This is a genomic window from Arthrobacter caoxuetaonis, from assembly GCF_023921125.1.
GTDB lineage: Bacteria > Actinomycetota > Actinomycetes > Actinomycetales > Micrococcaceae > Arthrobacter_B > Arthrobacter_B caoxuetaonis.
Map to the genome: position 1 here is coordinate 2,117,580 of NZ_CP099466.1, position 112,327 is coordinate 2,229,906.

108 protein-coding genes, 7 tRNA genes and 1 other RNA gene (2 of these 116 only partly in view) are annotated in these 112,327 nt (G+C 65.2%); 45 read left to right on the forward strand and 71 right to left on the reverse strand.

Translation table 11 applies throughout. From position 1 onward, the window contains the following. Window positions 1-118, reverse strand: partial view of an aldo/keto reductase gene (locus NF551_RS09680; RefSeq protein WP_341482264.1) — the start only. 752 nt of this gene lie to the left of the window's left edge; the window shows 118 of its 870 coding nt (coding positions 1-118); the start codon lies at window positions 116-118; the stop codon falls past the left edge of the window. Window positions 119-393: 275 nt separating this feature from the next. On the opposite strand from NF551_RS09680, the gene NF551_RS09685 reads away from it, so the two are divergent. Continuing rightward, window positions 394-1,227: an SDR family oxidoreductase gene (locus NF551_RS09685; protein ID WP_227895632.1), complete on the forward strand. Its 834-nt coding sequence runs from the start codon at window positions 394-396 to the stop codon at window positions 1,225-1,227. Here the strand turns inward: NF551_RS09685 and NF551_RS09690 are convergent. The 3 genes from NF551_RS09690 to NF551_RS09700 form a co-directional block, all read right to left on the reverse strand. Next, window positions 1,203-1,913 carry a M15 family metallopeptidase gene (locus tag NF551_RS09690; RefSeq protein WP_227895631.1) on the reverse strand — a complete coding sequence of 237 codons (711 nt, stop codon included), beginning with the start codon at window positions 1,911-1,913 and terminating at the stop codon, window positions 1,203-1,205. The genes NF551_RS09685 and NF551_RS09690 overlap by 25 nt on opposite strands. A 104-nt stretch (window positions 1,914-2,017) precedes the next feature. Continuing rightward, window positions 2,018-2,512 (reverse strand): hypothetical protein, encoded by a 495-nt coding sequence (locus tag NF551_RS09695; RefSeq protein WP_227895630.1) that lies wholly within the window; start codon window positions 2,510-2,512, stop codon window positions 2,018-2,020. 17 nt (window positions 2,513-2,529) lie between these two features. Beyond that, a complete protein-coding gene (locus tag NF551_RS09700; protein ID WP_341482263.1) occupies window positions 2,530-3,954 on the reverse strand; it encodes a flavin monoamine oxidase family protein in 1,425 nt (474 codons plus the stop codon). 202 nt (window positions 3,955-4,156) lie between these two features. Between NF551_RS09700 and arfB the strand changes: the two genes are divergently transcribed. Then, window positions 4,157-4,579 (forward strand): alternative ribosome rescue aminoacyl-tRNA hydrolase ArfB, encoded by a 423-nt coding sequence (arfB, locus tag NF551_RS09705; RefSeq protein WP_227895629.1) that lies wholly within the window; start codon window positions 4,157-4,159, stop codon window positions 4,577-4,579. 167 nt (window positions 4,580-4,746) lie between these two features. Next, complete coding sequence (locus tag NF551_RS09710; RefSeq protein WP_227895628.1) at window positions 4,747-5,298, forward strand: DUF1697 domain-containing protein; 552 nt, start codon at window positions 4,747-4,749, stop codon at window positions 5,296-5,298. Between the two features lie 70 nt (window positions 5,299-5,368). On the opposite strand, the gene nrdF is transcribed toward NF551_RS09710, so the two are convergent. The 4 genes from nrdF to nrdH form a co-directional block, all read right to left on the reverse strand. Continuing rightward, window positions 5,369-6,343, reverse strand: coding sequence for a class 1b ribonucleoside-diphosphate reductase subunit beta (nrdF, locus tag NF551_RS09715; protein ID WP_227895627.1), 975 nt, complete (start codon window positions 6,341-6,343; stop codon window positions 5,369-5,371). 40 nt (window positions 6,344-6,383) lie between these two features. Next, window positions 6,384-8,522 (reverse strand): class 1b ribonucleoside-diphosphate reductase subunit alpha, encoded by a 2,139-nt coding sequence (gene nrdE / locus NF551_RS09720; protein WP_227895751.1) that lies wholly within the window; start codon window positions 8,520-8,522, stop codon window positions 6,384-6,386. Further along, window positions 8,519-9,040 (reverse strand): class Ib ribonucleoside-diphosphate reductase assembly flavoprotein NrdI, encoded by a 522-nt coding sequence (gene nrdI / locus NF551_RS09725; RefSeq protein ID WP_423721624.1) that lies wholly within the window; start codon window positions 9,038-9,040, stop codon window positions 8,519-8,521. The genes nrdE and nrdI overlap by 4 nt, the downstream gene beginning before the upstream one ends. 147 nt (window positions 9,041-9,187) lie before the next feature. Further along, complete coding sequence (gene nrdH, locus NF551_RS09730; protein WP_227895626.1) at window positions 9,188-9,433, reverse strand: glutaredoxin-like protein NrdH; 246 nt, start codon at window positions 9,431-9,433, stop codon at window positions 9,188-9,190. A 349-nt stretch (window positions 9,434-9,782) separates the two neighbouring features. Here nrdH and NF551_RS09735 point away from each other — a divergent pair, with 349 nt between their 5' ends. After that, complete coding sequence (locus NF551_RS09735) at window positions 9,783-10,712, forward strand: LysR family transcriptional regulator (RefSeq protein ID WP_227895625.1); 930 nt, start codon at window positions 9,783-9,785, stop codon at window positions 10,710-10,712. Window positions 10,713-10,798: 86 nt separating this feature from the next. Next, window positions 10,799-11,893 (forward strand): FUSC family protein, encoded by a 1,095-nt coding sequence (locus NF551_RS09740; protein WP_227895624.1) that lies wholly within the window; start codon window positions 10,799-10,801, stop codon window positions 11,891-11,893. On the opposite strand, the gene NF551_RS09745 is transcribed toward NF551_RS09740, so the two are convergent. The 3 genes from NF551_RS09745 to NF551_RS09755 all read right to left on the reverse strand — a co-directional run bounded on the left by NF551_RS09745 (window position 11,890) and on the right by NF551_RS09755 (window position 14,684). Beyond that, window positions 11,890-12,372 carry a DUF2975 domain-containing protein gene (locus tag NF551_RS09745; RefSeq protein ID WP_227895623.1) on the reverse strand — a complete coding sequence of 161 codons (483 nt, stop codon included), beginning with the start codon at window positions 12,370-12,372 and terminating at the stop codon, window positions 11,890-11,892. The two genes, NF551_RS09740 and NF551_RS09745, sit on opposite strands and share 4 nt — an antisense overlap. Window positions 12,373-12,420: 48 nt before the next feature. Continuing rightward, window positions 12,421-13,515: an App1 family protein phosphatidate phosphatase gene (locus NF551_RS09750; protein ID WP_227895622.1), complete on the reverse strand. Its 1,095-nt coding sequence runs from the start codon at window positions 13,513-13,515 to the stop codon at window positions 12,421-12,423. 98 nt (window positions 13,516-13,613) lie between these two features. After that, on the reverse strand, window positions 13,614-14,684 hold the full coding sequence (locus tag NF551_RS09755; protein ID WP_227895621.1) for a fatty acid desaturase family protein: 1,071 nt from the start codon (window positions 14,682-14,684) through the stop codon (window positions 13,614-13,616). A 217-nt stretch (window positions 14,685-14,901) separates the two neighbouring features. Between NF551_RS09755 and NF551_RS09760 the strand changes: the two genes are divergently transcribed. From NF551_RS09760 to NF551_RS09780, 5 genes are all read left to right on the forward strand, one after another. After that, a complete protein-coding gene (locus NF551_RS09760) occupies window positions 14,902-15,906 on the forward strand; it encodes a patatin-like phospholipase family protein (RefSeq protein ID WP_227895620.1) in 1,005 nt (334 codons plus the stop codon). A gap of 34 nt (window positions 15,907-15,940) precedes the next feature. Beyond that, window positions 15,941-16,729 (forward strand): MerR family transcriptional regulator, encoded by a 789-nt coding sequence (locus tag NF551_RS09765; protein ID WP_227895619.1) that lies wholly within the window; start codon window positions 15,941-15,943, stop codon window positions 16,727-16,729. A gap of 98 nt (window positions 16,730-16,827) precedes the next feature. Further along, complete coding sequence (locus NF551_RS09770; RefSeq protein ID WP_227895618.1) at window positions 16,828-18,114, forward strand: amino acid deaminase/aldolase; 1,287 nt, start codon at window positions 16,828-16,830, stop codon at window positions 18,112-18,114. Beyond that, window positions 18,111-19,445, forward strand: a complete 1,335-nt coding sequence (locus tag NF551_RS09775; RefSeq protein WP_227895617.1) for a D-arabinono-1,4-lactone oxidase — start codon at window positions 18,111-18,113, stop codon at window positions 19,443-19,445. The genes NF551_RS09770 and NF551_RS09775 overlap by 4 nt, the downstream gene beginning before the upstream one ends. A gap of 89 nt (window positions 19,446-19,534) precedes the next feature. Further along, entirely contained in the window at window positions 19,535-20,227 is a 693-nt protein-coding gene (locus NF551_RS09780; RefSeq protein ID WP_227895616.1) for a lysoplasmalogenase, read from the forward strand. Here the strand turns inward: NF551_RS09780 and NF551_RS09785 are convergent. Continuing rightward, window positions 20,221-21,132: an NUDIX domain-containing protein gene (locus NF551_RS09785; RefSeq protein ID WP_227895615.1), complete on the reverse strand. Its 912-nt coding sequence runs from the start codon at window positions 21,130-21,132 to the stop codon at window positions 20,221-20,223. The genes NF551_RS09780 and NF551_RS09785 overlap by 7 nt on opposite strands. A 112-nt stretch (window positions 21,133-21,244) precedes the next feature. Between NF551_RS09785 and NF551_RS09790 the strand changes: the two genes are divergently transcribed. Next, window positions 21,245-22,345 (forward strand): saccharopine dehydrogenase family protein, encoded by a 1,101-nt coding sequence (locus NF551_RS09790; RefSeq protein WP_227895614.1) that lies wholly within the window; start codon window positions 21,245-21,247, stop codon window positions 22,343-22,345. Between the two features lie 8 nt (window positions 22,346-22,353). Here the strand turns inward: NF551_RS09790 and NF551_RS09795 are convergent, their stop codons facing one another. The 13 genes from NF551_RS09795 to NF551_RS09855 all read right to left on the reverse strand — a co-directional run bounded on the left by NF551_RS09795 (window position 22,354) and on the right by NF551_RS09855 (window position 35,347). Then, on the reverse strand, window positions 22,354-23,304 hold the full coding sequence (locus NF551_RS09795; protein ID WP_227895749.1) for an aldo/keto reductase: 951 nt from the start codon (window positions 23,302-23,304) through the stop codon (window positions 22,354-22,356). A gap of 174 nt (window positions 23,305-23,478) precedes the next feature. After that, window positions 23,479-23,551, reverse strand: a tRNA-Ala gene (locus NF551_RS09800). A 67-nt stretch (window positions 23,552-23,618) separates the two neighbouring features. Beyond that, a tRNA-Ala gene (locus tag NF551_RS09805) sits at window positions 23,619-23,691 on the reverse strand. 176 nt (window positions 23,692-23,867) lie between these two features. After that, window positions 23,868-24,254: a ribosome silencing factor gene (rsfS, locus tag NF551_RS09810; RefSeq protein ID WP_227895613.1), complete on the reverse strand. Its 387-nt coding sequence runs from the start codon at window positions 24,252-24,254 to the stop codon at window positions 23,868-23,870. 19 nt (window positions 24,255-24,273) lie between these two features. Then, window positions 24,274-25,641 (reverse strand): hypothetical protein, encoded by a 1,368-nt coding sequence (locus tag NF551_RS09815; protein WP_227895612.1) that lies wholly within the window; start codon window positions 25,639-25,641, stop codon window positions 24,274-24,276. A 25-nt stretch (window positions 25,642-25,666) separates the two neighbouring features. Continuing rightward, on the reverse strand, window positions 25,667-26,323 hold the full coding sequence (nadD, locus tag NF551_RS09820) for a nicotinate-nucleotide adenylyltransferase (RefSeq protein WP_227895611.1): 657 nt from the start codon (window positions 26,321-26,323) through the stop codon (window positions 25,667-25,669). A 35-nt stretch (window positions 26,324-26,358) separates the two neighbouring features. Then, window positions 26,359-26,595, reverse strand: coding sequence for a hypothetical protein (locus tag NF551_RS09825; RefSeq protein ID WP_227895610.1), 237 nt, complete (start codon window positions 26,593-26,595; stop codon window positions 26,359-26,361). 112 nt (window positions 26,596-26,707) lie between these two features. Then, on the reverse strand, window positions 26,708-28,030 hold the full coding sequence (locus tag NF551_RS09830) for a glutamate-5-semialdehyde dehydrogenase (RefSeq protein ID WP_227895609.1): 1,323 nt from the start codon (window positions 28,028-28,030) through the stop codon (window positions 26,708-26,710). Continuing rightward, the gene (gene proB, locus NF551_RS09835) at window positions 28,027-29,268 is read right to left on the reverse strand and encodes a glutamate 5-kinase (protein ID WP_227895608.1); all 1,242 of its coding nucleotides are present in this window, start codon (window positions 29,266-29,268) and stop codon (window positions 28,027-28,029) included. Before proB ends, NF551_RS09830 begins: the two co-directional genes overlap by 4 nt. Before the next feature lie 51 nt (window positions 29,269-29,319). Continuing rightward, entirely contained in the window at window positions 29,320-30,891 is a 1,572-nt protein-coding gene (obgE, locus tag NF551_RS09840; RefSeq protein ID WP_227895607.1) for a GTPase ObgE, read from the reverse strand. 108 nt (window positions 30,892-30,999) lie between these two features. After that, entirely contained in the window at window positions 31,000-31,257 is a 258-nt protein-coding gene (rpmA, locus tag NF551_RS09845; protein ID WP_066297244.1) for a 50S ribosomal protein L27, read from the reverse strand. A 91-nt stretch (window positions 31,258-31,348) separates the two neighbouring features. After that, window positions 31,349-31,660: a 50S ribosomal protein L21 gene (gene rplU / locus NF551_RS09850; protein WP_066297243.1), complete on the reverse strand. Its 312-nt coding sequence runs from the start codon at window positions 31,658-31,660 to the stop codon at window positions 31,349-31,351. A 366-nt stretch (window positions 31,661-32,026) separates the two neighbouring features. Continuing rightward, window positions 32,027-35,347, reverse strand: a complete 3,321-nt coding sequence (locus NF551_RS09855; protein WP_227895600.1) for a ribonuclease E/G — start codon at window positions 35,345-35,347, stop codon at window positions 32,027-32,029. Between the two features lie 425 nt (window positions 35,348-35,772). Here NF551_RS09855 and NF551_RS09860 point away from each other — a divergent pair, with 425 nt between their 5' ends. Next, the gene (locus tag NF551_RS09860; RefSeq protein ID WP_341482262.1) at window positions 35,773-36,423 is read left to right on the forward strand and encodes a vitamin K epoxide reductase family protein; all 651 of its coding nucleotides are present in this window, start codon (window positions 35,773-35,775) and stop codon (window positions 36,421-36,423) included. Window positions 36,424-36,431: 8 nt separating this feature from the next. Here NF551_RS09860 and NF551_RS09865 read toward each other — a convergent pair whose 3' ends face one another. The 6 genes from NF551_RS09865 to NF551_RS09890 all read right to left on the reverse strand — a co-directional run bounded on the left by NF551_RS09865 (window position 36,432) and on the right by NF551_RS09890 (window position 43,905). Next, on the reverse strand, window positions 36,432-37,079 hold the full coding sequence (locus tag NF551_RS09865) for a CG0192-related protein (protein WP_227895599.1): 648 nt from the start codon (window positions 37,077-37,079) through the stop codon (window positions 36,432-36,434). 101 nt (window positions 37,080-37,180) lie between these two features. Next, entirely contained in the window at window positions 37,181-37,600 is a 420-nt protein-coding gene (gene ndk, locus NF551_RS09870) for a nucleoside-diphosphate kinase (RefSeq protein WP_227895598.1), read from the reverse strand. Window positions 37,601-37,643: 43 nt separating this feature from the next. After that, window positions 37,644-38,099, reverse strand: a complete 456-nt coding sequence (locus NF551_RS09875) for a DUF4233 domain-containing protein (RefSeq protein ID WP_227895597.1) — start codon at window positions 38,097-38,099, stop codon at window positions 37,644-37,646. A gap of 4 nt (window positions 38,100-38,103) precedes the next feature. Continuing rightward, entirely contained in the window at window positions 38,104-39,483 is a 1,380-nt protein-coding gene (locus NF551_RS09880) for a bifunctional folylpolyglutamate synthase/dihydrofolate synthase (RefSeq protein WP_227895596.1), read from the reverse strand. Next, window positions 39,483-42,752: an isoleucine--tRNA ligase gene (gene ileS, locus NF551_RS09885; RefSeq protein ID WP_423721612.1), complete on the reverse strand. Its 3,270-nt coding sequence runs from the start codon at window positions 42,750-42,752 to the stop codon at window positions 39,483-39,485. The genes NF551_RS09880 and ileS overlap by 1 nt, the downstream gene beginning before the upstream one ends. A 409-nt stretch (window positions 42,753-43,161) precedes the next feature. Next, window positions 43,162-43,905, reverse strand: coding sequence for an SDR family oxidoreductase (locus tag NF551_RS09890; protein ID WP_227895594.1), 744 nt, complete (start codon window positions 43,903-43,905; stop codon window positions 43,162-43,164). Between the two features lie 587 nt (window positions 43,906-44,492). Between NF551_RS09890 and NF551_RS09895 the strand changes: the two genes are divergently transcribed. Then, window positions 44,493-44,936 (forward strand): PGPGW domain-containing protein, encoded by a 444-nt coding sequence (locus tag NF551_RS09895; protein ID WP_227895593.1) that lies wholly within the window; start codon window positions 44,493-44,495, stop codon window positions 44,934-44,936. Here the strand turns inward: NF551_RS09895 and NF551_RS09900 are convergent. Further along, the gene (locus NF551_RS09900; protein WP_227895592.1) at window positions 44,909-45,286 is read right to left on the reverse strand and encodes a DUF488 domain-containing protein; all 378 of its coding nucleotides are present in this window, start codon (window positions 45,284-45,286) and stop codon (window positions 44,909-44,911) included. The two genes, NF551_RS09895 and NF551_RS09900, sit on opposite strands and share 28 nt — an antisense overlap. A gap of 101 nt (window positions 45,287-45,387) precedes the next feature. Between NF551_RS09900 and valS the strand changes: the two genes are divergently transcribed. Beyond that, window positions 45,388-48,003 (forward strand): valine--tRNA ligase, encoded by a 2,616-nt coding sequence (valS, locus tag NF551_RS09905; RefSeq protein ID WP_227895591.1) that lies wholly within the window; start codon window positions 45,388-45,390, stop codon window positions 48,001-48,003. A gap of 92 nt (window positions 48,004-48,095) precedes the next feature. On the opposite strand, the gene NF551_RS09910 is transcribed toward valS, so the two are convergent. From NF551_RS09910 to NF551_RS09935, 6 genes are all read right to left on the reverse strand, one after another. After that, on the reverse strand, window positions 48,096-48,707 hold the full coding sequence (locus tag NF551_RS09910; protein ID WP_227895590.1) for a DsbA family protein: 612 nt from the start codon (window positions 48,705-48,707) through the stop codon (window positions 48,096-48,098). A 41-nt stretch (window positions 48,708-48,748) separates the two neighbouring features. Continuing rightward, on the reverse strand, window positions 48,749-50,041 hold the full coding sequence (gene clpX, locus NF551_RS09915; protein ID WP_227895589.1) for an ATP-dependent Clp protease ATP-binding subunit ClpX: 1,293 nt from the start codon (window positions 50,039-50,041) through the stop codon (window positions 48,749-48,751). A gap of 235 nt (window positions 50,042-50,276) precedes the next feature. Beyond that, a complete protein-coding gene (locus NF551_RS09920; RefSeq protein ID WP_227895588.1) occupies window positions 50,277-50,948 on the reverse strand; it encodes an ATP-dependent Clp protease proteolytic subunit in 672 nt (223 codons plus the stop codon). Window positions 50,949-50,990: 42 nt separating this feature from the next. Beyond that, window positions 50,991-51,605, reverse strand: coding sequence for an ATP-dependent Clp protease proteolytic subunit (locus NF551_RS09925; protein ID WP_227895587.1), 615 nt, complete (start codon window positions 51,603-51,605; stop codon window positions 50,991-50,993). 299 nt (window positions 51,606-51,904) lie between these two features. After that, window positions 51,905-53,257 (reverse strand): trigger factor, encoded by a 1,353-nt coding sequence (tig, locus tag NF551_RS09930; RefSeq protein ID WP_227895586.1) that lies wholly within the window; start codon window positions 53,255-53,257, stop codon window positions 51,905-51,907. Between the two features lie 55 nt (window positions 53,258-53,312). Further along, window positions 53,313-53,386: transfer RNA gene (locus NF551_RS09935), tRNA-Pro, on the reverse strand. Between the two features lie 139 nt (window positions 53,387-53,525). Here NF551_RS09935 and NF551_RS09940 point away from each other — a divergent pair. Further along, window positions 53,526-53,596, forward strand: a tRNA-Gly gene (locus tag NF551_RS09940). Between the two features lie 71 nt (window positions 53,597-53,667). Here the strand turns inward: NF551_RS09940 and NF551_RS09945 are convergent. Beyond that, window positions 53,668-54,555: an Fpg/Nei family DNA glycosylase gene (locus tag NF551_RS09945; RefSeq protein WP_227895585.1), complete on the reverse strand. Its 888-nt coding sequence runs from the start codon at window positions 54,553-54,555 to the stop codon at window positions 53,668-53,670. Then, a complete protein-coding gene (locus tag NF551_RS09950) occupies window positions 54,555-55,031 on the reverse strand; it encodes a ribose-5-phosphate isomerase (RefSeq protein ID WP_227895584.1) in 477 nt (158 codons plus the stop codon). The genes NF551_RS09945 and NF551_RS09950 overlap by 1 nt, the downstream gene beginning before the upstream one ends. A 221-nt stretch (window positions 55,032-55,252) precedes the next feature. On the opposite strand from NF551_RS09950, the gene NF551_RS09955 reads away from it, so the two are divergent. The 5 genes from NF551_RS09955 to NF551_RS09975 all read left to right on the forward strand — a co-directional run bounded on the left by NF551_RS09955 (window position 55,253) and on the right by NF551_RS09975 (window position 62,910). Beyond that, window positions 55,253-58,519, forward strand: coding sequence for a M43 family zinc metalloprotease (locus tag NF551_RS09955; RefSeq protein WP_227895583.1), 3,267 nt, complete (start codon window positions 55,253-55,255; stop codon window positions 58,517-58,519). A gap of 139 nt (window positions 58,520-58,658) precedes the next feature. Continuing rightward, window positions 58,659-61,211 (forward strand): aminopeptidase N, encoded by a 2,553-nt coding sequence (gene pepN, locus NF551_RS09960; protein ID WP_227895582.1) that lies wholly within the window; start codon window positions 58,659-58,661, stop codon window positions 61,209-61,211. A gap of 61 nt (window positions 61,212-61,272) precedes the next feature. Further along, the gene (locus NF551_RS09965) at window positions 61,273-61,740 is read left to right on the forward strand and encodes an OsmC family protein (protein ID WP_227895581.1); all 468 of its coding nucleotides are present in this window, start codon (window positions 61,273-61,275) and stop codon (window positions 61,738-61,740) included. Window positions 61,741-61,796: 56 nt separating this feature from the next. Beyond that, window positions 61,797-62,468 carry a mechanosensitive ion channel family protein gene (locus tag NF551_RS09970; protein ID WP_227895580.1) on the forward strand — a complete coding sequence of 224 codons (672 nt, stop codon included), beginning with the start codon at window positions 61,797-61,799 and terminating at the stop codon, window positions 62,466-62,468. Further along, window positions 62,461-62,910 (forward strand): globin, encoded by a 450-nt coding sequence (locus tag NF551_RS09975; protein WP_227895579.1) that lies wholly within the window; start codon window positions 62,461-62,463, stop codon window positions 62,908-62,910. Before NF551_RS09970 ends, NF551_RS09975 begins: the two co-directional genes overlap by 8 nt. 27 nt (window positions 62,911-62,937) lie before the next feature. Here NF551_RS09975 and NF551_RS09980 read toward each other — a convergent pair whose 3' ends face one another. Both NF551_RS09980 and NF551_RS09985 read right to left on the reverse strand, forming a co-directional pair. Continuing rightward, window positions 62,938-63,606: a DUF8185 domain-containing protein gene (locus NF551_RS09980; protein ID WP_227895578.1), complete on the reverse strand. Its 669-nt coding sequence runs from the start codon at window positions 63,604-63,606 to the stop codon at window positions 62,938-62,940. Further along, on the reverse strand, window positions 63,606-64,103 hold the full coding sequence (locus NF551_RS09985) for an acyl-CoA thioesterase (protein ID WP_227895577.1): 498 nt from the start codon (window positions 64,101-64,103) through the stop codon (window positions 63,606-63,608). Before NF551_RS09985 ends, NF551_RS09980 begins: the two co-directional genes overlap by 1 nt. Before the next feature lie 203 nt (window positions 64,104-64,306). Between NF551_RS09985 and NF551_RS09990 the strand changes: the two genes are divergently transcribed. Further along, window positions 64,307-65,206 (forward strand): acyl-CoA thioesterase, encoded by a 900-nt coding sequence (locus tag NF551_RS09990; protein ID WP_227895576.1) that lies wholly within the window; start codon window positions 64,307-64,309, stop codon window positions 65,204-65,206. 77 nt (window positions 65,207-65,283) lie between these two features. Here NF551_RS09990 and ettA read toward each other — a convergent pair whose 3' ends face one another. From ettA to NF551_RS10010, 4 genes are all read right to left on the reverse strand, one after another. Further along, window positions 65,284-66,966 carry an energy-dependent translational throttle protein EttA gene (gene ettA / locus NF551_RS09995; RefSeq protein WP_227895575.1) on the reverse strand — a complete coding sequence of 561 codons (1,683 nt, stop codon included), beginning with the start codon at window positions 66,964-66,966 and terminating at the stop codon, window positions 65,284-65,286. A 109-nt stretch (window positions 66,967-67,075) separates the two neighbouring features. Beyond that, on the reverse strand, window positions 67,076-67,582 hold the full coding sequence (locus NF551_RS10000; RefSeq protein ID WP_227895574.1) for a DUF6993 domain-containing protein: 507 nt from the start codon (window positions 67,580-67,582) through the stop codon (window positions 67,076-67,078). Between the two features lie 56 nt (window positions 67,583-67,638). After that, window positions 67,639-68,199, reverse strand: coding sequence for a single-stranded DNA-binding protein (locus NF551_RS10005; RefSeq protein ID WP_227895573.1), 561 nt, complete (start codon window positions 68,197-68,199; stop codon window positions 67,639-67,641). A 261-nt stretch (window positions 68,200-68,460) separates the two neighbouring features. After that, window positions 68,461-68,536: transfer RNA gene (locus NF551_RS10010), tRNA-Arg, on the reverse strand. Window positions 68,537-68,731: 195 nt separating this feature from the next. Between NF551_RS10010 and NF551_RS10015 the strand changes: the two genes are divergently transcribed. From NF551_RS10015 to NF551_RS10035, 5 genes are all read left to right on the forward strand, one after another. Next, window positions 68,732-69,559: a DUF4397 domain-containing protein gene (locus tag NF551_RS10015; protein WP_227895572.1), complete on the forward strand. Its 828-nt coding sequence runs from the start codon at window positions 68,732-68,734 to the stop codon at window positions 69,557-69,559. 109 nt (window positions 69,560-69,668) lie between these two features. Next, window positions 69,669-70,340 carry a class F sortase gene (locus tag NF551_RS10020; RefSeq protein ID WP_227895571.1) on the forward strand — a complete coding sequence of 224 codons (672 nt, stop codon included), beginning with the start codon at window positions 69,669-69,671 and terminating at the stop codon, window positions 70,338-70,340. Between the two features lie 68 nt (window positions 70,341-70,408). Then, window positions 70,409-70,978 (forward strand): RNA polymerase sigma factor, encoded by a 570-nt coding sequence (locus NF551_RS10025; protein WP_227895570.1) that lies wholly within the window; start codon window positions 70,409-70,411, stop codon window positions 70,976-70,978. Further along, window positions 70,959-71,738, forward strand: coding sequence for an anti-sigma factor (locus tag NF551_RS10030; RefSeq protein WP_227895569.1), 780 nt, complete (start codon window positions 70,959-70,961; stop codon window positions 71,736-71,738). The genes NF551_RS10025 and NF551_RS10030 overlap by 20 nt, the downstream gene beginning before the upstream one ends. Beyond that, complete coding sequence (locus tag NF551_RS10035) at window positions 71,662-72,486, forward strand: M50 family metallopeptidase (RefSeq protein ID WP_227895568.1); 825 nt, start codon at window positions 71,662-71,664, stop codon at window positions 72,484-72,486. Before NF551_RS10030 ends, NF551_RS10035 begins: the two co-directional genes overlap by 77 nt. Here the strand turns inward: NF551_RS10035 and NF551_RS10040 are convergent. Next, window positions 72,483-72,959: a DUF3224 domain-containing protein gene (locus NF551_RS10040; RefSeq protein ID WP_227895567.1), complete on the reverse strand. Its 477-nt coding sequence runs from the start codon at window positions 72,957-72,959 to the stop codon at window positions 72,483-72,485. The genes NF551_RS10035 and NF551_RS10040 overlap by 4 nt on opposite strands. 119 nt (window positions 72,960-73,078) lie before the next feature. On the opposite strand from NF551_RS10040, the gene NF551_RS10045 reads away from it, so the two are divergent. Beyond that, entirely contained in the window at window positions 73,079-74,341 is a 1,263-nt protein-coding gene (locus tag NF551_RS10045; RefSeq protein ID WP_227895566.1) for a glycosyltransferase 87 family protein, read from the forward strand. On the opposite strand, the gene mptB is transcribed toward NF551_RS10045, so the two are convergent. After that, window positions 74,304-75,842 carry a polyprenol phosphomannose-dependent alpha 1,6 mannosyltransferase MptB gene (mptB, locus tag NF551_RS10050; RefSeq protein ID WP_227895565.1) on the reverse strand — a complete coding sequence of 513 codons (1,539 nt, stop codon included), beginning with the start codon at window positions 75,840-75,842 and terminating at the stop codon, window positions 74,304-74,306. The two genes, NF551_RS10045 and mptB, sit on opposite strands and share 38 nt — an antisense overlap. A 253-nt stretch (window positions 75,843-76,095) precedes the next feature. Between mptB and NF551_RS10055 the strand changes: the two genes are divergently transcribed. From NF551_RS10055 to NF551_RS10075, 5 genes are all read left to right on the forward strand, one after another. Beyond that, entirely contained in the window at window positions 76,096-76,734 is a 639-nt protein-coding gene (locus NF551_RS10055) for a hypothetical protein (RefSeq protein WP_227895564.1), read from the forward strand. 45 nt (window positions 76,735-76,779) lie between these two features. Beyond that, window positions 76,780-77,397, forward strand: a complete 618-nt coding sequence (orn, locus tag NF551_RS10060; protein WP_227895563.1) for an oligoribonuclease — start codon at window positions 76,780-76,782, stop codon at window positions 77,395-77,397. A gap of 142 nt (window positions 77,398-77,539) precedes the next feature. After that, window positions 77,540-77,615: transfer RNA gene (locus NF551_RS10065), tRNA-His, on the forward strand. A gap of 93 nt (window positions 77,616-77,708) precedes the next feature. Next, window positions 77,709-78,866 (forward strand): acyl-CoA dehydrogenase family protein, encoded by a 1,158-nt coding sequence (locus tag NF551_RS10070; RefSeq protein WP_227895562.1) that lies wholly within the window; start codon window positions 77,709-77,711, stop codon window positions 78,864-78,866. A gap of 45 nt (window positions 78,867-78,911) precedes the next feature. After that, window positions 78,912-79,484 carry a peptide deformylase gene (locus NF551_RS10075; protein ID WP_227895561.1) on the forward strand — a complete coding sequence of 191 codons (573 nt, stop codon included), beginning with the start codon at window positions 78,912-78,914 and terminating at the stop codon, window positions 79,482-79,484. Between the two features lie 113 nt (window positions 79,485-79,597). On the opposite strand, the gene NF551_RS10080 is transcribed toward NF551_RS10075, so the two are convergent. The 3 genes from NF551_RS10080 to rnpB all read right to left on the reverse strand — a co-directional run bounded on the left by NF551_RS10080 (window position 79,598) and on the right by rnpB (window position 83,285). Next, window positions 79,598-81,064, reverse strand: a complete 1,467-nt coding sequence (locus NF551_RS10080) for a glyceraldehyde-3-phosphate dehydrogenase (protein WP_227895560.1) — start codon at window positions 81,062-81,064, stop codon at window positions 79,598-79,600. 252 nt (window positions 81,065-81,316) lie between these two features. Next, window positions 81,317-82,705: an MFS transporter gene (locus tag NF551_RS10085; RefSeq protein ID WP_227895559.1), complete on the reverse strand. Its 1,389-nt coding sequence runs from the start codon at window positions 82,703-82,705 to the stop codon at window positions 81,317-81,319. Window positions 82,706-82,903: 198 nt separating this feature from the next. Further along, window positions 82,904-83,285, reverse strand: an RNA gene (gene rnpB / locus NF551_RS10090) — RNase P RNA component class A. A 43-nt stretch (window positions 83,286-83,328) separates the two neighbouring features. Here rnpB and NF551_RS10095 point away from each other — a divergent pair. Continuing rightward, on the forward strand, window positions 83,329-84,099 hold the full coding sequence (locus tag NF551_RS10095) for a YaaA family protein (protein WP_227895558.1): 771 nt from the start codon (window positions 83,329-83,331) through the stop codon (window positions 84,097-84,099). An 18-nt stretch (window positions 84,100-84,117) separates the two neighbouring features. Here the strand turns inward: NF551_RS10095 and NF551_RS10100 are convergent, their stop codons facing one another. The 3 genes from NF551_RS10100 to NF551_RS10110 form a co-directional block, all read right to left on the reverse strand. Then, on the reverse strand, window positions 84,118-85,092 hold the full coding sequence (locus NF551_RS10100) for a reverse transcriptase-like protein (RefSeq protein ID WP_227895557.1): 975 nt from the start codon (window positions 85,090-85,092) through the stop codon (window positions 84,118-84,120). 4 nt (window positions 85,093-85,096) lie between these two features. Further along, window positions 85,097-85,837, reverse strand: coding sequence for a zinc ribbon domain-containing protein (locus NF551_RS10105; protein ID WP_227895556.1), 741 nt, complete (start codon window positions 85,835-85,837; stop codon window positions 85,097-85,099). A 73-nt stretch (window positions 85,838-85,910) separates the two neighbouring features. Beyond that, window positions 85,911-86,852: a Nif3-like dinuclear metal center hexameric protein gene (locus tag NF551_RS10110; RefSeq protein WP_227895555.1), complete on the reverse strand. Its 942-nt coding sequence runs from the start codon at window positions 86,850-86,852 to the stop codon at window positions 85,911-85,913. Window positions 86,853-86,939: 87 nt separating this feature from the next. On the opposite strand from NF551_RS10110, the gene msrA reads away from it, so the two are divergent. The 3 genes from msrA (at window position 86,940) to epsC (ending at window position 89,111) form a co-directional block, all read left to right on the forward strand. Beyond that, window positions 86,940-87,464 carry a peptide-methionine (S)-S-oxide reductase MsrA gene (msrA, locus tag NF551_RS10115; protein WP_227895554.1) on the forward strand — a complete coding sequence of 175 codons (525 nt, stop codon included), beginning with the start codon at window positions 86,940-86,942 and terminating at the stop codon, window positions 87,462-87,464. Window positions 87,465-87,543: 79 nt separating this feature from the next. Then, a complete protein-coding gene (gene cysK / locus NF551_RS10120) occupies window positions 87,544-88,479 on the forward strand; it encodes a cysteine synthase A (protein WP_227895553.1) in 936 nt (311 codons plus the stop codon). 47 nt (window positions 88,480-88,526) lie between these two features. Next, window positions 88,527-89,111, forward strand: a complete 585-nt coding sequence (gene epsC, locus NF551_RS10125; protein ID WP_227895552.1) for a serine O-acetyltransferase EpsC — start codon at window positions 88,527-88,529, stop codon at window positions 89,109-89,111. Between the two features lie 64 nt (window positions 89,112-89,175). Here epsC and gndA read toward each other — a convergent pair whose 3' ends face one another. The 7 genes from gndA to NF551_RS10160 form a co-directional block, all read right to left on the reverse strand. Beyond that, entirely contained in the window at window positions 89,176-90,612 is a 1,437-nt protein-coding gene (gene gndA / locus NF551_RS10130) for an NADP-dependent phosphogluconate dehydrogenase (protein WP_227895551.1), read from the reverse strand. Window positions 90,613-90,749: 137 nt separating this feature from the next. Further along, entirely contained in the window at window positions 90,750-92,183 is a 1,434-nt protein-coding gene (locus tag NF551_RS10135; protein WP_227895550.1) for a DUF2252 domain-containing protein, read from the reverse strand. A 263-nt stretch (window positions 92,184-92,446) separates the two neighbouring features. Further along, complete coding sequence (locus NF551_RS10140) at window positions 92,447-93,313, reverse strand: serine hydrolase (RefSeq protein ID WP_227895549.1); 867 nt, start codon at window positions 93,311-93,313, stop codon at window positions 92,447-92,449. Between the two features lie 199 nt (window positions 93,314-93,512). Next, a tRNA-Val gene (locus NF551_RS10145) sits at window positions 93,513-93,585 on the reverse strand. 84 nt (window positions 93,586-93,669) lie between these two features. Then, window positions 93,670-94,629, reverse strand: coding sequence for an NAD-dependent protein deacetylase (locus NF551_RS10150; protein ID WP_227895548.1), 960 nt, complete (start codon window positions 94,627-94,629; stop codon window positions 93,670-93,672). 1 nt (window position 94,630) lies between these two features. Beyond that, complete coding sequence (locus tag NF551_RS10155; protein WP_227895547.1) at window positions 94,631-95,116, reverse strand: peroxiredoxin; 486 nt, start codon at window positions 95,114-95,116, stop codon at window positions 94,631-94,633. A 6-nt stretch (window positions 95,117-95,122) separates the two neighbouring features. Further along, window positions 95,123-95,542: a DUF3052 domain-containing protein gene (locus tag NF551_RS10160; protein ID WP_227895546.1), complete on the reverse strand. Its 420-nt coding sequence runs from the start codon at window positions 95,540-95,542 to the stop codon at window positions 95,123-95,125. A 347-nt stretch (window positions 95,543-95,889) separates the two neighbouring features. Between NF551_RS10160 and aceE the strand changes: the two genes are divergently transcribed. Further along, window positions 95,890-98,628 carry a pyruvate dehydrogenase (acetyl-transferring), homodimeric type gene (aceE, locus tag NF551_RS10165; RefSeq protein WP_227895545.1) on the forward strand — a complete coding sequence of 913 codons (2,739 nt, stop codon included), beginning with the start codon at window positions 95,890-95,892 and terminating at the stop codon, window positions 98,626-98,628. A 72-nt stretch (window positions 98,629-98,700) separates the two neighbouring features. Here aceE and NF551_RS10170 read toward each other — a convergent pair whose 3' ends face one another. Further along, window positions 98,701-98,886: an FCD domain-containing protein gene (locus NF551_RS10170; protein ID WP_229971555.1), complete on the reverse strand. Its 186-nt coding sequence runs from the start codon at window positions 98,884-98,886 to the stop codon at window positions 98,701-98,703. A gap of 33 nt (window positions 98,887-98,919) precedes the next feature. Between NF551_RS10170 and NF551_RS19040 the strand changes: the two genes are divergently transcribed. The 7 genes from NF551_RS19040 (at window position 98,920) to fabF (ending at window position 104,579) form a co-directional block, all read left to right on the forward strand. After that, window positions 98,920-99,126 carry a carboxyl transferase domain-containing protein gene (locus NF551_RS19040; RefSeq protein WP_423721594.1) on the forward strand — a complete coding sequence of 69 codons (207 nt, stop codon included), beginning with the start codon at window positions 98,920-98,922 and terminating at the stop codon, window positions 99,124-99,126. Further along, window positions 99,104-99,412 carry a hypothetical protein gene (locus NF551_RS19045; protein ID WP_423721592.1) on the forward strand — a complete coding sequence of 103 codons (309 nt, stop codon included), beginning with the start codon at window positions 99,104-99,106 and terminating at the stop codon, window positions 99,410-99,412. Before NF551_RS19040 ends, NF551_RS19045 begins: the two co-directional genes overlap by 23 nt. Before the next feature lie 147 nt (window positions 99,413-99,559). Next, window positions 99,560-100,792, forward strand: a complete 1,233-nt coding sequence (locus tag NF551_RS10180; protein WP_227895544.1) for a PucR family transcriptional regulator — start codon at window positions 99,560-99,562, stop codon at window positions 100,790-100,792. Window positions 100,793-100,901: 109 nt separating this feature from the next. After that, a complete protein-coding gene (locus NF551_RS10185) occupies window positions 100,902-101,858 on the forward strand; it encodes an ACP S-malonyltransferase (RefSeq protein WP_227895543.1) in 957 nt (318 codons plus the stop codon). Beyond that, on the forward strand, window positions 101,855-102,916 hold the full coding sequence (locus tag NF551_RS10190; RefSeq protein ID WP_227895542.1) for a beta-ketoacyl-ACP synthase III: 1,062 nt from the start codon (window positions 101,855-101,857) through the stop codon (window positions 102,914-102,916). The genes NF551_RS10185 and NF551_RS10190 overlap by 4 nt, the downstream gene beginning before the upstream one ends. 79 nt (window positions 102,917-102,995) lie before the next feature. Beyond that, a complete protein-coding gene (locus tag NF551_RS10195) occupies window positions 102,996-103,241 on the forward strand; it encodes an acyl carrier protein (protein WP_055240832.1) in 246 nt (81 codons plus the stop codon). 96 nt (window positions 103,242-103,337) lie between these two features. After that, window positions 103,338-104,579, forward strand: a complete 1,242-nt coding sequence (gene fabF / locus NF551_RS10200) for a beta-ketoacyl-ACP synthase II (RefSeq protein WP_227895541.1) — start codon at window positions 103,338-103,340, stop codon at window positions 104,577-104,579. 102 nt (window positions 104,580-104,681) lie between these two features. Here the strand turns inward: fabF and NF551_RS10205 are convergent, their stop codons facing one another. From NF551_RS10205 to NF551_RS10235, 7 genes are all read right to left on the reverse strand, one after another. Beyond that, complete coding sequence (locus NF551_RS10205; RefSeq protein ID WP_227895540.1) at window positions 104,682-105,185, reverse strand: DUF3145 domain-containing protein; 504 nt, start codon at window positions 105,183-105,185, stop codon at window positions 104,682-104,684. Window positions 105,186-105,397: 212 nt separating this feature from the next. After that, a complete protein-coding gene (locus NF551_RS10210; RefSeq protein WP_227895539.1) occupies window positions 105,398-106,411 on the reverse strand; it encodes a tyrosine recombinase XerC in 1,014 nt (337 codons plus the stop codon). Between the two features lie 31 nt (window positions 106,412-106,442). Then, window positions 106,443-106,967 (reverse strand): methylated-DNA--[protein]-cysteine S-methyltransferase, encoded by a 525-nt coding sequence (locus tag NF551_RS10215; RefSeq protein WP_227895538.1) that lies wholly within the window; start codon window positions 106,965-106,967, stop codon window positions 106,443-106,445. A gap of 50 nt (window positions 106,968-107,017) precedes the next feature. Further along, complete coding sequence (locus tag NF551_RS10220; protein WP_227895537.1) at window positions 107,018-108,253, reverse strand: DNA-processing protein DprA; 1,236 nt, start codon at window positions 108,251-108,253, stop codon at window positions 107,018-107,020. Further along, window positions 108,250-109,794, reverse strand: a complete 1,545-nt coding sequence (locus NF551_RS10225) for a YifB family Mg chelatase-like AAA ATPase (RefSeq protein ID WP_227895536.1) — start codon at window positions 109,792-109,794, stop codon at window positions 108,250-108,252. Before NF551_RS10225 ends, NF551_RS10220 begins: the two co-directional genes overlap by 4 nt. Beyond that, window positions 109,794-110,168: a YraN family protein gene (locus NF551_RS10230; RefSeq protein WP_227895535.1), complete on the reverse strand. Its 375-nt coding sequence runs from the start codon at window positions 110,166-110,168 to the stop codon at window positions 109,794-109,796. The genes NF551_RS10225 and NF551_RS10230 overlap by 1 nt, the downstream gene beginning before the upstream one ends. Before the next feature lie 112 nt (window positions 110,169-110,280). After that, the gene (locus NF551_RS10235) at window positions 110,281-110,901 is read right to left on the reverse strand and encodes a 2'-5' RNA ligase family protein (RefSeq protein ID WP_227895534.1); all 621 of its coding nucleotides are present in this window, start codon (window positions 110,899-110,901) and stop codon (window positions 110,281-110,283) included. A 49-nt stretch (window positions 110,902-110,950) separates the two neighbouring features. Here NF551_RS10235 and NF551_RS10240 point away from each other — a divergent pair, with 49 nt between their 5' ends. Beyond that, entirely contained in the window at window positions 110,951-111,559 is a 609-nt protein-coding gene (locus NF551_RS10240) for a GNAT family N-acetyltransferase (protein ID WP_227895533.1), read from the forward strand. On the opposite strand, the gene NF551_RS10245 is transcribed toward NF551_RS10240, so the two are convergent. Beyond that, on the reverse strand, window positions 111,556-111,879 hold the full coding sequence (locus tag NF551_RS10245; RefSeq protein ID WP_154579903.1) for a DUF2469 domain-containing protein: 324 nt from the start codon (window positions 111,877-111,879) through the stop codon (window positions 111,556-111,558). The two genes, NF551_RS10240 and NF551_RS10245, sit on opposite strands and share 4 nt — an antisense overlap. 7 nt (window positions 111,880-111,886) lie before the next feature. Continuing rightward, window positions 111,887-112,327, reverse strand: partial view of a ribonuclease HII gene (gene rnhB, locus NF551_RS10250; RefSeq protein WP_227895604.1) — the 3' portion only. Its footprint extends 300 nt past the window's final position; only the last 441 of its 741 coding nucleotides appear in the window; the start codon falls outside the window, past its right edge — the gene reads right to left on this strand; its stop codon occupies window positions 111,887-111,889.

Genomic DNA, 112,327 nt, shown 5'->3' on the forward strand with positions numbered 1-112,327 from the left:
CCAGCGCAGTCTCAACGGCCACCGTAGTCTGCGCGGGCGGGTTGCGGTACACGCCAAACCCCAGGGCGGGAATCGTCACTCCGTTGTTGAGGGTCAGCATCGGCATGATGGCGTCCATGGGCATCTCCGGATCGCATGAGTGTCTTCTCCCTTCAGGGTCCCGCAGTCCGGGCCCGCTGCACAGTACTGCCGCCTGTCCGGCCGGCACGCGGGTGCTGATTACCTTCGCGGGGGGACGGTGCACGGCCCGGGAAGCTGACAGCACGCACTTCCGGGCATTGTGCAGTGCTCCCGCATCAGTCCAGACTGGGCTGACGGCCGTGTCCGGTATGCAGGTTTCGGCCGTTTCATGTGAACACGTCCGGCACCACCCCAGCAGAAGCGGAGCGAACCATGGCAGCAGAAGTACTCGTCATCATTGGCACGGGCGGCATGGGCCAGGCTGTGCTGCGCCGCAGCGGAGCCGGACGGAAAGTCCTCCTCGCGGATTTCAACGAAGCCCTCCTCGAGGACGCGGTAAACATCGGCATGGCGGAAGGGTACGACGTCGTGTCCCAGGCAGTGGACGTCTCCTCCCGGAATTCGGTGGCAGCGCTGGCTGCAGCCGCCCGCGAACTGGGCGCGGTCACCGCCGTCGTACATACCGCCGGCCTCTCCCCCGCCCAGGCTCCCGTCCAGGCGATCTGGGCCGTAGACCTGTTCGGCGTTGCGGTGGTGCTGGAGGAATTCGAGAAGGTCATCGCGCCCGGTGGCGCCGGCGTCATCATTTCCAGCATGTCTGCCTACATGGCCGGCGGAAACATCCCGGACGACGCGCTCGCCGAACTGGCAGCCAAACCGGCCGATGACCTGCTGGGACTGCCGTTCGTCACATCGATCGACAACCCGGGCTTCGCCTACAGCGCCGCGAAGCGTGCCAACCAGGTCCGGGTGCAGGCAGCCAGCCTCCGCTGGGGAGCGCGCGGGGCACGGGTTAACAGCATTAGTCCCGGCGTGATTTCGACGGCGATGGGCCAGCAGGAACTCGCGGGCGAATCGGGTGCCCAGATGCGGGCGATGATCGAAGGATCGGGAACGGGCCGGGTCGGCACGCCCGGTGACATCGCCAATGCCACAGCCTTCCTGCTCAGCAGCGACGCTTCCTTCGTCACCGGAGTAGATTTGCTGGTCGACGGCGGCGTCGTAGCTGCACTCGACTCCGGTCAGCGGGCACGGTCGGCGGGGTAGCCGGGAGCGGCCGGAAGGCCGGCGTACTGTTCCAGGGTCTGGGCGGACCCGGTCAGGGTGGCTGCGAGTTCAGGGCCGACGTAGCGCAGGTGCCAGGGCTCATAGCCAAAGCCTGTGGTTGCTTCAGCTCCTGCGGGGTACCGGATGATGAAGCCGTACCGGTGCGCGTTGGCAGCAGCCCAGGCGCCGGCAGGTGTCGCCTCGAAACAGGGCTCCAATGAGCAGGCGCCGTCCGGATTGCCGATGTCCACCGCCAGCCCGGTCTGGTGCTCGCTGTAGCCCGGCCGGGCCGAAATCGACTCGGCGGCCTGCTGGCCGTAGGTGTTGGAATAGGAGCTGTGCAGCTGGGTCTGGGCGTCCGCTGTCCGGAAGCCGCTGACGGCAACCAGGCCCACGCCGGCTGCAGCGGCGTCGGCGTTCATCTGCAGGTACGCGGCGGCCGCCTCTGCCCGCAGCTGCACTCCCCCAATGTCGGCCAGGTCCTGCGGAACATAGGCGGGGTCGGCCAGCGGACGGTGCTTGTTCACGATGACGCTCGTGCTGTCCGGCGAATCGAAATCAGGCCCGGCGGCGACTTGGGCGGCAGCTTCCTGAGCGCGGGACTCAAACCAGGACAGGTACCCGAGCAGGCACAGGCAAACACAGCCAATCAAGGCGATGTGTATGTTGACGTGCTGGCGCGGCATGCTCATTCCTCCACCGCAACTTTCCCATAACCGCTGCCCGCGGAACAGCAGCGACGCGAATAAGCGTCCACGTCCCCGGCACACGGCCGCGGTTCAGCCCGGGGCTAGCGCGGGCCGGTGACACTCACATACCGGCCGCCGAGCTGGTAGGCCAGGTCTTTCATGTCCTTTTCGCTGGGCGCTTCGGCACCGTTCTGCAGGACGAAAACGTGCCAGTTGCTGCCCTCGCCGAAGCCTGGCGGCACGTTTTCACCGCCGGCCGTCAGCATGCCCGACACTTTCTCCCGGTCTTCGGCATTGGAGAAGCGGACAAGCTGAAGCGCTTCGGTGCACATGGCGTACTCGGGGAGGTATCCGTCGAAGGAGATGGTGACCGGCTCCTGTTCCGTGTCCGGGTCACATCCGTAAAGGCCGTTCACAGCGGCGGACAGTTCGTCCACGGATTCAAAACTGGAAAGCTCCGTGGCCGGCGGCGGTTCTTCGGCAGCTGTGGCGGCACAGCCGGAGAGCAGACCTCCGGTGATCAGCGCTGCTCCTGTGATCAGCGCTGTTCGCGCAATGCCCGCCGATGCGCCCCGTGTCCGCTTCAACCTGCCCATGTGTCCATTCCCCCCGGTTACCGACGTACGTCCGACGAAAAGCTTACGGCCTCCGGTGGAGTTCCGGCGGAGCCGCCGATCAGCTGTCCGTTCACGGGGTCTTGCCGGTTCGTGCCGAGAATCCGCTCCGCAGCACGGTGCCCCGAGCACAGGGCAGCGTTCACGGTTGCGGGGTCAGCTTCCCAGGTCGCTTCGCCGGCCAGATGAAGCACTCCGTCGATGGGCGTTGCGATGCGGCTGTGATCCTCTCCGGTGCACCCCCGCGTCATGTAGGCGTACGCCCCGCCGGCGAACTCGTCGCCCTGCCAGTCCGTGATCCTGGCGTGCACCGGATCGGGGATCCGCGCGCCGTAGATTTCCCGCAGGGATGCCATGACGGACTCCACCACGCGTTCATCGGACCACCCGCGGATCGCCTGCGCGCACTCCCCGGCAGCGAACGTCAGCAGCGTCGGCTCGCCCTGCAGGCCGGTGAGGTCGTACCAGGAATGCCACCACTTCGCGGCTTCGCCCTGGCGGCGGATCGCATAGACGTCTTCGTCCCAGAAACGCTCGGGAAAGTGCAGGAAGATTTTCTCGAAGGCGTTCATCCGGAACCGGGTGATCGCACCGGCAACCGTCTGCGGCAGCGGCGGATCGAACGTCAGGCGCCCGGACTGGAGGACACCGACCGGGACCGTCACCACCGCTTGCGCCGCGGTGAAGAGGCCACGGTCCGTCTCCACGACGACGCCGCTCTCTACCCCTGCGGCTCCGGCCCGCGCAACCGTGGTCACCACGTGCTCAAGCCGCACATCAATTCCCGCGGCAAGATTCGACGCCAGCTGGTCATAACCCTCCGGAAAGACCACCTCGTCGCCGATGATGACTTCATCCTCCAGGCCACGTGCGTCCAGCAGGCGGGAGTCGGCACCGTATTGCTCTTCGCTGCGGTGGTCGAGGTACTCCACGACGCGTGCCGCCCGTTCCGTATCCCAGCCTTCAGCTGCCGCTGCATCGCTGACGGCGATCCGCGCCGCCTCAGCGTAGCTGGCACCCGGTTCCATCGCCCCGATGACAGCGGACAACCGTCCTTCAACGCTCGCTGCGTCGGCGATGAACCGCTCGGCAGCACGCTCCGGCAGGCGCGCACCATCGGGGCTGTAGTAGGCGATGGGCCGGCCGCCGGCCTGGTAACTGCCCACCGTGAATTCAACGTCCGGCATACCAAAAGAGCGCGTCAGCGAGTGCAGCGGACCGCCGTCGATCCCGTGAATCCAGGAGGCCCCGAGGTCAGTGACACGGCCGTTCAGGCGCTCGGTGTGCACGCGGCCTCCGATGCGTTCCCGTGCCTCCAGCACCACGACCTTCTTGCCTGCGGCCGCAAGCACCCGGGCAGCGCTGAGGCCCGACACTCCGGCGCCCACCACGATGGTGTCGAACTCTTCCGTACGGATGTCCACGCTCAACTCGCTTTTCAGATCATGGGAAACCTTCTGGATCTTCACACTAGCGGGACGCCGTGAAGCCTGTTTGCTCCCTGTCATCTCCGTTGCCGTCCGGCTTCACAAAGCCGCAGAAAGAACCCGTTTCCCACGGTTCACCGGACTTGGCGCGCGGGACCTGTCGTCCTCGGCATACCGTCATTCGTGCGAGGCTGGATCCATGGACCTTTTGGTATCGCCGGAGCTGACGATTCCCGCCGCGGAACTCCAGTGGCGGTTCTCCCGTTCGTCCGGCCCGGGCGGCCAGCACGTTAACACCACGGACAGCCGCGTGGCCCTGTCCTGGGACGTTGCCGGCTCAGCGGCGCTGTCCGAAGACGAGCGTGGGAGGCTGCTCCGGCGCCTGAAAGGCCGCCTGGTCGCCGGAGCGCTGGTTGTTACAGCTTCCGAACAGCGTTCCCAGCTCCGTAACCGGGAGATCGCCCTTGCAAAGCTGGCGGCTATGGTCGCGGACGCGCTCGCCCCCGGCCCTGCCGCGCGCCGCCGGACCAAACCGACCCGCGGCTCCAATTTTCGGCGCCTGGATGCAAAGAAGCTGCGGTCAGCAACGAAGCAGCAGCGGCAAAAGCCTTCGAGGGACTAGCGCCTTCCCCGCTCCGAAGCAGACGTCCGTGCCAGCGTCCTCATCCGGGTGCCCCAAGCGGAAGCATCCGGGCCATTGCCCGCAGCGGGCATCCTGTGCTCCAATCGGGTCACGGATAACGACGCCCATCCCTCCCGCCAGCTCCCGCTGATGAAAGGAAGGCAGCCGTGGAAACGAGCCATTACCTCGCCCTCCTGCGCGGCATCAACGTGGGCGGGCGGAACAAGGTACCCATGAAGACGCTCAAGGAGCATCTGGAGGACCTGGGCTACGAGCAGGTGGTGACCTACATTGCCAGCGGCAATGTGCTGCTCGAATCAGCCGATCCTGCTGAGCAGGTCGGCAGGGACATCGAAGCCGCCCTCACGGGCAGCTTCGACCTCGACGATGAACTCATCAAGGTTTTGGTGCTCAGCCGCAGCCAGCTGCAGCACGTCATCGACAACAAGCCCGCGAACTTCGGCGAGCATCCGGGCAGGTACCACAGCGACGCAATCTTCCTGATGGGCATTGATGCAGAGGAAGCCATGAGCGCGTTCAATCCGCGTGAGGGTGTCGATCGGATCTGGCCGGGCGACGGCGTCGTCTACTCCCAGCGCCTCAGCGCCGAACGCACCAAGAGCCGCCTGAGCGCCATCGCGTCCTCGCCGCTGTACAAGTCGATGACCATCCGCAGCTGGAACACGACGCAGAAGCTGTGGAACCTGTTCCAGGACTGACCTCGTTAAAGACCGCAGCACCGGACCTGCTGGTCCGGTGCTGCGGAAATATTGCGGTTGTAGCCAGGGACTAGAAGTCCCAGTCGTCGTCCTCGGTGTTCACGGCCTTGCCGATCACATAGGAGGAGCCGGACCCCGAGAAGAAGTCGTGGTTCTCGTCAGCGTTCGGCGACAGGGCCGAAAGGATCGCTGGATTCACGTCCGTCAGGGTGGACGGGAACATGGCTTCGTAGCCCAGGTTCATCAGCGCCTTGTTGGCGTTGTAGTGCAGGAACTTCTTGACGTCCTCAGCCAGCCCGACGCCGTCGTACAGGTCATGCGTGTACTGGACTTCGTTTTCGTAGAGCTCGTACATCAGCTCGTACGTGTAGTCCTTCAGCTCCTGGCGGCGTTCCTCGGAAACCGTCTCCAGGCCACGCTGGAACTTGTAGCCGATGTAGTAGCCGTGCACGGCTTCGTCACGGATGATCAGGCGGATCAGGTCAGCCGTGTTTGTCAGCTTGGCCCGGGAAGACCAGTACATCGGCAGGTAGAAGCCGGAGTAGAAGAGGAAGGACTCCAGCAGGGTGGAGGCCACCTTGCGCTTCAGGGGATCATCGCCGCGGTAGTAGTCCGTGACGATGTGAGCTTTCTTCTGCAGGTTCTCGTTCTCCGTGGACCAGCGGAAGGCCTCGTCGATTTCCTTCGTGGAAGCCAGCGTGGAGAAGATCGAGGAGTAGCTCTTGGCGTGGACGGACTCCATGAACGCAATGTTCGTGTAAACCGCTTCCTCGTGCGGGGTGAGCGCATCCGGAATCAGCGAGACGGCACCAACGGTGGCCTGCACGGTATCCAGCAGGGTCAGGCCGGTGAAGACGCGCATGGTCAGCTGCTGCTCTTCCGGGGTGAGCGTGTTCCACGACTGGACGTCGTTGGACAGCGGCACCTTCTCAGGCAGCCAGAAGTTGTTTACCAGGCGGTTCCAGACTTCTACGTCCTTGTCGTCCTGGATGCGGTTCCAGTTGATCGCCTGCACGTGGTCGATCAGCTTGAGCTTCTCGGTCATTGATAATTCCTTGTCTGAAGTGGATGAAGGGGGAAGCGGCCTACAGCATGCAGGAAACGCAGCCCTCAACTTCGGTGCCTTCCAGGGCGAGCTGGCGCAGGCGGATGTAGTAGATGGTCTTGATGCCCTTGCGCCAGGCGTAGATCTGCGCCTTGTTGATGTCACGCGTGGTGGCGGTGTCCTTGAAGAACAGCGTCAGGGACAGGCCCTGGTCCACGTGCTGCGTGGCAGCGGCATAGGTGTCAATGATCTTCTCGTAGCCGATTTCGTACGCATCCTGGTAGAACTCCAGGTTGTCGTTGGTCAGGTACGGAGCCGGGTAGTACACGCGGCCCAGCTTGCCTTCCTTGCGGATCTCGATCTTCGACGCCACCGGGTGGATGGAGGAGGTGGAGTTGTTGATGTAGGAGATCGAACCGGTCGGCGGGACAGCCTGCAGGTTCTGGTTGTAGATGCCGTGGGCCATGACCGAGTCGCGCAGCGCAGCCCAGTCTTCCCGGGTCGGGATGTGTACGTTCTCGAAGAGCTCGCGTACCCGTTCGGTCTGAGGCACCCAGTCCTGGTTTACGTACTTCTCGAAGTACTCGCCCGAGGCGTACTTGGACTTCTCGAACCCGGCGAACGTGCGGCCGGTTTCGATGGCCAGCAGGTTCGACGCCCGCACGGCGTGGTAGACCACCGTGTAGAAGTAGATGTTCGTGAAGTCGATGCCCTCTTCGGAGCCGTAGTGGACCCGCTCGCGGGCCAGGTAGCCGTGCAGGTTCATCTGGCCCAGGCCAATGGCGTGGGACTGGTCGTTGCCCTTGGCGATGGACGGAACCGAACCGATGTGGCTCATGTCCGACACGGCGGTCAGGGCACGGATCGCCGTCTCGATGGTCCGGCCGAAGTCCGGGGAATCCATGGTCTTCGCGATGTTCAGCGAACCCAGGTTGCAGGAGATGTCCTTACCGGTCTGGTCGTAGGACAGGTCATCGTTGTACGTGGTGGGCTGGGAAACCTGGAGGATTTCCGAGCACAGGTTGGACATGATGATCTTGCCGTCAATCGGGTTTTCCCGGTTCACGGTGTCTTCGAACATGATGTACGGGTAACCGGATTCGAACTGGATCTCTGCGAGGGTCTGGAAGAACTCGCGGGCCTTGATCTTGGTCTTCTTGATCCGGGAGTCATCGACCATCTCGTAGTACTTCTCGGTAACCGAGACGTCGGAGAACGGCATGCCGTAAACCTTTTCGACGTCGTACGGGGAGAAGAGGTACATGTCTTCGTCGCGCTTGGCGAGTTCGAAGGTGATGTCCGGAATCACGACGCCGAGGGAGAGGGTCTTGATGCGGATCTTCTCGTCCGCGTTTTCCCGCTTGGTGTCCAGGAACCGGTTGATGTCCGGGTGGTGGGCGTGCAGGTACACGGCACCGGCGCCCTGGCGGGCTCCGAGCTGGTTGGCGTAGGAGAAGGAATCTTCGAGCAGCTTCATCACGGGGATGACGCCGGAGGACTGGTTCTCGATCTGCTTGATCGGCGCGCCGACCTCGCGGATGTTGGTCAGCGCGAAGGCAACGCCGCCGCCGCGCTTGGAGAGCTGCAGGGCCGAGTTGATGGAACGGCCGATCGACTCCATGTTGTCTTCGATGCGCAGCAGGAAGCAGGAGACGAGCTCGCCGCGCTGCTTCTTGCCGGCGTTCAGGAACGTGGGGGTCGCCGGCTGGAAGCGGCCCTCGATGATCTCGTCAACCATCTGCTCGGCCAGCTTCTCGTCGCCGCGGGCCAGGTGCAGGGCAACCATGCAGACACGGTCTTCGTAGCGCTCGAGATAGCGCTTGCCGTCGAACGTCTTGAGCGTGTACGAGGTGTAGAACTTGAAAGCACCAAGGAAGGTTTCGAAGCGGAACTTCTTCTTGTACGCGCGCTGGTAGAGCTCACGGATGAAGTTCATCGTGTACTGGTCCAGCGTCTCGCGCTCGTAGTAGTCGTTCTTGACCAGGTAGTCCAGCTTCTCTTCCAGGTCGTGGAAGAACACGGTGTTGTTGTTCACGTGCTGGAGGAAGTACTGGCGCGCAGCCGCACGATCGGCGTCGAACTGGATTTCGCCGTTCTTGCCGTAGAGATTCAGCATGGCGTTCAGCTCGTGATAGCCAAGCCCCTTATAGGCCTCCGGCAGCTCCTTGGAGTCCGTCATGCCGGCTTCTGCGACTGATGTGTCCAAAACTCTTCCAATCCTTGGTTTACCGTGGCGACGTCCTCCGACGTGCCCATGAGTTCAAATCTATAGAGAACGGGGACCTTGCATTTGGCGGCGATGATGTCCGCCGCCAGGCAGTAGTTCTCCCCGAAGTTTGTATTTCCTGCGCCGATGACTCCGCGGATCAAAGACCGGTTGGACTCAACGTTCAGGAACTTGATGACCTGCTTTGGCACGGCGCCTTTGGCTGCGGCGCCGGGCTGGCCGGCGGTTCCGCCGTAGGTCGGCAGGACCAGTACGTAGGGCCGCTGTGCCAGCAGTGTGGGGGCACTGGTGAGCAGCGGGATCTGTCCTGCCTCGCGGCCGAGCTTGTCCACGAACCGTCCGGTGTAGCCCGAGGCGGAGGTGAAGTACACCAGGTCTGCGGCTGTGACGGGGTTTTGGCTATCGTCAGATGGCCGGCGGTGTTCGTCTTCCAACGAACCTGCCTGCGGCATCGCGATTCCCAAAGTCATGGCGTCCTGCTTCTGTGACTGCGGTGCTTGCTGATGGTGTGGATGCACTTCGTCGGTCCCGACGGCGGTGCGGCGGATGTCCGCCTGGGTTTGGTCCGGTCCGGGGGTAATCCCCGGATGGGACGCTTCTTCCGAAGTCCCTGCCGGCTAGGCGACGGAAGTAACGCTGGCCTGTGCCAGCTCTTCGATCTTGTCCGGGCGGAAGCCGGACCAGGAGTCCTGGTCCGTCACGACTACCGGAGCCTGCATGAAGCCCAGGGAACGCACGCGCTCAAGGGCCTCGGGGTCCTGGGACATGTCCACGCTCTGGTACGCGATGCCCTTCTTATCGAGGGCGCGGTACGTGGCGTTGCACTGTACGCAAGAAGGCTTGGTGTAAACCGTGACGGTCATGGTGGTCTCCCCTAGGTGAAGCTTGAAGTCTGTCCATTGATACTACATCCGGCCACTACATCTAGTGCGCCGCCACGGACCCTACCCCAAGATGATGTATTACAAGTATGTCATTCGACACGTCCGTCGTCCACAGTTTCTGCACAGGGCCAGCCGGGAGTTTGCGTGCATTTCCGCTCTGGAACAGGTGGTTCTCCACAGCCTGTGGAGACCGGATGCACAGCCTGTGAGGCGGCGTGAATAACTGCGTGTCGCTCCTGTTGGGCGTGTCGCACGTAGTGCCTGCTACCACTAGATATTGTGGTCGACGGCGATTCAGGGCACCAAGGAGAGGAAAGGACAGCCACATATGGTCAATCCCGTCCATCTCAAGACTCTGCTGGAAGTCATCCGCTCAGGATCCTTCGCGGCGGCGGCCCTGCACCTGGGCTACACCGCTTCCGCGGTCTCCCAGCAGATGTCCGCCCTGGAACGCGAAACCGGCACCACCCTCTTCGAGCGGTCCGCGCGGGCAGCCGTCCCCACGGAAGCCGCCGTCGTGATGTCCCGCCATGCCGCCAAGGTCCTCACGGACATGGACGCACTGCTGGCAGCTGCCGCCCGGGCCGAGGCCGGAACCGAACACGAGCTGCGCCTGGGCATCTTCCCCAGCCTGGCCACGTTCGCGCTTCCCCGCCTGGTGGGCTCACCGGGCTGGCGGGATGTGGGAATCAACCTGAAGGTCTTCGTTGCCGAGCCGGGGCAGACCACCCAGGGGCTGCGCGCAGGCGGGGAACTCGACGTCGCCCTGGTGTTCCAGGTGGGCCAGGGCGGGCTGGCGTGGCCCGCGACCGTCACCCGGCAGTGGCTCGGGGATGACAACTTCCGGGTGGTCCTGCCTGAACAGTGGGGCATCCGCCCGGGGTCCAGGGTCAGCGCCGAACAGCTTTCGGACATGCCCTGGATCATGCATCATCCCGGGACTCCTGATGCCTTGGTCATCGAGCGCCTGTTTGCCAGCTGCAGCCTCCATCCCCGGGTCGCCGCCTATTGCGATGACTTCAACGCCTCCCTGGAAATGGCAGCTGCCGGAATGGGTGCCGCCCTGGTGCCCGAGCTGGCGATGCGCGGCAGCAGCCGCGGCGTCGTCGTCCTTGACGTGCCCGAAATCCGCCTGGCCCGCAGCATCTTCGCCCTGCTGATCAACGACAGGCAGCTTCCCCGGACCCGGGTGTTCCTGGACCGGCTGGCCGAGGTCCTGCAGGAAATCAGCATTTCCCCCGGCGCCGCGGACGCCTAGCACCTGCCCGCTGGCCGGTTCGGCCGCCAAGGTGCCGCACATCGCAAAAATCGACGCCCCGCCAGGCCACGCGGCATACTTGCCGAATGGCACTGCGAGGGAAAAAACTGCCCACACCGTCCGCCGCAGCAGTTTCCAACCGGCTCACCGGCATGCTGCGCTACACCCGCGTCCAGCTTGCGTTCAAAGCCGCACTGGCGGTGGCAATTGCCTGGAGTGTGGCACCCCTGGTTCCCGGAGTGGCCTCACAGTATCCCTACTACGCTCCACTGGGAGCGCTGGTCTGCATGTATCCCACAGTCGCGGGCAGCGTACGGGCGGGCCTGCAAACCCTAGCCGGACTCCTGATTGGCATCGGACTGGCCCTGATCGCCCTCCTCTTCGGCGGTCCGACAGTCTGGACCATCGCGCTGATCGTTGGACTCGGTGTCCTTCTGGCCGGAATCCCCCGCCTTGGTGCCGGGCGCGATTACCTGCCGGTGGCCGCCTTGTTTGTCCTGGTGCTGGGCGGCGACGATGCTGACGGATACTCCTACGGTTATGCCGTTCAAATGGGTGTGGGAGTCCTGATCGGGCTGGCGGTAAACGCCGTTGTGTTCCCTCCCCTCCACCTCAACGGCGCCGTGGACGGACTGGCGGCGCTGCGGCTGAACCTCGCCAGGCAGCTGCGTGAGATGGGAACAGCGGTCGGAGAAAGCTGGCCGCCGGAGCATGAGGACTGGTCCAGCCGGCGCACGGAGCTCATTTCCTTTAGCCGTGAGGTACGCGAAGCGGTCCAGCTGGCGGATTCCGGCAGGCAGGGCAACCTGCGCCGCAGGCGCCACCAGCGGGACCTCAGTGCTGACTTCCGCGCCCTGCGCGCCATGGAGCGGGTGACCCTCTATGTGGAGGACATGACCGAGGTCCTCGCCACTGCCATCTGGAGTACTCCAGAGGAAACACCTGTCAGCCACGAGGTAGCCGGCTCGCTGGAGCGTGCCATGCTTGCCACTGCCGAAGCCGTTGAAACCTGGGACGACCAGACGGACGAATATTCAGAGGCCGTAGCGGCGGTGCAGGACCTCGTACGGCAAGTTAACAGCTCAGCGTCCCCGGACAGTCCGGTGGATGCCCCCGCTTCGCTGGCGATGAGCCTTCGCAGGGTCCTGCGAACGGTCCGCACCGAGGACGACCAGCCCTAAACTTCCTCCGGCCCTGCGGAGGTTTCCAAGTGCCTGCCCTCCAGCAGCCGTCCCCGGAGGCTGATGCTCAGCACGGTGCAGGCCAGTCCGGCCAGGATGGCAGAGCCGAAGGCAAACAGGGACGCCGGATTACCCTCTCCGACCACATAGTGCAGATGGCCTGCCAGGAGCAGTGCCAGCACCGTGGCTGTTCCGCTTGCCGCAGCCATGACGGCAGTCCGCGTTACCGCGGCAGCTGTGTACAGCCTGCCGCGGGACGCCAGCCCAGCCAGGCTCCACGCGGCGGCCACTGCAACCTGCATGCAGACAAAACCGGCGCTGACGACTGTCAGATATGGAGGCAACAGGTAGGCGTACTCGGGAAACTCATCAGCCAGCTCTCCGCCGATGAACGGCACTCCCATCGTTTGCAGCAGCAGAACAAAGAGGAAGACGGCGGGCAGCAGGACCCTGCGGAAGACGGGCAGCCAAGGATTCATGCGTTGATTATCGATCAAAGACGATCGTTAATCAATAGATAAACCGTCCTAGAGTGCTTCCGGCAACAGGCCAAGATCGGAGAGCTGCCGCGACATGCCGGCGCCGTCGGGGGCATAGATCCACGGAATGTCCCGGGGCTGCTCACTGCCCCTGCCGGCTGACCGGCCGCCCGCCAGCACGGCTTCGCTGGGGGAAAGCTCCCGGATAGCCACCGCCCGGACGTTCTGCGGATGGCTCCGGCTGAACTCTGCATACAGCGACTCATCGTGCTGCCCGTTGTCCCCAATGAGCAGCCAGCTGATGTTCGGGAACTCCTTGGCCAGGCGCTCCAGCTGCGTGCGCTTGTGCTCGGGCCCGCTGCGGAACCAGCGGTCCCGCGTGGGACCCCAGTCCGTGAGCAGCAGGGGCCCTGCCGGATACAGGTTCCGGGTGATGAACCGCGTCAGCGTCGCGGCGACGTTCCACGCGCCGGTGGAAAGGTAGAACACCGGACTTCCCTCGTTCTCACGGACCAGCCGGTCCATCATGACGGCCATCCCCGGCGTGGGAGTGCGTGCATGTTCGTCCAGGACAAACGTATTCCAGGCGGCCAGCAGCGGCCGCGGCAGTGCCGTCACCATGATGGTGTCGTCGATGTCGGAGATCACCCCGGTCCTCGCCTCGGGGTCCACGATGTACACGGGGGACACCGCCGGCGCGGCTTCGGGCTCAGCCTCGGGACGGAGGGTCACGGTGGTCCAGCCCGGCGTCAGGGACGCAGGCAGCACGACGTCGATGACCCCGCCGCGATCGGCAGTGACCAGGTGTTTCTCGTCTCCGACCTCGACGCAGACCACTGCTTCATTCACCGGCGGACTGATGAAGTTCCGCCAGCCCCGTACGCCGTCGCGCAGTGGCTGGACGCTTTCTCCGCTGCGTGCGGACAGCTTGCCGGGTTTCGCCAGCACCACTCTTCCGAGGACCCGCACCCACGTCGTCGATCCGTAGCCGGTGAAGGAAAGGATCGTCTGCACTCCCCCGCGTTTACGTGCGGCATTCATCCGGTAGGCGTGAAGGCGGTCCTCAATCCGCGCTCCAATATGAAGCGCCTGGTCCTTGGTCCGTTGTATGGCGGGCAATCCTGGTACGGGAGTAGAAGGCATGCCCCCAGTCTTGCAGACGCCTGGGACTGATGCGGTCCGGGAAAGACCGAAGGACGGTTCCCGCCGTGCGGTAACCGTCCTTCGGTTTGCGATAAGGGCTAGCGGTACTGCGAGCGGACGGGGCAGTCGAACGGGTCGCGGGCGGAGAGGCCCACGCGGTTCAGGTAGCGGACCACGATTGCATAGGACTCAGTGAGCGTTGCCTCGGTGTACGGGATCTTGTGCTTGGCGCAGTGTTCCTTGACGATTTCCGAAGCGCGGGCCAGGTGCGGGCGCGGCATGCTCGGGAACAGGTGGTGCTCCACCTGGTAGTTCAGTCCGCCCATGAACGTGTTCATGCCGCGGCCGGTGATGTTGCGTGAGGTCAGGACCTGGCGGCTGAGGAAATCGACCTTGGAGTCACGCGGGATCAGCGGCATGCCCTTGTGGTTCGGTGCGAAGGACGCGCCCATGTACACACCGAAGACGCCGAGTTGGACGCCGAGGAAGGCAAACGCCATGCCAACCGGAAGGAAGTAGAAGACCGCAGCCACGTAGAGGCCCAGGCGCAGGAAGACCATGGTGATCTCCGTGTAGCGTCCCTTGACCTTCTGCTTGGAGAAGAGGTGCTTGATCGACGTTGCGTGCAGGTTGATGCCTTCAAGCAGCAACAGCGGGAAGAACAGCCAGCCCTGGCGGCGGGTCATCCAAGCCATGATTCCCTTGCGGGTTTCGGCCTGCTCCACCTGGAAGGAGATGGTGTCCATCTCGATGTCCGGATCCTTGCCCACGGTGTTCGGGTTGGCATGGTGCCGGCTGTGCTTATTCATCCACCACTGGTAGCTGATACCAACAACGGCGTTGGCAAGGAAGCGGCCGGCCCGGTCATTCGCGGGTCCGGATTCGAAAACCTGGCGGTGGGAAGCTTCGTGCGAAATGAAGGCGAGCTGTGTGAACAGGATGCCCAGTGCGGCGGCGATCAGGAGCTGGAACCAGCTCTCACCGATCAGGAAGAAGCCGGTGCCGGCGGCGATGAGACCGGCACAGAGGAACGCGAAGGTGGTGATGTAGAAAGCACGGCGCCGTTTGAGCAGCCCTTCGTCGCGAATGATCTTCAGCAGCGCTGAATAGCTGCTGGTGACGGCGTTCTCGCGGTTCCTGGTGGTACGGGGTTGTGCATCAATACTCATAAGCGCCTCTGGCTGTCATCGACTTCCCAGCCGCGAAGGTAGAGCAAATGCTCAGTAGATGTTTGACAGCCTAACCCGAATTGCTGGAAATATGCTGTGACCAAGTCGTAACAATTACTTCTGCCCTGGCGCTTCGAATCCCGGCCCAGCCGTTGACCCCCCTCCCGGCAAGGCACAGCATGGCTGCACCAGCAGTCCGATTGTCCGGGGAGAATCCGTGATCAGAGTCCTGTCCATTGACGGCGGGGGCATCCGCGGCATCATTCCTGCGACCTGGCTGATGAGGCTGGAGGAACTGGCCGGAAAGCCCGCTTCCGAGCTCTTCGACATTGTGGTGGGGACATCCACCGGAGGCATCATCGCACTGGGCCTGACGTGCCCTTCCAAAACCGGGGAGCCGCACAGCGCCGCTGCCCTCCGCGGCCTGTACGTGGACCACGGGGCGGAAATCTTCTCCGATTTCCCAGGTGGCGGAGCCGCGAAGGCCGAGCAGGCCGGCCCAGACGCACCGGGCGGGTCCGGCGGGCAGGCACGGTATTCATCCGAGCCGCTGCGCCGGTACCTGGACGGGTATTTTGGGGACCGGCCTCTCTCAGCGGCTGTAAAGCCGGTCGCTGTGGTCACCGTTGACCTGGCACACTTCGCCGGCCTCCTGTTCAGCGGAGGCGGACTTGACCAGGGCGTCCTGGGCGATGCACCCATGGCCACCGCGGCGCTGGCTACCTCGGCGGCACCCACCTATTTCGAGCCCGTGCCCTACACCGGTACGGACGGCGTTCGCCGGCTCCTGGTGGACGGAGGACTGGCTGCCAATGATCCTGCTTTTGTGGGCCTGACCATGGCGATGGTCCAGCAGCGCCGCAGCACTGATAACCCCGGGATCGTGTTGGTTTCCCTCGGCACCGGTGTACAGGCCGGCGGCAGCTCGCTGGAGCCCAGCGCCGTGGCCCAACTCGCCCACCCCGGGCAGAAGGCTGCGCTGGAACCGATCGTCGAGACCCTGTACGGGGCGCCCGGGGTGCTGACGCGCCGCCTGATCGCCCTGCTTCTGGGAGAGCAGTACATTCGCGCACAGACCGAGCTGTTTCCCGGCGTCGACCATGCCCTGGACGATGCGAGCCCGGAAAACATCAGCGGGCTGCTGCGGACGGCGGACGCCCTGGTTTCCGCAGACGCCGCAGTCCTGCAGGATCTTGCCGGCAGGCTGGCACAGGACGGTTGACGTTGACGTTGCGTCAACCCGTAGCGTGGAAAGCATGAATCACGGAACCCGGAACGCGGCCGGACGTGACTTTCCTGTTCAGGAGGTTGCCCGGCTCGCCGGTATCACCAGCCGGACGCTGCGGCACTATGACGCGGTAGGGCTGCTGCCACCCTCGCGGATTGGCGGCAACGGCTACCGCTACTACGACCAGCACGCCTTGATCCGGCTGCAGCGGATCCTGCTGCTGCGGGAACTGGGACTGGGCCTGGCCGAGATAGCCGGCGTGCTTGAGCGGCAGGGCAACACGACGGACGCCCTGCGGACCCACCTGGCATGGCTGGAACAGGAAAAAGACCGCCTGGCCCGGCAAATCGCCTCCGTGACGCGAACCATCACAGCTTTGGAGAAAGGACAGGACATCATGGCCGAGAACACCTTCGACGGATTCGACCACACGCAGTACAAGGACGAGGTGGAGCAGAAATGGGGCAGGGAGGCCTACGCGCGCTCCGATGAATGGTGGAAGAACATGGACGACGGCGAACGCAGCCGGTGGAAGGCCGAGACCGAAGAACTGGGCCGGGCCTGGACCGAGGCCGCCGCCCAGGGGACCGATCCGACCTCCGCCGCGGCGCAGGGCCTGGCCGCCCGCCACGTGGACTGGCTGAAGTCCGTCGCCGGCGCGCCAACCGGCCCTGATCAGCTTTCCGGGTATGTACGGAGCCTGGCGGGCATGTACGTGGCTGATCCCCGTTTCGCTGCCAACTACGGCGGGGCCGAAGGTGCAGAGTTCGTGCGCGATGCCCTCCTGGTTTACGTCGAGGGCGGCATGGCGGACTAAGACCCCGCCACCACCGAGAGGCCAGTTACGGCTCCTTTGAGCACTGGTAAGAGCCGTAACTGGCCTCTCGGCGAAGGGGGCATGGTTAGTATCCATGCATGACACACGCCGATCTGTCCCCCGAACCGGCCGCTCCTTCCGGAACCCCGGCGGTCCTGGACCTTGGCAGCGCTCCCTCTGGCCAGCCCTGGCAGCAGCCGGAAAGGTATTGGGCCGGCTTGGAACGGGCAGTTGCCCACCTTCCCGCTCCCGCGGCAGTCCTGGAACTGGACGCGCTCCGCTGGAACGCCAGGGACCTGCTGCGGCGGGCCGGCGGCAAGCCGCTCCGGGTGGCCAGCAAATCGATCCGTGTCCGGTCCGTCCTGGATGCGCTCCTCCGGTTGCCCGGCTTTGCCGGTGTCATGGCCTTCACGCTCCCCGAAGCCCTCTGGCTTGCCCGGGACATCGACGACGTCCTGCTGGGCTACCCGACGGTGGAGCAGGCAGCCATCACCCGCCTGCTCTCCGATGAAGTCCTGGCCAGCCGTATCACCCTGATGGTCGACGACGAGGCGCAGCTGAACCTTATCGATTCCCTCGCCGCGCCGGGCCGTCGCCCAGAGATCCGGATCTGCCTCGACGCCGATGCCTCCTGGCAGGCGCCTTTACTGGGGTTTATCGGCACGCGCCGTTCGCCCCTGCATAACCCGGACGATGCCGTCGCGCTGGCCCGCCGCATCGCGGCCCGTCCCGGCTTTACCCTGGTTGGGCTCATGATGTATGAAGGCCAGGTGGCCGGGGTGGGCGACAACGTCCCGGGAGCCGGACCCATGAACCACGTGATGAGGTGGGTCCAGCGCCGCTCCATGGCCGAGCTGGCCCAACGGCGCACCGCCATAGCGGGCGCCCTGCGGGAGCTCTCCCCTCTCGAATTCGTCAACGGGGGCGGAACCGGGTCGGTTGAGACGACAGCATCGGATCCCGCGGTCACGGAAATCACCGCCGGATCAGGGCTCTTCGCCGGCCACCTGTTCGATACGTACCGGGCGTTCTCCCCCGCCCCGGCAGCTGCGGTCGCTCTGGACGTGGTGCGCCGCCCGCAGGACCGGACGGCGACGCTGCTCGGCGGCGGCTGGATCGCCTCCGGCCCGCCCGGGCCCAGCCGCGCACCCCAGGTCGCCTGGCCGCACGGGCTGCGGCTGCTGCCGAGGGAAGGAGCCGGCGAGGTCCAGACTCCCTTGGCCGGCCCTGCCGCGGAGCACCTCGCGCCTGGTGACCGGGTATGGCTGCGCCACGCCAAGAGCGGTGAGCTCTCCGAGAGAGTCAACGAATTCCATGTGGTCCAGCACGGAACGGTGACCGGCACAGTGCCCACATACCGCGGCGAGGGCAAGGCCTTCCTGTGACAGCGCGCCGCCCCGCTTCCAGCGCCCCAAAGCCGAGCGAATGGCGGAACTGGGCGGGCACGGTCCGGGTCCGCCCGGAACGCCTCGCCGCACCCGCCGGCATTCCGGAACTCCAGCGCGCAGTTGCGTCGGCGGTCTCTGACGGGCTGCGGGTCAAGGCTGTTGGGGCCGGACACAGCTTCACGGGCATCGCCGAAGCCCCGGGACTCCTGCTGGACCTGGGCCGCCTGCAGGGCCTCGTCCACGCCGACCGCGATTCCGGACAGGTGACCCTGCTCGGTGGAACGCGGCTGTACCGTATCCCCGGACTGCTGGCTCCGTACGGACTGGGTATGCCGAATCTTGGGGACATCGACCGGCAGACGATTTCCGGCGCGGTTTCCACCGGTACCCACGGCACGGGAGCCGGGTTCGGCGGGCTCGCCACCCAGGTGGTTGGCCTCACCCTCGTGCAGCCCGACGGCGGACTGCTCACCATAGGTGCTGACGATCCGCTGCTGCCGGCCGCTGCGCTGGGGCTGGGGGCGCTGGGCATCATTGCCTCAGTAACCCTGCAGTGCGTGCCGGCGTTCCTGCTCCGCGCCGAAGAGAGTTCTGAGCCGCTGGACGCTGTCCTGGCCGGACTCGCCGACAGGGTCAAGGCGAGCGACCATTTCGAGTTCTACTGGTTTCCGCATACAGAACGTGCGGCGACGAAGACCAACACCCGGCTGCCGGGTACTGCCCGGCGCGATCCCCTGCCGCCGCTGTGGGCGTGGGCAGATGAAACGCTTCTGTCCAACTCCCTGTTCAGGGCAACCTGTACTGCCGGAGCTGCGGTTCCCGCGGTCATACCAGTGGTCAACCGTGCGGCTGCCCGGCTGATGGGCGGCAGCGCCTACACCGATTCCTCCGCCCGGGTTTTCACCCAGCGCAGGACGGTTCGTTTCCGTGAACTGGAGTACGCCGTTCCCGCAGATCTCTTGCCTTCGGCTTTTGAAGGGCTCCGCAGGGTCTTTGCGCAAAACCCGCGGTGGCGGATCTCTTTTCCCATAGAGGTGCGGTGGGCCGCGGCAGATGACCGGTGGCTTTCCACCGCCTACGGCCGCGACACCGCATACATCGCCGTCCACCGCTACTACCGGGAGGACCCGGCAGAGTATTTCTCGGCTGTGGAGGAGGTCCTCCTCCCGCACGCCGGTCGTCCGCACTGGGGCAAGCTCCACACCCTCGACGCCGCTGCCCTGGCGCCCCGCTATCCCCGGTTTGCAAGCTTCCAGGAGGTGCGCAACCGGCTCGATCCGGGGCGGGTCTTCTCCAACGCCTATCTCGACCGGGTCCTGGGACCCTAAAGGAGCCGCGGCGACACAACGTCCCACGTCCCGTGGGACATGCCCGCCCCGCCGTACGATGAGTCCGTCATCCGACCCGAAGGAGTGCCGTGACTACAGCGTCCGCCCGCAGGAACACCACCGCCCCCGCCCGTACCTGGTGGTGGGGTTTCGTTCCGTTCGCGGCGTTGTCCGTGGTCCACGTCGCTGCACGGCTGGTCGAAGCGGAGGAAGTGGCCGCCCCAACCAAGCTCGTGCTGATGCCCCTGCTGGCGGCAGCCGCCGTCTGGGTGTTTCGGCGCAAAACGTGGACCGCACCGGGAATCCTGCTGCTCGCGGCACTGTTCTTCTCCTGGATCGGGGACGGTGCCGGAGCCTTCTTTCCGCAGGCACCTGAGCTCCCAATCATGCTCGGCGCCTTCGGCATAGCGCACCTTTGCTATATCTGGCTGCTCTGGAAGTATGCAGCCCCCGGGCCATTCCCCCGCTGGGCGCTGGTCTTTCCCGTGTGGTGGGTTCTGATGCTGGTGACCTTGTGGCCGTCCCTCGGCGGCCTGGCGATCGCCGTCGCACTGTATGGCATTGTCCTGGGCGGTACAGCCGCGACCGCTGCACGGTGCAACCCGGTGATCGCAGCCGGCGGAGTGCTGTTCCTAGCCTCGGACACGGTGCTGGCGTTCCGCATCTTTATGCCGGAGGTCATGCCCGGCTGGACCAGCGCGCTGGTCATGCTCACGTACTGCGCCGGGCAGGGGCTGATTGCGGCCGGTTTCCTGCGCGGACGTTCGCCCAGGGATCAGTAGCGGAGCAGGTCCCGGAATTCCCCGGACCCCAGAACGGCGGCGCCGACGGCGAGGCTGCGGGCGGCAAGCTCCTTGTCACTCGTCACCACGGTAACGCTGCGCCCCGAATCCGCCAGGCGTGCAGCGGCGCCCGCGACGGCGTCGTCTCCGTCCCCTTCGGCACGCACGACGCCGATGCCTGCCGGTACCTGCGCCTCCCCGACGCCGCGGGCCCGGCCTTCAAGGACCACGAGGAATTCGGGATACCAGCGGTCCGCAGGCAGTGACAGCACCGACGCGGACAATCCCTCCGAGGCGAGGCTGCCCATGGCTTCCAGCAGGCGGGCCGCTGCACCGGCGCGGTCCTTCCACCAGCCGTCCGGCACGGAACCCACCACGTTCGCCGCATCGACGACGACGGCGGGACGCACCGCCAGCAGCGGGCGCAGCTTCTGCCAGGAGGCTGCGAACCCCGGGTGCAGGGGCAGCGCCTCAACGTCTTCGACCGGTATCCAGGCCAGCTCACGGCTTTCCGGATCGCTGATCACCGGTTCAAACGGCTCCCGGACGTCCGCCATCAAGGTCGAGTAGGTCCACACCTGGAGGTCCAGTACGCTCATGAACCTCGGGTGGAGAGCCCCTGCGGGAACACCGGCTTCCTCCGCTGATTCCCGCAGTGCCGCCGCCTCAGCGCCTTCGTGCTGGTGCCGGGCTCCCCCGGGCAGCCCCCAGGTATCCCCGTGGTGGCTCCACGCGGCCCGGTGCTGCAGCAGCACGCCGCGGTCCGGATCGACGGCCAGCAGGCCGGCCGCACCAAAGCGGCCCCAGTATTTTTCCCCCGAAGGAGAAATCACCCAGGCGTCGCCCGGGTCACGCGGTCCGTGGGGACGCGGCGGCTCCCCGGTGGCAGGAGGTTCGATTCTCACGTCCCCTACCCTGCCACACCTGTGCTGTCCGGGGTGCTCAAAGGCTAGACTCCCCTCCGAAGGGCAGCGGCATCGTCCTCGGCCGGCCGCACCAATGGCAAGGGAGAAACCTGTGACAAACAGCATCATCGTCTTCGGCGCCACCGGCTACACGGGCCGGCTCGTGGTCGAGTCGCTGCTCAAACGCGGCGTGCGTCCCGTCCTCGCAGGCCGCAACGCGGGGAACCTGCAGGAGCTCGCCGCACCTGACCGGCTGGACTACCGGAGCGCCGATGTCCGCGACAGTGCCGCCATGCGTGCGCTCGTCTCGCCCGGCGACGTCTTGGTCTCCACCGTTGGCCCCTTTGAACGCTACGGCCATGCCGCTGCCCAGGCAGCCGTGGAAGCCGGGGCGCACTACCTGGACTCGACCGGCGAAGTCGGCTTCGTCCAGGAGCTTCGGCGCCGGCTGTCCCGCCAGGCACAGGAGCAGGGCATCACGATGGTTCCGGCCTTCGGCTACGACTATGTCCCCGGCTTTCTGGCCGGGACCCTGGCGATGCAGAGGGCCGGCTCGGCAGCATCAGCATTGCGCGTTGGCTACTTTACTGCCGGCACCCTGCGGCGCGGCCTCAGCCAGGGCACCCGGTCCACCCTCGCCGACAACCTCACGAAGCCGGCGGCCGTCTACCGGGACCGGAGCCTTGGCGAGGACCGCATCGCCGGCACGTCGGAGGTGTTCCGTGTCCTCGGACGGGAAAAGCGCGCGTTCCTGGCTCCGGGAACGGAAGTCCTGTTCATGCCGGAGGCGTTCCCGCAGCTGGCGTCAGTGGAGGTCTTCAACGGCTGGTTCCCCGCACTCAGCGCAGTGGCGCAGCCGCTCACCTGGCTGGCAGCCCAGATGGAGAGGACACCCTGGGGACAGCGGGCCCTTCAGTGGGCGGGAGGCAGGGTCACCGGCCCGCCCGGAGGCCCGGATGAATCCGAACGCAGCCGGACACTGAGCCTGGCGGCGGCCAGGGTCCTTGATGAGAACGGCAGCCCCCTGGCAGCGGTCCAGGTGCTCGGTCCCAGCGTCTACACCCTCACCGGAGAGCTCTTGGCCGAAGGTGCAACGGCACTGCAGGAGGGCAAAGCACTGCGGCACGGTGTCCTGGGACCCGTTGAGGCGTTCGGCCCCGCCGGACTCGTTGCGCTGTGCGCCGGGGCCGGGCTGGCGCCAATTCCGGGATAGGGAGACCCTCAGGGCACGTTGTGGCCGGCCGCCCGGATGAGCCCGTACCACTCACCCCTGGTCAGCGGGATGTCCGATCCCTGTGCAGCATCGGTGACACGCTGCGGCGTCGTGGTCCCGAGGACCGCCTGCATCCCCGCCGGATGCCGGGTGATCCAGGCGACCGCAATCGCGGTAGGCGTCACTGCGTACTTCCCCGCGAGCTTTTCAAGTTCGGCGTTCAGCTCCGGGTAGTCGGGCGAGTCGAAGAAGACCCCGCCCTGGAAGCCCCGCTGGAACGGCGACCAGGCCTGGAGCGTGATCTTGTTGATCCGGGCGTAGTCGACCAGGCCGCCGCCGTCCCGGGTGATCGAGTCACCATGGTCTGCCATGTTCGATGACAGGCCCTGGGCGATGATCGTCGAGTGCGTGATCGAGAGCTGTACCTGATTGGCCACGATCGGCTGCTGCACCGCGGTCTTGAGCAGATCGATCTGGCGCGGGGTGTGGTTGGAAACGCCGAAGGAACGGACCTTCCCGGAGGACTCCAGATGGTCGAAGGCACGGCCGACCTCCTCCGGTTCGACCAAGGCGTCAGGCCGGTGCAGCAGCAGTACATCGAGGTAGTCCGTGCGCAGCGCCTTCAGCGATTCCTCGGCCGAGGAGACTATGTGTTCATACGACTGGTCATAGCTCCACGGTTCCTCGACGATGCCGGTCTTGGTCTGCAGGATGATCTGCCCGCGCTCCGAGGAGCTGAGCTGCAGGGACTCGGCGAAGCGCCGCTCGCACAGGTGGTACCCGCCGCCCGGTCGGTTGAACCCGTACAGGTCCGCGTGGTCGAAGAAATTGATGCCCGCCTCGCGAGAGGCCGTGTACAGGGCGCGGATCTGCTCGTCGGAGTCCCCGGCAATTCGCATCATGCCGGCAATCACGCTGGGCACCTGCTGGTCGGTGGTTCCAAAGCGGACAGTCTTCATGGATTCCTCCCGGGTGGGTTCCGTGTTGGCCGGGGCGAACCTCAGCCAAAGGCCCAGCATAGCGGCAGGCGATCGGGAAGCTTCCTGCCCTCCTGAGAGAGACCCCGCAACCCCAGGCTTAAACACTTGAACCCCCGGCACGCTTTCGCGTGTCGAGGGTTCAAATAGTCTGGGTGGAGCTGAGGGGACTCGAACCCCTGACCCCCTGCATGCCATGCAGGTGCGCTACCAGCTGCGCCACAGCCCCAATTCAGTTCTTTAGATCCACTGGATATCCATCCAACCATATATCCCGGCTGCCCGGGAGATACCGGTGGAGCTGAGGGGACTCGAACCCCTGACCCCCTGCATGCCATGCAGGTGCGCTACCAGCTGCGCCACAGCCCCGAAATACTGTCCCAAAAGCCAGTAAATCAAGAAAATTGCCGGTCCGAATTCTTCCACCCGGGCCGAAGCAACTCCTCTACTTTAGTACAGAAGCCGCAGAGTGCAAAATCAAAGTACAACGCTGTGATTCCCGCTGCGGGCGGCGGAACCATGCCGCCAGCCCGCGCGGGAACACGCTATTCGGATTCCTGCGCAGCAGGGGTTTCGGGCAGCTGGAGATCAACTGCCGGGCAGTCCTTCCACAGCCTGTCCAGGGCGTAGAAGACGCGGTCTTCCTCGTGCTGCACATGCACCACTACAGTTGCGTAGTCCAGCAGGACCCAGCGTCCTTCACTGCGCCCTTCGCGGCGGACGGGCTTCAGCCCTTCCTTTGCCAGCTCCTCTTCGATGCCGTCAACAATGGCGTTGACCTGGCGTTCGTTCGATGCCGATGCGATCAGGAAGATATCGGTGATGGCAAGGCGTTCGCTGACGTCGATGGCGACGATGTCATCCGCCAGCTTGGCCGACGCCGCCTTCGCTGCGGTACGGGCAATATCCATGGATGATTCGGTGGCGCTCAACGTGTCTCCTTGTTTGGTATCAGCTGCCAAGGCCGCCGACGATCATTAATATGCCGACGGCGAGGGCAGCAAGGCCCGCACCTACGGCTCCCAGGGATACCAGGCGCATCCTCCGGGTGCGGCCGAGGCCTGCAGTCATGACATCCAGGGGGTCCAGGCCGAACGCGCTTCTTGCACCGATCGGCTTCGCCCCCTGGTCTGCTTCCAGCGGCGCATTAACCAGGGCATCGGCCCTGGCAAGAATTTGGGAGTGCCGGACTTCGGCGCTTTCGGCGGGCTGTTTGGCCCGGTCCGGGCGACTGTTGGATGCCGGCTTCCGGACCTGCCCCATTCGCCCGGTGCCCGGAGCATTCGGTGCCGCGGGGTTCGACGACGTCACGATCGGCACGTGTGAAGTGCGCGGCGGCTTCATGACCGGCCGGCCGACGCCGGGAACCTCCACAAACTCCAGCGGTGTCACCATCGCCAGGTTGTGGGCAGTCGTGGGGTCGGACTGGGGCGAGCGGCGCTGCTCGTTCTCCTGGGCCAGCCGCTGGATGTTCTGCGTTCGCCGGTTCAGCACCGCTGCGCGTTCGGCCAGGGCACGCTGCTGGGCCAGCAGTTCCAGGTCGACGGCGTGGGGATCAGACTGCTGCAGCGCTTCCATGGCAGCCACTTGGTTGCGGGCCTGGTGCTTGAGCGCTTCGCGCGCCGCGAGTGCCTGTTCCACGGACATGTTGGCGACGTCGGCATTGGGTGCCTCCGGCGCCGGAGCGGATGTGGTGGGTGCCTCCGGAGCGGACGTCTCTGCAGCTGCCCGCGCCTCTGCAGCTGCCCGCGCCTCTGCGGCTGGCGGCGCCTCCGCGGGAGCAGCGGAGGACAGTTGCGTGGCATTCGGGGAAACCATGGCATCCGGGGCACCGGACACGGCCGGGGCACGCGTCGGTGCCGGGGTGGCGGGCTGGATGGCCACGGCAGGTTCGGGCTGCTGGGCAGCGCGCAGCCGCCGTTCCCTGCGGCTGGCTGCCTGGACGGACGCGGCCGCTGCTGCGGGGGACGCCACTGGAGCGGGAGACGAAGAGGAGTCAGGAACTACAGCACCGGAACGGCGCCCCGACGAAGGTACGGGACTCTCAACAGCGGGTTTTTCCCGGTCTGACTGCTTGGGCTGTTGCTGGGCCTGCTGCGCCTGCTGCTGGGCGATGCGCAGCTGGCGCCGGGTTGGCGGGTTGGCGCTGGGGGGCTCCCTGCGGTCCTGGCTTTCGGTGAGTGCCTTGTAGGCGCGCAGTGCTTCGCGGTTGCGCGCCCGCTGCTGGGACTCCCGCTCCTGGGGCCCCGCATCCGCCGCCGAGCCAGCCGCACGGCGGCTGCGTCGAGGTGCGTCTGCGGACTCTGGACCGTTAGTCATTTCCTACCCATCCGGTGTTGGTTGCTCAGGCTACTGGTTCAGTGGTGGCAGCCGGAGCCTGCTGCTGCGCAGGTGTATAGAGCTTGTGCTTGGCGATGTACTGCACCACACCGTCCGGAACGAGATACCAGACGGGTTCCGATGCCGCGACCCGCTGCCGGCAGTCCGTCGAGGAGATTGCCATGGCTGGAATTTCCAGGAGCTTGACGTCGTCGCGCCCCATGTTCTGCAATTCATGGCCAGGCCTGGTCACCCCCACGAAATGGGCCAGCGACCAAAGCTCCTGGACATCCTTCCACGAAAGGATCTGCGCCATGGCGTCCGCGCCGGTGATGAAAAACAGCTCGGCATCCGGACGTGCCTGGCGCAGATCCCTCAGCGTATCAATCGTGTAGGTAGGCCCGGGCCGGTCAATGTCCACCCGGCTGACCTTGAACCGCGGATTCGATGCCGTCGCGATGACGGTCATCAGGTATCGGTGTTCGGCTGGAGTGACTTCCTGGGAAGACTTGTGCCACGGCTCGCCGGTCGGCACGAAGACCACTTCGTCGAGGTCGAAGACCGACGCGACTTCGCTGGCTGCAACCAGGTGGCCGTGGTGGATGGGATCGAAAGTGCCGCCCATAACGCCGAGGCGGTAGGGGCGGTGTCCGTTGTCCACCGATTCTTCTGCTGTAGGCATGCCAGTTCCAGCCGGTTCCACCTGGGGGCGGGGACCTATTCGGGGATTCCCTGGCCGTGGTCGTGCTTGTTCGGGAACTGGCGCTGCGGGTCAACGTGTTCCGGCGTCGCTTCGTGGCGGTGGCCGAGGCTGGTGAAGGCCATGGTCGCGAACATCAGCACCATGAAGATGCCAAAGATGACGGCGCCGTAGACGAGCGGGGGTGTTCCCTCTGCGTGTTCTTCGGCAACTTCGGCCGCCATCAGCGCAGCACTGGAAAGCTGGATCAGCATGAATCTCCCTAAATCAACCGCCGGTAACCCCGGCGGAGCATCGTTTCTAGATCAATGGTACGCGTAGGCGCCCGGAACAACGCAGTCCGGGTCCGGCGCAGGGCAGGTGTTTTTAGACGCGCACCTGGCCGTCGCCCTGGATGATCCACTTGGTGGTGGTCAGTTCCTTGAGGCCCATCGGGCCGCGGGCGTGCATCTTCTGGGTGGAGATGCCGACCTCTGCGCCCAGCCCCAGCTCGCCGCCGTCGGTAAACCGGGTGGACGCGTTGACGATCACCGCGGCCGAATCGATCTCGGCGATGAAGCGCTCAGCGTTGGCCAGGTTGTTGGTAATGATCGCCTCGGTATGGCCGGTGGTCCAGCGGCGGATGTGCTCGAGTGCTTCCTCCATGGAGTCGACCATGGCCACGGCAAGGTCCAGGTCCATGTATTCCCGGCCCCAGTCATCGTCGGTGGCCTCCACTGCCTGGGTGCCTTCGGGCAGGATCGCCCGGATGCGCTCGTCGGCGTGCAGCCGGACGCCGGAAGACGCCAGGACGGCCAGGACCTCGCGGGCCGCCGCTGCGTCCTTGTGGACCAGCAGGGTCTCCACGGTGTTGCAGACGCTGGGACGCTGGGTCTTGGCATTGACCAGGATGTCGACGGCCATCTCTTCAGGAGCGGATTCGTCGAGATAGATGTGGACGTTGCCCTCACCCGTTTCGATGACGGGGACGGACGCATTGGTGACGACGTTCTGGATCAGGTCGCGGCCACCGCGGGGAATGAGGACGTCGACCTTGCCGCGCGCCTTCATCAGCACGTTGGCGCCCGGCCGCCCGTAGGTATCGATGCTCTGCACCGCGTCAGAGGGAAGTCCCACAGTATCCAGGGAGTCCCGGATCAGGTTCACGAGCACGGTGTTGGTAGCTGCCGCCGCGCTGCCGCCGCGCAGGATCACGGCGTTACCGCTCTTGAGGGCAAGGCCGGCAATGTCCACGGTGACGTTGGGGCGGGCCTCGTAGATGGCGCCGACGACGCCGAGCGGAACGTGTACCTGCCGAAGCCGCAGGCCGTTGGGCAGCGTCTGTCCGCGGGCAACGGAGCCTACGGGGTCCGGCAGGCCGGCCAGGCTCCGCAGGGCTTCGGCCAGTCCGTCTATGCGTTCCGTAGTCAGCGTCAGGCGGTCCAGCAGTGCCTCGGATGTTCCCTTGTCCCGTCCGCGCCGCAGGTCTTCGGCGTTGGCAGCCAGAACCAGGTCGCGCCGGGACACGATGTCCTGGGCAATCTGTTCCAGGGCCAGGTCCTTCCACGCCCGGTTGGCACGGGCCATCCGGCGGGCAGCGACCCGGGCCCGGTCGGCGATGCTGTTGACGCCGGTCTCGACGTCCTCCGGCGAGGGCGCGGAAGAGGCGGTGCGGTCGTCGGTCACGGCAGCAGTATCGGCAGCGGTCATGCTCCCAGTGTAGCTGCGGTGCCGTCTGACTGTCCGGTCCGTGACGGCGCCTGTTCGCCTGCGCCGGCGCCGTGCGGGTGCAGGATCACCAGGTCATTCACGTGCACCACGGAACGTTCGTAGCCGCGGCCCAGCTCCTTCGCCAGCTCCTTGGTGGACCTGCCGAGCATCTTGGGCAGCTCATCGGAGGCATAGTTCGTCAGGCCGTGGGCAAGGACCCGGCCGGAGGTGTCGCGCAGCGCGACGGGGTCACCGGGTTCGAAGTGGCCTTCCACCGCCACGATCCCCGCCGGAAGCAGCGAACGGCGGCGCTCCCCCACGGCACGCGCGGCGCCGTCGTCGAGCACCAGCGAACCCTGGATCCGGGCTAGGTGGGCAAGCCACAGCAACCGGATGGGCTGGCGGACGCCGCGGGTGGTGAACCAGGTGCCGACGTCTTCGCCGGCCAGGGCGGCAGCAGCGTTTTCGGTGGACGTGACCAGCGCCGGGATGCCGGACTCCGCCGCGATCGTGGCGGCCTCAACCTTCGTGACCATGCCTCCTGTGCCCACTCCGGCCTTGCCGACTTTTCCGATGCGCACGTCTTCAAGGTCCTGCATACCGGTGACTTCCGGAATGCGACGGGCGCCAGCTGAGGGCGGGCCGTCATAGAGGGAGTCGACGTCGGAGAGCAGGATCAGCGCGTCCGCCTTGACCAGGTGCGCCACGAGTGCCGCCAGCCGGTCGTTGTCGCCGAAGCGGATTTCGTGGCTGGCAACGGTGTCGTTCTCGTTGACGATCGGTACGACGCCGAAGTTCAGCAGCCGTTCCATCGCCCGGTGGGCGTTGGCGTGGTGGGTTCGGCGCATCAGGTCTTCAACCGTCAGCAGGACCTGGCTCACAGTGACGCCATGCCGGCCGAATGCTTCGGTGTAGCGCGCCATCAGCAGCCCCTGCCCCACGCTGGCCGCTGCCTGCTGGGTGGAGAGCTGGGAGGGGCGCCGGCTTAGGCCCAGCGGCGCAAGGCCCGCGGAGATCGCACCCGAGGAGACCAGGATGATCTCGGTCCCCTGCTGCCTCCTGGCAGCCAGGACGTCCGCAAGGGACGTCAGTGCCTCGTCCGAAATGCCGCCGGCAACCGAGGTCAGGGAGGAGGACCCTACCTTGACGACGATGCGGCGGGCACGGGCGAGGCCCGCGCGGGACTGGAGCGGGCGCTTGGGAACGGACACGGTCTGTGCTTCAGATTCTTCTGTCATGACCGATCCAGCCTATGCCCAAGCCCCGCCCAATCCGACTTCGTGAAGGGATTAGTCCTCTTCGGCAGGCTTCGGGCTGGAATGCTTGTAGTTGACCGATTCGGTCCAGATTCCCGCCTTGCGCTCGGCTTCCAGCTCGGCACGTGCCGCTGCGCGGGCGTCCTTGCGCTGCTGGTGGTCCTCGCGCTTTTCGTTACGGGTCGGACGCGAGAAGTCTTCGATGCGGATGTCCGAACCGCGCGGCGAGGCAGCCAGCAGTTCGGCGCCGCCAATCATCGTCGGCTCCCAGTCGAAGACGACACCGTCGCCTTCACCAATAACCACGGCATCTCCCGGCTTGGCGCCGGCTTTGAAGAGCTGGTCTTCCACGCCGAGCTTGGCCAGGCGGTCTGCGAGGTAGCCGACGGCTTCGTCATTGGTGAAGTCCGTCTGCTGGACCCAGCGCACCGGCTTGTCGCCCAGGACGCGGAACAGCGGTTCAAGGTTGCGCTCCTCGCGGCGGATGGTGAATCCGCCCTTGGCGTTGACGGACCGCGGACGCACCACAGGTGCCACGACCCGGGGCGGAGCAGTTTCGATTGCCTTGCGGGCTTCAGCGACAATGGCTGCCATGGCGAAGCCGAGTTCACGAAGACCTTCGTGGCTCGCAGCGGAGACCTCGAACACCCGGTAACCGCGCTTCTCGAGCTCCGGACGGACGAACTCTGCCATGTCGCGCCCGTCGGGCACGTCCACCTTGTTCAGTGCCACGAGGCGCGGACGCTGGTTCAGCGGAACGACGTCGCCGTCGGCACCCGCGTAGCTCATGTCCACTTCGTACTTCTCAAGTTCGGCCTCGATCACGTCGAGGTCGCCGAGCGGATCCCGGTCCGTTTCCAGTGCTGCGCAGTCCAGGACATGGACGAGTGCAGCGCAGCGTTCCACATGGCGCAGGAAGTGGTGCCCCAGGCCCTTGCCTTCGGATGCACCCTCGATGAGCCCCGGAACGTCGGCCACTGTGAAGCGGACATCACCGGCCTGGACAACGCCAAGGTTCGGGATCAGCGTAGTGAAGGGGTAGTCGGCAATCTTGGGCCGCGCTGCGGACATGGCCGCGATCAGCGACGACTTGCCGGCGGAGGGGAAACCGACCAGCGCGATGTCGGCAATCGACTTGAGTTCCAGGACGATGTCCCGCTCATCACCCGGGGTGCCCAGCAGGGCAAAGCCGGGGGCCTTGCGCTTCTGGGAGGAGAGCGAGGAGTTGCCCAGGCCGCCCTGGCCGCCGGCTGCGGCGACATATTCGGCGCCCATGCCAACAAGGTCGGCCAGGACCTTTCCGTCCTTGGACTTGACGACCGTACCTTCAGGAACGGACAGCACCAGGGTCTCCCCCGTCTTGCCTGCACGCCAGTCGCCCATGCCCGGTCCGCCGTTGCCGGCGTGGCGGTGAGGAGCGTGGTGGTAGTCAAGCAGCGTGGTGGTCTGGCCGTCCACGCGCAGGATGACGTCGCCGCCGTCGCCGCCGTTACCGCCGTCTGGACCGCCGAGCGGCTTGAACTTTTCGCGCTTTACGGACACGCAACCATGGCCGCCGGCACCGCCTGAAACATGCAGTACAACACGGTCTACAAAGCTGGCCATGGTTCTCCTTGTTGAAAAAATTTGGATCAAGCCAAGTCTACCCGGCTTAAAAAACAAGTGGGGCGGGCCATCATGGCCCGCCCCACCGGAAAAGCTTTTTGCCGAGAATTACTCGGCTGCTGCGACGATGTTCACGACGCGGCGTCCACGACGGCTGCCGAATTCAACGGCACCTGCCTCGAGGGCGAACAGCGTGTCATCTCCGCCACGGCCAACGCCTGCACCGGGGTGGAAGTGGGTGCCACGCTGGCGAACGATGATTTCGCCGGCCTTGACGACCTGGCCGCCGAAACGCTTCACGCCCAGGTACTGTGCGTTGGAGTCACGGCCGTTGCGAGTAGAGCTCGCACCTTTCTTATGTGCCATTTTCTAATCCTGCCTTTGCTCTGACTGATGTTGATGCCTAAGGTGCGGGCCATCCCGCGGATCCGGCCTTTGGCGGGCCGGAACGTAGGAATCAGGAGTTGATGGAGGTGACCTTGACCTTGGTCAGCGAGGAGCGGTAGCCCTGACGCTTCTTGTAACCGGTCTTGTTCTTGAACTTCTGGATGACAATCTTCGGACCCCGGAAGTTTTCGATAACTTCTGCCGTAACCGTAACCTTTGCCAGGTCCGCAGCGGCAGAGGTGACCTTGTCGCCATCAACCAAAAGCAGGGCAGGCAGCTCAAAGGTGCTGCCGGCTCCACCGGGGACGCGGTCCAGGGTTACGAGGTCTCCGACGGAAACCTTTTCTTGGCGGCCGCCAGCGCGGACAATCGCGTACACCACTTGGGAACTCACTTCTCTCGACGTTTAATACTTGGATGCGCACTTCCCCGGACCAGATTTGTGTCCAGGTTGCGCCATGCAGTTACGCCCTGTACCGAATAACGGCTTCGAAGGCGTTCGCACCGAAGTTCAAGGTTACGCTAAGGGACCCATAAGCCGCAAATGCACGGCGGATCCAGCGTTCCATCCACAACGGACGTCACTGCGCTAGGTACTACTCTATAACACTTCGCTGATGCCTGTGTCCGGTGCTGTCCGGGCTCCGTGGACGGGGGCGCGGGCTGAACGGTCAGCGGTTAACGGCAGCAGGCCGCCGCCCTGGAATGCCGGGCGGCGGCCTGCTGTTCGAAACGGACTGCAGCGGCCCTATAGATCAGACGCGGGCACCCCGACGCCGAGGATCACCGGAGCGCTGGCCTCGGCTTTGGGCCGCTCCGCCGGGGGTGCGGCTACAGCTGTGGTGCTGCTCCCCTGCGCGGCGGACTCAGGGCCGTCGGTTCCGGCCTTGATGATCTGCGCGTCAGCGGCGCCCTGCGGGCTGCGTGCGGCCCGGCGGCGCCGCGGACGGCGGGCAGGCTCTTCCACCGGAGAAACCGGCTGGACGTCCGCTGCGGACCCGCCGCCGGCAGACCCGTTCCCGGAAGACGCGGGCTTTTCCTCTGCCGCGGGAGGGACCGGAGAGACGTCGTTGAACGCCTCAGTCAGGCTTTCCAGCGTGAGCTGGGCATCCTGGCGGACCGGGCGGCGGCGTTCACGCCGCGGGACAACCACGGTTTCGCCCTGGATCCGCAGGATTGCTCCGGCTTCCGCCGGGAGGTCGTCGTGCGGCTCCTTGATCAGCGGCTTCTCAGCAGGCTCGGCAGGAGCCTCGGCCGGCGACGCAGGTGCAGCCTCATCAGTGCCGTGGGCTGCTGCGGCGGCAGCGGCAATCGTAGCCAGAGCCGCGCGTGCGGCCTCTGCCTTGGCTGCACGTTCATCCGGCTGGGTTTCCTCGGCCGGTGCCTGCTCCGCGGCTGCGGGGGCAGGCTGCTGCTGGTTCTGGTTCCGGTTGCGGCGCTTGCGCTCTCCGCGGGACTGCTTCTCCTGCTTCAGGTGCTGGGAGTGGTTGTCTTCCGAGACGGCGTGGCCGGCGTGGCTGGTGCTGCGCCGGTGCTCCACCGGGATGTCATGGGTAATGACGCCGCGGCCGGCACAGTGCGTGCACTCCTCGCCGAAGACTTCCAGCAGGCCGGTACCCATGCGCTTGCGCGTCATCTGGACCAGGCCCAGCGAGGTCACCTCGGCGACCTGGTGCTTGGTGCGGTCCCGGCCCAGGCACTCAACCAGGCGGCGGAGCACGAGGTCGCGGTTGGCTTCGAGCACCATGTCGATGAAGTCGATGACAATGATGCCGCCGATATCCCGCAGGCGAAGCTGGCGGACGACTTCCTCCGCAGCTTCCAGGTTGTTCTTGGTGACAGTCTCTTCGAGGTTTCCGCCGCTGCCGGTGAACTTGCCGGTGTTGACGTCCACTACGGTCATGGCTTCGGTGCGGTCGATGACCAGCGAGCCGCCCGAGGGCAGGAAGACCTTGCGGTCCAGTGCCTTGGCGATCTGCTCGTCGATGCGGCTGGCCGCAAAGATGTCTTCGTCCTTGGTCCACTTCTCGAGGCGGCCCACCAGGTCCGGTGCCACGTAGGTGACATAGGCCTCGATGGTGTCCCAGGCTTCCTCGCCGGAAACGATCAGCTTGGAGAAATCCTCGTTGAAGACATCCCGGACCACCTTGATGGTGAGGTCGGGTTCGCCGTAGAGGAGTTCAGGCGGCAGGGTCTTGGTGGACTTCGCCTTGGCCTCGATGTTCTCCCACTGTGCACGGAGCCGGTTGATGTCATTCATCAGCTCCTCTTCGGAGGCACCTTCGGCCGCGGTGCGGACAATGACGCCGGCGTTCTGCGGCAGGTGGTCCTTGAGGATCTTCTTCAGGCGGTTGCGCTCGACGTCGGGCAGCTTGCGGGAGATCCCGGTCATCGAGCCGCCCGGGACGTACACCAGGTAGCGTCCGGGCAGCGAGATCTGGCTGGTCAGGCGGGCTCCCTTGTGCCCGACCGGGTCCTTGGTGACCTGGACCAGCACGGAGTCGCCGGACTTCAGCGCCAGCTCAATGCGGCGCGGCTGTCCGTCCAGGCCTGCGGCGTCCCAGTTCACTTCACCGGCGTAGAGCACGGCGTTGCGGCCGCGTCCAATGTCCACGAACGCGGCTTCCATGCTGGGGAGCACGTTCTGGACCTTGCCAACGTAGACGTTGCCAATCAGGGAGTCCTGCTGGGTGTTGGACACGAAGTGCTCAGCCAGGACGCCGTCTTCGAGCACGCCGATCTGGATCCTGTCATCGCGCTGGCGCACGATCATCTGCCGGTCGACCGATTCGCGGCGTGCCAGGAACTCCGCTTCGGTGATGACGTGGCGGCGGCGGCCGGACTCACGTGATTCGCGGCGGCGCTGCTTCTTCGCCTCCAGGCGGGTGGAGCCCTTTACCGAGGTGACACGGTCGCTGACCGGCGCTTCGGCGTGGGCACGCGGAGCGCGTACCCGGGTGACGGTGTTGGGCGGATCGTCATCGGTTCCACCGGTCAGTTCCAGGTCTGCGTCTCCGCGGCGGCGCCGGCGACGGCGGCGGGAGGTAACGCCGTCGGCGTTCTCCTCCCCTTCACCGGTCGCCTGGCTGTTGTCTTCACCTTCAGCGGCGTCGTCGCCTTCAGTGCGGGTGCGTCCACGGCTGCGGCGGCGGCTGCGGCGCGAACGGCCGCCTTCCTTGGCATCCTCGTCGGTGTCATCCTCGGGGCCGGACTCGGGGGCAGCTGAAGCCACCGCCTTGACGGCTGTGAGGTCAGGGGCGTGGAAGAGCACCGAGGTAGGTGATTCCGGAATAGCGAAAGGGTCCAGGACGGCAGACACGGCAGCCGGTTCGGATTCTTTCGAAGCTGAAGCGTCCGCAGCAGCGTCATCGCCGGTAGTTTTCGGCGCAGCAGCAGCGTCGGCATCGGGAGCTGTCTCGGCAGCTTCCGACGCAGGAGATCCTGTCTTGGCGGCAGCTCGGCGGCGCGTCCGGGTACGCGGGGCTGCTTTGGGCTCCTCGGCCTCAGCGACGGGAGCTGCAGGCTGCCCGTCAGCCCCGGCAGCCGGAGCTTCCGATGCAGGTGCATCCGGTGCGGCGTCGACCTCGGTTGCCGATTCCGCGGCAGCTTCAGGCTTCTTCGCGGGACTGCGGCGCCGGCGAACCGCCTTCACGGGTTCTTCGGCTGCGCGTTCTTGAACCGCATCATTGGGAACGTCTGCCGCCTCGGGGTCCGCGGCGGGTGACGAGGCAGGTGCGCTCTGCTCGGCGGAGGCCCTGCGGCGCGGCGCGCGGCTCCGCTTGGGCTTGGCGTCAGCATCGGCGGAGGTGTTTGTGCCATCAGCTACGGCTGCGGCGGAGGCCTGCTCTGCCGCAGTTTCCGTAACTGCAGGCTCAGTCCCTGCTCCGGTGTCCGCCCCGGCGGCCTCGGCTGCGGTATCAACCGGCGGCTTGCGCCGTGCCCGTGAAGGGCGCTTGGCGGGTGCCTTGGCAGCCGCTTGTGCCGGTGCTTCCGACTGCCCTGCTGCCGAGCCGGCCTGCGCAGCTTCCGCCGGTTCGACCGCTTCTTCTGTTGTGCGTTCAATATTCATATAAAGCTATGCTCCGGCCCCCGCGGCACTGGCCACATTCCAATGCCCGGAGGGCAATGTATCGGCTGTGCGGGGGCATCGCAGCCTGCGCCAGCCGGAAGTCGTCTAAATGTCCCGCCAGGTCGCGCCATCGTGAGGGCACGGCATCACTCGCAAGACCAGCGGCGCTTTTCCTGCTACCTGCTCTTAACGGCGAGGCGTTTGGGCTGGGGTAGGACTGTACGGCGGATTCCCCTGTCCCATCCGGATTGATGGGCATTCGTGTCTCGGGAAGCATCGCCAACAGCACCGGAAGCCTGTCGCTGGACCATTGACGGAATGTGGTTCCGCCATCAGCCACAGTCATTATCTCACACAGCGGTCGTTCCGCCAGCTTGCTGGGCATAGAATCGGACGACCGACACCTGTCCGATAAGGAGCCCCGCGTGACTTCCAGCGCCACCCGCCCGACGATCCGTACGGACCGTGCCCGCGAAAACGGCGAAGAGAGCATCCCGCGGTCCGTCCGGCAGCGGCCTTTTGCCTGGCTGGTGCTCGTAACCTCGATCGTCGGCTGGCTTGGCTCCGGAATTCTGGTCATTGAACGCCTGCGGGTTTACGCGGACGCCGACTACATCACCAGCTGCGACATCAGCCCCTGGGTCTCCTGCGGCACCGTTTTCCAGACCTGGCAGGCGTCCTTGTTTGGTTTCCCCAATCCCCTGATCGGGATCATCGCCTTCGCAGTGACCGCCACCGTGGCCATGTCGATGTTCGCCGGCGCCCGGTTCGCCCGCTGGTACTGGGCGTCGTTCCAGGCCGGCATCACGCTGGGCATGGTCTTCGTGGTGTGGCTCTGGAGCCAGGCGCTCTTCGATATCTACGTTCTGTGCATCTACTGCATTGTGGTCTGGGCGGCGATGATCCCGCTGTTCGTCTTCACCACGGTCAGGAACCTCGCCCACGGGGTTATTCCCGCACCGCGCGGACTGGTCCGCTTCGTTTCAGAATGGGCGTGGGCGATCACGGCGCTGCTGTGGGTCGCCACAGCAGCATCCATTTTCTTCCGCTTCATGAATTCGTTCCTGGGAAGCTAGGTCCCGGGCTAGCCGAGCGGAAACGCCCAGCCGAGCACCGCGGGGTCCTGCTGGCCGTCCCACAGTGCCACAAGCGACGGCGGCGGCGCGGCGCGGCCGCCCAGGTCCAGGATCCGGACCAGGGAGAGTTCCCAGTTCTCGTGCTGCATCCTGGTTACCGTCCAGCCAGCCGGTTCGCGTTCGGGGGCCTCCACCAGTTCCTCGCCGTCGGGCATTCCGCTGGCCTCCAGGGTGATGCTCTGGGCCAGCTCCCGGCGTACCCCGTCTTCTTCGATGTACTGCCGTGCCTGCCCGACGCCGTCGATCACCGCTGCAGCGAAGGCTGCCACGTAAACCGGATCGCCGCAGGCATCGTAGACCCAGCGGCGGCCAAGCACCGAGTGCTCCATCGTGCCGATAAGGTACGTATCTGCCCCCTTGAGCGGTTCACCGCGGTACGTCAGCGGCACCTGCACCGTCAGCGGCCCCGCCTGCATGATGTGGGTCTCGATCCCCACTTCGCCCTGCGGGTCATCAAACCGGAAAGCGCCGACAGGGCGGGGGTCAACCGGTGCGCCGTCCGCACCATCTGCCGGGAACCAGGAAGCTTTGGACAGCCACTCCGAGATCAGTTCGGCCTTTGAAGGACTGAGGTCTGCGTTGTAGATATGTGCCATGGCCCACAGCCTAGGCCACCGGCGCCCGGAACGCGCAGGAGGCCGGCACCCTTGGCGGGTGCCGGCCTCCTGCGTTCCGGAGATGTGTCTGCGCTGTCCGGTTACTTACCGAACCAGATTGCGATCTCGCGCTCGGCAGATTCGACAGAATCCGAACCGTGCACCAGGTTCTGCTGGACCTTGGTTCCCCAGTCGCGGCCAAAGTCTCCGCGGATGGTTCCCGGCGCAGCAGTAGTCGGTTCGGTGGAGCCGGCCAGTGAACGGAAGCCCTCGATGACGCGCTGGCCTTCGAAGACGGCTGCCACGATCGGGCCGCTGAGCATGAACTCGACCAGCGGCTCGTAGAACGGCTTGCCCACGTGCTCGGCGTAGTGCGCCTCCAGCAGTTCCCGGGTGGCATCCATTTTCTTCAGCTCAGCCAGGGTGTACCCCTTGGCTTCGATGCGGGCCAGGATGGCGCCGGTCAGGTTGCGGCGGACGCCGTCGGGCTTGATCAGGACAAGTGTGCGCTCGGTGCTCACGCTGGATATCTCCTTGGAGGTTGTTGGGTGACTGGTACTAAGCCTAGCTGGTGCCGGCTTCGCCGGATTCGGACCCGTGGGCAGCTTCCCACTCAGCCTGTTCCTTGTCCCGCTGCCGGTTCTCCCGGTCCAGCCGCGCCCCCGTCCGGAGGGCATACCACCAGGTACCGGCGAACAGGGCCCCGACGAAGAACATCATGGGTTCCAGGAAGCCGGTGGCAATGATGGCCAGCTGAAGCGCCCAGCCAATCCAGGGACCTGCCGGCTTGGACAGGAAGGCACAGGCGCCAATCAGGGCTGCGGCGAGGAGGATCCCGCCAATCAGGATCACCAGGGGTTCCAGCTTCTCCCGCTGCAGCCCAAAGACAACAAGGGTTCCGAAGAGGACCACGAAGGCTTCGAGGCTGAGCACTGTGGAGGCGAACATGACGCGGATGGAACGGCGTTTTTTCGGCATGCCCGGGCGCCATTCGCGCTGGGCTTTGGTCATTCGTGCCATGGACTTACTTTCCGAGAAGGGTACGCGCTTCGGCGACCACGGTGATGGAACCGATGACGAGCACGCCGCCGGCGAGGTCGTTGTTTTCCTCTGCCTTGGCCACGGCCCATTCAATGGCGTTGTCCAGGCCCGGTTCGACCTGGATCGACTCGTCCGGGAAACCGGCGTCGACAGCGTCCTGCACGAGTTCCTCGGCCGGGATGGCCCGCGGTGAGCTGGACTGGGTGAGGCAGATGCCGGTGACGATGTCCCCGAGGACCTCGCGCAGTTCCGCGAGGATTCCTGCCGCGTCCTTCTCCGCCAGGATGCCGGCGACGATCACCAGCGAGGACAGGTTGAAGGACTCGAGGACGGCCTGGGCGCTGACCCTGGCACCGGCAGGGTTGTGGGCAGCATCGACAATGATCGTCGGTGCGGTGCGGACAACCTCCAGGCGCCCCGGGGAGGTGACCTCACGGAAACCGGTGCGGAGCAGTTCGGCGTCGAGTTCCTTGGTCCCCCCGCCAATGAAGGCTTCCAGCGCTGCGACGGCCACGGCGGCGTTTTGGGCTTGGTGCTCCCCATGCAGGGGAACGAGGAGGTCCTCGTAGCGGCCGGCCAGTCCGCTGACGGTCACCAGCTGTCCGCCGACGGCCATGGTCCGGGATTCAACCCCGAACTCGATCCCCTCGAAGCGGAACGGGACACCGGCCTCGTTGGCCTTCTCCAGCAGCACCTGCGCGGCTTCCACCGGCTGGGCCGCACTGACCAGGAACCCGTTCTCCTTGATGATTCCGGCCTTTTCCAGGGCGATATCCGCGACGTCGTCGCCCAGGAGTTCGGTGTGGTCCAGGGAAATGGGGGTCACCACCGACACGGCGCCGTCGCCAACGTTGGTGGCGTCGGTGATGCCGCCGAGACCGACTTCGATCACGGCCACGTCCACCGGTTCGTCCGCGAAGACTGCGAACGCCAGGATCGTCACGCACTCGAAGTAGGTCAGGCGCGGTTCGCCGGCGGCATCGAGTTCTGCGTCGACCATTTCGAGGTAGGGACGAATCTCGTCCCAGATCCGGACGAACGTTTCGTCGGCGACGGGTTCACCGTCAATGCTGATGCGCTCGGTAACCTTGCTCAGGTGCGGGCTGGTGTACCGGCCGGTGCGCAGCCCGTACGCCCGCAGGCCGCCCTCGATCAGCCGCGCCGTCGACGTCTTGCCGTTGGTTCCGGTGATGTGGATGATCGGGAACGCCTTGTTCGGCTCGCCCAGGATTTCCATGGCCCGGAACAGCGGAGCCATCCGCGGCTCCATCTTGTTCTCCGGGGCACGGCTGAGCAGTTCAGCGTAGACGCTCTCGACTGAGAAGCCATCGATGGAGCCTGAGGGGCTGTCTTCAGTGGTCATCAGATTTTCTCCACGGTCACGGTAAATGAGTCGTCCTGGTCTCCGGAGCCCTCGACCACCAGTTCTCCGGTCAGGGTTTCGGCCTTGACCAGGTCGGCATTGGCCTCCAGTGCTGCCGCGCTTTGTGCCCCGGTGACTACCGTGGTGCGGATCCGGTCACTGATGTGCAGGTTTGCGTCGCGGCGGGCCTGCTGGATGGCACGGATGGCATCCCGGGCGGCGCCCTCGGCGGCCAGTTCCGGTGTTACCTCAGTGTCCAGGACCAGGAAGCCGCCGCCGGGCAGGACTGCCACGGCCTTGGAAGATTCGCCGTCTCCGGACTCCACCACCGTTTCCAGGGTGTACTCGTGCGGTTCCAGCGCCAGTCCCCCGGCGGTAACCGTCCCGTCCTCGGCCACGGACCAGTCACCGGACTTGGAGCCCTTGATGGCGGCCTGGACGTTCTTGCCCAGGCGCGGGCCGGCGGCGCGTGCGTTTACCACCAGCTTCTGCGTGATGCCGAACTCGGCAGGATCAGCCTCTGCGGCATCAACCAGACGGACGGACTTGAGGTTCAGTTCATCCGCGATGATCGCAGCGAACTGGCCCTGGAGAGCTTCGGCTTCCGGAGCCACCACGGTCATCCCGGCAAGCGGCAGCCGGACCCGGAGGTTGGCGGCCTTGCGCAGCGAGGAGCCGACGGAGGCGATTTTCCGGGTGAGGTCCATGCGTGCCACCAAATCCGGATCCCGGGGGAAGGCACCGGCTTCGGGCCAATCCGTCAGGTGGACCGAGCGTCCGCCTGTCAAACCACGCCAGATCTCCTCGGTCACCAGCGGCAGCAGCGGCGCCGCCACACGGCAGACAGCTTCAAGGCAGGTGTACAGAACGTCGAAGGCCTGGGTGTCTTCGTCGAAGAACCGGGTGCGGCTGCGGCGGACGTACCAGTTGGTGAGCGTATCCATATAGGCGCGCAGCATTTCGCAGGCCACGGAAACGTCATAGGTGTCCAGCGCCGTCGTCATGTCCCGGATGAGGTCGCCCGTGGCGGCCAGCATGTAGGTATCCAGCGGTTCCGTGGATTCGTGGCGCAGGGATGCCTCATACCCGGCACCGTTGTTCGCGGCGTTGGTGTAGAGGGTAAAGAAGTGCCACACGTTCCACAGCGGCAGGATGACCTGGCGGACGCCGTCGCGGATCCCCTGTTCGGTGACGATCAGGTTGCCGCCGCGCAGGATCGGCGAGGCCATGAGGAACCAGCGCATGGCGTCGGAGCCGTCGCGGTCCAGGACCTCGGAAACGTCCGGGTAGTTCTGCAGCGACTTGGACATCTTCTGCCCATCGGAACCGAGGACGATTCCGTGGCTGATGACATTGCGGAACGCCGGCCGGTCAAAGAGTGCCGTGGCCAGGATGTGGAGCGTGTAGAACCAGCCGCGGGTCTGGCCGATGTACTCCACGATAAAGTCGCCCGGGTTGTGGTGCTCGAACCAGTCCGCGTTCTCATGCGGGTAGTGCACCTGGGCGTACGGCATCGAGCCTGAGTCGAACCAGACGTCCAGCACGTCCTCGACACGGCGCATGGTGGACTTGCCGGTGGGATCGTCCGGGTTGGGGCGGGTCAGCTCATCGATGAACGGGCGGTGCAGGTCCGGCTGGCCTTCCTTGTTCAGCGGCAACCGGCCGAAGTCCGCTTCCATCTCGGCGAGGGAGCCGTAAACGTCGGTGCGCGGGTAGTTGGGGTCATCCGAAACCCACACCGGGATGGGGCTGCCCCAGTAGCGGTTGCGGCTGATCGACCAGTCGCGGGCGTTTTCCAGCCACTTGCCGAACTGGCCGTCTTTCACGTTCTCCGGGATCCAGTTGATCTGCTGGTTCAGCTCGATCATGCGGTCCTTGATCTTGGTGACCTCCACGAACCAGGAGGAGACCGCCTTGTAGATCAGCGGGTTCCGGCAGCGCCAGCAGTGCGGGTAGCTGTGCTCGTAGCTGGCCTGGCGCAGCAGGCGCCCCTGGGCCTTGAGCTCGCGGGTGATCGGCTTGTTGGCATCGAATACCTGCAGGCCGGCGATCTCGCTCAGCGGGCCTTCGCCGAACATGGGCAGGAACTTGCCGCCCTCGTCCACGGAAAGGATCACCGGGATGCCGTTGGCTTCGCAGATTTTCTGGTCGTCCTCACCGTAGGCCGGGGCCTGGTGGACGATTCCGGTGCCGTCGGTGGTGGTGACATAGTCAGCCACGACGATCCGCCAGGCGTTGGCAGTGCCCCACTTTTCGGCGTCGGCGTAGTAGTTCCAGAGCGGCGCGTAGCCCAGGCCTTCGAGCTCCTTGCCCGTGTGCACGGAGGTGACGGCGGCACGGGCTGCCTCGGCGTCGTCGTATCCCAGGTCCTTGGCATAGGACGCCAGCAGGTCCTCGGCGAGGAGGAAACGGCCCTCCCCGGCTGCCGTGCCGTTGGGGCCCGCGGGCACGACGGCGTAGCGGACGTCGGGCCCGACGGCGAGGGCCATGTTTGTAGGCAGCGTCCAGGGCGTGGTGGTCCAGGCGATGGCGTTGACGCCCTCGAGCTCGGCAGAGAGCACGTTGTCTCCGGCGGTGATCGGGAAGGTCACCGTGACCGTCTGGTCCTGGCGCATCTTGTAGACGTCGTCGTCCATGCGCAGCTCGTGGTTGGAGAGCGGAGTCTCGTCCTTCCAGCAGTACGGCAGCACCCGGAAACCGCTGTAGGTCAGACCCTTCTCATGCAGGGTCTTGAAGGCCCAGATGACCGACTCCATGTACTCGACGTTGAGCGTCTTGTAGTCGTTCTCGAAGTCCACCCAGCGTGCCTGGCGCGTGACGTAGTCCTGCCACTCACCGGCGTACTTCATGACCGAGGCACGGCAGGCATCATTGAACTTGTCGATGCCCATCTTCTCGATCTGGACCTTGTCGCTCATGCCGAGCTGCTTCATGGCTTCCAGTTCGGCCGGCAGCCCGTGGGTGTCCCAGCCGAACCGGCGCTCCACGCGGTGTCCGCGCTGCGTCTGGTAGCGGGCCACCAGGTCCTTGACGTAGCCGGTGAGCAGGTGGCCGTAGTGCGGCAGGCCGTTGGCGAAGGGAGGGCCGTCGTAGAAGACGAACTCGTTGGAGCCGTCCTCCCCGGCGGGCCGGGCATCAATGGAGGCCTGGAAGGTACCGTCCTTGTCCCAGTACTTCAGGACCCGCTCTTCGAGTTCGGGGAACCTGGGCGAAGACGCTGCAGCTTCGGCGGAATCGCCGGCGGAGGCCTTGGGGTAGATCTGTGGCATGTTCGTCATCCTGATAGCGGCAAATGAATCTGGCTGTAAAAACAGGATGCAAGGGCGATTCACCCTTCCGGCTGACGCCGTGCGGGAAACCGCGGTACCACCTCGCTTGCCGCCGTCGCCCGCCCTGGTAGTCCAGATGCGTGCGCCGGCTGCCGCTCATTGACTGCTGTGACGGGCTTACCCGTCCGGTTCTACTGGGTGCCTGCCCAACGAGGAGAGGCACTGTTCTTCCGGAAGCTCGCCGGTGATGGCCGGGTCAAAGCTGCTTGGCCCAGTTTAGGCCACCTCCGGGCGTCTGTCGAAGCTGCGTGCCGGAGCCGGCCGTGCCGGGTGGCCGGCGCCCCCGCAGCCGTGCGGGCGGCGCGCCGCGTGGCCGTGCCGGGCCGCGCGCCGCTTGCCGGCACCGCGCCTAGCGGCGGATGACTTTGTGCTGCGCTGCCTGTGCCACTGGACGGATGACGACCTGGTCCAGGTTCACGTGGTGCGGAGCGTTGAGCGCGTAGGCCATGACGTCCGCGACGTCGGCCGCGGTGAGCGGCTTCTCGACGCCGGCGTAGATCTTGTCTGCGGCAGCTGCGTCTCCGAGCCGGTTCAGCGAGAACTCCTCGGTCTTGACCATGCCCGGAAGGATCTCGATAACCCTGATGTTGTGCTCCGCTTCTTCGAGGCGCAGTGCCTGGGTCAGTGCTTCCTCGCCGGCTTTCGCCGCGCAGTAACCTGCTCCCCCTTCGTACGCTGCGAGCGCCGCCGTGGACGTGAGCATGAGGATGGACCCGTGTCCGTTCTCGCGCAGCGCGGGCAGGAACGCCTGCGTCACGTAGAGCGCCCCCAGAACGTTCACGTTGTACATCCGGATCCAGTCGTCCGGCTTTCCCTCCGCCACGGAGTCCATGCCGAAGGCACCGCCGGCGTTGTTCACGATGGCATCCACTCCCCCGCCGTCGAGCACCTGCCGGGCCATGGCTTCCACCGAAGCCTGGTCGGTGACGTCGCAGGTGAGGACCTGGGCGCCGGTCTCTGCCGCCAATTCCTGCAGCCGGTCCTCCCGCCGGGCAACGGCGATGACATCCCAGCCGGTGTCCTTGAGGGCGCGCACTGCCGCCGCTCCAATGCCCGAGCTTGCTCCGGTTACCACTACGCGCTTGTTCGTCATGCGGGCCAGCCTAGCGAACGGCATCCCGGTTCGCCCGGAACCCGGCCGCGCTGCGCCTTGCATCCTTTGCTGCGCTAGCGCCGTTCAGCGGTGGTTTATCCCGTCGGCGTACCCGCCTAACCGCACGGTTTCCCAGCCCTGGTTACTGTTGTGACTCCTGCCACCCCCGTGCACGTTCCCGGTCCTGGTTACTGTTGTGACTCCTGAGGTCGCACCAGAAGCCATATGCAACTGCCTCTATCGCGTGCACGGTCCCAGTCTGAGCAGCATTCAATCCGTGTACGGTCAAGGTGCCCTACCTGTGGAGCCTCACGCCGTCCACTGTCGAGGCACCGAACTTGTGCAGGGATGGTCGACGCCGGCGCTCGGCTCCCAGCGCGCAGATTCCCGCCCACTGTTACCGGTGATCCTGGTGGGACCCCACCCGTCGCATCCGTAACGACGGCTGGGAAGCTGTGCACGGCAGGAAAGGCAGGGGCCGCATTCCGGGTCCCCTCCACCTCCCGGGGCTGCCCACACCCCGACGCCCTTCGCCCCGGCCAGACCTGACTCGTGCCGATCCCGCGCAGCTGTGCGAAGCTGGCTCCATGCCCCGTTCCGACAGAATCCCCGCCTGGCTCCGCCGCACCGGGATTGAGGTAGCCGGCTGGACCTTGATCGTGCTGGGCGCTGCCGCGCTGGTGCTCCCCGGGCCGGGCCTGCTGATGCTGGTCGCCGGGCTGGCAATACTGTCCCTGCGCTACCACTGGGCCAGCCGGTGGCTGCATCCGGTCAAGGTCCGGGCATACCGTGCTGCCGAGCAGGGGGTTCAGTCCTGGACCCGGATCGTCCTTGCGCTGACCAGCGCCGTGACCTTGATTGCCGCGGGGATCACCTGGGGACTGTGGCGCCGGGTTCCCCAGTGGTGGCCCCTGCATCACGACTGGTGGCTCCCCGGCGGCTGGAGCACCGGAGCCCTGCTCATCCTGTCCGGCTGTCTGGCCATCTTCCTGGTTGGCTACAGCTACGTGAGGTTCCGGCCGAGCAGGTAGTCCCGCAGCACAACGGCTTCATTCTCCTGCTCGTTGCGGGCTCCGAAGAGCAGGACGGTCTCCGGCCGCCCAGCGCACTGGGCCGCAAAATCCACGACGGCGTCGTTGTTCTCCAGTTCCTGGAGATACCGCCGGGTGAAGCCCTCCCACCGTTCCGGACGGTGCCCGAACCACTCCCGCAGTTCGGTGCTGGGTGCTGCGTCCTTGAACCATTCATCCAGCTCCGCCCTTGCCTTGGACATCCCGCGGGGCCAGAGCCTGTCGACCAGGACCCGAAAGCCGCCGTCGGGCTCCGCGTAGATTCGCTGCAGCCTCAGTTGGGAAGGAGTAACGCCGCCGATTCCAGCCATGTATCGGAGGCTAGGCGCTTCGCTCCGGTGCTGGGAAGGGTTTCGGTCCACGGGGAGGACACAGACGCACAAGCCGCACGGCACATGGGAGAATGGACACCATGGCTGAAAATATCCCGGGCACAGACACGCCCGCCGCGACCGTTTCCGTTCCTGACAAGCCCGCCCTGGAAGGGCTGGAAGAGACCCTCAGCCGCCGCTGGCGCGAAGAGGGAACTTATGCTTTTGATCCCGACACGGTCCGGGACGAGGTCTACTCGATTGACACTCCCCCGCCGACCGCCTCGGGTTCCCTGCACGTTGGACACATGTTCTCCTACACGCAGACCGACGTCCTCGCCCGCTACCAGCGGATGAAGGGCAAGAACGTCTTCTATCCGATGGGATGGGATGACAACGGCCTTCCCACGGAGCGCCGGGTGCAGAACTACTACGGCGTCCGCTGCGATCCGACCAAGCCGTACGATCCGGATTACCGTCCGCCGGCAACCGCGCCCAAGAACCAGCGCGATTTCGACGTGATCTCCCGCCGGAACTTCATCGAGCTCTGTGAAGAGCTGGCGGTCGAGGATGAAAAGGTCTTCGAGAACCTCTTCAGCACCCTCGGCCTGTCCGTCGATTGGACCCGCACCTACCGGACCATCGACGACCACTCCCGCGCCGTCAGCCAGCGCGCCTTCCTGGAAAATCTCAAGGCCGGCGATGCCTACATGGCAGAAGCACCGACCCTCTGGGACGTCACCTTCCGCACCGCCGTGGCCCAGGCCGAGCTCGAGGACCGCGAGCAGCCCGGCGCCTACCACCGGATCAGCTTCCACGCCCCGGACGGCGAGAAGATCTTCATCGAAACCACCCGCCCGGAACTGCTGCCCGCCTGCGTGGCACTGGTGGCACACCCCGACGACGAGCGTTACCAGCGCCTGTTCGGCACCACCGTGAAGTCCCCGCTCTTCGACGTCGAGGTCGAGGTCAAGGCACACCCGCTGGCCAAGCCGGACAAGGGCTCGGGCATCGCCATGATCTGCACCTTCGGCGACCTCACCGACGTCACCTGGTGGCGCGAGCTGAACCTGCCCACCCGTGCCGTGATTGGCCGCGACGGCCGCATCCTGGCCGACACCCCGGACTGGATCACGACGCCGGCCGCGCAGGAAAACTACGCAGCAGTCGCCGGCAAGACCGTCTTCAGCGCCAAGGAAGCCGTCGTCGAGATGCTGCGTGAAAGCGGCGACCTGGACGGCGAGCCAAAGAAGATCACCCACCCGGTGAACTTCTTCGAAAAGGGCGACAAGCCGCTTGAGGTTGTCACCAGCCGCCAGTGGTACATCCGCAACGGCGGCCGCGACGCCGACCGCCGCGAGGCCCTGATCGCCCGCGGCAAGGAAATCGACTTCCACCCCGCGTTCATGCGCTCCCGCTACGAGAACTGGATCGAAGGCCTCAACGGCGACTGGCTGGTTTCCCGCCAGCGTTTCTTCGGCGTTCCCGTTCCGGTCTGGTACCCGCTGGATAACTCCGGCAACCCGGACTACGACAACCCGATCCTGCCGTCCTTCGAATCCCTCCCGGCAGACCCGGCAGCGGACCCGGCACCTGGCTACGAAGAGTCCCAGCGCAACGCTCCGGGCGGCTTCATTGGCGACGCAGACGTGCTGGACACCTGGGCGACGTCTTCCCTGACCCCGCAGATCGTGGGCGGCTGGGGCGTGGATGAGGACCTGTTCTCCAAGGTCTTCCCGTTCGACCTGCGCCCGCAGGGCCACGACATCATCCGGACCTGGCTGTTCTCCTCCGTGGTCCGCGCTGATGCCCTGCAGCACGCGGCTCCGTGGAAGCACGCAGCGATCTCCGGCTGGATCCTGGATCCGGACCGCAAGAAGATGTCCAAGTCCAAGGGCAACGTAGTGGTCCCCACTGATGTGCTCAACGAGTACGGGTCCGACGCCGTCCGATACTGGGCCGCCTCCGCCAAGCTGGGCGCGGACACCGCCTACGAAATCGCACAGATGAAGATCGGCCGGCGGCTGGCCATCAAGCTGCTCAACGCCTCCAAGTTCGTGCTGAACCTCGGCGCGACGGAAGCCAATGTGGTTTCAGCCGACGCTTCGGTAATCACGAACCCGCTGGACAAGTCGCTCCTGGTGCAGCTGGTCGACGTCGTCAACAATGCGACGAAGGCGTTCGAGAGCTACGACTACGCCCGGGCACTGCAGATCACGGAGTCCTTCTTCTGGTCCTTCACGGACGACTACGTGGAGCTGATCAAGGACCGGGCCTACGGCGCCGCAGGTGACGCAGAGCAGGCCTCCGTCCTGGCAACCCTGGCCACAACGCTGGATTCGCTCCTGCGCCTGTTCGCCCCGTTCCTGCCCTTCGCCACCGAAGAGGTCTGGAGCTGGTGGCGTGCGGGTTCCGTCCACCGCGCCACCTGGCCTGCCGTGGAGGGTCTCGCCGCAGAAGTATCCGGTGCCGACGCTGCGATCCTGGGAACGGTTGCCCAGGCCCTCGGCGGCATCCGCAAGGCGAAGTCCGAGGCAAAGGTCAAGCAGCGCACCGAGGTCCTGGCGGCCACGGTGACGGCCCCGGCAGCGCAGGTGGCACGCCTGCGCGCGGGCCTGCCTGACCTGCTGGCTGCCGGTAATGTCCGGAAGCTGGACTTGGCTGAGGGCGACGGCGAGATGGCCGTGACCGGCGTCGAGCTGGCCCCCGCGGAATAGAACGAAAAGCACGTGCCCCCGGCCGGATGATCCGGCCGGGGGCACGTGCGTTTAAGGCTGCGAGGAGTTCCTGAGCGGGGAACTCACCTTAGCTAGCCGAACTGCGGGTTCTCGGTGCGGCTGCGCTTGAGTTCAAAGAAAGCCGGGTTGGAGGCCAGGAGCACGGCGCCGTCGAACATCTTTCCGGCTTCCTCACCGCGCGGAATCCGGGTGAGCACCGGGCCAAAGAAAGCGGTGCCGTTGAAAGCCACGACCGGTGTGCCGACGTCGTCGCCTACCATGTCGATGGCCCGCTGGTGGGACGCGCGGAGCTGGTCGTCGAACTTGTCAGTTGCGGCGATCTCGGCAAGTTCGGCCGGCAGGCCGGCTTCCTGCAGCGATTCGGCAATGACCGCGTCGTAGTCCTTCATTTCCTTTTCGTGGATGCGCGTGCCCATGGCGTCATAGAGCTTCTTGATGTTCTCGGGTCCGTGCAGCTCCGCGGCGGCAATGATGACCCGAACCGGGCCCCAGGCCTTGTCGATCCGTTCCCGGTAGGCTTCCGGCAGGTCGCGTCCCTCGTTCAGCACCGCAAGGCTCATGACGTGCCAGTCAGTACGGACATCGCGCACCTTTTCGACTTCGCCCATCCAGCGCGAAGTGACCCAGGCGAACGGGCAGGTGGGATCGAACCAGAAATCGGCTGTGGCAGTGCTGTTGGACACGGGTTTGCTCCTTGGCGCAGTGTGTTGCTGGGGTGGTGACGCTAGGCCGACTTGTTCCGCCGCTTCGCGATCACGTCGTGTGAGATCAGGGTGGGTTCCACCTTGTCGGTCACTGCCTCCCGGGTGATCACGACACGCGCGACGTCGTCCCGGCTGGGCAGGTCGAACATGACCGGCAGCAGTACCTCTTCGAGGATCGCACGCAAGCCGCGGGCACCGGTGCCGCGCTCCAGTGCCTGGTCAGCGATGGCGTCGAGGGCGTCGGCGTCGAACACCAGCTCCACGCCGTCGAGCTGGAACATCTTCTGGAACTGCTTCACCAGAGCGTTCTTCGGTTCGGTCAGGATCTGGATGAGCGCGGTACGGTCCAGGTTGGAGACCGTGGTGATGACCGGCAGCCGGCCAATGAATTCAGGGATGAGGCCAAACTTCAGCAGGTCCTCCGGCATGACCTCCGCGTAGGAGTCCGTTCCCTTGGTGGTCTCATTCAGCGGGGCGCCAAAACCGATGCCCTTGCGGCCGGACCGCGAGCCGATGATTTCCTCCAGTCCGGCGAAGGCGCCGGCAACGATGAAGAGGACGTTCGTGGTGTCGATCTGGATGAATTCCTGGTGCGGGTGCTTGCGCCCGCCCTGCGGCGGCACCGAGGCAACCGTGCCCTCCAGGATCTTCAGCAGTGCCTGCTGCACCCCTTCGCCGGAGACATCCCGGGTGATGGAAGGGTTCTCGCTTTTGCGCGAAATCTTGTCGATCTCGTCAATGTAGATGATGCCCTGCTCGGCCTTCTTGACGTCATAGTCAGCGGCCTGGATGAGCTTCAGGAGGATGTTCTCAACGTCCTCGCCCACGTAGCCGGCTTCCGTCAGCGCGGTGGCATCAGCGACGGCGAACGGCACGTTCAGCCGTCGGGCCAGCGTCTGTGCCAGATAGGTCTTGCCGCAGCCGGTGGGGCCGATCAGGAGGATGTTGGACTTGCCGATCTCCACGTCCTCGGTACCGACCGCGTCGGTCAGGTTCCCGGGACCGCGCGTCGCATGTCCGGACTGGATGCGCTTGTAATGGTTGTAGACGGCGACGGCGAGGGACCGCTTGGCCGGTTCCTGTCCGATGACGTATTCCTGCAGGGAGTCGAAGATTTCCCGCGGCTTGGGCAGGACAAAGGTATCGCCCTCGGTTGTTTCCGAGAGTTCCTCTTCGATGATCTCGTTGCACAGCTCGATGCACTCATCGCAGATGTAGACCCCGGGGCCGGCAATGAGCTTCCGCACCTGCTTCTGGCTCTTTCCGCAGAAAGAGCACTTAAGCAGATCTGTGCTCTCACCAATGCGAGCCATAGTTCAGTCCCCTTTAGATGGTCCCCGGAAAGGCGGTTGCCGTGCCGGAGGAATAACGTGCCGGAAGGAAATGCGTGCCTGTCAGCATGGTCCACTCTAGGACACTTGGAGGAGCTAATCAGTAACCAAGAAGCCCGTGGTGCGGTTTTTCCGCTCCACGGGCTTCCGTCGCTGCCCCTGCCATGCGTGGTGGATGCCCGCAGCTGGGCCAAGGCGCTTAGGCCCGAAGGGCAGCTCAGCTCTTGTTGATGGCCGGTGTCTTGATCTTGCGCGAATCGAGCACCTGGTCGATCAGCCCGTATTCGAGGGCCAGCTGTGCCGTCAGGATCTTGTCGCGTTCGATGTCCCGGTTGACTTCCTCCGACGTCTTGTTGGAGTGCAGTGCCAGGGTGTCCTCAAGCCAGGTCCGCATGCGCATGACCTCTGCTGCCTGGATCTCCAGGTCGGAGGCCTGTCCCCGCTCACCGCCGCCGAGGGCCGGCTGGTGGATGAGCACGCGTGCGTTCGGCAGTGCCAGGCGCTTGCCCGGGGTACCGGCTGCCAGCAGGACGGCAGCAGCGCTGGCGGCCTGGCCAAGGCAAACCGTCTGGATTTCCGGGCGGATGTACTGCATGGTGTCGTAAATTGCCGTCATGGCCGTGAACGAGCCGCCGGGAGAATTGATGTAGAGGGTGATGTCGCGGTCCGGGTCCGTGGATTCCAGCACCAGGAGCTGCGCCATGACGTCGTCGGCTGACGCGTCGTCAACCTGCACGCCGAGGAAGATGATGCGGTCCTCGAACAGCTTGGTGTAGGGGTCCTGGCGCTTGAAGCCGTACGGCGTGCGCTCTTCGAACTGCGGCAGTACGTAACGGCTGGACGGCATCTGCGGAGCCATGGCGCCCGGGGTTCCGAAATTGTGGTTCATTGCTTTACTCCTGAAGTCTTTGTGTGCGCTGCCCGGTGCAGGTTATTCCTGCTCGCCGTCCTGGTCCTGGTTGGTTCCGCCGCCGCCGGTAACTCCGCCGGCGTGGGCGGAGATCTTGTCGAAGAAGCCGTAGGCGAGGCCTTCCTCAGCGGTGAACCACTTGTCGCGGTCGTTGTCCTTCAGGATGGTCTCAACGCTCTGGCCGGTCTGCTCGGCGGTGAGCTCGGCCATGACCTGCTTCATGTGCAGGATCAGTTCAGCCTGGATGCGGATATCGGAGGCGGTGCCGCCGATGCCGCCGGACGGCTGGTGCATGAGGATACGTGCGTGCGGCGTAGCGTAGCGCTTGCCTTTCGTGCCGGAGGACAGCAGGAACTGTCCCATCGACGCCGCCAGGCCGGTAGCAACGGTGACGACGTCGTTCGGAATGAACTGCATGGTGTCATAGATGGCCATGCCGGCCGTTACCGAGCCGCCCGGGGAGTTGATGTAGAGGTAGATGTCCTTTTCGGGGTCCTCGGCGGAGAGCAGGAGGAGCTGGGAGCAGATCGCGTTGGCATTGTCGTCCCGAACCTCGGAGCCGAGCCAGATGATCCGTTCCTTCAGCAGCCGGTTGTAGATGTAGTCATCCCGGCTGGCCGGGTCCACAGTAGCCATAGTGGGTGTGCTGGGTGCATTTGCCATACTGAGTGACCTCTCGCTCTGGCGGGTTACCGGTCCGCTGTGTACACCGGATTGGCCTCCGCCGTTTATCTCTTCTTGGACACTAACCGGTCGTGTGTTGCTTTTGCTCCCGTTACGCGCACTGTTCGCTGACGGCGCACGGTGCGCCCGCCCGCCGCATGCGTCCGTGGCGCACGGCTTTGCGGAAGGCTGGAACTACCGGATTAAAGCACGCAGCACCGCAGCCTGGGCTGCGGTGCTGCGATGCTGGTTTATCTCGCTTGGAATAAAGCCTAGGCCTTGTCGTCGGCTGCCTCTTCGGCGGCGTCGGCCTCAGGTGCCGTCTCTTCGCCTTCCGGGCGGACGAACGCGGTCAGGTCGACCTCGGCGCCGGTGGTGTCGGAAACCTTCGCCAGTTCCAGGACCTTGGCGAGGGCCTTGCGGCGGCGGACTTCGCCAACCATCATCGGAACCTGGCCGCCCTGGTCAATGAGCTGTGCGAACTGGTTCGGATCCATGCCGTACTGCCCGGCCATCGACACGATGTAGTCGATGAGCTCGTTCTGGTTGACCCCGACCTCTTCCTTGTCCGCGACAGCGTCCAGGATGATTTCGTTCTTGAACGCCTGCTCGGTGTTCTCGCGGATCTCGGCGCGGTGCTCTTCGTTGTCATGGTCTTCGCCGGCAGCGTGGGCCGAATCAGAGTTGAAGTGCTGCTCAAGCTGCTCTTCGATGACAGACTCCGGAACCGGAACCTCAACCATTTCCAGCAGCTTCTCGAGGACCTTGTCGCGGGCTTCGACGCCCTGCTCCATGACCTTGGCTTCGGCTGCGCGCTTTGCCAGGTCTTCGCGGAGTTCGGCGATGGTGTCGAACTCGCTCGCCAGCTGGGCGAAGTCGTCGTTGGCCTCGGGGAGTTCGCGCTCCTTGACAGCCTTCACGGTGACGGTGACCTCGGCGTCGGAACCTGCGTGCTCACCGCCGGCCAGCTTGGTGACGAACGTTGCCGACTCGTCTGCGGAGAGACCGGTAACTGCTTCATCCATGCCTTCAAGCATGGTGCCGGCGCCGACCTGGTAGGACAGGTCCGCAGCGGAATCTACCTCTTCGCCGTCGACCTTCGCGACCAGGTCCATGGTCAGGAAGTCGTCGTTGGCAGCGGGCCGGTCAACGGACTTCAGCGTGCCGAAGCGGCCGCGAAGCTCGTCCAGCGCCTTGTCGACGTCGCCGTCTGCGGCTTCGGCCGGCTCAACGGTGACCTCGATGCCGGCGTAGTCCGGCAGTTCGATTTCGGGGCGGATGTCCAGCTCGACGTTGAAGACCAGCTGGCCTTCGTCCGAAGTGGGATCGGGAACTTCGCTGATCTCAACCTCAGGCCGGCTCAGGGGGCGGATGCCCGTTTCCTGGACTGCTGCCTGGTAGAACCCGTTCAGGCCTTCGTTGATGGCGGTTTCGAGGACGTAGCCGCGGCCAACGCGCTGGTCAATGAGCTTGTTGGGGACCTTGCCCTTGCGGAAGCCCGGGACCTGCACCTGGGTGGCGATGGTCTTGTAGGCCTCGTCGATGCTCGGCTTCAATTCCTCAAGCGGAACTTCTACGTTGAGCTTTACCCGCGTGGGTGTGAGGTTTTCTACAGCGCTCTTCACAGCGTTAGTTCTCCTGAGGGTTCTGGGGTTGGTCTGCACCGTTGTTCATACAGAGTCGGGGTGACAGGATTTGAACCTGCGACTTCCTGCTCCCAAAGCAGGCGCTCTTCCAAGCTGAGCTACACCCCGTCAGTGCACCTGACAGCCTACCGGCATTGTTGCAATCATGCACAATTCCGGACCTGCCCGGCACACCGCTCGAAGCGGAAGCCGCCGATTGTCCATCCGCCGAAAACCCGTGCTAAGGTAAATCCTGCCTTACGGCGCCGGGGATGTAGCTCAATGGTAGAGCCTCAGTCTTCCAAACTGATTACGCGGGTTCGATTCCCGTCATCCCCTCGGCGGAATATTTTCCCAAAAGAGTCCCGATCCACGGTACAGACACCGTGAACCGGGACTTTTTTGTGCCCTTATCCTGCTTGGCAGGACGGGCACCAGTACAGCTTCCGCGCGGCCATGTCCGTCATGACCACCGCGGTACCGCAGATCCGGCAGGGCAGCCCCTGGCGCTTATAGACGTAATGCGCTTCACTGGCCGGCGCCGGCTGCGACTGATCGCCGCGGTGCTCCGGACGCGTCGTAACAATCCTTCCGGCGGCGACGCCGTCGGCCATCAGCACGACGGCGTCCTTCCACAGGTCAAGCGCCGTGGCCTGAAGAACCTGTTTACCCGGCTGCCGGGGCGGTATCTGCGCCCGGAACAGCAGCTCGGCCCGGTAGACGTTGCCTACGCCGGCGAGGACTTCCTGGTTCATCAGCAGCTGTCCCACCGGCGAAGTCCGCTGAGTCAGCCGGCGAACGAACTCCTCCGGGTCTGCGTCCGGCTGCAGCGGGTCCGGGCCCAGCCTTGCCAGGACTGCCGAGCGTTCGTGCTCAGTGACAACCTCGCATGCCGTGGGGCCGCGCAGATCCGCCCATCCGTGATCGGATACCAAGCGGACGCGCACCGCGCCCCGGGGCTCAGGCGGGCCCGCATACGCGGCCATGCCGCCGTCGTCAGCTACTTCCTGCTCCCCCACCCGGCGCGGCGCACCGATGCTGGACGAACCGCGGAACGTCTCATCGCCGCCGAAATCGAAGGCACCGTAAAGTCCCAGATGGATTCGCAGGAAAAGTTCATTGTCGAACCCCAGGAACAACTGCTTTCCGTGTGCTGCGGCGTCGACGAGGACATGCCCGTCCAGCTGTGCGGCCCCCGCAGTAAACCGGCCCTGGGGGCTGGAAACCGCCAGCCTCTGCCCGGCAAAAACCGACCGGAATTGCCGGGCGAGCCGGTGGATGGAGTGGCCTTCAGGCATCAGCGGGTGGCAATGGCGCCGCTGGCCTCGTACTCCGCAATCTGTCCGATGCGCCGGACGTGGCGTTCGGCATCGCTGAAGGGCTCTGCGAGGAACGCGTCAATGATGTTCGTCGCTTCGGCGAGGCTGTGCTGCCGTCCGCCGACTGCGACGACGTTGGCGTCGTTGTGCTGGCGGGCAAGACGCGCCGTGTCCAGGTTCCACGCGAGGGCCGCCCGGATGCCGCGGACCTTGTTGGCAGCGATCTGCTCTCCGTTGCCTGAACCGCCCAGCACGATGCCCAGGGCATCGATTCCGGCTGCCTGGTCCGCGGCAACAGCTTTTGCGGCGTCAATGCAGAAACCCGGGTAGTCGTCTTCCGCGTCATACTCCTTGGGACCGTGGTCCACGACCTCATACCCCTTCGAAGCCAGGTGTTCCTGCAGGTGGGCGCTAAGTTCGAGTCCTGCATGGTCTGTAGCGATATGGACGCGCATGGGTTTCCGTTCATGGGTGTATGTGGTGGAACTTCCAGTACCAGCTTAACTTTTTTGCCCTCCTGTGACGCAAACGGGTAACGCCGCCTAAACTCCGGCCGATAGCTGAGAGTGCAAGTGGTTTCGCTGGGAACGGGCTCGCCCGTCGGCAAGTCCGGCATTGGAGGGTTCCCAGCGAAACCACGTCCACCTCCGAAGTAACGCTATGCAAGGATTTGCCATTGAAAACCGGGAAACTCGTCCTTCTTGCAACGTTGACGGCAGGCCTCGTTTTTGGAGGTCTTCCTCCTGCGGCGGCCGTGAATGCGGAGCCGGCGTTTCCTGATGCTGTCCTGGAGTCTCCCGGTGGCCCTGAGCCCCTCGTCCTTCCGGGCGAAGTCCCGGCAGATGCCCTGAATGGCGGTGCTGAGCCCCTTCCGGCGCAGATGTCCCAGGTTCCGGAGGTGTCCCCGGCTCCGGAGGTTTCTCCGGAGAGCACGGCGCCCGCAGAGCAGGCAGTCCCACTGGATGTCGCCGATGCCTCGAACGCCCCCGAAGAGACAGCCGTGCCCGAAGACGACGGCTACGAGTATGTGCCTGTCGGTGAAGGCCATGTCGTTCCCGGTCCTGACACCCCGCTGGTCACCGAGGCTGACGGCAGCGTCCGCTCTGCTGTTGAGACCGAACATCAGCACGTAGAGCCGATGCTGGCGCGCGGCGGCGCGGCCAGCATGCTCTCCGCAGCGGCACGGGCAGGAAACATCAAGGTCACCCTCGTCCGTGCAACGGTGCAAGGCAACGGGAACCTGGTGAATCTCAACTCCGCGCGCAACTCGATCTCCAGCGCCAGCAACTACTGGAAAACGATGTCGAACGGCCGTCTGTCGATGTCCGTAGCCAGTGAGAAGATTCACCGCAGCGCCACCGCCCATGCATACGATGACTACGCGACGATGATGAATAAGATCGCCAAAGAGCTGAAATGGGTGGACAACCCCTACACGGCGCTCGTGGTCTTCGTGCCCACGGCCGATCTGCGGTCCGGTGGCTACGGCGGCATCCTCGGCGGCGGGTGGACTGTGGGCGGCACGGCAGGACGAATCCTCATGCCCGCTCCGTCAAATTTCACCAACAACGTCGTCACGCATGAGTTCGGCCATGTCCTGGGGCTGCTTCATGCCAATAGCCTGCAGTGCACGAACGGGCGCTCGGACGTCGGCCCGGGCTCGAACGGGCGCTGGGCGGACGGTGCCTGCACCAGTCGTGAGTACGGCGACACCACCGACCTCATGGGTTCGGCCCAGAACCACCAGCCGGTGATCAGTTCATATTTCTGGCACAAGGGCAGCTTCGGTCAGGGCAACGAGGTCCTCGATATAGGCGAGGCAGGATCGCCGCGGACATTCACTCTGCGGCCCTGGGGCGGTTCGGGTGCCAACCGTGCGCTGAGGTTCGTCGATCCCCAGTCCCGTGAAGAGTACTACGTAGAACTCCGCCAGCCCGCCGGCTATGACCAATACTTGTCAGGCAGCAGCGCCGGAAACCGGGGCGTCAAGATCATCAAAGCTGATGCCGCGAACTCCTGGGCCCTAAACTCCCTCATCATTCCGCCTACCACCAAGCCTTTCTCCGGTTACTACAACACCAAGCATGCCTGGCAGCAGGGACAGACGTTCACCACCCACAGCGGCTCTACTGTCGCAATCCATTCGGTGAGTTCCACCTCTGCGTCCGTTACGGTAACCGGAAGCGGCAGCGCTCAGGCTAAAAGGGCAATTGATGCCGTCTTCGCCGCAAACCCTGGAACAGGGCCTGCCCAAGGCGGGATCGTTGGAGGGCAAAAGCAGAACGGTGCCTACCGCCAGCACCAGAACGGAACCATTTACTTCTCGCCTTCCCACGGCGCTTTTATTGTCGGAGGCGCGGTACGGAGCGGCTACTTGGCCCAAGGAGGGCACAACGGATCGCTGGGCTATCCAACGTCGTCCGAACTGCCGGGCGGCAAGGGCGGCGTCTACCAGAATTTCCAGGGTGGAGTCATGTATTGGAGCCCTGCCACCGGCGCCCGGAGTTCTCCGAACGGGGAAATACGTCAGGCATATGCCCGTCATTCCTACGAGCACGGACCGCTCGGCTACCCTACCAGCGAGCACGTCAGCCTGCCGGGCGGAGGGGTTTTCCAGAATTTCCAGGGAGGCTCCATAATGCGGCTCCCGGGTAAAACTGCGTACGCGTCGCTGCAGGGTCCCGTTCGTGATGCCTATGCCCGCCAGGGATATCAAAACGGAAAACTTGGGTATCCGATCTCCGACGAATACTCCTCGGCCGGCGGACGCATCCAGGATTACCAGGGGGGACGGCTGGTCTACTCGCGCGCATCCGGGATACACACAGTGAGCGGATCAATCGGGTCTGCCTACATGGCTGCCAAAGGCCCGGCAGGAAAAATGGGGTTTCCCACAGCAGGAGAGGTAAAGCTAAAGGGAGGGGCCTCGCAGCAATTCCAAAAGGGCGTCATTTATTCGAGCCCTTCAACGGGAGCTGTCCTGGTGCCCAAGGGAGCCTTGCTGGATCGTTACCTGGCCATGGGAGCGGAAAAAAGCAAACTCGGATTTCCCGCTGCGGGACAGTCTGCCGTCGGCAAGGGACTCGTCCAGCGATTCCAGGGCGGCACGCTCACCTGGTCACCAGCTACCGGTTCCAGGATTGTCGTAGGGGCTATCAATACGGCCTACACCTCGCTAAAGGGCCCCTCGGGCTCGTTGGGCTTCCCCACCGGCGGCGAGTCCGTCTCAGCCGGGGGAGCCTCTCAGACCTTCGAGAAGGGAACCATCTACTGGAGTCCTTCAACCGGTGCATTGGCCGTCAAGAAGGGAGCATTGCACGACGTATATCGCAAGAATGGCGCAGCGGCTGGACGCGTGGGCTATCCCGTGACACCGGAAATCCCCATAGGACGCAACGGCGTCTACCAGTCCTTCCAGGGCGGAACAATCTATTGGTCACCTACGACGGGCGCCCACCTCAACAACGGCGGCATTCGCTCTGCCTACGCGTCGTTGGGATATGAACAGGGATTTTTGGGCTACCCGGTGTCAGGGGAAGTTAAAATAAGGAACGGCGGCGTCTACCAGTCCTTCCAGGGCGGAACAATTTATTGGTCGCCCGCGACAGGCGCGCATGCAAACGCCGGCGGCGTTCGTGCCGCTTACGCCCGCCTCGGGTGGGAGAACGGATTCCTGGGCTACCCGGTCTCGGGGGAAGTGAAAATACGGAACGGCGGCGTCTACCAGTCCTTCCAGGGCGGAACAATCTATTGGTCACCCGGCGCGGGAGGTCACGCCAACGCCGGCAAGATTCGGGCCGCATATGCAGCGCAGGGCTGGGAAAATGGAAGACTCGGGTACCCGACGTCAGGCGAGTACCCAGTTCCAAATGGTTCCGAGCAAACCTTCGCAGGCGGGAAAATCACCCTGCGCAACGGGTCAGCCGTCGTGAAGTACCGCTAGGCTCGGCGTCCCCGGGACTCCCCCCGCTTGGCAGAACAGCCCCAAGTGAGAGAATGTTGCAATTGTTCATTGCCGCCGGCGTGGCCAGGTGCCACGCCGGCAACATTTCTCCACTTCGAAAGGCTCAACCTTGCCAGGTATGAATCTCACCCGCACTGAGGCGCGTGAACGGGCAGAACTGATCAACGTCGAGTCTTACGACATCAACCTTGACCTGACCCGTGGTGACGACGTTTTCGGCAGCACGACCGTTGTGCGTTTCACCGCCGAGCCGGGTTCCAGCACCTTCATTGACGCAGTCACCGCCAAGGTGCACAGGATTACCCTCAACGGTGTCTCACTGGACCCTGAGTCCGTCTCAGACGGTGTGCGCATCCAGCTGCCCAACCTGGCAGAGTCAAACGAGCTCGTGGTGGATGCTGATGCGTTCTACATGAACACCGGTGAGGGACTGCACCGTTTCGTGGATCCCGTGGACAACGAGGTCTACCTCTATTCCCAGTTCGAGGTTCCGGACTCCCGCCGGATGTTCGCCGTCTTCGAGCAGCCGGACCTCAAGGCAACCTTCCGCTTCACGGTGACGGCACCTGAGCACTGGGACGTTATTTCCAACTCCCCCACACCGGAACCGGTCAAGGCCAGCGCAGAGGATTCCACGTCCCCCAGCGCCACCTGGTCCTTCGAACCGACGCCCCGGATTTCTTCCTACATCACGGCGCTGATTGCGGGCCCGTACCAGTCAGTCCGTTCCGAGCTCACCAGCTCCGACGGCCGCACCATCCCGCTGGGCGTCTTTGCCCGCAGGTCCCTGATGGAGTATTTGGATGCGGAGAACATCTTCGAACTGACCCGGCAGGGCTTTGAATTCTACGAAGCCCAGTTCGGCACCCCGTACCCCTTCGAGAAGTACGACCAGCTCTTCGTGCCCGAGTTCAACGCCGGTGCCATGGAGAATGCCGGGGCTGTGACCTTCCTGGAAAGCTACGTCTTCCGCGGCCGCGTCCCCGATGCCACGGTAGAGCGCCGCGCCATCACCGTGCTCCACGAACTCGCGCACATGTGGTTCGGCGACCTGGTGACCATGCGCTGGTGGAATGACCTGTGGCTGAATGAGTCGTTCGCAGAATTCATGTCAGCCCTCGCGGCGGCTGAAGCCACCGAGTTCAAGCAGGCCTGGACTACCTTCGCGTCCATGGAAAAGGCCTGGGCCTACCGCCAGGACCAGCTCCCCACCACGCACCCGATCGTGGCAGAGATCCGCGACCTGGAAGACGTCCAGGTCAATTTCGACGGCATCACCTACGCCAAGGGCGCTTCCGTCCTGAAGCAGCTGGTGGCCTGGGTCGGCCAGGACAAGTTCATGCAGGGTGTCCGTGAGTACTTCGGCAAGCACTCCTGGGGCAACACGGAACTCTCTGACCTGCTCTCCGAACTCGAAGCAGCCAGCGGCCGCGACCTCAGCCAGTGGTCCGCCCAGTGGCTGGAAACCGCAGGCGTCAACACGCTGCGTCCGGAGCTGGAAACGGACGACGACGGCGTCATCACCTCCTTCGCTGTCCGCCAGAGCGCTGTACCGGAGTACCCGACGCTGCGCCCGCACCGTCTGGCCATCGGCTTCTATACAGCGGGCGAAGACGGCAAGCTGCGCCGCAGCGACCGGGTGGAACTCGACGTCGACGGGGAGCTGACCGGCGTGCCGGAACTCATCGGGCGCGTGCGTCCGGACCTGATCCTGCTCAACGACGACGACCTCGCTTACGCCAAAATCCGCCTGGACGACGCGTCCTCCCGTCTGGCGACCCGCCGCCTGCGCGACATCGATGAGTCGCTGCCGCGCACCCTCGTCTGGGCCTCCGCGTGGGACGCGACCCGCGACGGCGAAATCCCGGCCCGCAACTACGTCGAGCTCGTGCTGCAGAACATTGCCTCCGAATCGGATTCTTCCGTGGTCCAGGTCCTGCTGCGCCAGCTGGCAACGACCTTGGCCTTCTATGTGAATCCGCAGGACCAGCAGGCCATGACGGCTGCGGCTGCCGACAGCCTCTGGGAGCTCAGCCGCGGGGCCGCTGAAGGATCGGATTCCCAGCTGCAGTTCGTCAAGGCCTTTGCCTCCCACGCACAGACCCCCGAACAGCTCGATACCGTCGCCGGGTTGCTCTCGGGCGACCTCGTGCTCGGAGGCCTCGAAGTCGGCTCCGACCTGCGTTGGGAGCTGCTCGCTTCCCTGGTGGCCGGCGGCCGGTCAGGCGAGGCGGAGATTGCTGCCGAGCTGGAACGCGACGCGACGGCGACCGGAGCGCTGGCCGCTGCCGGAGCCCGCGCAGCCCTGCCCTCCGCAGAGGCCAAGGCTGCGGCGTGGGAAGCAATCGTCGAACGCTCCGACATGCCCAACGCTGCCCAGCGGGCCGCTATCGGCGGATTCAGCCGCGTACATGACACGGCCCTGCTGGAGCCGTACGCCGAAAAGTACTTCGGCGCCATTCGCGCTGTGTGGGACAGCCGCACGCATGAGATCGCCCAGCAGATCGTCGTCGGCCTCTACCCGTCGCGCCTCACCACACAGGCAACCGTGGACCGCACGGATGCCTTCCTGGCATCCCTGGGCGATGAAGCGCCGGCGCTGCGGCGGCTGCTGCTGGAAAGCCGCGACGGCGTCGTCCGGGCGCTGAAGGCACAGGCAGCCGACCGCTAACGGCACTGTTCCGCTGCGGTTCCCGCTCCCTTCCGCGGTGCTGCCAAGGTAACTTTGAGGCGTGAACCTCTCAGAGCACCGTTATGGCATCTCACTGGAATGGACCGGGAACCGCGGCAGCGGGACAACGAACTACCGCGGATATGGGCGGGACCACATTGTCCGCGCCGAGGGGCTGCCGGACCTGGCCGGGACCGCGGATCCCACGTTCCACGGTGACAAGGACCGGTGGAACCCAGAGCAGCTTCTGCTCACCGCACTCTCGCAGTGCCACATGCTCTCCTACCTGCACGTCGCCGTTAAAAACGGCGTCAACGTCGTTTCCTATCACGACGACGCCGAAGGCACCCTCCGGCTGAACCGCGACGGCAGCGGCGAATTTACTTCCGTACTGCTGCGTCCGCAGGTCGTCATCGACGATGGCGACCCGGACGCAGCCCTGGCCCTCCACGATGAGGCGCACCGCCTGTGCTTTATCGCCCGGAGTGTGAACTTCCCGGTGCGGCATGAGGCGGCAACCCGCGGATAGCCGTACCGGTAGCCTTGGATAAGCCGATTCGCCGAAGCTAAGGACGCCGCTGCACCGTGCAACTTCCAGCAACTATTTTTCCAGCCGTCATCAACTTCGATGTCACCGGCCTGCTCGAGGCCGGAATCATCGTCATCGCCGGACTCATCGTCTGGCTTGTTGCCCGCTACCTGATCTCCAAGGTTGTGGCCAGGGCCCAGAAGGGATCATCGCTGGTCCGCATCAGCGGGATGCGCTGGGCGCAGCCGGTGATGCGCAACCTCGACCACAAACGTCGAGCGCAGCGCGCTGACACCTTCGGCGCCCTGCTTCGCAGCTTCATCACGGTGGCGATCTGGACAATCGTGATCATCATGGTCCTTGACGCCATCGGCATCAACATCGCTCCCCTGCTGGCCAGCGTGGGAATCGTCGGCATTGCCCTCGGCTTCGGCGCACGCGAACTGATCCGGGACGCCCTTGCCGGATTCTTCATCACGATGGAAGACCAGTACGGCATCGGGGACGTGATCGAAGTCGGCACCACCACCGGCACCGTTCAGTCAGTGGGTATCAGGATCACCCGGCTGGTCGATGACCGCGGAGTGATCTGGTACATCCGCAACGGCGAGTTCGCCATGGTCGGCAACCGCTCCCAGGGAAAGTACAAGCCCGCTGCCGGTGACGACGCCGGCGAAGGTGCCGCAGCAGGCGCCACAGAAAACAAGGAAGTTAAAGGAAATGACTGAGACTCCGCACGGCCAGGGGCCGGCACTGCCGCTGACCGCTTCGACCCCCGGCACCGGCTTCACCCAGCCCGGCTATAACTTCTACGAAGTCGTCGGAGGCCATGACACCTTCGTGAAGCTGGTCGACGTCTTCTATGACGGTGTCGCTGACGACCCGCTGATGCGGCCCATGTATCCCGAAGAAGACCTGGGCCCGGCCAAGGAACGGCTGCTGCTCTTCCTGGAACAGTACTGGGGCGGACCCAGAACTTACGGGGAGCAGCGCGGCCATCCGCGGCTGCGGATGCGGCACATGCCCTTCCAGGTCTCCCCCGCTGCCCGGGATGCGTGGCTGAGGCACATGCGCACGGCAGTCGATGCCCTGGAGCTCCCGCCGCTGCAGGAGCAAACACTCTGGGACTACCTGGACCGGGCCGCACACTCCATGGTCAACTCCGCCTAACCGGCGGGACAGCTCCCCGGACCGGTGCTAGAAGAGCACCGACGGGGGGCGTACCAGTACGTGCCCAAGGTCAGTGGAGAGCCGCAGCCAGCGGCCGTTGCTGAAGAGTGCCGCGGTGCCTCCGGCAGAGCTCTCCGGAAGGAATCCGAGCGTCAGGGCTGCGAAGGCGGCCCCGGCAGGCAGCGCCACGCCCAGCCCGGCGATCTCTTCACTCCAAATCGGAACCCGGACGTTGTTGACCACCGCCGCTCCGGGCTGCCCGGGGATCCTCGCGGCCACTTCACGGATACCGCGGTGCGCCGTCTGTTCCAGCAGTGCCGTCTCGACGTCCGCCTCACGCTGCCATCCGGAGCGGGGAGCAGCTATCCCCGCCCAGCTCTCCGAGACGGACATGGGCGGGATGGGCAGGTTCGTTGCGTCCGCATCCATCCGTGCCAGCCGGTCCGCGACAGCTGAGAGCTGGACAGTGCTGTCCAGCGACGCCGGCCGTGCCAGCGGCATCGCCCGCATCCCGATGACGGTTGGCATCGGCTCGCCGAGAACCCGCGGCCGCAGGACACATACATACGCGGCGAGGACGTTCCCCACGGCCTGGAGACGGATCGCTCCGTCGTCGGCGCTTCGGGCGCGGGACACGAAGTTTCGGAGGTCCGCGGTGACCTGCCTGTCTGCCAAATCCAAGGACTCTGCCTGCATCACTTAACTCCCTCGGCTGGACTCTCAACGGAACGACGGCGGCGGAACGGCGCGGGTTCTCCCCGCCAGCCCCCAAGGATCCTGCGCTGGGCATCCGAGAGCGGCACCGGACGTCCGGTGGTGCGGCTGACCATGACCATCGAGGCTTCAGCCACCGCGTAAACGGTCTCTGCGGACTCATCGGTGAGCCTGAAACCGTAAGAGAAGCTGGACCCGCCCACCTCGGTGACCCAAATCTCGATCCATGCCGGATCCTGGCTGTAGGTCAGCGGCGTCATGTACTCAATTTCCTGGCGGGCCACCAGGGTTGTTCCGAACTCGGCGGTCACGGAGCGGAACGTGGATACGCCCGCCTTCGCATCGGCTTCAGGCAAGGGCAGCAAGGAGAGCCGGACCCGGGCCTCTTCGAGGAACTGCACGTACCGGACGTTGTTGACGTGGCCGTTGACGTCCTCGTCGCCGAAGCGCAACTGGATGGGAAATCGGTGCAAAGGCATGCGAACCATCTTCGCAGGTAGAACGCAGCTGGCGCGAAGTCAGGCTCCTGCCGGTAGGCTCCGGAACCTCTGCGCCATTGTATGGCCAGGGCCGAAATGTTGGGCCGGCCCTGCTGATGCGTCTAATCTCGAGAGAGATCCACGTCTGCCGGAACCCCGTATTCGGCAGACTGCCACCGCTTTTTGCAAGGAGACACACACCTATGGCGCCAGCCGACGACTTCGATCCGACGGCCGCACTGATCGAGCTTCTCGACCTGAGCAACGCGGGCGGTGCCAAGACCGACGAAGACATCTTCGTGGGAGGGTCCCAGCAGGAACCACGCAAGAGAGTCTTCGGCGGCCAGGTTCTCGGCCAGTCGCTCGTTGCCGCGGCGCGGACGGTCCCCCCGGAGCGGCTCATGCACTCCATGCACGGCTATTTCCTGCGCCCCGGTGACACGGAAGTGCCGATCACGTTCGGTGTGGAGCGGCTGCGGGACGGCCGGTCCTTCTCGGCCCGGCGGACGCATGCCTATCAGAACGGCCTGCCTATCCTGTCCCTCATTGCCTCATTCCAGCTCCCCGACGAGGGCCTGGACCATCAGGAGCCCATGCCTGAAGGCATACCCGATCCGGAGACCCTTCCTACGACGGCGCAGCTGCTCTCCGGTTTCGACCACCCGGTTGCGAAGGCCTGGTCGTATTACCGGCCCATGGACATCCGCCACGTGACCCAGCCCGTGTATTTCCAGGCCGACCCCGAACGCACAGCGCGCAACGCCGTGTGGATGAAGACATTCGGTCCGATGCCCGATGACCAGAACCTGCACCGCGCCGCGCTTGCCTATGCCACGGACTACACCATCCTGGAACCGGTCCTGCGGCGGCACGGCATTTCCTGGGCCAGCCGGGGCATGTCCGTAGCAAGCCTTGACCATGCCATGTGGTGGCACCGCCCGCTGCGTGTGGACGACTGGCTGCTCTATGTCCAGGAGTCCCCCAGTGCTTCCGGAGCCCGCGGTCTCTCCTCCGGACGGATCTTCAACCGTTCCGGAGAGCTCGTAGCCACCGTGGCCCAGGAAGGCATGCTCCGGCTGCCGGATTATCCCGCCTTCCAGTAGTCCCGCGCGCACGCAAAAGCGAAAGCGCCCTGCCGTTCGGCAGGGCGCTTTCGCGTGTCAGGCAGATTCCGCTTGAGCTAGTCGCGGGTCAGGCGACGGTGCGTCACACGGTGCGGCTTGGCCGCGTCGGCGCCGAGGCGCTCGACCTTGTTCTGCTCGTAGGATTCGAAGTTGCCTTCGAACCAGTACCAGTTGGCCGGGTTTTCGTCAGTGCCTTCCCACGCAAGGATGTGGGTGGCCACACGGTCGAGGAACCAGCGGTCGTGAGAGACGACGACGGCGCAGCCCGGGAATTCCAGCAGCGCGTTCTCGAGGCTGGAAAGCGTCTCGACATCGAGGTCGTTGGTGGGCTCATCGAGCAGCAGCAGGTTTCCGCCCTGCTTTAGCGTCATTGCGAGATTGAGCCGGTTGCGCTCACCGCCGGAGAGCACGCCCGCTTTCTTCTGCTGGTCCGGACCTTTGAAACCGAACGCCGAGACATACGCGCGGGAGGGCATCTCGACCTGTCCGACCTGAATGAAGTCGTGGCCGTCGGAGACAACTTCCCAGAGGGTCTTGTTCGGATCGATGCCGCCGCGGGACTGGTCCACGTAGGAGATCTTGACCGATTCACCGATCTTCAGCTCACCGCCGTCGAGGGGCTCCAAGCCAACAATCGTCTTGAAAAGCGTCGACTTACCGACGCCGTTGGGGCCAATCACACCGACAATGCCGTTGCGCGGCAGGGAGAAGGACAATCCTTCTATCAGCTTGCGGCCGTCGAAGCCCTTCTCCAGGTTCTTCCCTTCCAGGACCAGGGAGCCGAGCCGGGGGCCGGCCGGAATCTGGATTTCTTCGAAGTCAAGCTTGCGGGTGCGCTCAGCTTCCGCTGCCATTTCCTCGTAGCGGGCCAGGCGGGCCTTGGACTTGGTCTGGCGTCCCTTGGCGTTGGAGCGGACCCAGTCCAGTTCGTCGGAGAGACGCTTGGCCAGCTTCTGGTCTTTCTTACCCTGCACTTCAAGGCGGGCGCGCTTCTTCTCCAGGTAAGTGGAGTAGTTGCCCTCGTACGGGTAGAGGTGCCCGCGGTCCACTTCGGCGATCCACTCTGCCACGTGGTCAAGGAAGTACCGGTCGTGGGTCACGGCCAGGACGGCGCCGTGGTAGGAGGAGAGATGCTGTTCCAGCCACAGCACGCTCTCGGCGTCGAGGTGGTTGGTGGGCTCATCAAGCAGCAGCAGGTCCGGCTTCTGGAGCAGGAGCTTGCACAGGGCCACCCGGCGGCGTTCACCGCCGGAAAGGACCGTGACGTCGGCGTCTGCCGGCGGGCACCGGAGGGCATCCATTGCCTGCTCCAGCTGGGAATCGATGTCCCAGGCGTCAGCTGCGTCAATAGCTTCCTGCAGCTTGCCCATTTCTTCGAGCAGGGAATCGAAGTCAGCGTCGGGCTGCGCCATCTCCTCGGAAATCTCGTTGAAACGCTGGATCTTGCCGTAGATCTCCCCAACGCCCTCCTGGACGTTGCCCAGGACGGTCTTTTCTTCGTTCAGCGGGGGTTCCTGCAGCAGGATGCCCACGGTGTAGCCCGGGCTGAGCCGTGCCTCACCGTTAGAGGGAGTGTCCAGCCCCGCCATGATCTTGAGGATGGTGGACTTACCCGCACCGTTAGGCCCCACCACGCCGATCTTGGCGCCGGGGTAGAAGGACATGCTTACGTCGTCGAGGATAACTTTGTCGCCAACGGCCTTTCGGGCCTTGGTCATCGTGTAGATAAATTCCGCCATGCTCTCAGGCTAGTGTGTCGACACCACTATGTGCCATTTGGCGGGAAGCGGGCTGCAGGCGTCATCGGCACGATGCACCGGTTGCGGCGGCGGGGTTCAGCCCGGCGTATCAGCGGTCATCACCGAGCAGGCAGGCACCATTGGCCAGCGCAGGCACAACGGTCACGGTGGCGGTCCCGCTTCGAATCTCTGCCAGTACGCAGTCCTGCCCCACCGCCGCGGCGGAAACAATCGAATCAACAGCCAGTCCAGTGGGCGTGGAGTCCTGCGAGACTTCGACGACGTCCGGGCTGAATCCGGCGGCAGCGTAGGCTGCCCGCACTTCGTCCCGGGACGGCGCAGGAACCTCTGCAGCCAGCGCGGTGAGCTCCAGGCGGACGGCTTCTGCCTCTGCGGGAGCACCTTCCGCCGGCTCGGAAACGGCCGGCGCCTCCGGCGCTGCCGAGGACTGGGGTTCCTCGGCAGGCGCGGTTGCAGGTGCGCTGCAGCCGCCTACGGTCAGGATCAGTCCCACGAGGGTCACTGCTGCGAGCACGGTTGCGGAAGCAGAACGTCGCTGCTTCGTCCCCCGGGCACCGTCCGGGCCAGCTGCCGGTCCGTGATTAGCTGCGGTCATTGCGCCATTCTGCCACGCGGCCCGGACGATGCCGAGGCGCCCGGCCCGGCATACCGTCAGTAGGCCGCCGACGCCCGCTCGGGTTCCCCGGTGTGGGCCTCTGCGGAACCGAAATCCATTCCTATGCCGGCGTCCATTGTCTCCGCGGGCTGGAAACCCTCGGCTTCCCCGCTGCCCAGGAGTTCACCGGTGACCGGGTCGACGTCGCCCGGCAGGTCATGGCTGTCTTCCCCGGTGCTGCGCTGGGAAGACTTGTCACTGATGTTGCGCCTGAAATTAGCTGTCCCCCACATCAGGTCATGTCCCACTGCGTCGGCATCGATATCCACTGAGGTTCCGCTGCGGCCGCCGTCGGTGGCCCACTGACGGACCCTCAGCCGCCCGGTGACGATGACCCTGTCGCCCTTGTGGACACTCACGCCCGCGTTGGTGGCCAGTTGCCGGAACATCGACACGGAGTACCAGTTGGTATGGCCGTCCACCCAGAGCCCGGTTTCCCGGTCTATCCGCCGTTCAGTGGTGCACATCCGGAAACCGGCGATAGCCAGGCCGCTGTCGGCTGTGGTGGTGCGGACCTCCGTGGCAACGAACCCGCGAAGAGTGATCGAATCGGTCATGGTGCTTCCCCTGCTTTCGGTGGCGGCGCCCGCCAAGACGCCTGCTCCAGCCCGGCACATCCGCCGGTCGCCTCATCGTTCCCGACTCGGCGGCAGGGTTCGGCGGGTTCGGCCGGGCTGTGGATCCAGGGTGCCGCACTGCCCGGTCCTTGTGGCTGGGGAGGGAATGTCCGCAGGCAGAAGCGCCGCAGGCATCAGCGCGCGCCAGCCGGCAAGGGAAGATCCGGGAACTGAGCATCCGGCGTTAATGCGGGGACGCAGTGGTGCCCCCGGCGCGACTCGAACGCGCAACCTACGGATTAGAAGGCCGTTGCTCTATCCATTGAGCTACGGGGGCAGACCAATCGATGATACTACGCAGCCAGTGTGTGACATGGGCAGGCTCTCCGTCCGGGCGCGAATTTCGTTCCTGCGCGGAGGTGCCGAAAATTTTTTCCATTCATCTGCATCCAAATTGGATGCCCCGGAAGTAAAGGAGGTGTAGGCCACAAAGAAGCCGGGTCATGAGCCCGGCGAAACCAAAGGAGAAGCCATGCGCAGGACCGCCACACTTTTCGCAGCAGCAGGCCTGGCAGCCGGGGCCGGATTGGCGGCAGCCCCCGCGGCATCCGCCGCGGACGATGCCCAGCTCTCAGTCTTCCACGCAGTTCCCGACACCACTGTCGACGTTTACGTCAACGGAGCACTGACCCTCGACGATTTCACTCCGGGCAGCATGGCGGGCCCGCTCTCACTTCCGGCAGGAAGCTATGAGCTCGCCGTCACCGCAGCTGATGCCGCAGACGCTTCCGCTCCAATTATCGGTCCGGTTTCCGCCCAGCTCACCGCCGGCGGCAACTTCACCGCCGTCGCCAACCTGAGCGCGGATGGAACACCGACGGCGAACGTGTACTCGAACGACATGTCCACCGTGGACCCGGGCAAGGCACATCTGACGGTTCGGCACGTCGCGGCAGCACCGGCTGTTGACGTCCTGGCCAACGGGACCGCCGTCATCACCAACCTGGCCAACCCCGAGGAGAAGACACTGGCGGTTGACGCCGGGACCATCTCCGCCTCGGTCGCGGCAGCCGGAACCACTGAACCCGTCATTGGCCCGGCTGACCTCACCCTCCCCGAGGGTGTCCACACGATCGTTTACGCCTGGGGCTCGCTGGAAGACGGCAACCTGGCCCTCGCCACGCAGACGATCGAAGGCATGGAAAGCGCACCGAACGCCGTACCCGGTGCCTTGCCGGCCGCTGAGGACAACTCCGGTGCCATGCTGGCCGCAGCCGGCGGGCTGACCCTGATGGCACTGGCCGGCACGGCCTTCGTCGCACGCCGCCGCAGCACGGCCAAGGCTGAGTCCGGCCTCTAGGCCCCACGGCGCCCTGCGCCCTCCAGCGAAGGTGCAGCGCGGCTCCCATGGCCGCGCTGCACCTTCCTTCAGCCACCCCTTCAACCACAGTCCAGGAGGAGAACCCCCTATGACCAAGGCCGCACGTCAGCGCCGCTTCCTCGCGGGCGCACTGCTCGTCGCAGGAACCCTGGGAATCGGCGCCTGCGGCACCGGAGCATCCGCGCCGGAACCAGTTGCCACCCAGACGCAGGCCTCATCCAGTGCACCGGCGGCTGGGGCCCCTGCACCGGTTCCCCTCGGGGATCCCGGGAATATTCCTGTCCGGCAGGCCTCACCGGAGGCATCGGAAAGCATCCCGGCACCGGTCCGGGTACAGGTGGAAGGAACCGGGATTGACCTTGAAGTCGTGCCCGTCGGCGTAGAGGAGAACGGCGCCATGACCATTCCCGACAATCATTTCCAGGCCGGGTGGTACCGCTACGGGCCGGCTCCAGGTGCAGCATCAGGCTCTTCAGTGCTGGCAGCGCACGTCGATTCGCAGACCGAAGTCCTGCCCATCGCGTCCTTGAAGGACGTTGAACCCGGAACCCGCGTGATCGTCACCAGGGAGGACGGCACCACCCTCACCTACCAAACGGAAAAGGTTGAAAACATCGCCAAGCGTTCGCTTGACGGCCACCGCCTCTTCGACCGCACCGGCGGGCACCTGCTGAAGCTGGTTACCTGCGGCGGCAAGTGGCTCGACACGGAGAATGACTATGAAGATAACGTTGTGCTTACGGCAACACCGGTATCATAGGGACATTCCGCATGCTCAGCGGCCATCAGGCTGCACGTCGGCAGGCCAACGGCAGGAGAACGCAGCAGATGTCATCCGGTGCCCCCGAGTGGGACGACGGCCTCGACGAGGCCTTCGCCGCAGGTGAGGAGGCAGCCCTTGCCGAGGCTTACCGCCGCTTCGCTCCGCTGGTGCGCAGCATGTCGCTGCGGCGGCTGGCGGACGCGGCTGCAGCCGACGACGCCGTGCAGGAAGTCTTCATCAGGGCCTGGCGCTACCGGCAGACTTACTCTCCCGCACGCTCCACCCTGGCGGCCTGGCTGATCGGCATCTCCCGCAACGTTGCTGCCACGATGACCTCCTCCAGGATCCGTGAGGATGAAATCATGGAAGGCGCGGCGTCGAGGGAACAACGGTCTGTTCCGGCCGGGCCGGATCCCGAAACTGTGGCGGACAAAGTTGTGCTCGACGCCGAACTCACCCGCCTGGGAGAACCCCAGCATTCGATCCTGCGGCTGGCCTTCCACGAAGACCTCACTCACCAGCAGATATCTGATCGTCTCGAGCTTCCGCTGGGAACCGTAAAGAGCCATATCCGCCGGGGACTGACCCAACTGCGGCAACGATTGGAGGTAAGCGATGCAGCACCTGCACGATGATGCATTGGCCCTCCTTGCCCTGGGTGAGGAACCAACCCCGGATGAGGCTGCACATCTTGAGCACTGCGAGCGATGCCAGGCCGAAGTCCTTTCCTATGGGCGTGTAGTCAGCGCCGGGCGCAGTACGGACGCAGCCCCGGCCGGATCGATCCCTCCGCCCGCGGTGTGGGCCGGCATCCATGAATCCCTGGGACTCTCAGCGGATCTTCGCCGGGATCCTTTCGAAGGCGTCCAGCATGCTGAAACCGGGCCGGGTTCGGGAGAGCCTGCCAACCATGGCCCCGCAAGCGAGGAACCCCCCGCACCGGTCTCCCTGGATGCTGCGCGCAGCCGCCGGCGGGGAACAAAGTGGCTGGCCGCCGCCGCTGCAGCCGCAGTACTCGCAGGCGCAGCCACCTGGGGCATCCTCCAGAACCAGGCTGCACAGCCTGAAGTCCTTGCCTCAGTGACACTGGAACCGCTGCCGTCCTACACGGATGAAGGCACAGCCACCGTGGATGAACTCCCGGACGGAGAGCGTGAACTTGTGGTTACCTCCACCGGCTCGGATGCCGAGGGGTACCGGGAGGTCTGGCTCATTTCGCCTGACATCACTTCCATGGTCAGTCTCGGCACCATGGACGGACGCGAGGCCAGGTTCCAGATTCCGGAGGGGCTCGACCTTGCTTCCTATCCCATCGTGGATGTTTCCGACGAGCCCAACGACGGCAATCCTGCACACTCCGGAAAATCCATCCTCCGCGGACAGCTCGATCTCTAGGGAACAAGGCGACTGGGCTGCAGGAATCCCCGCCAAGCTCCTTGAGGGCTTCACCCGGGCCGAGGGCCTCAGCGCTCCGCCGTGGCTCCTGGCCGCTCTTGTTGCCGGCGCGGCACTGGTTTCGATTCCCCGGGGGTCCTGGCGCTGGTTCGGGCTCTTTGTCACGTTCGTGCACGAAATCGGCCATGCCTTCGCTGCACTGAGTGCAGGCCACCGCATTAAAGGCATCGAACTGCGCTTTGACCACTCGGGGCAGATGCGCAGCCTGGGGCGCGGCGGTTTCGGGGCCGTATGGGCCGGTTTCTGGGGTTACCCCGTTCCCGCCCTCACCGGAGCCGTATTGATATGGGCAGCGGTCCAGGGATGGGCGCCGGCCGCCCTCTCTGCAGGCGTGCTCGTCCTCGCACTCTCGCTGCTCTTCATCCGCAACCTGCAGGGGATCGCCATCGCAGCCGGCTGCGCAGCCGCGTCAGTGTTCCTGCTCTGGTGGACCTCCGCTGCGACAGCGTCCTACGCCGTCGTTGCCCTCGGGATCGGCCTGGTCGTCGGCGGCGTGCGCGACTGGCTCAACCTGCTGGGCGTCCATACCCGCCGGAGACACGCACTGCCTTCCTCGGATGCTTGGATCCTCGCCCGGCAAACCGGCATTCCGGCAGCTCTGTGGCTCGGCGCTTTCGCCGTCATCATCGCTGCCTGCGCCTTTGCGTCCGGATGGCTGCTCGTGTCCCAGGGACAGGACCCGCGCTAGTAACCCGGCGCAGCTGGCGCTGCCGCGTCCCCGCCGCCCTCAGGATCATTCGGGGCAGACGCCGGGGCCGGGAAAGTGACCCGCAGTTCCAGCCGGTGCTGCCCGTCTTCAGCCTGGGTGAAGATCGCTTTGCCGGAAATTCCGGCAAGTGCTCCGGTTCCGGATCCCGGGATGATGTGCCCCGACGACGCCGTTGCCTCCCCCTCGGCGAGGCCCCAGTGCTGAATCACCATGGTTCCTTCGCGGCCTTCGACGCTGCCGGCGAAGACTTCACTGCCCACGTAGCCGGCACCTGCGGCGTTTCCGGCCAGCAGGAGGTCAGCGACGCTGGTGCCTGAGATGCTTCCCTCGAAGATCTTCACCGCCCGGACTGTGGAGAGTTCGCTGTTCGTCCCCTCCACCACATAGGGGGTCGGCTCCCACGAGGAGACGTCAAAGTCGGCAGTGATTGAGTGTTCTGTTCCGTCGGACATGCCTCCAGTATTCCGTGTCCCGCCCGCGATTGCATGCCCGTGATGCGCCGACGGTACCCTAGTCGCTGGGGCGCAGCCGTTCGCGTGCCCCGAAGACCCGCGAAGGAGAACCACCCCGCATGCCGTCCATTCCGGTTTCCGCCGACTCCCGATACATGCGGCCGCGCGTCCTGTGGATCACGTTCGCCGTCCTTCACCTGCTCTTCTTTGGCTTTCTTTCCCCGCTGATCTTTACCGGCGAAGTGCTCAGCGACATCCAGTTCTACCGCCAGTGGGCCTTCGAAGGCATCACGGAGGGCTACTGGCAGGGCATCAGCACGGACTGGGTCTATCCCATCGGTGCACTGGTGCCAATGCTCCTGGCGGCCGTCCTGGGCTACGGGCCGTACCAGCTGGCCTGGTTCCTCATTTTTGCGGGCCTCAACGCCGTAGCCCTGGCCGTCCTCACCAGCCAGCGCACCCGCCAGCGGTACGCTGCCGCCTATTGGTGGATGGGCATTACCGCCTTGCTGGCTCCGGTCGCGGTTGGGCGTGTGGACGGCCTGACCGTACCCCTGGTCATCATCGGGTTGCTGCTCCTGGCCCGGCGGCCGGTCGTCGCCGCGGCCCTGCTGGCAACTGCCACCTGGATCAAAGTCTGGCCTGCAGCGGTGATCCTGGCCGTGCTGGCCGTCTCCCGGCGGCGCCTGACCGTGCTGGCCACCGGTGCGGCGGTCTCGGCCGCCATCGCCGCCGTCGTGGCAGCAGCGGGCGGCGTCCGCCACCTCCTGAGTTTCGTCGGAGCCCAGGGCGACCGCGGGATGCAACTGGAGGCACCGTTCACGACGCCTGGATTGTGGCAGGCAATCCTGGGCAGTTCGGATGCGCACATCTACGAAGACATCATCATCAACACACGCGAAGTCCGGGGCGCCCTTGGCGAGCCGGTTGCCGCGCTGATGACCCCGCTCCTGGCGCTGGCGGCGGCCGCCGTCGTCGTCTTGCTGCTGTGGGCGCTGCGCCGCGGAGCCGACGCCGGGGCGCTGCTGGCTTCCGGCTCCCTGGCACTCGTGGGTGCCTTTATTGTCTTCAACAAGGTCGGCTCGCCGCAGTTCATGCTCTGGCTTGGCGCCGTCGCCGCTGTCGGCATTGCCTGGAAGGGCCGGTCGTGGCTCGTTCCGGCGGCCATGATGATCCCGATTGCCGGGCTGACCACTTTGGTCTACCCGATCTTCTACGAAGCGCTGTACAACGACCTCAACATCGGAGTCGCACTGCTGCTCACCGTCCGGAACATCCTTGTCATCGCCCTGTTCGCCTGGGCGGTCCTGGACGTCGTCCGGCTGGCACGCGCGGGCCGGGAGCTCAGCGAATCCGAAGTTCGCCCGGAGACGGCTCCGTAAGCTTCTTCCGGAAGAGCACCTTGGTCTTGGGATCAAGGAAGATCAGGTAGAGCGCGAAGCCCACTGCGGTAACGGCCGCAATCTGGCGGGCAGCGCTGAGGCTGAACTCAAAGTAGGGCCAGATGTCGAGCTGGTCGCTGATCGCATAGACCATGAAGAACGAGACAAAGAGGTACAGCGTCTTCACCTGCCAGTCGTCGCGGATGCCTGTGACAGCAAAGAGCGGGATCAGCCAGACGACATACCAGGACTGGATCATCGGTGCCAGCATGACGATCGCTGCGAAAGCCAGGGTCAGGCGCCGGACCAGCCGGCTGTAGTCCCCCACGAACATGAGCCAGGCGACAATGGCCAGGGAGGCCAGCCGGCCCACGGTGTGGATGAAGTCCGCAAAGGACCAGCCCGGGAGACCGAGCGCGTTGCCCAGGGTTGCCACGATGAGTCCCAGGAACCCGACCGGGGCGTACCAGATCCAGACGCTGCCCGGGGTGCTCAGCGCTCCTACCCAGCCGAAGCCCAGTCCGTTGATGACACCCAGGACAGCCAGCAGCCCCAGCGAAAGTCCTGCGGTGAGGAACCAGTAAAGGAACCTGCGCGGCCAGGAGGCACCTTTGCCTGCCCACATGAGACCAATGAAGGGCAGGAAGATCAGGGTGATGGGCTTAATGCCCACGGAAAGCGTCACCAGCAGGATGCCAAGAATGGCACGCTTGGTCGCGGCGTAGTACAGGCCGGCAAGGGCGAGCCCGATCATCAGGGCGTCGTTGTGGATGCTGGCGATGAAGTTGGTCAGGAACAGCGGGTTGGCGGCCGTGAGCCAGAGTGCCCGGTTCGGGTTGATGCCGTGCAGCTCGGCCAGCTTGGGAACGTAATACACGCACATGGCGACACCGGCCACTGATATCAGCCGGAACAGGAGGATGGAAAACTCTGTCTGCCCTCCGGTAATGCGGACTACGATTTCCTCAATCCACAGGAAAATTGGTCCATACGGTGTGGGACTCTGTGCCCACAAATCGTCCGCGCCGAGCTGCAGGTAGTTGGAAATCTGCGAGTAGCCGTCCTTGTAGGGATTCAGGCCGCTGACCATGACCAGCCCCTGGGCGATGTAGGCAAAGACATCCCTGCTGAACAGCGGCAGCGCCACCGTCATGGGCGCTCCCCAGGCCAGGACAGCCTTCAGCACGTAAGGCCTGGATTCGGGCCCCCAGTCCCCAATCCGCTGCCCCAGCCGGAGCCATGAGCGCACCAGGAGCATGCCGCCGACGGCGAGGAGGAAGACGGAGATGACCGCCCCTGCCGGCTCGAAGCGCAGCCACATGATGAAGCTCACCCGCCGCAGCTCGACGGACGACAGGGAAAGCCATCCGACACCGAGGGAACCGGCCAGCATCAGCAGCGAACCGACGAATCCTTGGACGATGGCGACATTGGGACGATCGGCGTTCACGTTCTCCGGTGAGGGAGACGAAGGCTCGGTCGCAGGGACCTGGGCGGTCATCGTGGGTCGTTCCAATCTCTGGTTCGTGCAGCTGTCCCAACGTTCAGGCGCCCGAATGCAGACGGGCGCCGCCGCGGATCCGCACAGGCTCATGGTCCGTCAGCGGGCCCTGCCAAGGCGGCTTCGTCAGTAGGCCAAATATTAGCATCGAGGTGTAACCGCTCCCCTGCTGCCCGGCGCGCTTAGCGAAAGGTGCGTCACGGCTCACATAGACTGGGCGGGTTGGATCGGACAAGGCAAGGCGGTATGGGCTGTGGGGCGCCACCGGGCAGAACCAGTAGAACACCGGCGGGGCAGGCGTACCCCCGAAACGGGAACAACTGCGCGCCGCAATCCCGAACTCCTGGCCTGGGGGGTGTTCCTCACCGGGACCAGCGCACTGAGCCTCACCTGGGCCGAGATACCCGCCGGACCGGCCGCAGGGGCGTCTGCCCTGCTGCTCACAGCCTTCGTCCTCGCCTGGTACCTCTCTCCCGCTGCGGCCACCAAAGCTGCAACGTCAGATGCAGCTGTTCCTGCGCGCATTCCTGCGCCGCAGCCAAACCCAGTGTCCGGAACCGTCGCCGGGCCAGGCAACAGCGGTGCCCCCGATACTGCGGCGCCCTCCGTAGCGGAAGCCATCGCCGCCGCAGCTGCCGCGAAAGCTGCGGCCCCGGAAGAAGCCCCTCTCCCGCGTATTCCGGCAGCCCCGGAGGCAGTACGGGAATTCCTCGGCTCTACGGACCGCCCGTCCTTCCAGCAGGACGGACCCAGCCGCTGGACGCGCACCTTTGGCCCGCCGGAAACCGGGTCACTGCCGCTGCAGCCGTACGTCCCCACCCGCCGGCGGACACCCGCAGCACCGGCAACCGACCGGCGCGACCGGAGTCAGCGCAGCCATTCGAGCTTCTAGCCCTGTGCCCGGTGCCCTGGCCAGCGGCCGGGGTACATTTGTCTCGTGCCAATAACAAATGAACGCATTGTATGGATTGACTGCGAGATGACCGGACTGGACATCAGTGCCGATGCCCTGATTGAGGTCGCCGTCCTGGTTACCGATTCAGAACTGAATGTACTCGGCGAGGGTGTCGACGTCGTCATCAAGCCCGAGGACTCCGCCCTGGAGCAGATGGGCGACTTCGTCCGGCAGATGCATACGACGTCGAAGCTGCTTGAGGAACTCCCCCACGGCATGACAATGGCAGAGGCTGAAGCCGAAGTCATCGAGTACATCACCAAGTGGGTGCCCGAGCCGAAGAAGGCACAGCTCGCAGGAAACTCCGTCGGCACCGACAGGATGTTCCTGGCCCGTGACATGCCTGAAGTCATCGATTACCTGCACTACCGGATCATCGACGTTTCCACGATCAAGGAACTGGCCCGCCGCTGGTACCCCCGCGCCTACTTCCAGGCCCCCGCGAAGCACGGCGGGCACCGCGCCCTGGGCGATATCCAGGACTCCATCAATGAGCTCCGTTACTACCGTGCCGCTGTCTTCGTTCCGGCGCCCGGGCCCGATTCGGCTGCCGCGAAGAAGATCGCCGCGGGACTGGAACGGGACGGCCTCGATGGTTAGCTCCGTCACATTTGGGGCCCACGGTGCCCAACGTGTCAGGAGCACCCAAAAAAGCGTGTAAGCTTGTATCCGCTGCCTCAGATAAATGAGTTCACACAGACCACTCGCCTGGACTTTGTGAATGAATATCTGAGTGCACATGGTGGGTATAGCTCAGTTGGCAGAGCGCCTGGTTGTGGTCCAGGAGGTCGCGGGTTCAACCCCCGTTACTCACCCCAATGAGGCTGGCATCCAGCTTCGACAGGCCGCCTCGGATATTTCCGGGGCGGCCTTCTTCGTAGTTGTTTCGTTTTTGCACAAGGAGTCGCTGCGTGGAACGCACGCTGTTCGAAGAGGACCACGTACTTTTCCGGGACCTCGCCCGCGAATACAACGAGCGGGAGATCGCTCCGGGCTATGCCGGCTGGGAAGCGGACCACATGATGCCGCGGCGTATCTGGAAGGCAGCGGGAGAGCAGGGCCTCCTCGGCCTTGCCGTCCCCGAAGAGTTCGGCGGAGCCGGCATGCCGGACTACCGTTACCGCGTGGTCCTCGATGAAGAGTTCGCCCGCTCCAACCACCTCGCCGTCGCGCTTGCGTTCCATCTCCAGGATGATCTGGTCCTCCCCCACCTGCTGGCCTATGGATCCGATGATCTTAAGGAACGCTGGCTGCCGCAGATGGTCAGCGGGGACAAGGTCACCTCCGTAGCGTGGAGCGAACCGGAGGCGGGGAGCGACCTGCGGGGCGTCCGCACCAAGGCGGTCAGGACCCCCGACGGCGACTGGCTGCTCAATGGCCAGAAGACCTTCATTGGCAACGGCATCAGCGGCGACGCTGCCCTGGTCCTCGCCCGGACCGACAGCAGCACCGGGCGGGGGTCGGGCGATTCCTTCAGCCTGTTCATGGTGGAGAAAACCGACGGTTACACCACCGGTCGCCAGCTGGACAAAATGGGAGTCAAGGCCTCTGATACTGCTGAACTCTTCTTTGACGACGTCCTCGTCCCGGCCGGGAACCTCGTGGGCTTGGAGGGGCAGGGCCTTAAGTACGCGGCAGAGCAGCTCCCCCAGGGACGTCTGGCCATCGCTGTCGCCTCCTCCGCTGTCGCCCGTGCGGTTTATGAAGCGACCAGGCAGTACACCCGGGACCGTGCTGCTTTTGGCCAGCGGGTCGCTGATTTCCAGAACTCACGTTTCGTCCTCGCAGACATCCTTACCGAGGTGGAGGTCACGGAAGCCTACGTCGATTCCGCGGTGCTGGCCTTCAACGCCGGGACCCTGGACGCCGTCTCAGCTGCCAAGGCCAAGCTCTGGGCCAGCGAGCGGGTCAAGTCCATCACCGACCGCTGCCTGCAGCTCCATGGAGGCTACGGTTACATCATGGAGTATCCCGTCGCGCAGGCCTTCCTCGCGGCGCGCCTCCTGACGATTTTCGGCGGAACTTCGGAAATCATGCGGGACGTCATCGGACGCAGCATTGCCGCCTAGCAACCTCCGCTCAGCCCTTCCCGGAAGAAAGAAGCACAACACGCAATGACCGTCCGTCCCATAGTCATTCACGGGGAACCCGTCCTGCACCGCCGGGCTGCCGAAGTCGAGGTCTTCGACGATGAACTGCGCACCCTGGTGGCCGACATGTTCGAAACCATGGACGTTTCCAACGGTGTGGGCCTGGCTGCCCCGCAGATCGGCGTTGGGCTGCGCATCTTTACTTTCCATTTCCCGAATGACGACGACGCACCGGACCGCGGCGTCCTGATCAACCCCGTCCTGGTCACGTCCAAGGTCCCCGGATCTGCGCCGGACCCGGATGAGGACACGGAGGGCTGCCTGTCCGTCCCCGGTGAGAACTTTCCGCTGCGGCGGGCCGAATGGGCGCGCATCTCCGGCGTTGATGAGACCGGAAAGCCGGTGCAGTTCGAAGCCACCGACTGGTTCGCGAGGGTCCTCCAGCACGAGTACGACCATCTGGACGGCAAGCTCTATGTTGACCGGCTCAATGACCGGTGGGGGCGCAAGGCACGCAAGGTGCTCAAGGCCAACGGCTGGGGTGTTCCCGGCCTGACCTGGATGCCCGGCGTCGATCCGGATCCTTTCGGCCACTGACACTCGAATACTGCAGCGGGAACAAACAACCGCCACAACAGCCGCTCATAGATAAAAGCAGTGCCCGTCCGGGTCACCGGACGGGCACTGCTTTTATTCGGGCAGAGGTGTTGCTAGGCGGTAACGGCCAGCTCCTCAGCCCGCGGGAACGCCGGCGGGTTCACATGTGCCATCTCTTCCAGGACACGGATGACCTGGCAGCTGTAGCCGTACTCGTTGTCGTACCAGACGTAGAGGATGGCGTTCTTGCCGTTGGAGATGGTGGCCAGGCCGTCAACGATTCCGGCGCGCTTCGAACCGACAAAGTCGGTGGAAACCACTTCGGGCGAATCGATGTAGTCGATCTGCTTGTGCAGTTCGGAGTTCAGCGAGGTCTCCCGGAGGAAGGTGTTCAGCTCTTCCTTGGTGGTCTCGGTCTCGAGGTTCACGTTCAGGATGGCCATCGAGACATCCGGGGTGGGAACGCGGATCGCGTTGCCGCTGAGCTTGCCGGCCAGTTCCGGCAGTGCCTTGGCAACAGCCTTCGCAGCTCCGGTCTCGGTGATGACCATGTTCAGCGCAGCGGAGCGGCCGCGGCGGTCACCCTTGTGGAAGTTGTCGATCAGGTTCTGGTCATTGGTGAAGGAGTGAACCGTCTCGACGTGTCCGTTCACGATGCCGAACTTGTCATTGAGGACCTTCAGCACCGGAGTGATGGCGTTCGTGGTACAGGACGCTGCCGAGAGGATCTTGTCCTCGTCGGTGATGGCCTGGTGGTTGATGCCGTGCACGATGTTCTTCAGGTCGCCCTTGCCCGGAGCGGTGAGCAGTACGCGGGAGACACCCTTGGCGCTCAGGTGCTGAGCCAGTCCCGCTTCATCGCGCCAGCGGCCGGTGTTGTCCACCACAATGGCGTTGTTGATGCCGTAGGAGGTGTAGTCCACGGTTGCCGGGTCGTTGGAGTAGATGACCTGGATCAAAGTTCCGTTGGCCAGGATGGTGTTGTTCTCTTCATCCACGGTGATGGTGCCGGGGAAGGCACCATGGACCGAGTCGCGGCGCAGCAGGCTGGCACGCTTGACCAGATCGTTTTCGGCGCCCTTGCGCACAACGATGGCCCGCAGGCGCAGCCCGTGTCCGCCGCCTTCGTGGTCAATGAGGATGCGGGCCAGCAGGCGGCCGATGCGGCCAAAGCCGTACAGGACCACATCGGTGCTGGTGCGCTCGTCCGCGCCGTGCTTGCCGGCGACGTCCGCCAGCTCCGTGCGGAGGAAGTCCAGGAGCGGGACGCCGTTGCCTTCACGCTGGTACTTGGTATTCATGCGGGCCAGGTCCACGGAAGCTGCGCCAAGTTCGAGTTCGGTCAGGGCGCGCAGGATCGGCAGGGTCTCGGAGACGGGAAGTTCGACGTCGTCGATCTGCCGGGCAAAGCGGTGTGCCTTCAGGATGTCAATGACGGAACGGTTGACCAGCGGGCGGCCGTGAACTGACGTGACAACGCTGTTCTCCCGGTAAAGCCGGCCAATAAGCGGGATCATGGCTTCTGCCATTGCCTCCCTGTCCATCCACGCATCCAGGCAGGTATCGGACTTCTGGCTCACAGATCTTCACATCCTTTGTCTCAGCCGGCACTGCTTTGTGACGGTTGGTATGACCGCCGGAACTCACACCGGCGGCAAGCCCTTGAGGGCCGGGTCTTCGTTGTGGCCGGCGGCAGATACTGCGTGCCGCGGACCACTACTAAGTGTATTAGGCCACAACAGCAGAGCAGGACCAGCCCGGGAGATCTTCATCACAGGCCGGCGGGCGGCTGCGGCGGGTGTCCGGACTTCAGGCACTATGGCAGGCACCTGCTACTTTTCCAGGACGGCTTCGCCGTTTTCCCTGGACCGCGCCTCGTCTGCGTCCAAGTCTTCAGGGGCCGGTGCCGCGGGGCCGGTGCCCCGGCCGCTGTCAGCCGGCGATTCGTGCGCCGGGTCATCCTCGGGCATGGGCGCCAGGTCCTCCAGATGATGCACACCCCTCAGCGGACCGAAGGAGGCAACCACGGGCGCCAGGACAGCTATGACGATTCCCGTCACGATGCCGGCGCGCACGCCGATGGTGGAGGCCAGGATGCCGGCGACCAGGGACGCAACCGCCAGCATCCCCCAGCTCACCATCCGGGTGGCGGAACCCAGCCTGCCCATCATGCCGGACGGGCATACCCGCTGGCGGAAACTCGTGGAAACCACGATGTTCATCGAGATGGCGAGCCCGGTCAGGAACATTCCGAAGAAACCCGGCAGCATGCCCCAGCCGGGTGTCATGAGCAGCAGGGCTGCGTAGCCAATCGCGGCGGGAAACATGGAGTAGCGCCATACGACGCCCGACCCGAACCTGTCCGCCAGCCATTTGACGCTCAGCCCGCCCAGGGTTCCGCCCACCGCGGTAGCGGCCATCAGGAGCCCCAGCCAGGTCCCGGTCTGGCCCAGCGTCCTCACCACCAGCAGGACGATCAGGGACACCACTATGTTGCCGCCGAGGTTCCACAGTGCGGCGACCAGCAGCAGGACGCGCAGCGGCGTTGTGCTGAGCGTATAGCGCAGTCCCGATCCCATTTCACGCCAGATGTGACGCTTCTCGGTTGATGCCGGAAGGGGCTCCTCGACGTTGAGCCGCAGTATCGCCGCGCAGGAGGCAACGGACGCTGCCACCTGGACCAGCAGCGAGTTCGAAGCGCCGACAGCGTGCGTGAGCCAGCCTCCCAGCCCGCGGCCAACGGCGTCGGCCGAAGCTCCGGAACCGGTCATCAAGCCGTTGCCTTCTATCAACTCGTCTTTGGCGACGGCGCGCGGTATCAGAGCAGCCTCGGCCAGGGTGAAATAGACGGCAGCCAGGCCCGCCAGGAACGACACGACAAACAGTTGTGCGGTGCTGAGCACTCCCATCCAGTAAGCAATGGGAAGCGTGGCCAGCAACACCACCCTGGCGATGAGCGAAATGAGGATCACCGGACGCCGCCGGCGCCTGTCCACGATAACTCCGACCGGCAGTCCAAAAAGGAGCCAGGGAAGGAAAACCATTCCCGAAAGGGCAGCAACGGCGAAGTCACTGGCCCCCAGTTCCACGGCGGCGATAACCGGCAGGGCGACCGCGGTCACGGATCCGCCCAGGATTCCCATGGTCGACGAAATCCAGAGGGCCCGGAAGTTCGCGTTGCGAAGCACCAGATGCCGTGATGGCGGAGACGTAGTGACCATCGACACAGAATAGCCGAGGTGGATGCGAGTGCATGACTCGCCGTGCGCTTGAAGAAAAGTGGCCGGAAATGAAGCGGAAAGCCCCTCCGCCTGTTGTTTCCGCTTCCGAACAGGCGTAAACGGCGCATCCGCGGGATCGCCGTCCCGGCACGCCGGGAGAACAAAGAGCGGCAAAGTACCGGCCGAACCAGCTCATGAGGGACGGGCTGGCCGATAAGCCGGGTTTTGTACCTGTCCGCCGTTACCAGCGGACGGGCGGCAATCATCCATCTACGAGTACCGTTGCCGATACCCTCCAGCGGCCTACCCGGATGCTCGGGCGGGCAGCCCTCAAACACATCCTGTCTGGCCTTGCTCCGGGTGGGGTTTACCTAGCTGTCCCGGTCACCCGGGACACTGGTGGTCTCTTACACCACCGTTTCACCCTTACCTGCGCATGAACGCGGGCGGTCTCTTCTCTGTGGCACTGGCCTGCGGGTTTCCCCGAGTGGGCGTTACCCACCACCCTGCCCTGCGGAGCCCGGACTTTCCTCGGCAGGTCCGGCCGAAGCCGTCCTGACGCGATTGCCTGGCCAACCCGTCCCGCGGTCAATGCTACCTGCCCGGGAACGTAGGATTAATCAGTGCTGATCCTGCTGCCGCCCTCGGAGGGCAAGACCCGCCCCGCACAGGGGCCCACGCTGAACCCCGATTTCCTCCGCTTTCCGGAGCTGGCCACGCCCCGGAAGCTCGTGCTCTCGGCCCTGGCCGAGACCAGTGCATCAGCAGATGCCCACAAGATCCTCGGCGCAGGACTCTCGCTGGCCGCCGAGGTCACCCGCAACACGGTGTTGGAGAGCGAGCCCTGCGCCCCGGCGCACCAGGTGTACTCCGGAGTCCTCTACGATGCCCTCGGCTATGCGTCCCTGACGCCGGCACAGCGGGCACGTGCCGACGCCGCCGTCGTTGTTGTTTCTGCCCTGTGGGGCGCCATTGGCTTTGCGGACATGATTCCCGCCTACCGGCTGTCCATGGGAACAAATCTTCCCGGCGTCGGGCGGCTCGCTGCCTTCTGGAAAGCAGCACTCACGGAGCCGCTGAATGAATGCGCTGCCGGCGATCTGGTGGTGGACTGCCGATCCAGCACCTATGCAGCGGCCTGGCAGCCGGATCCTGCGTGCAGCGCAGCAGTCAACGTCTTCCAGGTGCGGGGCGGGGAGCGCAAGGTCGTATCCCACTTCGCCAAGCACACACGCGGGGAACTCGCACGGCATCTGCTCACCAGGACAGGCGCAGAGCCGTCCACCGTTGACGAACTGCAGCACGCCGCAGCCGAAAAGTGGGAAGCAGAGCTCGTTCCGGCAAAGGGACGAAAACCGCATCAGCTCAACCTCATCCTGCCCGAAGACCACTAGTCCCGCGGCACGGTCGGATCAGGGAAGGTCTGCTACGAGCTCAACTTCGAAACCGTCAGCGTTTTCGAGGTAGGCAGCGTAGTGATCCGCTCCCCCGGCATGCGGATGCTTATCTCCGAAGAGCAGGCTCCAGCCGTGGCTTGCGGCGCGCCGGGCCAGAAGGTCGACGTCGGCAGGAGATCCCGCTCCGAACGCCAGGTGGTTCACCCCTGGCCTGCGCCGTTCGTGGTCCGCCGGAAGGACGTCGGGCCCTGCCTCAATCACGATGTAGCCCGCAGCGCCCTGCCAGCGCGCCCCGGTGGCCCACCGGTCCCGCAGCACGAAGCCCAGGCGCTCCAGCAGCCAGCCCAGGCTCTCTTCCGCCCGGGGCAGGTCCCGCACCCAGATCTCGGTGTGGTGGATGCGGCCAGTAGGGGCGCTATCCGCGGCGCTGGCTGCTTCCTTGGCAGAAGAACCCTCACTCTCCACGGCCGTCGGCGAGCCTGCGGGCGTCGCTGTGCGGGTTGATTCCCGCTGCTTCCACGGCACGCCGGCAATTCCGGCGTCCATGGCTTCGTTGGACAGGCGGTCCGCGTCCTTGTTGATCTCCCGCGGGATCCACTGGTACTTCACGCGGCGGGGGTCCACTGTGGCCCTGGCTTTGGCCGCTAGCCGCTGCATGTCCTCGTGTTTGATCTTCCAGCGCCCGCTCATCTGTTCAACGACGAGCTTGGAGTCCATCTTGGCCAGGATCCAGGCCTCGGGGTCGACCTCATGGGCCAGCTCCAGTGCAGCAATCAGGCCGGAGTACTCCGCGACATTGTTGGAAACGATGCCCAGGTATTCTGCCTTCTCCATGAGGATCTCCCCGGTATCCGGATCACGGACCAGGGCCCCGTACCCGGCGTGGCCCGGATTTCCGCGCGAACCGCCGTCCGCTTCGACGATGAGGGTCCGGCGGGCGGGAGCAGCTGAAGAATGGACAGGCGTGTCCGACGGGTCAAACAGGGTCACGGAACTAGCTGCCCCACTCCGAGGAGCGCACCAGGATGCAGCCGGAATCCGGGCAGAACACGATGTCGTCTGCTGCTGCCTTGCGGATATCTGCAAGGTCGCCCGGGCTCAGCTGCATGCCGGATCCCTCCGAAGTTCCGTGGAACAGCCGGGCAGCGCCAATCCCGTGCCGGGAAAGGGTGCGTTCGTAGACCGCCAGGAGGTCGGGCGCAAAACGTCCGGCAAGCTCGGTGCGCTGGCGCATGATTTCGGCGCGCTCGGCTTCAATCTCCGCAAGTTCTGTATCCCGCCGGCCCTCAAGGTCAGTGAGTTCCGTCTCGGCTGCCGCAGCCTCGGTGCGGCGCTCGGCTTCTACGGCCTTGACCGCTTCGAGGCGCTCCATCACCTCAAGCTCGGTGTCTTCCAGGTCCGAACGCCGGCGGCTCAGTGATTCGATCTCGCTCTGCAGCGCCGTGAGTTCCTTGGAACCGCCGTGGCCGCTGTCAAGGTGCTTCTGGTCGCGTTCCAGGCGCGCGACGACGGATGCAACGTCCGCTTCGGCTCGCGCGAGCTCGCGCTCAATGTCCGCGCTCTGCGTGGCGGCGGCTCCGAGTGCGGTGCGTGCCGCGGCGGCTTTCCCGGCCAGGGCCGTGAGGTCCGGGTTCTCGCGCACGCTGCGGGCGCGGGAGTCCAGCTGCTTCATCCTGCTGTCCAATGCCTGCAGGTCCAGCAGCCGCAGCTGCTCCGCCGATGATGCTTTTGCCACCAAATACCTCCACTTGATCCGCTTGCCTGTCTGGTGCGGCCCTCCTAGCCTATGCCACTGGGACCGCGCCTGTTCAGCCGGGGGTCAGCACAAAGTCCCACGGATCGGTATTGCGGCTGCTGACCCGGATTTCCACGGTGAATCCCTGGTCCGTCAGCACGTTCTCCAGCGCCTGGGCCGCCGGGGTCAGCCAGAGCCACTCGCTGCCGAAGTGCGAGACATCAATGAGGTAGGGACGGCCGTTCACGGCCGCTTCCCTCGCCTCTGAGGCGGGATGGTGCCGCAGGTCAGCGGTGACGTAGACATCCGCATGCTGGGCGCGGACGGCGTCGAACAGGCTGTCGCCTGCACCGCCGCACACAGCAACCCGGCGGACAAGTCCCTGCGGGTCCCCCGCCACCCGCACTCCACCGGCGACAGCCGGCATGATGCTGAAAACCAGTTCGGCGAAGTTTCCCAGCGTCGTGACCTCCGCGAGGTTGCCTACCCGCCCGATGCCTTCCTCGGGAAGTCCGTTGACGGCCGGAACCAACGGGACGGTGTCGTGCAGGCCAAAAGCATCTGCCAGGACATCGGAGACTCCCCCGACGGCGCTGTCGCCGTTGGTGTGGGCAGTCACCAGGGCGCAGCCGCCTTCAATCAGCCGGTGCACGGCGTCGCCCTTGAATCCGGTACCCGCCACCGAGTGGACGGGCTTAAGCAGCAGCGGGTGGTGCGTCAGCAGGAGGTCCGCACCCCACTCGAGTGCTTCGTCGATCACTTCATGCGTGGGATCGACGGCGAGCAGGATCCGCGTGACCGCGCGGGAGGGCCGTCCCGTAACCATCCCGACGGCATCCCAGTCCTCGGCAAGTGACTCGGGCCAGAGCTCTTCGACGGCCAGCAGGACATCGCCAACGGTGGGTTGGGAGAGGGTTTCCGCATCCGGAGTGGCCGGGGTGCCCGGAGTTTCCTGGGGAGTGTCCGGCAGGTCGGCGCCGGTGGCGTCATTGTCGCCGTTGCGTGGGGTTTCCATAGATATAAGTTCTACCCCACGGCACCCCTTTGCGGGCACACCGCAAACCCGGGAATCTTTGACAGCGCAGCCGCCTTGTACATGAGCATGAAGACCTATGTTCTTGGCGGAGGCTGCTTCTGGTGCCTCGACGCCATCTATCAGAAAACACGCGGCGTGCAGAGCGTGGTGTCCGGCTACACCGGCGGGTTTACCGCCCACCCGGACTACGACAGTGTTTGTTCTGGGATCACCGGGCACGCAGAGGTCGTGGCTGTGACATTCGATGAAAACATCATCCCCGCCGAGGTCATCCTGGATATGTTCTTCATCTCGCACGATCCGACGACGCTTAACCGGCAGGGATACGACGTCGGCACGCAGTACCGGTCCTCGATGTTCTACCGGACAGACCAGGAGCGCGAAGAGATGGAGAAAGCGGTCCAGCGGGCCCAGGCGCTGTGGAGTGACCCTATTGTCACGGTGATCACCCCGCTGCCCACATTCCACCGGGCTGAGGAGTACCACCAGGACTTTTACGCCAAGCATCCCGAACAGGGCTACTGCCAGGTGATCATCAACCCGAAGCTGGCGAAGGCCAGGAAATATTACGCCGAATGGCTTGACAACTAATCCTGTGAATGACCGGCGATAGGCTTGAGGAAACTGCCTTCACGCCGGCCCACAGGCCAACGAACAGAGGAAAATCCACATGGCACGAATTTACGACGACGTCACCCAGCTGGTAGGCGGCACGCCCCTGGTCCGCCTCAACCGGCTCACCGAAGGCCTGCCCGGCGACGTGGCGGTAAAGCTGGAGTTCTACAACCCCGCCAACTCGGTCAAGGACCGCATCGGCGTCGCCATTGTCGACGCGGCTGAAAAGGCCGGGGCCCTCCGCCCGGGAGGAACCATCGTCGAGGGCACGTCCGGCAACACCGGAATCGCCCTGGCCATGGTCGGCGCCGCCCGCGGCTACAAGGTCATCCTGACCATGCCCGAAACGATGTCCACGGAACGCCGGGTCATGCTGCGCGCCTTCGGCGCCGAAATCGTCCTGACTCCGGGTGCTGACGGCATGCGCGGCGCCGTCGAGAAGGCCAAGGAAATCGTGGCCACCACGGAGAACTCCATCTGGGCCCAGCAGTTCGCCAACCAGGCCAATGTGGAAATCCACCGCACCACCACTGCCGAGGAGATCTGGGAAGACACCGACGGGAAGGTGGACATCTTCGTTGCCGGCGTCGGCACCGGCGGCACCGTCACGGGCGTCGGCCAGGTCCTGAAGAAGCGCAAGCCCGGCGTCCAGATCGTCGCCGTTGAGCCCAAGGATTCCGCGATCCTCAACGGCGGTTCCCCGGGGCCGCACAAGATCCAGGGTATTGGCGCCAACTTCGTCCCCGAGATCCTGGACACCGAGATCTACGACGAGGTGTTTGACGCGTCCATCGAGGACTCCGTCGCCACGGCACGGGCACTGGGTACGCAGGAAGGCATCCTCGGCGGCATCTCCTCCGGTGCGATCGTCTGGGCCGCACTGGAACTGGCCAAGCGCCCCGAAAACGCCGGTAAGCTGATCGTGGCCGTTGTCTGCGACTTCGGAGAACGTTACATTTCCACGGTTCTCTACGACGACATCCGCGGCTAGCCAGCCCCGCCTGCGACGGCGGAGAACTACCAAGCAGAAAGTTCCACGTGCCTCTCCTGTCACGCCTGCGCGAAGACCTCGACGCCGCCGCGTCCCACGACCCGGCGGCCCGGGGTTCCTTCGAGAACCTCGTCGTCTACTCCGGCCTGCACGCCATCTGGGTGCACCGCCTGACGCACCGGATGTGGTCTAAGCCGGCGCTGCGCTTCCCGGCACGGGTCCTGTCCCAGGCCGCACGGTTCGCCACGGGAATCGAAATCCATCCCGGGGCAACCATTGGACGGCGGTTCTTCATCGACCACGGCATGGGCGTCGTGATCGGTGAAACAGCGGAGATTGGCGACGACGTCATGCTCTACCACGGCGTGACCCTGGGCGGCCGCTCACTGGCGAAGGTCAAGCGCCATCCCACCCTCTGCAACGGCGTCGTCGTGGGCGCCGGGGCGAAGATCCTGGGGCCGGTCACCATCGGGGCCAACAGCGCCGTGGGAGCGAACGCCGTCGTCGTCAAGGACGCTCCGGCCGATTCGATCATTACCGGCATCCCCGCGACCTGGCGGCACCGTGACCCCAAGATGAACCAGCCCGCCGTGGATCCGGCGGAGTACGTGGATCCCGCGATCTACATTTAGCAGCGCAAAGCAGAAGGCCGGCCGCACCCGATTGGGAGCGGCCGGCCTTCTGCTGTTCCGGGAACTAGTGGGTGTCCACGGCTTCGATTTCGGAGTGGTCACCGCTCCACAGCGTGTGGAAGGTGCCTTCGGCGTCGACCCGGCTGTAGGTGTGCGCGCCGAAGAGATCGCGCAGGCCCTGGGTCAGCGCGGCCGGAAGGCGCTTGCGGCGCAGGCCGTCGTAGTAGGCCAGCGAGGAGGAGAAGACCGGAACCGGGATCCCCAGCTGCACAGCCACGGAGACCACACGGCGCCAGGCCGGCAGCGCCTGGGCAATGGACTCGGCGAAGGCCGGGGCCAGCAGCAGGTTGGCCGGAGCCTTTCCGTCCGCGTAGGCCTTCATGATGTCATCGAGCAGTTCGGCACGGATGATGCAGCCGGCACGCCACAGCGAGGCAATCTCATCCAGCTTCAGATCCCAGCCGTAGGTCTTGGCAGCGCCGGTGAGCATGTCCAGGCCCTGGGCGTAGCTGACGAGCTTGGACGCGTACAGCGCCTGCCGCACGTCCTCCACAAAGGTATCCGGCAGCTCGACGCCGATTTCCTCACCGGCCAGGATGCCCTGGGCTTCCTCGCGCTGGCCGCGCTGGGAAGAAAGGGCGCGGGCGAAGACGGATTCGGCGATCGCCGAGACCGGGGAGCCCAGGTCCAGGCCCGAGACAACGGTCCAGCGGCCGGTGCCCTTCTGGCCGGCGGAATCCACGACGACGTCAACAAACGGCTTGCCGGTCTTCGGGTCGGTGTGGGCCAGGACTTCGGCCGTGATCTCGATGAGGAAGGAGCTCAGCTGGCCCCGGTTCCACTCGGTGAAGATCTGTGCCTGCTCAGCCGGTTCAATTCCGGCAGCGGAGCGCAGCAGGTCGTAGGCCTCGCCGATGACCTGCATGTCGGCGTATTCAATGCCGTTGTGAACCATCTTCACGAAGTGCCCGGCGCCGTCGGTGCCGACCCAGGTGCAGCACGGCTCGCCGTTGTACTTGGCGGAAATCTTCTCCAGCATCGGGCCGAGCGAGTCGTAGGACTCGCGGGAGCCGCCGGGCATGATGGACGGACCCAGGAGTGCACCTTCTTCACCGCCGGAAACCCCGACGCCAACGAAGTGCAGGTCCTTTTCGGCCAGTGCGGCCTCACGGCGGCGGGTGTCTTCGTAGTGGGAGTTCCCGGCGTCAATGACGATGTCGCCCGGCTCCAGGAGCGGCACCAGCTGGTCGATGACCGAATCCACGGGCGCTCCGGCCTTCACCATGATCAGGACGCGGCGCGGTTTTTCGAGGGAATCCACCAGCTCCTGCAGGGTCTCCGTGCGGACGAAGTCGCCTTCGTCCCCGTGGGCGTTCAGCAGGGCGTCCGTTTTTTCCACCGACCGGTTGTGCAGGGCCACCGTGTAGCCGTTGCGGGCCAGGTTGCGGGCGAGATTCGCCCCCATGACAGCCAGGCCGGTTACACCGATTTGTGCGCTCAAGTTCACTCCAAGGATTCTTCAGGTGCCGGGAACCAGCACGGTGTCGGCGCAGCAGTGGCGCCGTCTTCAGCCTTTAGCCTATTCTCCCGGAGGCCGCCCCCGCCACACGGCTGCTTGCCGCGGCCTGCACGCGGAGGTCAGGATCCGGCGGCGGCCGGAACCCGCCCCGAGCGGACGGCTGCTGAGAAGGCCTCATAGTCCCGCTCGTTTTGGTCGGCGTACCGGTCGCAGAAATCCGCAACGGATTCGTCGAAAACGTCCCCCTTGCCCAGGTAGGCTGCGATCGCGATGGGGTCCCCGGACCTGGCGTGCGCCCTGGCGAGGGTCCAGCCGCACGCACGGGCATAGAAACCCATCCCCATCGGCCGCATGCCTTCGATGACCGCGGAGCCTTTCATGTCCCGCAGCTGGCGCCAATACAGGTATCGGTTTTCCTGAACGCCTTTGGTCCAGCCCAGGAAAATATCGCTCGCGGCCTGCATCCTGCGCTGGCCCTGGACCACCCGCGCACCGGGATGGCGGTAGGCGCTGCGGGGCAGGTGGTCTTCCAGGACGGACCGCGTTGCTTCCTTGACCTGCAGGAACAGCGGGTCTGCGGAGTCGCGGCCTTGGAGGAGAACGATAAAGGCCCTTGTGCCGACGCTTCCAACACCCACGACCTTGCGGGCTACGTCGAGCATTTCGAAGCGCTCAAGGAGCTGGCGCCTGTCATGCTGCAGGTTCTGGCGGTAGGAATGCAGCTGGTCCCTCATGTCGTTCGCCATCTCTTCCGCGGACGTGCCGAACACTGCCTCCAGTTCCCGGACCGGGATGATGATCGGAGGCTGGCTGACAATCCGGTACGTGCCGTCCACACGTTCGGCAAGCTTGGACAGCGCCTGCAGGCTGTCCCGCGAGCGTGCTTTCCGAACTGCCTTCGCCACTTTCTCTCCCGCCAGTTTTGCCGCCCTTTTCTCTGCTTTGCCCTTGCTGGACTCGGCCACGAGCTGGATCGCTGCGAGCAGGTCCTGGTCCGACTGCCGTGCATACCAGATGTCCAACGTGCCCATCTGCGCGAAGCTGCGCATCGCTTCGCGGTATGACCGGATCGCTGCGAGGGACACACCGCGCGCATCCTCCCGGCTGAACATGTTGTGCCTGGCCGCAATGGTGAAACTCGCTGCCATCCGCAGAACGTCGTACTCGAACGGCCCGGGGAGGGTTTCGTCGAAGTCGTTGAGATCAAAGACCAGGGTCCGCTCAGGGGAGGCAAACACGCCGAAATTGGACAGGTGGGCATCACCGCAGAGCTGGACATCCAGCCCCGCCCGCGCGGTGTCCTTGAGATCCGCGGCCATGATCTTCGCCGCCCCGCGGTAGAACGTCAACGGCGAGGCCAGCATCCTGGCGTGCCTCACCGGTACCAGGTCCGGTTCACGGGTCAGGTTCTGCTCTTCGATGAGCGCCACCGGGTCCGGCCGCCCGGGTGACGGGACCCAGTCCCGGTGTACGGCGCGGGGTGTGGCTTGCCGGCGCTGCCTGCCCCCTGCGGCGCGCTCCGGAATGCTCTGGTGCCTGGTTGTCCTGCCCATAATCGGGGCCTTTCAATGCGGCTTGCTGCGCTGCCAGGGCTCCTGTGCACCGCAGCCGACCAGATCAGGATATCCGCCCGCTTCCGCCGTGGGCAGGTTTCCCGCATTCTTGGAAGCAAAGCGGTTCGACCTTGTCCACGTTGCCGGGACAGTGACCGGTACGGCAGGTCCGGAACGGCGCGGGGGCACGGGAGGGAAAGCCCAGGATTGTGCTGCTCATCGGAACCATCGTCCTGGCTCTTTTCACTACCTTGTCCCCGACGCTACGCGGAGTCCCGCAGCTCCCAGCGGTTCACTATCGAAGCGGCGCCTTCGAGGACGGCGATACCGTCCTCGAGAGTCTCTGTACCTGCGGTCAGGACCACCAGGCTGTATTCGGCGCCGTCTCCGAGAACAAACCCGGAGCTGCCCACATTCCAGGACAGCAGGTCATCCTGCAGCCAGCCGTTTTTCAGGCCCACTTCTGCCACGGAACTGAGGGTTCCGGCGCTGATCCCCCATGACTGCTCCGGCACTACGCTCTCCAGCAGCGTCACCGCATACTCATGCAGCTGGGGATCGATCCAGTCCACGCCCCGGGCCACAGCCGTCGCAATCCGCAACTGGTCCTCCGCGGTGGTCTCGTTCGTACCCCAGATTTCCGTTGCCACGGTCTCCGAGATGCCGAGCCGGTCATACGTTGCCTGCAGTTCAGGAGCTCCGCCAACCAGTGCGTAGAGCTGGTCAGTTGCCGTGTTGTCACTCCGGCGGATCATCTCCTCCGCCAGTGCGCGCTCCCCGGCCGATAGCTCCCTGCCCTCCTCAGTTGCCTGCCTCAGCAGGGTGAGGAGGATGGGCACCTTCACCAGGCTGGCTTCGAGATAGCGTCCCGACGGGTTGTAGGTCCAGGCCTGGCCGGTGTCGTGCTCGTACAGTGCAACCGAGAAGTCAATGCTGGTTTCGGCGTTGTACCGGTCCAATTCGGTCATCAGCTGCGTCTCGGGACGCGCAGTGGGCGACGGCGTCGCAGCTTGCTGAGGGACCGCGGCCTCTCCTTGGTCCGGTACGGGCGTGCAGCCGGCAACCGCGGAGACCAGCGTTCCCGCGGCCAGCAGCGATGCCAGGAGGGATTTGAAAAAGGTGGTGCGCAACGGTGGTCTTTCACATCGAACATGGGAATGGCCGCCTTAGTTGGCAGCCTGTTCCGTCTTACCACCAAAACCTCAAAGTCTGGTGTGTGCCGGCTGCCACCTTGGCGGGGCATTCGGCGGGTGTGCTCCGGGGGTCACCCTGCCTCCGCACGGGACGAAAAAACCCGCCTTCGGTTATTACCGAGGCGGGTTTTGTCCGTGGGTCCTACCGGGATCGAACCGATGACATCCACGGTGTAAACGTGGCGCTCTACCAGCTGAGCTAAAGACCCGACGTGACCCGTTATGCCAGCTGGGATATCCCGGCCAGCGCCGCATCACGAGGAATTACATTACCGGACAGGCGTCCTAAACGCCTAATCGGGCTGCGCTCCGGCGTCGTGCTGTGTCCTGCCGGGCTCGGGCAGGGAGCGGGCCAGATACTGCAGTGCTGTGCCCACCCCCATGTCGATCTTCAGGTCCGCCAGATCATCCCCCCGGGTCTGCCCGCGGTTAATGATCACCACCGGCTTTCCCTCTTTCGCGGCGTGGCGGACAAAACGCAGTCCGCTCATCACGGTCAGTGAGGAGCCCGCCACGAGCAGGGCACCGGCGTCATCCACGGCCGCGTAAGCGAGCCGGACGCGTTCCTTGGGAACGTTCTCGCCAAAGTAGACGAAGTCGGGCTTCAGCATGCCGTCGCAGACCGGGCAGTCCGCGACCGTAAAGCCTTCCGTGTCCGCGATCTCGGCATCGGCGTCGGGTGCTGTGTCCCACTCGGCACCGACCTGCTCCAGGTATCCCGGATTCAGCTTTTCCAGCAGCCGCGCGATCCCTTCGCGCGTGTAGACGGACCCGCAGGAGAGGCAGAGGACACGGTCATACCTGCCGTGGAGGTCGACGACCCGGATGCTGCCCGCATCGCTGTGGAGCCGGTCCACATTCTGCGTGATCACGCCCGTCAGCAGCCCGCGTTCCTCCAGATGGACCACGGCCTCATGCCCTGCGTTGGGCACGGCGTGCCGCAGGTGGTGCCATCCGACGTGGTTGCGTGCCCAGTATCGCTGCCGCATGACGGGATCGCCCACAAATTGCTGATACGTCATGGGATTGCGCGGCGGCGCGTCCGGTCCGCGGTAATCCGGAATCCCGGAGTCAGTGCTGAGGCCCGCCCCGGTCAGCAGTGCCATGCGGCGCCCCGCGAGAAGTTCGACGGCGGCATCCAGCTGCGCCCGCTCGGCATCCGTGGGATCCGTGGAAGCATCGGCCGGATCCCGGGTTACGAACCCGGTCAGGCCGGTTCCGGCGGGGCCGAAGGGTTTGCGCGCCAGGGGCATGTCAGCTACGGCCAGCCGTTGAGAGTTCCAGGAGCGCCTCCCGGTATGCTGCCTGGTCGCGGGGTTCACCCATCGCGGAGCTCAGGACCGTGCGGATGACGCCGTCGGCTCCGATGACAAAGCTGGACCTCGTGGCTAACCCGCGGTTTTCGTCAAACACACCGTAGCGCCGCGCGACGGCACCGTGGGGCCAGAAATCCGAAAGCAGGTCAAACTCCCAGCCCTGCTCCGCGGCCCAGGCCCGCAGCGAGTATTTTGCGTCGCTGGAGACTGCCAGCAGTGAAGCCCCGGCAGCATCGAACTCCGGCTGCAGGGATGCCAGTTCCGCCAGCTCTCCGGAACATACCCGTGAGAAAGCAAAGGGATAGAAAACCAGGACCACCGGTTTTCCTGCCAACCGCTCCAGGCTCACCGGCTCCCCATACTGGTTCGGGAGCTCGAAGCCGGGGGCGGGCTCCCCGGGATTGGGACCGGTTGCAGCCGGCATGCGCCGCTACTTCTTCCTGCGGCTCACCAGGCGGGTGGCTGCCCAGTCCTGACACACACCCGGGGAGGTGGTGACGTGCAGGCCCGCAGTGGGAGCTGCTTCCTCAATGTCGGCCGGGGGAACATAGCCGTTCCGGCCGGACTTGGGGGTGAGGACCCAGACGACGCCGCCGTCGTCCAGCGTGGTCAGCGAATCGACCAGTGCGTCTACCAAATCACCGTCATCGGCGCGCCACCACAAGATCACACCGTCGACGACGTCATGATCATCCTCCGTCAGGAGTTCGCCGCCGATGAGGTCCTCAAGATCCTCCCGGAGATCGAAGTCAACGTCGTCGTCGTAGCCGAATTCCTGAATCAGGTCGCCGTCTTTGAAACCCATTCTTTCCGCCACATTGCTCTCTGTGGCGGCATCGGCCTCGCTCACTTCACTCCTCCTGGTTGACTGCATAAATACAAGGGAATCACATCTTGGGGCGAACTGCCCGTTCCTGATCACAAGGGAACACCTTTTGGGGGCAAGCTTCAAGGGGTTTTGCGCCCTGCGGCCGCGCCCCGGACGTGATGCCCAAGGGTCCCTTGCCCCGCAGGCACGAGGTTCGCCGCGGACCCTACGAAAGAATTGGCCACCGGTCTACAGTGGCCTAAAGGGCTCCGGGGCCGCGCACGCCGCCCATGGGACCAAAGCACCCAGCCGCCCGGCAGACAGGGCCGGGAATCATCAGCGCAGCGTCAGACCAATGTCCAGTCACCATCTGTGCATAGGAGAATTTCGTGGCCGCAGAAGACAAAACGGACATCCTCAGCGGGCTTACGGGCCAGCTGCCGGACAAGGATCCGGAAGAAACCGCCGAATGGATCGAATCGCTGGACGATCTGATCCGGACCGAAGGCACCGAACGGGCGCAGTTCATCATGCGTTCCCTGCTCCAGCGCGCGGGGGCCCACTCCGTGGGTGTGCCCATGGTCACCACCACGGACTACGTCAACACGATCCCGGTGGACCAGGAACCGGAGTTCCCGGGAGACGAAGAGATCGAGCGCCGGTTCAGGGCATGGATGCGCTGGAACGCGGCCGTAATGGTCCACCGTGCCCAGCGCCCCGGCATTGGCGTCGGCGGCCACATCTCGACCTTCGCCGGAGCTGCAACCCTCTATGAAGTGGGCATGAACCATTTCTTCCGCGGCAAGGACTTCCCGGGCCGGGGCGACCAGGTCTACTTCCAGGGCCATGCGGCACCGGGAATGTACGCCCGGGCGTACCTGGAGGGCAGGCTCACCGAAGAGGACCTTGACGGCTTCCGGCAGGAAAAATCCCGGGAAGGCCATGCACTGTCCTCCTACCCGCATCCGCGTTCCATGCCGGATTTCTGGGAGTTCCCCACCGTGTCCATGGGAATCGGGCCAATGAACGCCATCTTCCAGGCGCAGCTAAACCGCTACATGGATAACCGCGGCATGAAGGACACCTCCAACCAGCACGTCTGGGCGTTCCTGGGCGACGGCGAAATGGACGAACCCGAATCCCGCGGGCTGCTGCACGTCGCGGCCAACGACGAGCTCGACAACCTGACCTTCGTCGTCAACTGCAACCTGCAGCGCCTCGACGGTCCGGTGCGCGGCAACGGCAAGATCATGCAGGAGCTGGAAGCCTTCTTCCGCGGCGCAGGATGGAACGTCATCAAAGTCGTGTGGGGCAGGGAGTGGGATCCGCTGCTGGAAGCGGATGAAGACGGCGCGCTGGTGGACATCATGAACTCCACGCCCGACGGCGACTACCAGACCTACAAGGGCGAGTCCGGCGGATTCGTCCGGGACCACTTCTTCGGCAAGAGTCCCCAGACCAAGGCCATGGTCTCAGGACTTTCCGACGATGACATCTGGAACCTGAAGCGGGGCGGGCACGACTACCGGAAGGTCTACGCCGCATACAAAGCGGCAGTCGAATTCAAGGGCAAGCCGACTGTTGTCCTGGCCCACACGGTGAAGGGTTACGGGCTGGGTCCGCATTTCGAGGCCCGGAACGCCACTCACCAGATGAAGAAGCTGACGCTGGATGACCTGAAGCTGTTCCGGGACTACCTGCGGATTCCCATCACCGACGAACAGCTCGAGGCGGATCCCTACCGTCCTCCGTATTACAACCCGGGTCCGCAGGCGCCTGAGATCCGGTACATGCTGGACCGGCGCCGGGAGCTGGGCGGGTTCCTGCCGGAGCGCCGCTCGGACTTCAAACCCATCCACCTGCCCGGCGAAAAGTCCTACGAAGTAGCGAACCGGGGCTCGGGCAAACAGCTGGCTGCGAGCACCATGGCCTTTGTGCGGCTGCTCAAGGACCTGATGCGGGACAAGGAGTTCGGCACCCGGATTGTGCCGATCATCCCGGATGAGGCCCGCACCTTCGGCATGGACTCCTTCTTCCCGACGGCGAAGATCTACAACCCCCAGGGGCAGAACTACCTGTCTGTGGACCGGGACCTCGTCCTGGCCTACAAGGAGTCCCCGCAGGGCCAGATCGTGCACATGGGCATCAACGAAGCCGGCTCCATTGCCGCCTTCACCGCTGCCGGGACGGCCTATGCGACCCAGGGCGTTCCCCTGATCCCGGTCTATGTGTTCTATTCGATGTTCGGGTTCCAGCGGACCGGGGACTTCATCTGGGCAGCTGCTGACCAGATGGCGCGGGGCTTCATGATCTCGGCCACCGCGGGCCGGACGACGCTGACGGGTGAGGGTTTGCAGCATGCCGACGGGCATTCCCCTATCCTGGCCTCCACCAATCCCGCGGTGCGGACCTACGATCCTGCCTACGGCTACGAGATCGGGCACATTGTCCGCCACGGACTGGAGCAGATGTACGGCCCGGACTCGGAGGACCCGAACGTCATCTTCAACATCATGGCCTACAACGAGCCGATCCAGCAGCCCAAGGCGCCGGAGGACCTTGACGTGGAAGGCGTCATCAAAGGCATCTACCTGCTCTCCCCCGCGAGCATTGACGGACCCAGGACACAGCTGCTGGCGTCCGGCGTCGCGGTTCCCTGGGCATTGGAAGCCCAGCGCCTCCTCGCAGACGACTGGAACGTTTCGGCGGATGTCTGGTCAGTGACCTCCTGGAACGAGCTGCGCCGTGACGGACTGGCAGCGGAAGAGCATTCCTTCCTGCACCCGGATGCCGAAGCACGGGTCCCCTTCGTAACGCAGCAAATGGCCGGAGCCACGGGGCCGATCGTTGCCTCGAGTGACTACATGAAGGCGCTTCCGGACCAGATCCGGCAGTTCCTGCCGAACGAGTTTGCGTCCCTGGGTGCCGACGGCTTCGGCTTCGCGGATACCCGTGCGGCAGCCCGCCGGTTCTTCAAGATCGACAGCCATTCCATGGTGGTCCGGTCACTGGAAATGCTGGCGCGGCGCAAAGAGGTAGATGCCTCGGCGCCGCAGGAGGCCATCTCGAAGTACCATCTGCTGGATGTCACGAAGGGATCCAGCGGCAACGCGGGCGGCGACGCCTAAGCCGGCATCCGCGCTGTGACAGGGCGCTAGGCCAGGCGGCCCCGCCGCCGCGGATGCTACAGGTCAGGCCGGCTACAGGTCTGTCTCGGCAACCAGGTCGATGTGGGCCTGCATTGCGGCCGCAGCCGCTGGCGGATCACCGGCGGTGATCGCGTCCGCTATGGCGGGGTGGGAGGCCGGGGAGGCTTCAGGACGCCCCGGCTGGCCCAGCGACGCGAGCCGGGTCTCGCGGACCTGCTCGGCGATGAACGTCATCATGGCCCCGCTTCGCTCCGGGAAGCCCGCCGGGGCATGCGCCTGGCTGAAGAGCTGGACCTGCCCCTGCTGACGATCATCGACACCGCCGGGGCAGCGTTGTCCCGGGAAGCCGAGGAGGGCGGGCTGGCCGGTGAAATTGCCCGGAGCCTCAATGACCTGGTGGGCCTGGACTGCCCTACTGTTTCGGTGCTGCTGGGACAGGGGGCCCGGCGGCGGCGTGCTGGCGCTGCTTCCCGCTGACCGCACGATCGCGGCGCAGCATGCGTGGCTCTCCTCGCTGCCGCCGGAAGGAGCCAGCGCCATCGTCCACCGCGATACCAGCCACGGCGCGCAGATGGCCGAGGAACAGGGCGTCACGGTTGGGGCCCTGGCTGCTCACGGAATCGTGGACCACGTTGTGGAGGAACGGCCCGACGCCTCCGCCGAGGCACCGGCGTTCTGCCGGCGGATGGCCAAGGCCGTGGAGTATGAACTTGCAACTCGGCGTTCCGTCCCCGGGGCGGAAAGCACTTGCTGGACGTGCTGAGAGGTTCCGCCGCCTGGGATCGGCCCTGTGAACGCCGGCATACGGACCTGCCGGCGGGGACCTTCCGAAAACCTCCCCGCCTCCTGTCCACAGTTGTAGCCTTCTCACAAAATGGAGGTTGCGGGCCCAAGGCCGTAAGCTTCAAAGATGCCAGCAACCCCACCGGTGACCAAGGCGACAACTCCGCCCGAAGCAGGCGGCGCAGACCCGCTGGTCCTTGAGCGCCTCAAAGCGAATATCGGCAAGCTCTCCACAGCCACACTGAAGCAATTGGACGTTTCCCTTCCGTGGTACCGCGGGCTTCGTCCGGATGAGCGTTCGGCGCTGGGTATGGTGGCACAAAAAGGCATCGCCTCATTCGTCAACTGGTACGAACGCCCGGCCTCGCCGGCCTGGGTGCTCAGCGATGTTTTCGGCACCGCACCCACCGAGCTGACCCGTGCCATCAGCCTGCAGAAAGCCCTTTCCCTCATCCGGGTCGTAGTCCAGGTTGTCGAGGACCGGGTCCCGGAGCTCGCTGCCGGTTCGGTGCAGGGCCCGCTGCGTGAAGCCGTTCTCCGGTATTCCCGCGAGGTCGCTTTCGCAGCCGCTGACGTTTATGCCCGCGCAGCAGAGACCCGCGGCGCCTGGGATACCAGGCTGGAGGCGCTTGTGGTCGACGCCATCCTGCGCGGGGAGAGTTCGGACGCGCTGCGGTCAAGGATCGCTGCGGTGGGCTGGACCTCGGCAGCGCCCGTGACCGTTATCGTTGGCAGTCCCCCGGCCGACCCCAACCCGACCTTCGTGAATGAGATGCGCAGGGTTGCCGGAAGGCTCGCCGAAGACACCCTTGTGGGCATCCAGGGCGACCGCCTCATCCTGGTCCTGGGCGGACTCTCCGACAAGGCCGGCGCCCTCTCCCGGCTTGCGGACCTGTTCGGGCCGGGCCCGGTCGTTTACGGCCCGGCGGCGGAGTCACTCGTGGAGGCCGGGCCATCGGCCCAGGCGGCGTTTGCCAGCCTGAGCGCTGCCCGTGCCTGGCCTGCTGCTCCACGTCCAGTGGCAGCCGACGACCTGTGGCCCGAACGCGTGATGTCCGGCGATGACTCTGCCCGGAAAGCCCTGATACGCAACATCTACCGTCCGCTGCTGGCCGCCTCCAACGGCTTGGCTGACACCCTTTCGGCGTATCTCTCCCTGGGGCACTCCCTTGAAGCCACGGCGCGGGAACTCTTTGTCCACGCCAATACCGTCCGGTACCGGCTCAGGCGCGTCTGCGACATCACCGGATGGGACCCCATGCTGCCCCGGGAGGCCTTCGTGCTGCAGACAGCCCTGGTGGTCGGGCGCCTCGCACCCGCCGGAAAAACAGCCGCGGAACGGCCGGCAGCCCGCTCCTGACCCCCCTTGCCAGCAGGGACTTCGCTTGTAGACTTCCTACAACACGCCCCAGACAGCTTGGTTCACCTAAACACCCGGCAAATCGCACCTTCTTTGGAAAGCTTGTTACGTGCTTGCAATCGTCTGCCCCGGCCAGGGGTCACAAACGCCAGGCTTCCTCGCTCCGTGGCTCGAACTGCCCGGGGTCCGGGAGCACCTTGAAGAGCTCTCCGACGTCGCCGGGCTTGACCTCGTGGCCCACGGCACCGTCTCCGATGAGGAAACCATCAAGGACACCGCCGTCGCCCAGCCGCTGATCGTCGCGGCCGGACTTGTGGCCGGCCGGCTGCTGTTTGATGCCGAAGCGCTGACTGCGGCCACGGTTGTCGCGGGACACTCGGTCGGCGAAATCACGGCCTCCGCACTGGCGGGTGCACTGCCGGAGGCGGACGCCATGGCCTTCGTGCGCGAACGCGCCAATGCCATGGCCCGCGCCGCGGCAGCGGTACCCACCGGCATGAGCGCCGTCCTTGGCGGCGATCCGGAGGACGTGGCACGCGTCCTTGCCGAGCTTGGACTCACAGCTGCCAATGCCAACGGCGGCGGACAGATCGTCGCCGCCGGCACGCTGGAGCAGCTCGGCCGCCTGGCTGAAAACCCCCCTGCCAAGGCACGGGTCATTGCGCTCAAGGTAGCCGGCGCCTTCCACACCGGCCATATGGAGCCGGCGCTCAGCGTCCTTGAGGCACTGCGCCCCACGCTTTCTCCCGCCGAGCCGCGCCCCACGCTGCTCTCGAATTACGACGGCACCGCGGTCGTCAGCGGTGAAGCCAACCTCGACAGCCTGATCGCCCAGGTGTCCCGCCCGGTCCGCTGGGACCTGTGCATGGAAACCATGACAGGCATGGGCGTCACCGGCATCCTGGAGCTTCCACCGGCAGGCACCCTTACCGGTTTGGCCAAGCGCGGCATGCGCGGAGTTCCGGCCCTGGCCCTGAAGACCCCCGAAGACCTCGCCGCTGCCCGGGCCTTTGTGTCCGAGCACTCCGGCGCGGCAGCAGTTACAACCCAAGAAGGTAATGCGTGAGCACGCCCACCCTGAAGCAGTCCCCCGTCAACGAGTTCAGCCGTATCCACGGCATTGGCGCGTTCCGTCCCGATGTGATTGTGAGCAACGACGACGTCTGCCAGTGGATCGAATCCTCGGACGAGTGGATCCGGCAGCGGACGGGCATTGTCACCCGCCACCGCGCTGACAAGGGTACGTCCGTTGTGGACATGGCCGAGATGGCCGGACGCGAGGCACTCGAAAAGGCCGGCATCGACGGATCCGCACTGGATGCCGTCATCATTTCCACCGTGACACACCCCTACGCCACGCCTTCGGCAGCCGCCCAGGTCGCTGACCGTCTCGGTGCCACACCGGCGCCCGCCTACGATGTCTCCGCTGCCTGCGCTGGCTACTGCTACGGAATTGCCCAGGCGGACGCCCTGGTGCGCTCCGGGGCCGCCAAGTACGTCCTGGTGGTCGGCGTCGAAAAACTCTCGGACTTCATCGACAACACCGAGCGCACCATTTCGTTCCTCCTCGGTGACGGTGCCGGCGCCGTCGTCATCGGTCCTTCCGATACACCGGGCATCGGGCCTTCAGTATGGGGATCGGACGGCAGCAAGTCCGGTGCAATCGGCATGACCCACTCCATGCTTGAAATCCGGGAGCTCTCCCTGGCTGCCGAGTCCGAAGGCACGATTCCGGCATCGGTGCTGGCTGAGCGCGAAACCAAGCTGTGGCCGACCCTCCGCCAGGACGGACAGACTGTCTTCCGCTGGGCTGTCTGGGAAATGGCCAAGGCTGCGCAGCAGGCGCTTGACGCTGCGGGCATCACGGCCGCTGACCTCTCAGCCTTTGTCCCGCACCAGGCCAACATGAGAATCATCGATGAAATGGCCAAGCAGCTGAAACTGCCCGAATCAGTGGTCATCGCCCGGGACATTGCCGACGCCGGCAACACCTCCGCGGCTTCCATCCCCTTGGCCACACACCGGCTGCTCAGCGAGCACCCCGAACTCAGCGGCAAGCTCTCCCTGCAGATCGGTTTCGGCGCAGGCCTGGTGTTTGGCGCACAGGTAGTTGTCCTCCCCTAGTTTTGATAGACCACACCGCCCCGGCGGTTGGAAAACCCACACCGGTCCAGCACCGGTACCAACGAAAAAAGGAGCCCCCATGGCTAGCAACGAAGAAATCCTGGCCGGTCTCGCCGAGATCGTGAACGAGGAAACCGGCCTGGCCCCCGAGGCCGTTGAGCTGGACAAGTCCTTCACGGATGACCTGGACATTGACTCCATCTCGATGATGACCATCGTCGTCAACGCCGAGGAAAAGTTCGGCGTTCGCATTCCCGACGAAGAGGTCAAGAACCTCAAGACCGTTGGCGACGCCGTCGACTTCATCTCCAACGCCCAGGCGTAGTTCGTGGAGGGCGGCCGCTGCCTGCGGCCGCCCTTTGCAGCATCACCTCGCCTCGCCGCAGAGCGGTGAGCCACCAATTTTCCGAGAGAGTGAATCATGGCCCGCAAAGTAGTCATTACCGGCCTCGGCGCAACGTCGCCGATCGGCGGAGACGTCCCGACCATGTGGAAGAACGCCCTGGTGGGTGTCTCCGGTGCCCGGACGCTGGAGGACGAATGGGTTGAGAAGTACGCCCTGCCCGTCACCTTCGCTGCACGGGTGTCCACGCCGGCCGCTGAAGTCCTCTCCCGGGTTGAAGCAAAGCGGATGGATCCTTCGACGCAGTTCGCCGTCGTCGCTTCCCGCGAAGCCTGGGCCGACTCAGGCCTGGCCGAGAGCGAGATTGACCACGACCGCCTGGCCGTCTCCTTCGCCACCGGCATCGGCGGGGTCTGGACCCTGCTTGACGCGTGGGACACGCTGCGGGAGAAAGGTCCCCGTCGCGTGCTGCCGATGACCGTGCCCATGCTGATGCCAAACGGTCCCGCCGCTGCCGTCAGCCTTGACCTGGGTGCCCGGGCCGGAGCGCACACACCTGTGTCGGCCTGCGCGTCCGGAACCGAGTCGCTGCACCAGGGCCTGGAACTCATCCGTTCCGGAAAGGCAGACGTTGTGGTCTGCGGCGGAGCGGAGGCAGCTATCCACCCCATGCCGCTGGCCTCCTTCGCCTCCATGCAGGCACTCTCCAAGCGCAACGATGATCCGGAACGCGCCTCACGGCCCTATGACAGGGACCGGGACGGCTTCGTGATGGGTGAAGGTGCGGGTGCGCTGGTACTCGAAGCAGAGGAACACGCCCTTGCCCGCGGTGCACGCATCTACGCCGAACTGGCCGGAACCGCCGTCACCGCGGACGCCTACCACATCACGGCACCGGACCCCGAAGGGCTGGGCGCCACCCGTGCCTTGAAGGCCGCGCTGTTCGATGCCCGCGCCCAGGCCGGGGACGTAGTCCACGTCAATGCGCACGCAACCTCAACTCCGGTGGGCGACAAACCCGAATACACCGCACTGAAGGCTGCGCTCGGAGCGCATGTGGACAATGTCGCTGTCTCGGCTACCAAGTCACAGACCGGACACCTGCTCGGCGCCTCGGGTGCCGTGGAAGCCGTGCTGACCGCCATGGCTGTCTACACCCGCCAGGCCCCCGCCACCATCAACCTGGACAACCAGGATCCCGAAATCCCGCTCGACGTCGTGACCACGGCACGCGATTTGCCCCAGGGTGACATCGTTGCGCTGAACAACTCCTTCGGGTTCGGCGGACACAACGCCGTTGTAGCCCTTCGCAGCCACTAGTTCCTGACAGCAGGACAGACAAAGGCCGGGATCCCTGCGGGGATCCCGGCCTTTGCCGATTGACGCTGAATATCGTGTAAGACGCGTGTAGAGGAGGAGGAATCAGCCGACCTGGTGCAGCCAGCGCACCGGTGCGCCGTCCGCTGCGTGCCTGAACGGCTCCAGTTCGTCGTCCCAGGCCTCCCCGAGCGCCAGGGACAACTCGTGGTAGACGGCCGCAGGGTCACCGGCGCCGTTTTCATAGGCATAACGGATGCGGTCTTCGGAAACCATGATGTTTCCGCTGACATCCGTGGTGGCGTGAAAAATCCCGAGTTCGGGTGTGTGGGACCAGCGGCTGCCGTCTGCACCCGCGCTGGGGTCCTCGGTGACTTCATAACGGAGGTGCGCCCAGCCCCGCAGGGCGGAGGCGAGCAGTGAACCTGTGCCCTGCGGTCCGGACCAGGCAAGCTCGGCGCGGACCATTCCGGGAGCGGCTGGCTGCGGGGTCCACTGAAATTCCGTCCGCTTTTCAACGACGGATCCGATGGCCCACTCAATGTGCGGGCACAACGCAGAAGGGGCTGAGTGCACGAACAATACGCCGTGCGCCATCACAACAGTCATTCCATCCTCCGTAGCTGTAGGTGCGTCTTCCCCAACGACCTGCAAAGCGGGACGGAATCCTGAAGTTGTAAGCCCTAAATCTCCTGCGGGCCCGTCAGTGCGGAACCGCTAACCGTGAGACCTAGCATCATTGTGCCGCAAGTTACTCGATTACGCCAATGAAACTACTTGGTTGCAAGTGCAAATCTGTCACGGAAGGCACCTGCCGTGACTCAGGCGCGCGGGTGGGCCTGCTGGTAACTCTGCCGGAGCCGGTCCACCGAGACATGGGTATACAGCTGTGTGGTAGCCAAGCTGCTGTGTCCCAGGATTTCCTGGACGCTTCGGAGATCGGCTCCCCCATCGAGCAGGTGGGTCGCGGCGCTGTGCCGAAGGGCGTGCGGTCCGGTGGCGGATGTATCGCCAAGTGCTTCGAAAAGGGCAGAAGTGACGGACCGGACCTGACGCTGATCGATTCGGCGTCCCCGGCGGCCGAGGAAGAGAGCCGGCCCGCTTTCCGCTCCTGCCAGGTCTGGCCGGCCGCGGCGCAGCCAGTCATCGACGGCCAGGGCTGCCGGCAGTCCGTAGGGAACGGTGCGCTCCTTGTTGCCTTTGCCGAGTACCCGCAGCGTCCGGCGTTCCAGGTCAAGATCGTCAACGTCGAGGCCGACTAGTTCCCCGACCCGGATACCGGTGGCGTACAGCAGTTCCACCAGCGCACGGTTGCGGAGCGCCAGCGGCCCTCCCTCCGCCGCAGCGGCAGCAAGGGTCTCAAAGAGAGTCTCGAGCTGACCCGGCCGCAGAACCCCCGGGAGGGTCTTGTTTCGCTTCGGCGCTTTCAGGCGCAGCGCCGGGTCAGCGGCGATCAGTTCTTCCCGCAGCGCCCAACCGGTAAACGACCGCGCGGTGGCCGCTCTCCGGGCCAGGGTCGTGCGGGCCAGGGAAGCTTCATTCTGCTTGCCGAGCCAGCCGCGGAGCACCTGCAGGTCGATATCGGCGAGGGTCGTCAGACCAAGGGCTGCAGCGTAATCCAGGAGGGCCGACACATCACCTTCATAGGCCCGGACCGTGTGCGCCGACCGTCCCCGCTCCGATGCAAGGTAGCTGCAGAAGGACTCGAGTGCCCGGCTGAACTCGGCCGGCCTGGGCGTGGTTCCTCCGGCATCTGCCCTGGCTTGGGCTGCCTCGGGAACGGCGGATTGGCGTGTCTGCTCCGCTGCTGCAGTGCTACCCGGCTCTTTGCTCACCGTCCTACCTTCCCTGCTTTCAGCGACCGCTTCAAGCAGGCACACCGGCGCCGGAGCACTGCTGGCGAAGCGCCTCGTTATCCGGACCCGCTTCCAGGTCGAGGAGCATCCGCTTGGCATCAACCCCGCCGGAATATCCGGTCAGTTTTCCGCGGCTGCCGAGGACCCGATGGGTCGGAACCACGATATTGAGCATGTTGCGTGCCAGCGCGGCGCCGACGCCGCGTGCCTTGGACGCGGCGCCCAGCTCAAGGGCCAGCTGTTTGTAGGTCCGGGTCTGGCCGTAGGGAATCAGCTTTACCGCACTCCATACCTGGCGCTGAAACGGGGTCCCTTCCTGCGACACCGGGAGGTCGAAGCAGCACCTCCTGCCTTGGAAGAACTCCTCCAGCTGCCGTTCAGCTGCTTCGAATCCGGTTTCCGCTGCCAGCCCGAAGCGGGCTGCGACCGGTGCGGCCGGATCGGGCGCTGACGGTTCCACCGCAATGAGCAGGGAGTCCTCCGCCACCAGGGTGAAGATTCCGAGGGGCGTGGCAATGACTTTATGGGTCCTCATGGCGTTGTCCTTTTCTGCTGGTTGGTATGGATTGGATGATTCCGATTGCGCTAACGGCCGGACCGCTGCCAGAGGCCCTGTGCTGTCCTGCGCGCCAGCCCAGCGAGTTCCAGGCGTGCCAGCCCGGCCCGGACGGCGGGAACGCCAAGGCCGGCCACAACGGCCAGCTTCTGCATGTCGGAGCCCTTCCTCAGCGGCAGTGCGTCCAGCAGGAGGATGTCCTCCGCCGCCAAGCCGTCGTGGTCCGCCCGCGGGGACCGGTCCTGCGCATCGGGAAGCGTCCCTTCGGGTTCTTCCCCCACCGGGACGGTGAAAGGATCAGCCAGTTCAAGGACTTCAGCGGCATCAGTCACACACACGGCACTGCCTTCGCGGAGAAGCCGGTGGCAGCCGGCCGAATTGGCTGAATACACCGGACCGGGGACAGTCCCGACGCCGCGCCCAAGGCCGGCAGCGTGATGGGCTGTGTTGAGGGCCCCTGAACGCCAGCGCGCTTCCACGACGACTGTCACGGCGGCGAGCGCTGCGATGAGCCGGTTGCGCTGCAGGAACCTCCACCGCGTGGGCGCAGACCCCGGCGGCACCTCGCTGAGGCTCAGGCCAGCCTCTGCCACGCCGCGCAGCAGATCCTCATTTCCGGTGGGATAAAAGCGGTCGATGCCTCCGGCCATGACGGCTATGGTCACCGGCACGCCATCATCCCCGGGCAGCTCCCGTCTTCCCGCGAGCGCTGCACGGTGGGCCTGGGCATCTATACCGTAGGCTCCGCCGGAAATCACGGTACTCCCCCGGGCAGCAAGTCCAGCCGCGATGTCTGCGGTGATTGCCAGGCCGTAAGACGTCGCGTCCCGGGACCCGACAACGGCGATGCAGCGCCGGGCGTCGGGAACTCTGCCCGGTCCCCGGCTCCAGAGACAAAACGGGGTCCCCAAGCCCAGGTCGTTGAGCGCCTCCGGCCAGCCCTCGAACTCAGGGACGAGCAGCTTTCCCCCGAAGCGGGCCACCGTGGCGAGGTCGCGTTCCGGAGCCACATCCGCCGCGCGCGGGAGCCAGCGCTCCAACCCCTGTTCAAACGTCCGGTCCGAGGCCTGGACGCCGTTCTCTTCGAGCAAGGCGGCCACGCTGCGGCGCAGGGCTCCCGCGGCCGGCTGGCGTCCCGCAGCGATACGGGCAGCGGACTCGGGGCCGGCGACTGCCACGAGTGCCTGGCCAAGTACGTCAGATGGTTCGATAAGCCGGGACAGCACTGCCCGGGCGAGCAGGATTCCGGGAGCGGCGGCGCTCATGCTGCGCCCGCTTGCTGCCGGAACGCGAGGGCCTGCCCAATGTCATCGGCGTCGGGACACGCGTGGCCGGATAAGTCGGCTACCGTCCATGCGACCCGGAGGACACGGTCATAACCGCGGGCAGTGAGTGTCTGGCGATCCAGTGCCCGGTCCAGCGCCGCCGTGCTGCGGCTTCCGGGGCGGAGCGGTCCGCGCAGGACCTGTCCGCTCACTTCGGCGTTCGTTTCGCAGCCCAGCGGCAGCAGCCGTTCCCGCTGGCTCGAGCGCGCCTGGCGGACCCTGCGGGCAACAACGGCCGTTGGCTCCGCCTTGCCGGCTTCCGTGAAGTCCAGCAGGGAGACCCTCCGGATTGCCAGCTGCAGGTCGACCCGGTCGAGGAGCGGACCCGAGAGCCTGCTGAAGTAGCGGCGTCTCTGCTGGGCGCTGCAGGTGCATTCGGCCCCCTTTCCGCTCGCCAGCCCGCAGGGGCAGGGATTCGCTGCGAGGACCAGCTGGAACCGTGCAGGATAGACGGCGGTTCCCGCTGCCCTGTGCAGCACCAGGGTTCCGCTTTCAAGCGGTTGGCGCAGGGCATCCAGGACCCTGGGTTCGTACTCCGGCGCCTCGTCGAGGAAGAGTACGCCCCGGTGGGCGCGCGAAGCGGCACCCGGGCGTGGAATTCCAGAACCACCGCCGATGACCGCGGCAGCCGTAGCAGTATGGTGCGGACTCTCAAAGGGCGGTCGCCGGACCAGGCCCGAGCAGGGCCGGCCCCGCCAGCCCAGGGAATGGATCGCCGTGACTTCCATGGCGGCAGTGTCCGCCAGGTCAGGCAGCAGACCGGGCAGGCGTTCGGCCAGCATGGTCTTTCCGGCACCGGGCGGGCCGGTCATCAGTAGGTGGTGGGCACCGGCGGCGGCAACCTCCAGCGCAAACCGCGCCTCCGACTGGCCCGCAATATCGACCAGGTCAGGCGCCGGCACGGCTTCCGGGGCGTCGTGGGCGGCAGTGCCGGAAGCCGGTTCATCCTCCGGAGGGAACACCAGGTTTTCGGGATCCGCTCCGAAGGCCTCCGCAACAGCCGCAAGTGAGGAAAAGCCACGAACGCGCGAGGATGGCACCAGTGCCGCCTCCGCGGCGTTGGCCGCCGCCACAGCGATGTCGGGAAAGCCCGCTGCGACCGCCGCCATGACGGCCGGAAGAACACCGTGGAGGGGGCGCAGCCTGCCGTCGAGGCCGAGTTCGGCGAGGAAAACTGTCCTTCCCGTCGGACGGACATCACCGGCTGCACACAGTGCCGCCATCACAATGGCCAGGTCGAAGCCGGAGCCGCGTTTGTGTACGTCCGCCGGCATCAGATTGACCGTGATCTTCCTCCGGCTCAGCGGCAGCCCCGAGTTCTTGGCAGCGGACTTCACCCGGTCGCGGGATTCGTTCAGTGACGCATCGGGCAGTCCTAAAAGGATGAACGCCGGAAGGCTTTGCCCGATGTCTGCCTCGACTTCAACCATCCGTCCCTCCAACCCGGTCAAACCCACGCCGTAGGTACGTCCGAGCCCCATCAGCCGATACCCAACAGGTGCTCGATCACAGGGGCGGGACGGTCGCCGGGTCCGTCTCCGGCCGGTAGCAGGACGGAGACGGCGTCCACCCGCCAGCTGCGCGTGGAAACCGCATGGGCCCGCGCCCAAGCAGCAGCCAGCAGGCACAGGCGTGCCAGTTTGGCAGCACTCACTGCTTCGAACGGGTGGCCAAAATCCAGGGACGACCTGGTCTTGACCTCCACCACCACCAGCGTGTCGCCGTCGCGGGCCACGACGTCGATCTCTCCCTGCCGGCACCGCCAGTTCCGTTCGAGAATTTGGTAGCCGGCAGCAGCAAGGTGGCCGACAGCGAGTTCTTCGCCTGTCCTGCCCAGGAGGTCTTTGGCTTTCATGCATTGATTCTGCGCCGGTCCCCGGGGGCGGAGATGACGCGCGGGCAGCACTGTGGATATGCACACCACCTGCCCGCACTGCCGGGAGAATGTGCAGGAGCAAACCGCTCGATCAGACCCGGTAGAGCACCGGCGTCACCTGCAGCCGCAGGGGCGCGGGGTCTACCCGCGGTGCAGCGTCGTCCGCGAAACCGTGAAAGCCGCGGAAGCCGTGCAGGAGACTGATGTGCGGCCGCAGCTGTGCAGCGAAACAAAGGGCAGGATCCCCCGCGGCGTACCCTGCCGGATCGGCAATGCCGCAGGCGGAGAGGAACTCGAGCAGCACAGCGTAGAGCTCTGCGTGCAGCGCTTCCAGCGCCGGCGTGGAGCGAAGCTCCAACGCGAGGGTCGAGCCGTGGCTTCCGAAGGCGGACAAATAGGTTGGTGTGAGCTGGAAGTCCGTGTCAGGCAGGGCGGCAGTTGTGTCCTTGAGGTAATCGGCCAGCGCTTCCCGGTACGCCTTTGGTCCTGTTCCCGTAACGGCTGACAAACGCGAGTACGCTTCGTCGGCCTTCCCGAAATGGATGAGGGTCAGGTGCAGCCGGTCCGGGGAGACCAGGCGCGTTCCCGGCGCGGCCTCCCGGGCGCCGGCCTGCAGCAGCAGCAGCCGGGCCAGGGCCGCTTCGTCAGGCTTGAGCTGGGCGTAGATGCGCACGCCGGAGAGTGCGCCGGGATTGGGCTGGGAGTTGGCCACGAGGGCAGTTTATGATGTCTGGTCCCGGCCCCGGCGGTACCTTGGAGAAATGGTCCTCGAGATACCGCTGCTGCGGGATGAGTCCCTCCTGCTGAGGCCGCACACTAAGGCGGATGCCGACGCCGTCGTGGCGCGCTCGGTGGACCCGCTGACCATTGCCTGGACCACGGTGCCGCTGGACTACACCCGGGACATGGCCCTGAACTACATCCGGGCGGTGGGCACACCCCAGCAGGACACGGTGTCCTGGGCATTGGAGAACGGGGGGCGATATGCCGGCAGCATCGACCTGCGCTGGCAGGGGGCGGGGACCGGCGGACTGGGATTCGTGACCTCCCCCGAGTTCCGGGGCCAGGGACTCATGAGCCGGGCTGTCCGCCTGGCGGTCGGCTACGCTTTCGATACCCTGGGCTGGGAACAGCTGAACTGGTCCTCCAACGTCGGTAACCTCGGCAGTTACAAAGCCGTCTGGCGCAACGGGTTTCCGCTTCCCGTCAGTGTGCCGCACATGCTGGCACATCGGGGCCAGATGATTGACGGCTGGTTTTCCGAGCTGGAGTCCAGTGCCCCGCGAACACCGCGGATCCTGTGGAGCGATGTACTGGGCCTCCTGCCGCGTCTCCCGGCTGCGCCGGGACCGGATACGGCCGCCAGCTAACCCAGTTCGTCGGCCTTGGGCAGGGTCAGGTCGTCGTTGCGCGTCAGCTCTTCGACGTTGACGTCCTTGAACGTGATCACCCGGACGCTCTTCACGAAACGTGCTGACCGGTAGACATCCCAGACCCAGGCATCCTGCAGGGTGAGGTCAAAATAGATCTCTCCGTCGGCTGACCGCGCCTGGAGGTCCACATGGTTCGCCAGGTAGAAGCGCCGTTCGGTTTCCACCACGTAGCTGAACAGCCCCACGACATCGCGGTATTCACGGTAGAGCTGCAGCTCCATGTCTGTCTCGTAGTTCTCAAGATCCTCTGCGCTCATGGCACCATCATCCCCCAACCGGGCCTGCAGCAGGCCCATCTTCCTCTGTTCGGCCGGTTCCCAGCCGCCAGGACAGGCGGTGCAGCGGAGAAGGCCCAAGCGTATCGATAGCGGCACGGTGCGCTTCGGTGGCGTATCCCTTGTTGATTTCCCAGCCGTAGGCCGGGTGCAGCCGGGCGTACTCGACCATCATGGCGTCACGTTCGACCTTGGCCAGCACCGAGGCCGCGGCAACACTGAGGCACGTCATGTCAGCCTTGATCCGGGTATGGACCGGAGCCTTGCAGCCGCCCTCATCCTCCTCCTCGACGTCGAACAGGCTTGCCTGCGCCGCCGGGGAGAGCCAGTTGTGGTTGCCGTCCAGGAGCACGACGTCGGGGGTGAGGGTCTCGCAGACCTGGGCCCACGCGCGCGTACCGGCCAGCCGCAGCGCTCCCATAAGCCCCAG

Bases quoted from the DNA above. Each gene is read 5' to 3' on its own strand.
- NF551_RS09685 (WP_227895632.1), top strand. From the start codon at position 394: ATGGCAGCAGAAGTACTCGTCATCATTGGCACGGGCGGCATGGGCCAG.
- NF551_RS09690 (WP_227895631.1), bottom strand. From the start codon at position 1,913: ATGCCGCGCCAGCACGTCAACATACACATCGCCTTGATTGGCTGTGTT.
- NF551_RS09695 (WP_227895630.1), bottom strand. From the start codon at position 2,512: ATGGGCAGGTTGAAGCGGACACGGGGCGCATCGGCGGGCATTGCGCGA.
- arfB (WP_227895629.1), top strand. From the start codon at position 4,157: ATGGACCTTTTGGTATCGCCGGAGCTGACGATTCCCGCCGCGGAACTC.
- nrdF (WP_227895627.1), bottom strand. From the start codon at position 6,343: ATGACCGAGAAGCTCAAGCTGATCGACCACGTGCAGGCGATCAACTGG.
- nrdE (WP_227895751.1), bottom strand. From the start codon at position 8,522: ATGACGGACTCCAAGGAGCTGCCGGAGGCCTATAAGGGGCTTGGCTAT.
- nrdI (WP_423721624.1), bottom strand. From the start codon at position 9,040: ATGACTTTGGGAATCGCGATGCCGCAGGCAGGTTCGTTGGAAGACGAA.
- nrdH (WP_227895626.1), bottom strand. From the start codon at position 9,433: ATGACCGTCACGGTTTACACCAAGCCTTCTTGCGTACAGTGCAACGCC.
- NF551_RS09735 (WP_227895625.1), top strand. From the start codon at position 9,783: ATGGTCAATCCCGTCCATCTCAAGACTCTGCTGGAAGTCATCCGCTCA.
- NF551_RS09740 (WP_227895624.1), top strand. From the start codon at position 10,799: ATGGCACTGCGAGGGAAAAAACTGCCCACACCGTCCGCCGCAGCAGTT.
- NF551_RS09745 (WP_227895623.1), bottom strand. From the start codon at position 12,372: ATGAATCCTTGGCTGCCCGTCTTCCGCAGGGTCCTGCTGCCCGCCGTC.
- NF551_RS09750 (WP_227895622.1), bottom strand. From the start codon at position 13,515: ATGCCTTCTACTCCCGTACCAGGATTGCCCGCCATACAACGGACCAAG.
- NF551_RS09755 (WP_227895621.1), bottom strand. From the start codon at position 14,684: ATGAGTATTGATGCACAACCCCGTACCACCAGGAACCGCGAGAACGCC.
- NF551_RS09765 (WP_227895619.1), top strand. From the start codon at position 15,941: ATGAATCACGGAACCCGGAACGCGGCCGGACGTGACTTTCCTGTTCAG.
- NF551_RS09770 (WP_227895618.1), top strand. From the start codon at position 16,828: ATGACACACGCCGATCTGTCCCCCGAACCGGCCGCTCCTTCCGGAACC.
- NF551_RS09795 (WP_227895749.1), bottom strand. From the start codon at position 23,304: ATGAAGACTGTCCGCTTTGGAACCACCGACCAGCAGGTGCCCAGCGTG.
- NF551_RS09815 (WP_227895612.1), bottom strand. From the start codon at position 25,641: ATGACTAACGGTCCAGAGTCCGCAGACGCACCTCGACGCAGCCGCCGT.
- nadD (WP_227895611.1), bottom strand. From the start codon at position 26,323: ATGCCTACAGCAGAAGAATCGGTGGACAACGGACACCGCCCCTACCGC.
- NF551_RS09825 (WP_227895610.1), bottom strand. From the start codon at position 26,595: ATGCTGATCCAGCTTTCCAGTGCTGCGCTGATGGCGGCCGAAGTTGCC.
- NF551_RS09830 (WP_227895609.1), bottom strand. From the start codon at position 28,030: ATGACCGCTGCCGATACTGCTGCCGTGACCGACGACCGCACCGCCTCT.
- proB (WP_227895608.1), bottom strand. From the start codon at position 29,268: ATGACAGAAGAATCTGAAGCACAGACCGTGTCCGTTCCCAAGCGCCCG.
- obgE (WP_227895607.1), bottom strand. From the start codon at position 30,891: ATGGCCAGCTTTGTAGACCGTGTTGTACTGCATGTTTCAGGCGGTGCC.
- rpmA (WP_066297244.1), bottom strand. From the start codon at position 31,257: ATGGCACATAAGAAAGGTGCGAGCTCTACTCGCAACGGCCGTGACTCC.
- NF551_RS09855 (WP_227895600.1), bottom strand. From the start codon at position 35,347: ATGAATATTGAACGCACAACAGAAGAAGCGGTCGAACCGGCGGAAGCT.
- NF551_RS09865 (WP_227895599.1), bottom strand. From the start codon at position 37,079: ATGGCACATATCTACAACGCAGACCTCAGTCCTTCAAAGGCCGAACTG.
- NF551_RS09875 (WP_227895597.1), bottom strand. From the start codon at position 38,099: ATGGCACGAATGACCAAAGCCCAGCGCGAATGGCGCCCGGGCATGCCG.
- NF551_RS09880 (WP_227895596.1), bottom strand. From the start codon at position 39,483: ATGACCACTGAAGACAGCCCCTCAGGCTCCATCGATGGCTTCTCAGTC.
- ileS (WP_423721612.1), bottom strand. From the start codon at position 42,752: ATGCCACAGATCTACCCCAAGGCCTCCGCCGGCGATTCCGCCGAAGCT.
- NF551_RS09890 (WP_227895594.1), bottom strand. From the start codon at position 43,905: ATGACGAACAAGCGCGTAGTGGTAACCGGAGCAAGCTCGGGCATTGGA.
- NF551_RS09895 (WP_227895593.1), top strand. From the start codon at position 44,493: ATGCCCCGTTCCGACAGAATCCCCGCCTGGCTCCGCCGCACCGGGATT.
- NF551_RS09900 (WP_227895592.1), bottom strand. From the start codon at position 45,286: ATGGCTGGAATCGGCGGCGTTACTCCTTCCCAACTGAGGCTGCAGCGA.
- valS (WP_227895591.1), top strand. From the start codon at position 45,388: ATGGCTGAAAATATCCCGGGCACAGACACGCCCGCCGCGACCGTTTCC.
- clpX (WP_227895589.1), bottom strand. From the start codon at position 50,041: ATGGCTCGCATTGGTGAGAGCACAGATCTGCTTAAGTGCTCTTTCTGC.
- NF551_RS09920 (WP_227895588.1), bottom strand. From the start codon at position 50,948: ATGAACCACAATTTCGGAACCCCGGGCGCCATGGCTCCGCAGATGCCG.
- NF551_RS09925 (WP_227895587.1), bottom strand. From the start codon at position 51,605: ATGGCTACTGTGGACCCGGCCAGCCGGGATGACTACATCTACAACCGG.
- NF551_RS09945 (WP_227895585.1), bottom strand. From the start codon at position 54,555: ATGCCTGAAGGCCACTCCATCCACCGGCTCGCCCGGCAATTCCGGTCG.
- NF551_RS09950 (WP_227895584.1), bottom strand. From the start codon at position 55,031: ATGCGCGTCCATATCGCTACAGACCATGCAGGACTCGAACTTAGCGCC.
- pepN (WP_227895582.1), top strand. From the start codon at position 58,659: ATGAATCTCACCCGCACTGAGGCGCGTGAACGGGCAGAACTGATCAAC.
- NF551_RS09975 (WP_227895579.1), top strand. From the start codon at position 62,461: ATGACTGAGACTCCGCACGGCCAGGGGCCGGCACTGCCGCTGACCGCT.
- NF551_RS09980 (WP_227895578.1), bottom strand. From the start codon at position 63,606: ATGCAGGCAGAGTCCTTGGATTTGGCAGACAGGCAGGTCACCGCGGAC.
- NF551_RS09985 (WP_227895577.1), bottom strand. From the start codon at position 64,103: ATGCCTTTGCACCGATTTCCCATCCAGTTGCGCTTCGGCGACGAGGAC.
- NF551_RS09990 (WP_227895576.1), top strand. From the start codon at position 64,307: ATGGCGCCAGCCGACGACTTCGATCCGACGGCCGCACTGATCGAGCTT.
- ettA (WP_227895575.1), bottom strand. From the start codon at position 66,966: ATGGCGGAATTTATCTACACGATGACCAAGGCCCGAAAGGCCGTTGGC.
- NF551_RS10000 (WP_227895574.1), bottom strand. From the start codon at position 67,582: ATGACCGCAGCTAATCACGGACCGGCAGCTGGCCCGGACGGTGCCCGG.
- NF551_RS10005 (WP_227895573.1), bottom strand. From the start codon at position 68,199: ATGACCGATTCGATCACTCTTCGCGGGTTCGTTGCCACGGAGGTCCGC.
- NF551_RS10015 (WP_227895572.1), top strand. From the start codon at position 68,732: ATGCGCAGGACCGCCACACTTTTCGCAGCAGCAGGCCTGGCAGCCGGG.
- NF551_RS10020 (WP_227895571.1), top strand. From the start codon at position 69,669: ATGACCAAGGCCGCACGTCAGCGCCGCTTCCTCGCGGGCGCACTGCTC.
- NF551_RS10025 (WP_227895570.1), top strand. From the start codon at position 70,409: ATGTCATCCGGTGCCCCCGAGTGGGACGACGGCCTCGACGAGGCCTTC.
- NF551_RS10030 (WP_227895569.1), top strand. From the start codon at position 70,959: ATGCAGCACCTGCACGATGATGCATTGGCCCTCCTTGCCCTGGGTGAG.
- NF551_RS10035 (WP_227895568.1), top strand. From the start codon at position 71,662: ATGTTTCCGACGAGCCCAACGACGGCAATCCTGCACACTCCGGAAAAT.
- NF551_RS10040 (WP_227895567.1), bottom strand. From the start codon at position 72,959: ATGTCCGACGGAACAGAACACTCAATCACTGCCGACTTTGACGTCTCC.
- NF551_RS10045 (WP_227895566.1), top strand. From the start codon at position 73,079: ATGCCGTCCATTCCGGTTTCCGCCGACTCCCGATACATGCGGCCGCGC.
- mptB (WP_227895565.1), bottom strand. From the start codon at position 75,842: ATGACCGCCCAGGTCCCTGCGACCGAGCCTTCGTCTCCCTCACCGGAG.
- NF551_RS10075 (WP_227895561.1), top strand. From the start codon at position 78,912: ATGACCGTCCGTCCCATAGTCATTCACGGGGAACCCGTCCTGCACCGC.
- NF551_RS10085 (WP_227895559.1), bottom strand. From the start codon at position 82,705: ATGGTCACTACGTCTCCGCCATCACGGCATCTGGTGCTTCGCAACGCG.
- NF551_RS10110 (WP_227895555.1), bottom strand. From the start codon at position 86,852: ATGGAAACCCCACGCAACGGCGACAATGACGCCACCGGCGCCGACCTG.
- msrA (WP_227895554.1), top strand. From the start codon at position 86,940: ATGAAGACCTATGTTCTTGGCGGAGGCTGCTTCTGGTGCCTCGACGCC.
- cysK (WP_227895553.1), top strand. From the start codon at position 87,544: ATGGCACGAATTTACGACGACGTCACCCAGCTGGTAGGCGGCACGCCC.
- NF551_RS10135 (WP_227895550.1), bottom strand. From the start codon at position 92,183: ATGGGCAGGACAACCAGGCACCAGAGCATTCCGGAGCGCGCCGCAGGG.
- NF551_RS10150 (WP_227895548.1), bottom strand. From the start codon at position 94,629: ATGCCCCTGGCGCGCAAACCCTTCGGCCCCGCCGGAACCGGCCTGACC.
- NF551_RS10155 (WP_227895547.1), bottom strand. From the start codon at position 95,116: ATGCCGGCTGCAACCGGTCCCAATCCCGGGGAGCCCGCCCCCGGCTTC.
- NF551_RS10170 (WP_229971555.1), bottom strand. From the start codon at position 98,886: ATGATGACGTTCATCGCCGAGCAGGTCCGCGAGACCCGGCTCGCGTCG.
- NF551_RS19040 (WP_423721594.1), top strand. From the start codon at position 98,920: ATGCGCCTGGCTGAAGAGCTGGACCTGCCCCTGCTGACGATCATCGAC.
- NF551_RS10180 (WP_227895544.1), top strand. From the start codon at position 99,560: ATGCCAGCAACCCCACCGGTGACCAAGGCGACAACTCCGCCCGAAGCA.
- NF551_RS10195 (WP_055240832.1), top strand. From the start codon at position 102,996: ATGGCTAGCAACGAAGAAATCCTGGCCGGTCTCGCCGAGATCGTGAAC.
- fabF (WP_227895541.1), top strand. From the start codon at position 103,338: ATGGCCCGCAAAGTAGTCATTACCGGCCTCGGCGCAACGTCGCCGATC.
- NF551_RS10205 (WP_227895540.1), bottom strand. From the start codon at position 105,185: ATGACTGTTGTGATGGCGCACGGCGTATTGTTCGTGCACTCAGCCCCT.
- NF551_RS10215 (WP_227895538.1), bottom strand. From the start codon at position 106,967: ATGAGGACCCATAAAGTCATTGCCACGCCCCTCGGAATCTTCACCCTG.
- NF551_RS10220 (WP_227895537.1), bottom strand. From the start codon at position 108,253: ATGAGCGCCGCCGCTCCCGGAATCCTGCTCGCCCGGGCAGTGCTGTCC.
- NF551_RS10225 (WP_227895536.1), bottom strand. From the start codon at position 109,794: ATGGGGCTCGGACGTACCTACGGCGTGGGTTTGACCGGGTTGGAGGGA.
- NF551_RS10230 (WP_227895535.1), bottom strand. From the start codon at position 110,168: ATGAAAGCCAAAGACCTCCTGGGCAGGACAGGCGAAGAACTCGCTGTC.
- NF551_RS10240 (WP_227895533.1), top strand. From the start codon at position 110,951: ATGGTCCTCGAGATACCGCTGCTGCGGGATGAGTCCCTCCTGCTGAGG.
- NF551_RS10245 (WP_154579903.1), bottom strand. From the start codon at position 111,879: ATGAGCGCAGAGGATCTTGAGAACTACGAGACAGACATGGAGCTGCAG.